The sequence below is a fragment of the Bradyrhizobium sp. genome (assembly GCF_022844465.1).
GTDB lineage: Bacteria > Pseudomonadota > Alphaproteobacteria > Rhizobiales > Xanthobacteraceae > Bradyrhizobium.
In genome coordinates this window covers 56,463-165,479 of record NZ_JALHLP010000007.1, presented here as the reverse complement: position 1 = coordinate 165,479, position 109,017 = coordinate 56,463, and the positions used below count along the sequence as shown (strand labels likewise).

Annotated in this window: 110 protein-coding genes, 2 tRNA genes, 4 pseudogenes and 1 riboswitch (2 of these 117 running past the window's edge); of the genes and pseudogenes, 64 read left to right on the top strand and 52 right to left on the bottom strand. The window is 64.1% G+C overall.

Annotation, left to right across the window (positions count from 1 at the left end; translation table 11 throughout):
* A protein-coding gene (locus tag Q0D31_RS14360; protein WP_291851922.1) for a fumarylacetoacetate hydrolase family protein crosses the window boundary here: on the top strand, nucleotides 1–509 show its 3' portion. It extends 280 nt beyond the left edge of the window; only the last 509 of its 789 coding nucleotides appear in the window; its start codon lies off the left edge, out of view; the stop codon is at nucleotides 507–509.
* 1 nt (nucleotide 510) lies between these two features.
* Here the strand turns inward: Q0D31_RS14360 and Q0D31_RS14355 are convergent, their stop codons facing one another.
* Together Q0D31_RS14355 and Q0D31_RS14350 are read right to left on the bottom strand one after the other, a co-directional pair.
* On the bottom strand, nucleotides 511–771 hold the full coding sequence (locus Q0D31_RS14355; RefSeq protein ID WP_291851920.1) for a GlsB/YeaQ/YmgE family stress response membrane protein: 261 nt from the start codon (nucleotides 769–771) through the stop codon (nucleotides 511–513).
* A 57-nt stretch (nucleotides 772–828) separates the two neighbouring features.
* Complete coding sequence (locus Q0D31_RS14350) at nucleotides 829–1,293, bottom strand: YidB family protein (RefSeq protein WP_291851917.1); 465 nt, start codon at nucleotides 1,291–1,293, stop codon at nucleotides 829–831.
* A gap of 983 nt (nucleotides 1,294–2,276) precedes the next feature.
* Here Q0D31_RS14350 and Q0D31_RS14345 point away from each other — a divergent pair.
* Nucleotides 2,277–3,503 (top strand): OpgC domain-containing protein, encoded by a 1,227-nt coding sequence (locus Q0D31_RS14345; RefSeq protein WP_291851914.1) that lies wholly within the window; start codon nucleotides 2,277–2,279, stop codon nucleotides 3,501–3,503.
* A 248-nt stretch (nucleotides 3,504–3,751) separates the two neighbouring features.
* Here Q0D31_RS14345 and Q0D31_RS14340 read toward each other — a convergent pair whose 3' ends face one another.
* On the bottom strand, nucleotides 3,752–4,027 hold the full coding sequence (locus Q0D31_RS14340; RefSeq protein ID WP_291851911.1) for a hypothetical protein: 276 nt from the start codon (nucleotides 4,025–4,027) through the stop codon (nucleotides 3,752–3,754).
* A gap of 803 nt (nucleotides 4,028–4,830) precedes the next feature.
* Nucleotides 4,831–5,190 (bottom strand): PRC-barrel domain-containing protein, encoded by a 360-nt coding sequence (locus tag Q0D31_RS14335; protein WP_291851908.1) that lies wholly within the window; start codon nucleotides 5,188–5,190, stop codon nucleotides 4,831–4,833.
* 187 nt (nucleotides 5,191–5,377) lie between these two features.
* On the opposite strand from Q0D31_RS14335, the gene Q0D31_RS14330 reads away from it, so the two are divergent.
* From Q0D31_RS14330 to Q0D31_RS14315, 4 genes are all read left to right on the top strand, one after another.
* Nucleotides 5,378–6,340 carry a tripartite tricarboxylate transporter substrate binding protein gene (locus Q0D31_RS14330; RefSeq protein ID WP_291851905.1) on the top strand — a complete coding sequence of 321 codons (963 nt, stop codon included), beginning with the start codon at nucleotides 5,378–5,380 and terminating at the stop codon, nucleotides 6,338–6,340.
* Nucleotides 6,337–6,816 (top strand): tripartite tricarboxylate transporter TctB family protein, encoded by a 480-nt coding sequence (locus tag Q0D31_RS14325; RefSeq protein ID WP_291851902.1) that lies wholly within the window; start codon nucleotides 6,337–6,339, stop codon nucleotides 6,814–6,816. The genes Q0D31_RS14330 and Q0D31_RS14325 overlap by 4 nt, the downstream gene beginning before the upstream one ends.
* Complete coding sequence (locus Q0D31_RS14320; protein WP_291851899.1) at nucleotides 6,816–8,339, top strand: tripartite tricarboxylate transporter permease; 1,524 nt, start codon at nucleotides 6,816–6,818, stop codon at nucleotides 8,337–8,339. Before Q0D31_RS14325 ends, Q0D31_RS14320 begins: the two co-directional genes overlap by 1 nt.
* Nucleotides 8,340–8,442: 103 nt before the next feature.
* Complete coding sequence (locus Q0D31_RS14315; protein WP_291851896.1) at nucleotides 8,443–9,273, top strand: aspartate dehydrogenase; 831 nt, start codon at nucleotides 8,443–8,445, stop codon at nucleotides 9,271–9,273.
* Nucleotides 9,274–9,338: 65 nt separating this feature from the next.
* Here Q0D31_RS14315 and Q0D31_RS14310 read toward each other — a convergent pair whose 3' ends face one another.
* Nucleotides 9,339–9,683, bottom strand: coding sequence for a hypothetical protein (locus Q0D31_RS14310; RefSeq protein ID WP_291851893.1), 345 nt, complete (start codon nucleotides 9,681–9,683; stop codon nucleotides 9,339–9,341).
* Nucleotides 9,683–10,981, bottom strand: coding sequence for a sulfite oxidase (locus Q0D31_RS14305; protein WP_291851889.1), 1,299 nt, complete (start codon nucleotides 10,979–10,981; stop codon nucleotides 9,683–9,685). Before Q0D31_RS14305 ends, Q0D31_RS14310 begins: the two co-directional genes overlap by 1 nt.
* A 273-nt stretch (nucleotides 10,982–11,254) precedes the next feature.
* Between Q0D31_RS14305 and Q0D31_RS14300 the strand changes: the two genes are divergently transcribed.
* On the top strand, nucleotides 11,255–11,605 hold the full coding sequence (locus Q0D31_RS14300) for a type II toxin-antitoxin system RelE/ParE family toxin (RefSeq protein ID WP_291851969.1): 351 nt from the start codon (nucleotides 11,255–11,257) through the stop codon (nucleotides 11,603–11,605).
* Nucleotides 11,602–11,922 carry a helix-turn-helix transcriptional regulator gene (locus Q0D31_RS14295; RefSeq protein ID WP_291851886.1) on the top strand — a complete coding sequence of 107 codons (321 nt, stop codon included), beginning with the start codon at nucleotides 11,602–11,604 and terminating at the stop codon, nucleotides 11,920–11,922. Before Q0D31_RS14300 ends, Q0D31_RS14295 begins: the two co-directional genes overlap by 4 nt.
* A gap of 118 nt (nucleotides 11,923–12,040) precedes the next feature.
* Here Q0D31_RS14295 and flgH read toward each other — a convergent pair whose 3' ends face one another.
* From flgH to flgF, 4 genes are read right to left on the bottom strand one after another with little or no spacing between them, the layout of a single operon-like run.
* Complete coding sequence (gene flgH / locus Q0D31_RS14290) at nucleotides 12,041–12,796, bottom strand: flagellar basal body L-ring protein FlgH (protein WP_291851883.1); 756 nt, start codon at nucleotides 12,794–12,796, stop codon at nucleotides 12,041–12,043.
* A 5-nt stretch (nucleotides 12,797–12,801) separates the two neighbouring features.
* Complete coding sequence (gene flgA / locus Q0D31_RS14285; RefSeq protein ID WP_291851879.1) at nucleotides 12,802–13,854, bottom strand: flagellar basal body P-ring formation chaperone FlgA; 1,053 nt, start codon at nucleotides 13,852–13,854, stop codon at nucleotides 12,802–12,804.
* A 9-nt stretch (nucleotides 13,855–13,863) separates the two neighbouring features.
* Complete coding sequence (gene flgG, locus Q0D31_RS14280; RefSeq protein ID WP_291851876.1) at nucleotides 13,864–14,652, bottom strand: flagellar basal-body rod protein FlgG; 789 nt, start codon at nucleotides 14,650–14,652, stop codon at nucleotides 13,864–13,866.
* 17 nt (nucleotides 14,653–14,669) lie between these two features.
* Complete coding sequence (gene flgF, locus Q0D31_RS14275; protein WP_291851873.1) at nucleotides 14,670–15,434, bottom strand: flagellar basal-body rod protein FlgF; 765 nt, start codon at nucleotides 15,432–15,434, stop codon at nucleotides 14,670–14,672.
* A gap of 389 nt (nucleotides 15,435–15,823) precedes the next feature.
* On the opposite strand from flgF, the gene fliL reads away from it, so the two are divergent.
* The 7 genes from fliL to Q0D31_RS14240 all read left to right on the top strand — a co-directional run bounded on the left by fliL (nucleotide 15,824) and on the right by Q0D31_RS14240 (nucleotide 23,411).
* A complete protein-coding gene (gene fliL, locus Q0D31_RS14270) occupies nucleotides 15,824–16,312 on the top strand; it encodes a flagellar basal body-associated protein FliL (RefSeq protein ID WP_291851869.1) in 489 nt (162 codons plus the stop codon).
* Nucleotides 16,313–16,330: 18 nt separating this feature from the next.
* Entirely contained in the window at nucleotides 16,331–17,569 is a 1,239-nt protein-coding gene (fliM, locus tag Q0D31_RS14265) for a flagellar motor switch protein FliM (RefSeq protein WP_291851866.1), read from the top strand.
* Complete coding sequence (locus Q0D31_RS14260; protein ID WP_291851863.1) at nucleotides 17,566–18,003, top strand: DUF6468 domain-containing protein; 438 nt, start codon at nucleotides 17,566–17,568, stop codon at nucleotides 18,001–18,003. The genes fliM and Q0D31_RS14260 overlap by 4 nt, the downstream gene beginning before the upstream one ends.
* Complete coding sequence (locus tag Q0D31_RS14255) at nucleotides 18,000–18,788, top strand: flagellar protein FlbB (protein WP_291851860.1); 789 nt, start codon at nucleotides 18,000–18,002, stop codon at nucleotides 18,786–18,788. The genes Q0D31_RS14260 and Q0D31_RS14255 overlap by 4 nt, the downstream gene beginning before the upstream one ends.
* A gap of 175 nt (nucleotides 18,789–18,963) precedes the next feature.
* Nucleotides 18,964–22,692 carry a tetratricopeptide repeat protein gene (locus Q0D31_RS14250; protein ID WP_291851857.1) on the top strand — a complete coding sequence of 1,243 codons (3,729 nt, stop codon included), beginning with the start codon at nucleotides 18,964–18,966 and terminating at the stop codon, nucleotides 22,690–22,692.
* 100 nt (nucleotides 22,693–22,792) lie between these two features.
* The gene (locus Q0D31_RS14245) at nucleotides 22,793–23,029 is read left to right on the top strand and encodes a hypothetical protein (protein ID WP_291851853.1); all 237 of its coding nucleotides are present in this window, start codon (nucleotides 22,793–22,795) and stop codon (nucleotides 23,027–23,029) included.
* Between the two features lie 169 nt (nucleotides 23,030–23,198).
* On the top strand, nucleotides 23,199–23,411 hold the full coding sequence (locus Q0D31_RS14240) for a hypothetical protein (protein ID WP_291851850.1): 213 nt from the start codon (nucleotides 23,199–23,201) through the stop codon (nucleotides 23,409–23,411).
* Here the strand turns inward: Q0D31_RS14240 and Q0D31_RS14235 are convergent, their stop codons facing one another.
* The 3 genes from Q0D31_RS14235 to Q0D31_RS14225 all read right to left on the bottom strand — a co-directional run bounded on the left by Q0D31_RS14235 (nucleotide 23,412) and on the right by Q0D31_RS14225 (nucleotide 25,449).
* Nucleotides 23,412–23,705: a copper-binding protein gene (locus Q0D31_RS14235; protein ID WP_291851847.1), complete on the bottom strand. Its 294-nt coding sequence runs from the start codon at nucleotides 23,703–23,705 to the stop codon at nucleotides 23,412–23,414.
* Between the two features lie 107 nt (nucleotides 23,706–23,812).
* On the bottom strand, nucleotides 23,813–24,565 hold the full coding sequence (gene fliP / locus Q0D31_RS14230) for a flagellar type III secretion system pore protein FliP (protein ID WP_291851844.1): 753 nt from the start codon (nucleotides 24,563–24,565) through the stop codon (nucleotides 23,813–23,815).
* Nucleotides 24,562–25,449: a flagellar biosynthetic protein FliO gene (locus tag Q0D31_RS14225; protein WP_291851841.1), complete on the bottom strand. Its 888-nt coding sequence runs from the start codon at nucleotides 25,447–25,449 to the stop codon at nucleotides 24,562–24,564. The genes fliP and Q0D31_RS14225 overlap by 4 nt, the downstream gene beginning before the upstream one ends.
* A gap of 405 nt (nucleotides 25,450–25,854) precedes the next feature.
* On the opposite strand from Q0D31_RS14225, the gene flgB reads away from it, so the two are divergent.
* The 8 genes from flgB (at nucleotide 25,855) to Q0D31_RS14185 (ending at nucleotide 33,390) form a co-directional block, all read left to right on the top strand.
* The gene (flgB, locus tag Q0D31_RS14220; RefSeq protein WP_291851838.1) at nucleotides 25,855–26,265 is read left to right on the top strand and encodes a flagellar basal body rod protein FlgB; all 411 of its coding nucleotides are present in this window, start codon (nucleotides 25,855–25,857) and stop codon (nucleotides 26,263–26,265) included.
* 22 nt (nucleotides 26,266–26,287) lie between these two features.
* Nucleotides 26,288–26,713 (top strand): flagellar basal body rod protein FlgC, encoded by a 426-nt coding sequence (flgC, locus tag Q0D31_RS14215; protein WP_291851835.1) that lies wholly within the window; start codon nucleotides 26,288–26,290, stop codon nucleotides 26,711–26,713.
* Between the two features lie 15 nt (nucleotides 26,714–26,728).
* Entirely contained in the window at nucleotides 26,729–27,040 is a 312-nt protein-coding gene (gene fliE, locus Q0D31_RS14210; protein ID WP_291851832.1) for a flagellar hook-basal body complex protein FliE, read from the top strand.
* A gap of 138 nt (nucleotides 27,041–27,178) precedes the next feature.
* Nucleotides 27,179–27,442, top strand: coding sequence for a flagellar biosynthesis protein FliQ (gene fliQ / locus Q0D31_RS14205; protein ID WP_291851830.1), 264 nt, complete (start codon nucleotides 27,179–27,181; stop codon nucleotides 27,440–27,442).
* A gap of 14 nt (nucleotides 27,443–27,456) precedes the next feature.
* Nucleotides 27,457–28,227, top strand: a complete 771-nt coding sequence (gene fliR, locus Q0D31_RS14200) for a flagellar biosynthetic protein FliR (protein WP_291851827.1) — start codon at nucleotides 27,457–27,459, stop codon at nucleotides 28,225–28,227.
* Nucleotides 28,228–28,301: 74 nt separating this feature from the next.
* A complete protein-coding gene (gene flhB, locus Q0D31_RS14195) occupies nucleotides 28,302–29,375 on the top strand; it encodes a flagellar biosynthesis protein FlhB (RefSeq protein ID WP_291851824.1) in 1,074 nt (357 codons plus the stop codon).
* 145 nt (nucleotides 29,376–29,520) lie between these two features.
* Nucleotides 29,521–32,085: a cell cycle histidine kinase CckA gene (gene cckA / locus Q0D31_RS14190; RefSeq protein ID WP_291851821.1), complete on the top strand. Its 2,565-nt coding sequence runs from the start codon at nucleotides 29,521–29,523 to the stop codon at nucleotides 32,083–32,085.
* Nucleotides 32,086–32,343: 258 nt separating this feature from the next.
* A complete protein-coding gene (locus Q0D31_RS14185; RefSeq protein ID WP_291851818.1) occupies nucleotides 32,344–33,390 on the top strand; it encodes a Tim44-like domain-containing protein in 1,047 nt (348 codons plus the stop codon).
* 101 nt (nucleotides 33,391–33,491) lie between these two features.
* Here Q0D31_RS14185 and Q0D31_RS14180 read toward each other — a convergent pair whose 3' ends face one another.
* A complete protein-coding gene (locus Q0D31_RS14180) occupies nucleotides 33,492–35,570 on the bottom strand; it encodes an EAL domain-containing protein (protein ID WP_291851815.1) in 2,079 nt (692 codons plus the stop codon).
* Between the two features lie 205 nt (nucleotides 35,571–35,775).
* Between Q0D31_RS14180 and Q0D31_RS14175 the strand changes: the two genes are divergently transcribed.
* The gene (locus tag Q0D31_RS14175) at nucleotides 35,776–36,483 is read left to right on the top strand and encodes a glutathione S-transferase (protein ID WP_291851812.1); all 708 of its coding nucleotides are present in this window, start codon (nucleotides 35,776–35,778) and stop codon (nucleotides 36,481–36,483) included.
* Between the two features lie 6 nt (nucleotides 36,484–36,489).
* On the opposite strand, the gene Q0D31_RS14170 is transcribed toward Q0D31_RS14175, so the two are convergent.
* From Q0D31_RS14170 to Q0D31_RS14160, 3 genes are all read right to left on the bottom strand, one after another.
* Complete coding sequence (locus Q0D31_RS14170) at nucleotides 36,490–36,849, bottom strand: GFA family protein (protein ID WP_291851809.1); 360 nt, start codon at nucleotides 36,847–36,849, stop codon at nucleotides 36,490–36,492.
* 87 nt (nucleotides 36,850–36,936) lie between these two features.
* The gene (locus Q0D31_RS14165) at nucleotides 36,937–37,122 is read right to left on the bottom strand and encodes a hypothetical protein (protein ID WP_291851806.1); all 186 of its coding nucleotides are present in this window, start codon (nucleotides 37,120–37,122) and stop codon (nucleotides 36,937–36,939) included.
* A 234-nt stretch (nucleotides 37,123–37,356) separates the two neighbouring features.
* A complete protein-coding gene (locus Q0D31_RS14160) occupies nucleotides 37,357–37,833 on the bottom strand; it encodes a hypothetical protein (RefSeq protein ID WP_291851804.1) in 477 nt (158 codons plus the stop codon).
* A 222-nt stretch (nucleotides 37,834–38,055) separates the two neighbouring features.
* Between Q0D31_RS14160 and Q0D31_RS14155 the strand changes: the two genes are divergently transcribed.
* On the top strand, nucleotides 38,056–39,723 hold the full coding sequence (locus Q0D31_RS14155) for a fumarate hydratase (RefSeq protein ID WP_291851802.1): 1,668 nt from the start codon (nucleotides 38,056–38,058) through the stop codon (nucleotides 39,721–39,723).
* A 129-nt stretch (nucleotides 39,724–39,852) separates the two neighbouring features.
* Here Q0D31_RS14155 and Q0D31_RS14150 read toward each other — a convergent pair whose 3' ends face one another.
* The 4 genes from Q0D31_RS14150 to Q0D31_RS14135 form a co-directional block, all read right to left on the bottom strand.
* Nucleotides 39,853–40,149 carry a hypothetical protein gene (locus tag Q0D31_RS14150; protein WP_291851799.1) on the bottom strand — a complete coding sequence of 99 codons (297 nt, stop codon included), beginning with the start codon at nucleotides 40,147–40,149 and terminating at the stop codon, nucleotides 39,853–39,855.
* Between the two features lie 126 nt (nucleotides 40,150–40,275).
* Nucleotides 40,276–40,833 (bottom strand): septation protein IspZ, encoded by a 558-nt coding sequence (locus tag Q0D31_RS14145; RefSeq protein WP_291851796.1) that lies wholly within the window; start codon nucleotides 40,831–40,833, stop codon nucleotides 40,276–40,278.
* A 115-nt stretch (nucleotides 40,834–40,948) separates the two neighbouring features.
* Nucleotides 40,949–41,356 (bottom strand): MAPEG family protein, encoded by a 408-nt coding sequence (locus Q0D31_RS14140; RefSeq protein ID WP_291851794.1) that lies wholly within the window; start codon nucleotides 41,354–41,356, stop codon nucleotides 40,949–40,951.
* A gap of 95 nt (nucleotides 41,357–41,451) precedes the next feature.
* Entirely contained in the window at nucleotides 41,452–42,855 is a 1,404-nt protein-coding gene (locus tag Q0D31_RS14135; protein WP_291851791.1) for a carotenoid oxygenase family protein, read from the bottom strand.
* A 111-nt stretch (nucleotides 42,856–42,966) separates the two neighbouring features.
* Between Q0D31_RS14135 and Q0D31_RS14130 the strand changes: the two genes are divergently transcribed.
* Entirely contained in the window at nucleotides 42,967–43,698 is a 732-nt protein-coding gene (locus tag Q0D31_RS14130; RefSeq protein WP_291851788.1) for a TetR/AcrR family transcriptional regulator, read from the top strand.
* Between the two features lie 61 nt (nucleotides 43,699–43,759).
* Here the strand turns inward: Q0D31_RS14130 and Q0D31_RS14125 are convergent, their stop codons facing one another.
* Nucleotides 43,760–44,128, bottom strand: coding sequence for a hypothetical protein (locus Q0D31_RS14125; RefSeq protein WP_291851785.1), 369 nt, complete (start codon nucleotides 44,126–44,128; stop codon nucleotides 43,760–43,762).
* A 53-nt stretch (nucleotides 44,129–44,181) separates the two neighbouring features.
* Nucleotides 44,182–44,805, bottom strand: coding sequence for a hypothetical protein (locus Q0D31_RS14120; RefSeq protein ID WP_291851783.1), 624 nt, complete (start codon nucleotides 44,803–44,805; stop codon nucleotides 44,182–44,184).
* Between the two features lie 159 nt (nucleotides 44,806–44,964).
* On the opposite strand from Q0D31_RS14120, the gene Q0D31_RS14115 reads away from it, so the two are divergent.
* Nucleotides 44,965–45,762, top strand: a complete 798-nt coding sequence (locus Q0D31_RS14115) for an SET domain-containing protein (protein ID WP_291851780.1) — start codon at nucleotides 44,965–44,967, stop codon at nucleotides 45,760–45,762.
* Nucleotides 45,763–45,833: 71 nt separating this feature from the next.
* Here Q0D31_RS14115 and Q0D31_RS14110 read toward each other — a convergent pair whose 3' ends face one another.
* A complete protein-coding gene (locus tag Q0D31_RS14110; RefSeq protein WP_291851777.1) occupies nucleotides 45,834–46,262 on the bottom strand; it encodes an Rrf2 family transcriptional regulator in 429 nt (142 codons plus the stop codon).
* A gap of 80 nt (nucleotides 46,263–46,342) precedes the next feature.
* On the opposite strand from Q0D31_RS14110, the gene Q0D31_RS14105 reads away from it, so the two are divergent.
* Together Q0D31_RS14105 and Q0D31_RS14100 are read left to right on the top strand one after the other, a co-directional pair.
* The gene (locus Q0D31_RS14105) at nucleotides 46,343–46,828 is read left to right on the top strand and encodes a group III truncated hemoglobin (RefSeq protein ID WP_291851773.1); all 486 of its coding nucleotides are present in this window, start codon (nucleotides 46,343–46,345) and stop codon (nucleotides 46,826–46,828) included.
* The gene (locus Q0D31_RS14100; protein WP_291851770.1) at nucleotides 46,828–46,962 is read left to right on the top strand and encodes a hypothetical protein; all 135 of its coding nucleotides are present in this window, start codon (nucleotides 46,828–46,830) and stop codon (nucleotides 46,960–46,962) included. The genes Q0D31_RS14105 and Q0D31_RS14100 overlap by 1 nt, the downstream gene beginning before the upstream one ends.
* 150 nt (nucleotides 46,963–47,112) lie before the next feature.
* On the opposite strand, the gene Q0D31_RS14095 is transcribed toward Q0D31_RS14100, so the two are convergent.
* Nucleotides 47,113–47,511, bottom strand: coding sequence for a hypothetical protein (locus Q0D31_RS14095; RefSeq protein WP_291851767.1), 399 nt, complete (start codon nucleotides 47,509–47,511; stop codon nucleotides 47,113–47,115).
* A gap of 142 nt (nucleotides 47,512–47,653) precedes the next feature.
* Nucleotides 47,654–48,607, bottom strand: coding sequence for a LysR family transcriptional regulator (locus Q0D31_RS14090; protein WP_291851764.1), 954 nt, complete (start codon nucleotides 48,605–48,607; stop codon nucleotides 47,654–47,656).
* A gap of 134 nt (nucleotides 48,608–48,741) precedes the next feature.
* On the opposite strand from Q0D31_RS14090, the gene Q0D31_RS14085 reads away from it, so the two are divergent.
* The 3 genes from Q0D31_RS14085 to Q0D31_RS14075 are packed head-to-tail and all read left to right on the top strand — an operon-like array spanning nucleotide 48,742 to nucleotide 51,937.
* A complete protein-coding gene (locus Q0D31_RS14085) occupies nucleotides 48,742–50,388 on the top strand; it encodes a GMC oxidoreductase (protein WP_291851761.1) in 1,647 nt (548 codons plus the stop codon).
* On the top strand, nucleotides 50,369–51,055 hold the full coding sequence (locus Q0D31_RS14080; protein ID WP_366518521.1) for a glutathione S-transferase family protein: 687 nt from the start codon (nucleotides 50,369–50,371) through the stop codon (nucleotides 51,053–51,055). Before Q0D31_RS14085 ends, Q0D31_RS14080 begins: the two co-directional genes overlap by 20 nt.
* Before the next feature lie 60 nt (nucleotides 51,056–51,115).
* The gene (locus Q0D31_RS14075; RefSeq protein WP_291851754.1) at nucleotides 51,116–51,937 is read left to right on the top strand and encodes a helix-turn-helix transcriptional regulator; all 822 of its coding nucleotides are present in this window, start codon (nucleotides 51,116–51,118) and stop codon (nucleotides 51,935–51,937) included.
* Nucleotides 51,938–52,056: 119 nt separating this feature from the next.
* Here the strand turns inward: Q0D31_RS14075 and Q0D31_RS14070 are convergent, their stop codons facing one another.
* On the bottom strand, nucleotides 52,057–52,488 hold the full coding sequence (locus Q0D31_RS14070; protein ID WP_291851751.1) for a MarR family transcriptional regulator: 432 nt from the start codon (nucleotides 52,486–52,488) through the stop codon (nucleotides 52,057–52,059).
* Nucleotides 52,489–52,658: 170 nt separating this feature from the next.
* On the opposite strand from Q0D31_RS14070, the gene Q0D31_RS14065 reads away from it, so the two are divergent.
* The 9 genes from Q0D31_RS14065 to Q0D31_RS14025 all read left to right on the top strand — a co-directional run bounded on the left by Q0D31_RS14065 (nucleotide 52,659) and on the right by Q0D31_RS14025 (nucleotide 61,688).
* Complete coding sequence (locus tag Q0D31_RS14065) at nucleotides 52,659–53,837, top strand: substrate-binding domain-containing protein (protein ID WP_291851748.1); 1,179 nt, start codon at nucleotides 52,659–52,661, stop codon at nucleotides 53,835–53,837.
* Between the two features lie 137 nt (nucleotides 53,838–53,974).
* Nucleotides 53,975–55,489, top strand: coding sequence for an amidase (locus tag Q0D31_RS14060; RefSeq protein WP_291851744.1), 1,515 nt, complete (start codon nucleotides 53,975–53,977; stop codon nucleotides 55,487–55,489).
* A gap of 34 nt (nucleotides 55,490–55,523) precedes the next feature.
* Nucleotides 55,524–56,381, top strand: coding sequence for a branched-chain amino acid ABC transporter permease (locus Q0D31_RS14055; protein ID WP_291851742.1), 858 nt, complete (start codon nucleotides 55,524–55,526; stop codon nucleotides 56,379–56,381).
* A 4-nt stretch (nucleotides 56,382–56,385) separates the two neighbouring features.
* Complete coding sequence (locus tag Q0D31_RS14050) at nucleotides 56,386–57,606, top strand: substrate-binding protein (RefSeq protein WP_291851741.1); 1,221 nt, start codon at nucleotides 56,386–56,388, stop codon at nucleotides 57,604–57,606.
* 69 nt (nucleotides 57,607–57,675) lie between these two features.
* Entirely contained in the window at nucleotides 57,676–58,725 is a 1,050-nt protein-coding gene (locus Q0D31_RS14045) for a branched-chain amino acid ABC transporter permease (protein ID WP_291851738.1), read from the top strand.
* Nucleotides 58,712–59,446 (top strand): ABC transporter ATP-binding protein, encoded by a 735-nt coding sequence (locus Q0D31_RS14040; protein WP_291851735.1) that lies wholly within the window; start codon nucleotides 58,712–58,714, stop codon nucleotides 59,444–59,446. Before Q0D31_RS14045 ends, Q0D31_RS14040 begins: the two co-directional genes overlap by 14 nt.
* Nucleotides 59,439–60,143 (top strand): ABC transporter ATP-binding protein, encoded by a 705-nt coding sequence (locus tag Q0D31_RS14035; protein ID WP_291851731.1) that lies wholly within the window; start codon nucleotides 59,439–59,441, stop codon nucleotides 60,141–60,143. The genes Q0D31_RS14040 and Q0D31_RS14035 overlap by 8 nt, the downstream gene beginning before the upstream one ends.
* A 167-nt stretch (nucleotides 60,144–60,310) precedes the next feature.
* Complete coding sequence (locus Q0D31_RS14030; protein ID WP_291851729.1) at nucleotides 60,311–60,976, top strand: DsbA family oxidoreductase; 666 nt, start codon at nucleotides 60,311–60,313, stop codon at nucleotides 60,974–60,976.
* Nucleotides 60,977–61,049: 73 nt separating this feature from the next.
* Nucleotides 61,050–61,688 carry an NIPSNAP family protein gene (locus Q0D31_RS14025; protein WP_291851726.1) on the top strand — a complete coding sequence of 213 codons (639 nt, stop codon included), beginning with the start codon at nucleotides 61,050–61,052 and terminating at the stop codon, nucleotides 61,686–61,688.
* Nucleotides 61,689–61,716: 28 nt separating this feature from the next.
* Here Q0D31_RS14025 and Q0D31_RS14020 read toward each other — a convergent pair whose 3' ends face one another.
* The 4 genes from Q0D31_RS14020 to Q0D31_RS14005 all read right to left on the bottom strand — a co-directional run bounded on the left by Q0D31_RS14020 (nucleotide 61,717) and on the right by Q0D31_RS14005 (nucleotide 67,910).
* Nucleotides 61,717–62,661 carry a cupin-like domain-containing protein gene (locus Q0D31_RS14020; protein ID WP_291851722.1) on the bottom strand — a complete coding sequence of 315 codons (945 nt, stop codon included), beginning with the start codon at nucleotides 62,659–62,661 and terminating at the stop codon, nucleotides 61,717–61,719.
* A complete protein-coding gene (locus Q0D31_RS14015; protein WP_291851719.1) occupies nucleotides 62,658–63,851 on the bottom strand; it encodes a GNAT family N-acetyltransferase in 1,194 nt (397 codons plus the stop codon). Before Q0D31_RS14015 ends, Q0D31_RS14020 begins: the two co-directional genes overlap by 4 nt.
* Nucleotides 63,852–64,019: 168 nt before the next feature.
* The gene (locus Q0D31_RS14010; protein ID WP_291851714.1) at nucleotides 64,020–66,749 is read right to left on the bottom strand and encodes an EAL domain-containing protein; all 2,730 of its coding nucleotides are present in this window, start codon (nucleotides 66,747–66,749) and stop codon (nucleotides 64,020–64,022) included.
* A 78-nt stretch (nucleotides 66,750–66,827) separates the two neighbouring features.
* Entirely contained in the window at nucleotides 66,828–67,910 is a 1,083-nt protein-coding gene (locus Q0D31_RS14005) for a FecR family protein (protein ID WP_291851711.1), read from the bottom strand.
* A 246-nt stretch (nucleotides 67,911–68,156) separates the two neighbouring features.
* Between Q0D31_RS14005 and Q0D31_RS14000 the strand changes: the two genes are divergently transcribed.
* Together Q0D31_RS14000 and Q0D31_RS13995 are read left to right on the top strand one after the other, a co-directional pair.
* Entirely contained in the window at nucleotides 68,157–69,833 is a 1,677-nt protein-coding gene (locus Q0D31_RS14000) for a ShlB/FhaC/HecB family hemolysin secretion/activation protein (RefSeq protein WP_291851708.1), read from the top strand.
* Between the two features lie 227 nt (nucleotides 69,834–70,060).
* The gene (locus Q0D31_RS13995; protein WP_291851705.1) at nucleotides 70,061–71,503 is read left to right on the top strand and encodes a caspase family protein; all 1,443 of its coding nucleotides are present in this window, start codon (nucleotides 70,061–70,063) and stop codon (nucleotides 71,501–71,503) included.
* Between the two features lie 293 nt (nucleotides 71,504–71,796).
* Here the strand turns inward: Q0D31_RS13995 and Q0D31_RS13990 are convergent, their stop codons facing one another.
* Nucleotides 71,797–72,264: a PaaI family thioesterase gene (locus tag Q0D31_RS13990; protein WP_291851702.1), complete on the bottom strand. Its 468-nt coding sequence runs from the start codon at nucleotides 72,262–72,264 to the stop codon at nucleotides 71,797–71,799.
* Between the two features lie 188 nt (nucleotides 72,265–72,452).
* Here Q0D31_RS13990 and Q0D31_RS13985 point away from each other — a divergent pair, with 188 nt between their 5' ends.
* Both Q0D31_RS13985 and Q0D31_RS13980 read left to right on the top strand, forming a co-directional pair.
* Entirely contained in the window at nucleotides 72,453–72,770 is a 318-nt protein-coding gene (locus tag Q0D31_RS13985; RefSeq protein ID WP_291851699.1) for a hypothetical protein, read from the top strand.
* Between the two features lie 76 nt (nucleotides 72,771–72,846).
* Entirely contained in the window at nucleotides 72,847–73,077 is a 231-nt protein-coding gene (locus Q0D31_RS13980) for a hypothetical protein (protein ID WP_291851696.1), read from the top strand.
* A gap of 364 nt (nucleotides 73,078–73,441) precedes the next feature.
* Here the strand turns inward: Q0D31_RS13980 and Q0D31_RS13975 are convergent, their stop codons facing one another.
* A complete protein-coding gene (locus Q0D31_RS13975; RefSeq protein ID WP_291851692.1) occupies nucleotides 73,442–74,203 on the bottom strand; it encodes a hypothetical protein in 762 nt (253 codons plus the stop codon).
* 229 nt (nucleotides 74,204–74,432) lie between these two features.
* On the bottom strand, nucleotides 74,433–74,612 hold the full coding sequence (locus Q0D31_RS13970; RefSeq protein WP_291851689.1) for a hypothetical protein: 180 nt from the start codon (nucleotides 74,610–74,612) through the stop codon (nucleotides 74,433–74,435).
* Nucleotides 74,613–74,779: 167 nt separating this feature from the next.
* Between Q0D31_RS13970 and Q0D31_RS13965 the strand changes: the two genes are divergently transcribed.
* A complete protein-coding gene (locus Q0D31_RS13965; RefSeq protein WP_291851686.1) occupies nucleotides 74,780–75,163 on the top strand; it encodes a response regulator in 384 nt (127 codons plus the stop codon).
* Between the two features lie 212 nt (nucleotides 75,164–75,375).
* Here the strand turns inward: Q0D31_RS13965 and Q0D31_RS13960 are convergent, their stop codons facing one another.
* Nucleotides 75,376–75,762, bottom strand: coding sequence for a response regulator (locus Q0D31_RS13960; RefSeq protein WP_291851681.1), 387 nt, complete (start codon nucleotides 75,760–75,762; stop codon nucleotides 75,376–75,378).
* A 224-nt stretch (nucleotides 75,763–75,986) separates the two neighbouring features.
* Here Q0D31_RS13960 and Q0D31_RS13955 point away from each other — a divergent pair.
* From Q0D31_RS13955 to Q0D31_RS13945, 3 genes and pseudogenes are all read left to right on the top strand, one after another.
* A pseudogene (locus Q0D31_RS13955) lies at nucleotides 75,987–76,370 on the top strand (IS1595 family transposase); the annotation flags it as partial.
* Nucleotides 76,371–76,987: 617 nt separating this feature from the next.
* A tRNA-Asp gene (locus Q0D31_RS13950) sits at nucleotides 76,988–77,085 on the top strand.
* Nucleotides 77,086–77,107: 22 nt separating this feature from the next.
* On the top strand, nucleotides 77,108–77,776 hold the full coding sequence (locus Q0D31_RS13945) for a hypothetical protein (RefSeq protein ID WP_291851678.1): 669 nt from the start codon (nucleotides 77,108–77,110) through the stop codon (nucleotides 77,774–77,776).
* 11 nt (nucleotides 77,777–77,787) lie between these two features.
* On the opposite strand, the gene Q0D31_RS13940 is transcribed toward Q0D31_RS13945, so the two are convergent.
* Both Q0D31_RS13940 and Q0D31_RS13935 read right to left on the bottom strand, forming a co-directional pair.
* Nucleotides 77,788–78,690 (bottom strand): transposase, encoded by a 903-nt coding sequence (locus Q0D31_RS13940; protein WP_291851675.1) that lies wholly within the window; start codon nucleotides 78,688–78,690, stop codon nucleotides 77,788–77,790.
* Between the two features lie 158 nt (nucleotides 78,691–78,848).
* Nucleotides 78,849–78,924, bottom strand: a tRNA-Val gene (locus Q0D31_RS13935).
* A gap of 274 nt (nucleotides 78,925–79,198) precedes the next feature.
* On the opposite strand from Q0D31_RS13935, the gene Q0D31_RS13930 reads away from it, so the two are divergent.
* Nucleotides 79,199–80,053, top strand: a complete 855-nt coding sequence (locus tag Q0D31_RS13930; protein ID WP_291851672.1) for a hypothetical protein — start codon at nucleotides 79,199–79,201, stop codon at nucleotides 80,051–80,053.
* A 39-nt stretch (nucleotides 80,054–80,092) separates the two neighbouring features.
* Here the strand turns inward: Q0D31_RS13930 and Q0D31_RS13925 are convergent, their stop codons facing one another.
* Nucleotides 80,093–80,503, bottom strand: coding sequence for a hypothetical protein (locus Q0D31_RS13925; RefSeq protein WP_291851669.1), 411 nt, complete (start codon nucleotides 80,501–80,503; stop codon nucleotides 80,093–80,095).
* A gap of 592 nt (nucleotides 80,504–81,095) precedes the next feature.
* On the opposite strand from Q0D31_RS13925, the gene recA reads away from it, so the two are divergent.
* On the top strand, nucleotides 81,096–82,184 hold the full coding sequence (gene recA / locus Q0D31_RS13920) for a recombinase RecA (protein WP_291851665.1): 1,089 nt from the start codon (nucleotides 81,096–81,098) through the stop codon (nucleotides 82,182–82,184).
* A 519-nt stretch (nucleotides 82,185–82,703) separates the two neighbouring features.
* Here the strand turns inward: recA and gcvP are convergent.
* The 3 genes from gcvP to gcvT form a co-directional block, all read right to left on the bottom strand.
* Nucleotides 82,704–85,577 (bottom strand): aminomethyl-transferring glycine dehydrogenase, encoded by a 2,874-nt coding sequence (gcvP, locus tag Q0D31_RS13915; RefSeq protein WP_291851662.1) that lies wholly within the window; start codon nucleotides 85,575–85,577, stop codon nucleotides 82,704–82,706.
* Between the two features lie 153 nt (nucleotides 85,578–85,730).
* Nucleotides 85,731–86,096, bottom strand: a complete 366-nt coding sequence (gene gcvH, locus Q0D31_RS13910) for a glycine cleavage system protein GcvH (RefSeq protein WP_291851659.1) — start codon at nucleotides 86,094–86,096, stop codon at nucleotides 85,731–85,733.
* A gap of 27 nt (nucleotides 86,097–86,123) precedes the next feature.
* Nucleotides 86,124–87,269 (bottom strand): glycine cleavage system aminomethyltransferase GcvT, encoded by a 1,146-nt coding sequence (gene gcvT, locus Q0D31_RS13905; RefSeq protein ID WP_291851656.1) that lies wholly within the window; start codon nucleotides 87,267–87,269, stop codon nucleotides 86,124–86,126.
* Nucleotides 87,270–87,410: 141 nt separating this feature from the next.
* Nucleotides 87,411–87,501, bottom strand: a riboswitch (glycine riboswitch).
* A 214-nt stretch (nucleotides 87,502–87,715) separates the two neighbouring features.
* On the opposite strand from gcvT, the gene alaS reads away from it, so the two are divergent.
* Nucleotides 87,716–90,391, top strand: a complete 2,676-nt coding sequence (alaS, locus tag Q0D31_RS13900) for an alanine--tRNA ligase (RefSeq protein WP_291851653.1) — start codon at nucleotides 87,716–87,718, stop codon at nucleotides 90,389–90,391.
* Nucleotides 90,392–90,450: 59 nt separating this feature from the next.
* Here alaS and Q0D31_RS13895 read toward each other — a convergent pair whose 3' ends face one another.
* A complete protein-coding gene (locus Q0D31_RS13895) occupies nucleotides 90,451–90,900 on the bottom strand; it encodes a cytochrome c (RefSeq protein WP_291851650.1) in 450 nt (149 codons plus the stop codon).
* A gap of 252 nt (nucleotides 90,901–91,152) precedes the next feature.
* Between Q0D31_RS13895 and Q0D31_RS13890 the strand changes: the two genes are divergently transcribed.
* Entirely contained in the window at nucleotides 91,153–92,358 is a 1,206-nt protein-coding gene (locus tag Q0D31_RS13890; protein WP_291851647.1) for a cyclic nucleotide-gated ion channel, read from the top strand.
* Between the two features lie 51 nt (nucleotides 92,359–92,409).
* Here Q0D31_RS13890 and Q0D31_RS13885 read toward each other — a convergent pair whose 3' ends face one another.
* Nucleotides 92,410–93,624: an NADP-dependent isocitrate dehydrogenase gene (locus Q0D31_RS13885; RefSeq protein WP_291851644.1), complete on the bottom strand. Its 1,215-nt coding sequence runs from the start codon at nucleotides 93,622–93,624 to the stop codon at nucleotides 92,410–92,412.
* A 297-nt stretch (nucleotides 93,625–93,921) separates the two neighbouring features.
* On the opposite strand from Q0D31_RS13885, the gene Q0D31_RS13880 reads away from it, so the two are divergent.
* The gene (locus Q0D31_RS13880; protein WP_291851641.1) at nucleotides 93,922–95,127 is read left to right on the top strand and encodes a TrmJ/YjtD family RNA methyltransferase; all 1,206 of its coding nucleotides are present in this window, start codon (nucleotides 93,922–93,924) and stop codon (nucleotides 95,125–95,127) included.
* A 97-nt stretch (nucleotides 95,128–95,224) separates the two neighbouring features.
* Here Q0D31_RS13880 and Q0D31_RS13875 read toward each other — a convergent pair.
* Nucleotides 95,225–95,471 (bottom strand): annotated as a pseudogene (locus tag Q0D31_RS13875) (TetR/AcrR family transcriptional regulator); the annotation flags it as partial.
* A gap of 33 nt (nucleotides 95,472–95,504) precedes the next feature.
* Here Q0D31_RS13875 and Q0D31_RS13870 point away from each other — a divergent pair.
* Nucleotides 95,505–95,621 (top strand): annotated as a pseudogene (locus tag Q0D31_RS13870) (acyl-CoA dehydrogenase); the annotation flags it as partial.
* 155 nt (nucleotides 95,622–95,776) lie between these two features.
* Nucleotides 95,777–96,358: a hypothetical protein gene (locus Q0D31_RS13865; protein WP_291851638.1), complete on the top strand. Its 582-nt coding sequence runs from the start codon at nucleotides 95,777–95,779 to the stop codon at nucleotides 96,356–96,358.
* Between the two features lie 8 nt (nucleotides 96,359–96,366).
* Here the strand turns inward: Q0D31_RS13865 and Q0D31_RS13860 are convergent, their stop codons facing one another.
* Together Q0D31_RS13860 and Q0D31_RS13855 are read right to left on the bottom strand one after the other, a co-directional pair.
* On the bottom strand, nucleotides 96,367–97,350 hold the full coding sequence (locus tag Q0D31_RS13860; protein ID WP_291851635.1) for a tripartite tricarboxylate transporter substrate binding protein: 984 nt from the start codon (nucleotides 97,348–97,350) through the stop codon (nucleotides 96,367–96,369).
* Between the two features lie 139 nt (nucleotides 97,351–97,489).
* Nucleotides 97,490–98,068 (bottom strand): hypothetical protein, encoded by a 579-nt coding sequence (locus tag Q0D31_RS13855; protein ID WP_291851632.1) that lies wholly within the window; start codon nucleotides 98,066–98,068, stop codon nucleotides 97,490–97,492.
* Nucleotides 98,069–98,132: 64 nt separating this feature from the next.
* Here Q0D31_RS13855 and Q0D31_RS13850 point away from each other — a divergent pair.
* A pseudogene (locus Q0D31_RS13850) lies at nucleotides 98,133–98,238 on the top strand (cyanase); the annotation flags it as partial.
* Nucleotides 98,239–98,383: 145 nt separating this feature from the next.
* On the opposite strand, the gene Q0D31_RS13845 reads toward Q0D31_RS13850, so the two are convergent.
* Nucleotides 98,384–99,196, bottom strand: a complete 813-nt coding sequence (locus Q0D31_RS13845; RefSeq protein ID WP_291851630.1) for an isocitrate lyase/phosphoenolpyruvate mutase family protein — start codon at nucleotides 99,194–99,196, stop codon at nucleotides 98,384–98,386.
* Nucleotides 99,197–99,314: 118 nt separating this feature from the next.
* Here Q0D31_RS13845 and Q0D31_RS13840 point away from each other — a divergent pair, with 118 nt between their 5' ends.
* Nucleotides 99,315–100,223, top strand: a complete 909-nt coding sequence (locus tag Q0D31_RS13840) for a LysR family transcriptional regulator (protein ID WP_291851627.1) — start codon at nucleotides 99,315–99,317, stop codon at nucleotides 100,221–100,223.
* A gap of 150 nt (nucleotides 100,224–100,373) precedes the next feature.
* On the opposite strand, the gene Q0D31_RS13835 is transcribed toward Q0D31_RS13840, so the two are convergent.
* Nucleotides 100,374–100,697 (bottom strand): DUF1476 domain-containing protein, encoded by a 324-nt coding sequence (locus Q0D31_RS13835; RefSeq protein WP_291851625.1) that lies wholly within the window; start codon nucleotides 100,695–100,697, stop codon nucleotides 100,374–100,376.
* A 321-nt stretch (nucleotides 100,698–101,018) separates the two neighbouring features.
* Between Q0D31_RS13835 and purC the strand changes: the two genes are divergently transcribed.
* From purC to purQ, 3 genes are read left to right on the top strand one after another with little or no spacing between them, the layout of a single operon-like run.
* Complete coding sequence (purC, locus tag Q0D31_RS13830) at nucleotides 101,019–101,786, top strand: phosphoribosylaminoimidazolesuccinocarboxamide synthase (RefSeq protein WP_291851622.1); 768 nt, start codon at nucleotides 101,019–101,021, stop codon at nucleotides 101,784–101,786.
* Nucleotides 101,787–101,794: 8 nt separating this feature from the next.
* A complete protein-coding gene (gene purS, locus Q0D31_RS13825; RefSeq protein ID WP_247516393.1) occupies nucleotides 101,795–102,034 on the top strand; it encodes a phosphoribosylformylglycinamidine synthase subunit PurS in 240 nt (79 codons plus the stop codon).
* A gap of 11 nt (nucleotides 102,035–102,045) precedes the next feature.
* The gene (purQ, locus tag Q0D31_RS13820) at nucleotides 102,046–102,747 is read left to right on the top strand and encodes a phosphoribosylformylglycinamidine synthase subunit PurQ (RefSeq protein WP_291851612.1); all 702 of its coding nucleotides are present in this window, start codon (nucleotides 102,046–102,048) and stop codon (nucleotides 102,745–102,747) included.
* Between the two features lie 49 nt (nucleotides 102,748–102,796).
* On the opposite strand, the gene Q0D31_RS13815 is transcribed toward purQ, so the two are convergent.
* A complete protein-coding gene (locus tag Q0D31_RS13815) occupies nucleotides 102,797–103,741 on the bottom strand; it encodes an EamA family transporter (RefSeq protein WP_291851609.1) in 945 nt (314 codons plus the stop codon).
* Nucleotides 103,731–104,219, bottom strand: a complete 489-nt coding sequence (locus Q0D31_RS13810; protein ID WP_291851606.1) for a PaaI family thioesterase — start codon at nucleotides 104,217–104,219, stop codon at nucleotides 103,731–103,733. The genes Q0D31_RS13815 and Q0D31_RS13810 overlap by 11 nt, the downstream gene beginning before the upstream one ends.
* A gap of 161 nt (nucleotides 104,220–104,380) precedes the next feature.
* Between Q0D31_RS13810 and purL the strand changes: the two genes are divergently transcribed.
* Entirely contained in the window at nucleotides 104,381–106,588 is a 2,208-nt protein-coding gene (purL, locus tag Q0D31_RS13805) for a phosphoribosylformylglycinamidine synthase subunit PurL (protein ID WP_291851603.1), read from the top strand.
* A 141-nt stretch (nucleotides 106,589–106,729) separates the two neighbouring features.
* On the opposite strand, the gene Q0D31_RS13800 is transcribed toward purL, so the two are convergent.
* A complete protein-coding gene (locus Q0D31_RS13800; protein ID WP_291851600.1) occupies nucleotides 106,730–107,914 on the bottom strand; it encodes an acyltransferase in 1,185 nt (394 codons plus the stop codon).
* A gap of 120 nt (nucleotides 107,915–108,034) precedes the next feature.
* Complete coding sequence (locus Q0D31_RS13795) at nucleotides 108,035–108,394, bottom strand: DUF427 domain-containing protein (RefSeq protein ID WP_291851597.1); 360 nt, start codon at nucleotides 108,392–108,394, stop codon at nucleotides 108,035–108,037.
* A 183-nt stretch (nucleotides 108,395–108,577) separates the two neighbouring features.
* Here Q0D31_RS13795 and Q0D31_RS13790 point away from each other — a divergent pair, with 183 nt between their 5' ends.
* Together Q0D31_RS13790 and Q0D31_RS13785 are read left to right on the top strand one after the other, a co-directional pair.
* Nucleotides 108,578–108,832, top strand: a complete 255-nt coding sequence (locus tag Q0D31_RS13790; RefSeq protein WP_291851594.1) for a BolA family protein — start codon at nucleotides 108,578–108,580, stop codon at nucleotides 108,830–108,832.
* A gap of 30 nt (nucleotides 108,833–108,862) precedes the next feature.
* Nucleotides 108,863–109,017 carry the 5' end (the start) of a low temperature requirement protein A gene (locus tag Q0D31_RS13785; RefSeq protein ID WP_291851592.1) on the top strand. It continues 1,024 nt past the right edge of the window, so only the first 155 of its 1,179 coding nucleotides appear in the window; the start codon lies at nucleotides 108,863–108,865; its stop codon lies beyond the right edge, outside the window.

The following is a 109,017-nucleotide window of genomic DNA, read 5'->3' as shown; positions in this document are numbered from 1 at the left end:
TTGGCGACTACGTCCGAGTCGGCGTCGAATGCGAGATCGCGGTGCGGCTGGCGCGCGATCTTGCGCCGGGCGAAGCGCCGTTCGCCGCGGCGCGGGTGGCCGAGGCGATCGAGGCCTATCATCCTGCGATCGAGATCGTCGATGACCGGTATGTCAAATGGGAGACGCTGGGCGCGCCGACGCTGATCGCCGACGACTTCTTCGCCGCCGGCTGTGTGATCGGCAAGCCGGTCGCGCGCGCCGATGCGCCCGACCTGCTCAAGGTCGCGGGCCGCGCCATGGTCAACGGCAAGGAGGCCGGCCGCGGCGTCGGCGCCGATGTGCTGGGACATCCGCACCACGCGCTGGCGTGGCTTGCCAATCATCTGGCCGCGGAGGGCACGGGCCTGCATGCCGGCCAGATCGTGCTCACCGGAAGCCTGGTGAAGACGATCTGGCTTGAGCCCGGCGACTCCGTGACGATGCAGCTCGACGGGCTCGGCACGGTGTCGGCCGATTTTCGCAACTGAGCTAGATCGCCCGGCGCCGTCCCGCCACCATGCTGTAGATGAACAGCACGATGATGGCGCCGACCACGGCGCCGATCAGGCCCGCGCCTTCGCCGGCACGGTACCAGCCCAGCGCCTGGCCCAGGAAGGTCGCCACGAACGCGCCGACGATTCCCAGAATGGTGGTCATGATGAAGCCCGAGGGCTCGTTGTCGCCGGGCATGATGAACTTGGCAATGATGCCCGCGACGAAGCCGATGATGATGGTCCAGATGATACCCATGTCGCCCTTCCTTGCTTTGTTGAATTCCAGTGACTCGACTGACGCCAGCTACATCTCTTAAGCCGAGGGCAGGCGGCCCTCGGGCGTGTAGCGATCGACCGCCGTTGGCAGCTCGCGAGACAGCCTCGCCAGAAGCTCGTCCTGCGACAGCCCGGTCTGCTGCTCCAGCTGTGCCAGCACGTCCGGGCCGATCGCCTGCTTGAGCTGCGGCGGCGAGACCTCCTTGTTGGGGCCCTGGTTGATCCATGATTCAGCCGTGTCGCCAGCGCCGTTCTGCTTGAACTTTTCCAGGAGTTCGCCGATGCCCCCGCTCAACAGCCCGCCGACGCCGGCGCCGCCCAGCATCCCGCTGAGGTTGCCCACGACCTTGCCGATCGGGTCGCCCGCACCCGCACCCGCGCCCGCCCCGGGCTGGCCCGCGCCCGAATTGCGAAACATCTCCGCGAGCTTGTCGCGGTTCTGGTAGCCGGCGACCGCCAGCAATCCCAATAGGGCGGTCATCGAAGGAAATCCGCGGCTCATGTTCAGCTCCTTGCAAGTGTTCGACCTCGGCAACGCCAACCGCCGGTTTCGGTTCCATCGGCGGCGGCTGCCAGGGAGGGGGCGTCAGCGATGGGGCGTCAGCGATGGGGCAGGGAGAAGGCAAGGCGCTGTCCCGGACGCGGCTTTGCGCGCTCGCCGCGCCGAGTGCGCCCGAGCTGTGCGGATGGTTTGTCTCTCCGTGAAAAAAAGAGGGAGCAGGGAAGGCCGGGTGCCCACGATACCCGCAGTCGTGTGCACAAAATGCACACGCGGACCGCAGGTGCGCCGGAACACCCGGCCTTCCCTGCGCAATAGTTTTAACGGCTTATGGCGCGCTCTTGGAGACGAATTCGTCTTGTCTCCGTCGCCTGCGGATTGACAATCGCGCGAACCCGGTCGGGCCAACACGATCTCCGCCGGCTTGACGCCAGCCACGGGCGCCAGGACCACACGCTTTTGCCGTCCGCAGCTTCCCCCGCCAGAACCCGCCGAACCGCCATGTGCGACGGCTCGACATTCCGGAGGGAGCGTTTAAGCGCCGGTCGTCCGCGCGGCCGGTAATCGCTCACGGAAGCATCCGCCCTGCGAACACCGCTCGCGCCCGACGCTGCCGCGTCCACCGCCACCTGTCCCGACGCTCGTGACGACGGCCGACGCCCCTCTTTGCGGGACAGGATGGCGGGAGTTTTAGTTCTGATTTGCCCGACGACGGAAGGGGAATATTTTTCGCGCGAGGGTTGGACAGGAATTTCCTGATTTGCCCGTCGTGTCAGAATGCCACACTGATCGCGCAACAAACTCCTTGCCACGTCGGGCAAATCAACTTGCAGTTAGCGCCGGCTGAAACTCCGCCGTTAAGGCACCCTCGTTCTCGCCATCCACAAACGGCCGATTGTTGCCAGAATCGCCATGAGACGTAAGATACGTATCCGGTTGAACTGCATCGTCTGGGCCGAGAGACATAACAAGTAAGAGAGAAGGCGATGTCGGCTGACGAGCCCATTGACCGTACGCCCGGCCGGACTCTGCAGGTCGCATTTTTTGTACGGCAGCGGATTTGGGAAGCAATTACCGTCAGGTCTGTGTTGCCGAAGCCGCAGCGCGATGTCCGCCTGGATTTGTTTCGCGGTCTGGCAAACTGGCTGATCTTTCTAGGGCACATCCCGAACACCGCACTCGCCTGGTTCACGACGCGCAATTATGGCTTTAGCGATGGAGCCGATCTGTTCTTGCTGATCTCCGGCTACACGGCGACGCTTGTGTTCGGCACAGCAATGAAAGAGCGCGGCTTTGTCATCGGAGCGACCAGGCTGTTACGCCGGGTGTGGCAGCTCTATGTCGCCCATCTGCTGCTGTTCGTCGTATATCTCACCGCGGTGCATTACCTCGCGCACAAGTTCGACGACCTGCACTTGATGGACCAATTCAACGTTGCCTCGTTGATGAATGCTCCTGTCGAGACCTTGTCTGAAGGTTTGGCGCTCAGGTTCAAACCGCTCAATCTCGACGTTCTGCCTCTCTACATCGTGTTGATGGCTGCCTTCCCGATCGTCCTGTGGTTCATGTTGCGATGGCGCAATGCCGTGATGATCGGATCCATCGGTCTGTATCTCGCTGCTCGGCACTATGATTGGAACCTGGCGTCCTATCCGGCCGGGGTATGGTACTTCAACCCGTATGCCTGGCAGCTACTCTTTGTCCTTGGAGCCTGGCTGGCGCTCGGAGGCGCCGCGGCAAGTCGAGGACTCCTGCAATCCCGCATCCTCTACGTCTTGTGTACCGGTTTCCTCCTCTTTGCCCTTGCGACAACGCTGGCGGAGCAGGTTCCCGAGTTGCGGTCATTCGTTCCCGACGTCATCGCCAAACTTTTTATTCCGAACGACAAGACCAACCTCGCACCCTACCGCGTGGTTCATTTGGCGAGCTTGGCGTTTCTTGTCGTATCGCTCATTCCGATCGACTGGCCGGGACTCAAATGGCCCATATTTAAGCCTCTCATCCGATGCGGTCAGCAATCTCTGCCGGTCTTTTGCGTCGGCCTGTTCCTGTCCTTCATCGCCCATTTCGTGCTGGGGTTTGATTGGAACGGAGTGCCGGTCCAACTCGCCGTCGGAGCTACGGGTCTGTGGATCATGACCATCATTGCCTACTACCGGACGTGGTCGAAAGAAGTGGATAGAACCCTGTCTTCCGGCCGGGAATCCTCGTGAGACAATATCCGGGTTACGGTGACCGTGCATTTAACCGGGATTTGGACAATCACGCTCATCAACGCTTCTGCGGTTCTGATGGGTTGCGCAAATGCGCGCGCGTGCTCTACTCGCGCCAATCCTGCCGCCGTTGCACCAGCCGCGCCCGCACCTGGTTGAGCGACACTTAGCGCAACGCGACAGCTCGCCCCATCCGGGCACGGGTTGCTGCTCACATTTGGCTGCTGAATTTCGCCTAAGGCGTGTGACTACATTCCTGCCTTCATCCTCGACATTTTTTTATCCTTCATCATCTTCATCATCGTCAAATCGCACCCGCGTACGCCGTCTTTGGCCATCGCGGTATTAATCATCGCCAAATGCTTGTTCATCTCCCATTTTTTCGGACCGTCGGGCATGGCCGCCATCATCGTGGTCATTTTTGCCATTTCGGGGCCCGAGCAAGCCATCATCTTTGCAGATGCGGGACTGAAGGCGAACATAGTGCCAGCGAGGACGGCTGCGAATGTTGCTACGTATTTCATATTGTGAACCTCATGAGAAAGAAACCGGTGAATTTTGGATGGTTATTGGATTGCGGCAACGACGCGCTCAAAAGCATCTTAGCGGATTTGGATCGCGGCTACAATTCGAGGCTCATGCACTGGAGCGTCCCGAGCAACGGGCTCATTCGTTCGCAAGCCATGAGGTGTTTCGCTTGTCTTCTGCAGGCCACTCCATTCAGAACCTTTAGGCCCGAACTTGTGGGTTGGGTTGCGCCTTGATTTTGGTCACGAATTTCGGCGACGCAACGCCAAGACAACGATACCGGCGATAATCAGAACGACCACAAGCCCCCCGATCCCTCCGAATCCGCCCATTCCTGATCCCATCCATCCCCATCCGTCGCTACCGCCCATCATCTCTGTTCTCCCTAAAGTGTTCTTCCTAAAGTGAGGTATAGGATCAGCAATAAGCTGCAAATGGTGCGCTCGGCGGTCCATCCCATTGTTCGAAAACCACTTTAATCCACCGTCCTCCGCCGATGCCGATCCATCCAGCAGAAGTGCCCGCCGTCGCGGCAAGCGCGAACAATTTCGTCATCAAGTCATCAATATGTCCTTAAGTCCGGATTGCGAGGCGAGGCGGAACGGCCTCCGATCAGCCCGAAAACCAGGGCGATAAACAATTCAAGAACCCTGCTTCGGTTCCAGGCCCAACGAATAAATTAGGCCGCTTTCGCCAACGGGCGAGTTACAAGCCGGTGCTGTTTCGCAAGAAGGCCCGTCGAGGCAGGCCTTCTCGCATTTCGATTGAATCGAAAACGTACAGGGATCAACGACGGCGATCAGACCACAGCGCCATAATAGTCATTGACCGCGCGCGTCCTCGCGGGGTCGCCCCAGTTCCAGGCGTTGTCGTTGCCGTATTTCGGCGCGCCTTGGAGCTGGGCTTCGGTGACGCCGGTGACGTAGCCGCCGAGCGAGGTGTCGTATTTCAGCGACTGCCAGGGCAGCGGATAATGGTCGTCGCCGATGCCGAGAAAACCGCCGAAGGAGAGCACGGCATAGGACACCTTGCCGCTCACCTTGTCGATCATCACGCGTTCGATCGAGCCGATCTTGTTGCGGTCCGCGCCGTACACCGCGGTTCCCTCGACCTTGTCACTTCCGATCAGGTTGCTGGTTTCTCGCGCTTCCAGGGACATGAACTTTCTCCGTTTGGGTTGGAGACCGGAAAACGAAGCGCTGCGGTGAATCGTTCCGTGCCGCGACGATCAACTCCCGGACAGCCGGGAGCGCCTGCCGCGGGGCTTTCCCCGCCGTGGGCGGACTGATATTGTTCCCGTCGAGAGCCCTCGAAGGGCCGCCACACGACCAGGGGAGCGCGGGAAAATGGCAAGAATGTCCGTGAAGATGGCCGGCGCGGCCGCGCTGATCTCGGTGCTTGGCGCGCTATCCGCGCCGGCGATGGCGCAGTATCCCGACCGTCCGGTCAAGATGATCGTGCCATGGGCCGCGGGCGGCGATACCGACAACATCTTCCGGCCGTTCGCGGTCGAACTGCAGAAACATATCGGCCAGCCCGTCGTCATCGCCAATGTCGGCGGCGCCTCCGGCACCACGGGCGCGCGCGAGGCCAAGGCCGCCGCAGCCGACGGCTACACGCTCTACGCGGTGCATGATTACATCCACCTGACGTTCTATGCCGGGATCAGCGACGTCAAATACAGCGACTTCGAGCCGATCTGCCTGGTGGCGGCGACGCCTTCGGTACTGACGGCAAGCTCCAAGACGCCGTGGAAGAACTGGGCGGAACTGGCCGAGGACGCCAAAAAGCGGCCGGGCGAAATCACGGTCGGCGCCACGCTCGGATCGACCAGCCATATCTTTCCGGCGATGATCGAGAAGGCGGCGAACCTGAAATTCAAGTTCGTGTCCTATGACGGCCTTGCCCCGCGCATGAACGCGCTGCTCGGCGGCCATATCAACCTCACCGATTCCAACCTGACGCAGAAGGGCAAGGTCGAGGCCGGCCTGTTGCGCTACATCGCGATCGCCAGCGAAAAGCGCGATCCGGAATCGCCTGACGTGCCGACTCTGAAAGAGCTCGGCATGAACATCGTCTACGAGGTGGCGCGCGGCGTCATGGTCCCCAAGGGCACGCCGGCGCCGGTGCGCGCGAAGCTCGAGGAGGGCTGCGCCAAGGCGGTCAAGGAGCCGAGCTTCGCCCAGGCGATGAAGCTGCAGGGGACCCGCGTGGCCTATCTCAACGCCACTGACTACGCCAAGTTTCTCGCCAAAATCGACGGCGAGAACAAGGTGGTGATGACCGATCTCGGCCTGATCAAGAAATGAGCATCGGCCGCGACGGAATCGCCGGGCTCGTCCTGCTCGCGATCAGCCTGGTGCTGCTGGTCAAGTCGTTCCAGCTGCCGTCGCTTGCCATCGTTCCGGTCGGGCCGGGATTTTATCCCGCGATCGTGCTGGCGTTCATGGCGGCCGCCAGCGCGCTTTTGGTGTTGCAGGATCTCCTCAAGCGCCGGCCGACGGCGGTAGCCGATGCGCCCGCCGCGCCGCCGCGCAACTATCGGCTGGTCGTGATCGCGTTCGCGATCGTCGGCGGCTATATCGCGCTGCTGCCGTTGCTCGGGTTCCGGCTTGCCACGGTGCTGTTCGTGGGCACGCTGCAGGCCGCGCTGGGCTGGCCTCAAACCGCGCGGCAATGGCTGGTGCTCGCCGCGATCGCGCTCGGCACCGGCCTCGTAAGCTATGTCGTGTTCGAGCGATACCTGATGGTGCTGCTGCCGCGCGGCGCCTGGACGGGCTTCTGATGCTCGACCTGCTCTGGAGCGGCCTCGTCAACGTCGCGCAGTGGAAATATCTGCTGCCGCTGTTCGCCGGCACGTTCATCGGCGTGATCGGGGGATCGCTGCCCGGCGTCACCATCACCATGACCGTGATCGTGGTGCTGCCGTTCACCTACGGGCTCGATCCGCTGGCGGGGCTGGCGGCGATGACCGGGGTCTATGTCGGCGGATCGACCGGCGGCCTGATCGCCTGCTGCCTGCTCGGCATCCCGGGCTCGCCGGCCTCGATCGCCACCACCTTCGACGGCTTTCCGATGGCGCGCAACGGCGAGCCCGGCCGCGCGATCTGGCTCGGCGTCTGGGCCTCGGTCTGGGGCGGCCTGCTCGGGGCACTGTTCCTGGTGTTCCTCACCGGGCCGCTGGCGGCGATCGCGCTGGAGTTCGGGCCGTGGGAATATTTCTCGCTGTTCGTGCTGGCGATGGCGATGGTGGCGGGGCTGGCCGAAGCCTCGCTGCTCAAGGGGCTGATCTCGACCGCGATCGGGCTGTTGATCACGGTGATCGGCCACGACCCGATCGGCAGCGTGCCGCGCTTCACCTTCGGCTCCGGGTTCATCGGCGGCGGCTTTCCGTTCCTGCCCGTGCTGATCGGCATTTTCGCGTTCGCGCAGATCATGACCGATCTCGAAAAGCTCAATCTGCCGGGCGGCCAGGCGACGCCATCGCTGGCCGGGATCAAGCTCGAACGGTTCTCGCACCTCAAGGTCAATCTGGAGATCTTCCGGCAGCCGTTTCAACTGGCCTGGGCCACGATCGTCGGGCTGATCATCGGCATCCTGCCGGCGATCGGCGGCAGCGCGTCGAGCGTGATGGCCTATGACCAGGCCAAGAAATTCTCGAAGACGCCGGAGCGTTTCGGCAAGGGCCACCCCGAGGGCATCATCGCCTCGGAAGCCTCCAACAACGCCAATGTCAGCGGCTCGCTGATGACCATCATGGCGTTCGGCATTCCCGGCGACGCCGTCACCGCGGTGATGCTCGGTGCGATGACGATCCACGGTATCCAGTCGGGGCCGCTGTTCATCTCGCAGAACCCCGACATCGCCTATGGCATCTATGCCGCCTACATCCTGGCGCATCCCTGCATGCTGCTGATCTGCCTCGCGCTGATGCCGCTGATGCTGCGGGTGACCTCGGTGCGGATGGCGGTGCTGGCGCCGGTCGTGCTGGTGCTCTGCATCGTCGGCGCCTACGCGCTCAACAACACCATGCAGAGCGTCTATGTGCTGCTGCTGTTCGGCGTCGTCGGCTACGGGCTGGTCAAGCTCGGCTTTCCGCTGGCGCCGCTGATCCTCGGCCTCATTCTCGGCGACCAGATCGAGATCAATCTGGTGCGCGCGATCATGACCGACGCCAACCCCTGGCTGTTCCTGACCCGGCCGATATCAGGCGGGCTGCTGCTGGCGGCGGCGGGCTCGGTCGCGCTCGCGGTATGGCAGCATCTGCGCCACCAGAACCGGGTGGCGGAGGAGACGCCGGATTTCTAGTGCATGCGTGTAGCGGTTTTCCGAAAAGATCATGCTCAAGCAAAGAGTGAGAGCGGGATGACGTTTCGAAGAAATGTCATCCTGCTCGAGAACGAGGGTGGCAATGACAATTCCTGAAAACAGCGGGCGACCCGACCTGCGCGTGGCCGTCGCCGGGCTCGGCGCGATCGGCGCCAGGGTGGTGGAAGCGCTGGACCGCGGCATCGACGGGCTGGTGCTGACGGCGGTATCCGCGCAGAATCCGGAGAAGCACCGCGGCCGGCTCGCCGGCCTGCGCCGAACGCCGGCGGTGCTGCCGATCGCTGCACTTGTCGAGGTCGCCGACATCGTGATCGAATGCGCACCGAGCGTGCTGGTCCGCTCGATCGTCGCGCCGTTTGTCGGCAGCGGCAAGACCGCGGTCGTGCTCAGCGCCGGCGCGCTGCTCGACCATGAGGATCTGGTTGAACTCGCGAAACGGAATGGCGGCCAGATCGTGGTGCCCACCGGCGCGCTGCTCGGCCTTGATGCGGTAGCCGCCGCCGCGGTCGGGCAGATCCATTCGGTGCGGATGGTGACCCGCAAGCCGGTGCGCGGCCTGGCCGGCGCGCCCTACATTGTAGAAAACAATATCGACATCGACGGGATCGCCGAGCCGCTGAAGATATTCGACGGTACGGCGCGGGAGGCGGCGCGGGGATTTCCAGCCAACGTCAATGTTGCGGTCGCGCTGTCGCTGGCCGGGATCGGTCCCGACCGAACGAAAATCGAGATCTGGGCGGATCCGGCGCTGACGCGCAACACCCACCGGATCGAGGTCGATTCGGATTCGGCGCGGTTCTCGATGTCGATCGAGAACATTCCCTCGGAGAACCCGAAGACGGGGCTGATCACCGCGCTGTCGGTCATCGCCTGCCTGCGCAAGCTGCGCGCCCCGCTTCGGGTCGGCACGTGAGGCGATCAACGGCCCCGCGCGAACAGGCCGCGAACACGACTTTCGCGAGACGCGCGGCCTGACGTCTACTTGGCGAACGGGTTCTGCCAGCCGCCGCGCGCCGGCGCCCGCGGCGGGTAGGCCGCCTCGAGATAGTTCAGCACGGTTTCGCGGTCCTTGCCCTCCAGCGGCGGCATGTTGTGGCGGCGGACCATCAGATTGATGGAATCCTCCCACTGCGCGCGCGTCAGGCCCTGCTGCGCCACCAGCTTGAAACCATGGCAGGCGGTGCAGGCATAAAAGGCCTCGTCGCGGCCGGGGCCCGCGGCAAACTCCTCCGGACTCTCGTCGCGCGGGGTGAAGGTGGTTTGCGCCGCGGCCGGCGCAGAACAGAGCAGGCCGGCCACGGCAAGACACGTCAGACGAAGCATCATCCCACCAGCACCGCCACGCGGTGCATGGCGTTGCCGCCATAGCCTTGCGGATTCCACAAGCCGGCCTGGTGCGGCTGCATCGCGCCCTTCGAATCGGTCGCGCGCGACCAGATCTCGAAATAGCCGTCGCTCGGGAGCTTGACGGTGGCGGTCCAGCGCTGCAAGTCGTATTTGTTCTTCGGCTTGTCGAGCTTGACGCGCTGCCAGGTCGCGCCGAAATCGGTGGAGACGTCGACCTGCCGGACGGTGAGGTCGCCGGCCCAGGACGCGCCGCGCAGCTTCAGCTCCTTGGTTCCGGCGGCAAACTTCGCGCCGTTCGCCGGGCTGGTGACGATCGAACGCACCGGCATCGACTCCATGACGCGGAAGTTGGCCGGATCGGCCTTGCCGCCCGGCACCATCGGCTTGATCGGCAAGCGGTAGGAAAATTCCGTCATCCCGGGGCCGTCATGCTCGCGGTCGCGGATGGTGATCCGCGTCAGCCATTTCTGCGACGCCGACCCCGCCCAGCCGGGCACGATCAGGCGCACCGGCCCGCCATGGATGTTCGGCAGCGGCTTGCCGTTCATGCCCCACACGATCATCGTATGGGGGTCGAGCGCCTTTTCGAGCCGTACGCCGCGCGAGATGCTGGGCTTGCCGGCCTCGCCCGACAGATGCAGGTCGGCCGAATAATGCGCGGTGTATTTCGCCGTTTGCTTGAGGCCCGCCGCCTTGAGCAGATCGGCAAGCGGCATGCCGGTCCATTCGGCGCACCCGGCGCCGCCATTGGTCCACTGGTTGCCGCGCGCCGGCGGAGAGAACGCCGAGCGGCCGTTGCCACCGCACTCCAGCACCATGCGCCGCGTCACCGCCTTGTGCTTCGATTTCAATTCGCCGAGCGTGATCTCGATCTTGTTGTTGACCTCGCCGTCGATGGCGATTTTCCAGGCGTCGGGGTTTTTGGTCTCCTCGGGCAGCTGGCCGTTGTTGCGAATGAAGAACTTCTCGATCGGCGTGGTGTCGTCGTCGAGCAGGTTTTCAGGCGTCTCGGCGACCAACGGCCGGTCGCCGAGCAGGACGAGCCCTTCGCTCTTGCCGGGAAATTTCAAGTTTTGCGGTCCCTTCGGCGCGGCGGGCGGGGCAGGCGCAGCCGCCTGGGCGTGGGCGCTGGGAACGCCGCCAGCTCCGGCGAGAGGCAGCGCCCCGCCGATGGCGGCGCCCATCGCAACCAGCCCCGTGCCCCCCAGAAATCCGCGCCGGCTGGCCTCAAGGCCGTTACCATTCGCCGCATTACGTCCGGTTTCCCGCACCACGATGTCTCTCCCTATGTTGCCAGATATCCGGTCCGTTCCCAAGGCGCTCGAACAGGCGGTAGTATTTGCATCTTCTGGCCTCGCCGCAAGATATCCAGCGGCGCAATCTTGCGTGATGCGCGGCAGTCACCGAACTGGCCTCCTGCGGTTTTCACCAAGCTCGGACCTTGTTGCGAAGATAAGCTGCCGGCGCAGCATGCCGACCCTTGATTATTTATAGCTGTAATGCTATAAGTACATGACGCATGACTGCGCAAAAGCCCCACCGTATGGATCGGATCGTCGCGCGACGATCTGCGGGAGTTTCCGGACGAGGTTCGTCGCGTCATGGGTTTCGCAATCAACGATGCGCAGAACGGTGAGGAGCATCCGCGTGCCAAGGCGCTAAAGGGGTTTGGCGGCCGTAGTGTGCTCGAGGTCGTCGATGATGATGAAGACGGCGATACCTATCGGGCGGTCTACACTGTTCGCTTTGCCGGAGTAATTTATGTCCTTCATGCCTTCCAGAAGAAGTCAAAGAGAGGGATCGGGACACCGAAGCGCGACATCGAGGTCATCAACACGCGGCTCAAGCTGGCCGAAGCTCACTACCGGGAAAACTATGGAAAGGGAGGCAAGACATGAGCAGCGCCAGGAAAGCGATCCTAAGCAGTGGCAACGTCCTCGCCGATCTGGGTTTTGCCAACCCGCAAGAAGAACTTCTCAAGGCAAAGCTGGTTCGCGAAATCCGCGGAATCATCAAGCGACGAAAGCTGACCCAGACAAAGGCGGCTGCCGTGCTCGGGCTCAAGCAGCCGGATGTCTCCGCGCTTGTCACCGGCCGCGTCGGCAAGTTCTCGATCGACCGCTTGGTAAGGTGCCTGGATCGGTTGGACTACAAGGTGGATGTCGTTGTGCGTCAGAAGCCGCGTCGGGCTTCGTCACGGCCGATCGCGGCATAGCCGGGCGCACCATCCGCGCCAGACGACCGCGGCCTCCGTCAGGGGAGCTGACGGAGGCCGCGTGATACACTTCATCGCGCCTAGGTTCGCAATGCAGTGTGGGAGCTCGAAATGAAATCTAGAACGGCAGCAGCACGTCCATCACCTGCTGGCCGTAGCGGGGTTGCTGCACGTCGGTGATCTGGCCGCGGCCGCCATAGGCGATGCGGGCCTGCGCGATCTTCGAGGAGTCGATGGTGTTGTCGCTCTGGATGTCCTCGGGGCGGACGATGCCGGCGACGATCAGCTCGCGGATCTCGAAATTGACGCGGATTTCCTGCTTGCCCTCGACCACGAGGTTGCCGTTCGGCAGCACCTGCGTGACCACGGCGGCGACATTGGTTTGCAGGGCCTCCTGGCGGTTGACCGAACCCTTGCCGTCGCTGGAAGAGGTGGAGTCCGCGGTCAGCAGGCGGCCGGGCAGCACCTTCTTGGCCTGGGCGCCCAGCGTCTGGGCGCCGATGAAATCGGTAATTCCCGAATCCTCCTTGTTGGAGCGGCTGCGCTGGGTCTCGTTGGCAAAGTTGGCCTTGTCGGTGATGTTGACGGTCACCGTCAGGAGATCGCCGATCCGCGCCGCGCGCTGGTCCTTGAAGAAGGCGCGGCTGCCGTTCCGCCACAGCGAATTGGCGTTGTAGGAAGCCTGCTCCGGCTTCGGCATCGGCATCTGCACCGGCTTGTAGCCGGGCTGCGTGGTCGGATTCTCGATCTCCGTCAGCTTCGGCTTCTCGCCGATCTGGGACAGCCGGTCGATCGACGAGCAACCGCTCGCGACGGCCGCCAGCGACAGCATGGCGGCTGATAGGACGATGCGGTTGACACGGGAAACGGACATTTAAGTTACTCGGCTTTTGGAGCGATGGGCGAATCGACGGTGGCCACGGCGACAGGGGCGGGGACCGCGGGAGCCTCGCTGGTCTGCGCCGGGCGAAGCACGGTGGCGGCGATCGAAACCTGGCCGCGGCCGATCACGGTGCCCGACACCGTGCGCTTCGACTGCAGGTTCATCACGTTGACGACGTCGCCCTCGGTGCCGTTTTCCAGCGCCTTGCCGCGCATGGTGAGATAGAGCCCCGCCGCCTCGTAGATCAGCGTGACGTTCTGGTCGCGCTGCACCAGGTCGGGCTTGGCGAGATCGGCGGGGCGGACCGGCTGTCCGGCGCGCAGCTGGCGGCGGGCTTGCATGCCGACGACACGGTCGCGCGTGACGGCGTCGGCGCCGACTTCCGCCTTGGGGCGGCGCTCGACCACGATGTCGGAAGATTTGAGGATTTCGCTGCGCTCGACACTGCGCGCCAGCACCGCGGCCTCGACGGTCTCGATCGCGGTGCCGGTGAAGCGCAGCTTGGTGGCGGCGGCGCCATTCTCGCCGGCGATTTCAAAGGTGACGTCGAAGCGGCCGTTGCGGTTGTCGTAGCGAACGGTGGTCGGCTGCATGCCGCCGGTAAAGCCGACCTCCAGCCTGACGTCGCCGGGTTCGCGGTCGAACTTCATGCTGAGGCTGGCGGCGTCGCCGAGGCCGTTGCGGCGCTCCAGCGCGCGGGCGACCTGGAGCTCGACGTCCTTGCCCTCGATGGTGCGGGCAAGGCGGGTGACCGAAATCTCCCTGATGTCGCGGGTATCGACCCCGATCACCTGATGCGCGCGAAGGGCGTTGAGCACTTGCGCCACCGACAGCGATCCGGTGGTGCCGAGATCGGGCGCTCGGTAGATGGCGATCTGCGCGGCGCTGCCAGCATTGTCGATGATGTCGCCGATCCGCACGATGTCGCCGGACACCAGCACCTCGGCGCGCAGCACCGGCACGGCGATCGCGTCGCGGGTCTGGGCGAGGGCGGGCGTCGCAAGGCTTGCGAGCAGGGCGGCGGCGGAAAGCAGGGCGCGGGCGATCATGGTCGGTCCTCAGCGGAACATGTTGGCGGTTGACTGCAGCATCTGGTCGGCCGCGCTGACGATCTTGGCGTTCATCTCGTAGGCGCGCTGGGCGGCGATCAGGTCGGAGATTTCGGTCACCACCTCGACATTGGCCTGTTCGAGGTTGGACTGCTGCAGGTCGCCGAAGCCGTCGGTGTTGGCGACGCCGTCCTGCGGCGTGCCCGAGGCCGGCGTGTCCGTGAACAGATTGTCGCCGATCGGCTGCAGGCCGGCCTTGTTGATGAAGCGGGTCAGGCCGATCTGGCCGACCAAAGTAGGCGTGGTCGAACCCGGCAGCATCACCGTGAGCTGGCCCTGCGCGCTGATGGTGATCTGCGAGGAGTTTTGCGGAATCGTGATCGTCGGCTGCACCGGGTTGCCCTGGGCGGTGACGACGCGGCCCTGGGCGTCCATCATGAAGGAGCCGTCGCGGGTATAGGCGAACGTGCCGTCGGGCACCTGGATCTTGAAGAAGCCCTCGCCGCGGATCGCGATATCGAGGTCGTTGCCGGTCGGCGACAGCGTGCCCTGGCCCATCAGGCGCGGCGTGCCGACGGTCTTGACGCCGCCGCCGATGTCGACGCCGACGGGAAGCATGGTGCCCTGGTCGGACGCCTGCGCGCCAACGCGGCGGACATGGTCATAGATCAGGTCCTGGAACGCTGCGCGCTGCTTCTTGTAGCCGGTGGTGCGCATGTTCGCGATGTTGTTGGAGATCACCTGAACATTGAGTTCCTGTGCCGCCATGCCGGTTGCTGCTGTGTATAATGCGCGCATCGATCAATGCCTTACGGTTATGCCGGGACGTCGGCGAGTTTCTCGATTGCGGTTCGGTGCAGGTCGTGCTGCTGTTGCAGCAGCGCCGAAATCTGGGTGTAGGCCCGCGTGATCTCGATCATGCGGCTCATTTCCAGCACGGAATTGACGTTGGACTTCTCGATGAAGCCCTGGCGCAGCCGCGAGGTGGCGTCGGGCTCGGCGGTGACGCCCTGGCCCGCGGAGTAAAGGTTGCCGCCTTCCTTTACGAGCTTCTGCGCGTCGGCAAACGCAACCAGCCGCAGCTTGCCGCGCACCGAGTCGGTACGGCCGCTGCCCTCCATGACGGTGACGCTGCCGTCGGGCGCGATGTTGACATTCTTGTCGGTCGGCTGGAACACGATCGGGCCGGATGTGCCCATCACCGGAAGGCCGCCGGCGGTGACGAGCTGGCCCTGGTTGTTGATCTGCAGGCCGCCGTCGCGGGTGTAGCGCTCGCCGGCTGATGTCTGCACCACCAGAAAGCCGCGGCCGTCGATCGCGACGTCGAGCGGGTTCTTGGTCTGCTCGGAGGGGCCGGCCGAGAAATCGTGGAAGGTGGCGCGGTCCTGCACGAAGGAAACCGCGCGGTCGGCGCGCACGAAATTGTCTTCGCGCGCCGGCGAGCGCAGGTATTCCTCAAACAGCGACCGGTCGGCCTTAAAGCCCGTGGTGTTGACGTTGGCGACATTGTTGGCAACGACATCGATATGCCGGTCCAGGATCATCTGCCGCGAAAGTCCGATGAGAAGCGTATTCTCCATCGGTGGTTCTCCCCTTGATCGATCCGAAGACCAAGCTCTCCCAAGCCCGCTGTCCGGATCTGCGTGAACCTTTGAGCTCTCCCAAGCCCGCCGGTCCGCCATCACCTCAGCGAAAGTCGTGCCAATTCACGAAGTGATTGTTTTTCAAGCGGTTGACTCTTTTTCGCGCGGCGGTGCCGGCGGCAGAAAGGTCTTGTTGACCATGTTTACCCGGCAGATTTTTCCCAGTAGGCCGGTATTGGAAAGGTTCCGTTAACCATTGTTACCCTAGCGTTGCACCCATAGAGAGCGCGCGTGCGCTGACGGCTTTTGTTTCGCGTTATGGGGCCCTTGCTTGATCCCCGGCTGGCGGCAACCGCGTTCGTTCCCAGATGGAAGCGGGCGGGGCAATGGCTGACAATGACCTGGTGGACGGCGCGGGCGAGGACGCCGCCTCGTCGAAAATGGGCAAGAAAAAGCTGATGATCGCCGCGGCTGGATTTGCCGCCATCCTCGCTGCCGGCGCGGTCACGTTCGTCCTGATGCGCGGCCATGGCGAAGAGAAGCACGCCGAAGCGCCGCCGCCGAAGCCGCCGTCATTTCTCGAAGTTCCCGACATGATGGTCAACCTTGTCGGCGCGCCCGGCGAGCGCGTGCAATATCTCCGCGTCAAGGTCGTGCTCGAGATCAAGGAAGAAAAGCAGGTCGAGGCCATCAAGCCGAACCTGCCGCGCGTCACCGACCTGTTCCAGACCTACCTGCGCGAACTGCGGCCCTCCGACATCAACGGCTCGGCCGGGCTGTTCCGCCTCAAGGAGGAACTGACCAAGCGTGTCAATGCGGCGGTGGCGCCGCAGCAGGTCGGCGCGGTGCTGTTCAAGGAAATCGTGATCCAGTGACGGGGCGGATTTAAGATCATGGCCGGCAACCAGGAGCAGATGGACCAGGACGCCATTGCCGCCCAATGGGAAGCCTCGCTCGATACCGAGGATCCCGAAGCGGCCGCGCAAGAGGCTGCCGCCAATGAACTCTCCGAAACCATGGCGCTGCAATGGGCGGCCATGGTCGAGGACGGCGGCCGCGAGTTCGGCAACAAGGCCGACGGCGGCCGCGAGTTGGGCAACAAGAACTCCGGCGAGCGGGTCCTGTCGCAGGAGGAAATCGACAACCTGCTCGGTTTCGCTGTCGGCGACGTCAATATCGACGACAATTCCGGCATTCGCGCCATCATCGATTCGGCAATGGTGTCCTATGAGCGCCTGCCGATGCTCGAAATCGTGTTTGATCGCCTCGTTCGGCTGATGACCACGAGCTTGCGCAATTTCACCTCCGATAACGTCGAAGTCTCGCTCGACCGCATCACCTCGGTGCGTTTCGGCGATTACATGAACTCGATACCCTTGCCCGCCGTGCTCTGCGTCTTCAAGGCCGAGGAGTGGGAGAATTTCGGTCTCGCCACCGTGGATTCCAACCTGATCTATTCGATGATCGACGTGCTGTTCGGCGGCCGCCGCGGCCAGAGCTCGCCGCGCATCGAAGGCCGGCCCTACACCACCATCGAAACCAACCTGGTCAAACGGCTGGTCGAGGTCGTGCTCGCCGACGCCGAACAGGCGTTCCGGCCGCTGTCGCCGGTGGCGTTCTCGATCGACCGGCTGGAAACCAACCCGCGCTTCGCCGCCATCAGCCGTCCGGCCAATGCCGCGATCCTGGTGCGGCTGCGCATCGACATGGAAGACCGCGGCGGCAACATCGAGTTGCTGCTGCCTTATGCGACCATCGAGCCGATCCGCCCGGTTCTGCTGCAGATGTTCATGGGCGAAAAGTTCGGTCGTGATCCGATCTGGGAAGGGCATTTCGCCACCGAAGTGGCGCAGGCCGAGATATCGGTCGATGCCGTGCTTTATGAAGCCGACATCCCGCTCAAGCAGCTGATGAAGCTGAAGGTCGGCGATACCCTTCCGCTGGAAATGCGAGCCGACGCGCTGGTGGCGATCCGATGCGGCAACGTGCTGCTTACCGAAGGGCGCATGGGGCGGGTCGGAGACCGGGTCGCCATCCGCATCACCAAGCAGCTGCGCAAACCCAACACGACCTTCGCGATGTTCGAGAAGGCGGATGAGCAAACCAAATTGATGGAGGCACAAGCACAATGAGTCACTTCCTTGGCATTGTGATCGAGAGTCTGGTGGCGGTGCTGCTGCTGCTCACGATCGGCTATTGCATGCTGCTCAACAGCCGCTTGAAGCGGCTGAAGGCGGACGAGCATTCCCTCAAGGCCACGATCGCCGAGCTGATCACCGCCACCGAAATCGCCGAGCGCGCGATCGGCGGTCTCAAGCACACGGTGCGCGACGTCAACGAGAATCTCGGCAGCCAGCTCACCGCCGCGACGCAGATGGCGGGGCATCTGAAGAACATGCTGGCCGAAGGCGATGGCGTGGTTCGGCGATTGACCAAGATCGCGATCGCGGCGCGGCCGTTGCAGGAGCCCGAGCCTGCGGCGCCCAGGGTGTCGTCCGCCAAGGCGGTCGCCGCGGCCGCTGAAGTCTTCGCCGAGCGCCGCAGGGGCAGTGGCCTCGCTGCATGAAATCGTTCGGCGACATCCGCGTGATCCCGGTCGTGCTGGTTGCGATCTTCGGCCTTGTGGTGCTGAAGGTCGCGGGCCTGGTGACGGATGGCGGCTACGTGTTTCACGACCCCAATCCGCCGGCCAAGCAATCCTGGGCGCAGGAAAACCTGGGCTATCCCGGCCCCAAGGTCGATGTCGGCGACACCACCGGATCGGTCAAGAAGGAAGAGAAGAAAGAGGAGGCGCCGAAGGCGGCCGCTTCCGCTCCCGCTCCCGCAGCAGAAGCACCGAATCCCGATGGGGTCGTGGTGTTTCCACTCCCGCCGGCGCAGTCAGTATCCCCGTCGGAGCGCGCCATCCTGGAAAGGTTGCAGGCGCGGCGCCAGGAACTGGAGCAGCGCGCGCGTGAAATCGAAATTCGCGAAAGCCTGCTGAAATCCGCCGAGAAACGCATCGAGGGCCGGGTCGACGAGATGAAGGCCACGGAAGCGCGGATATCGACGGCGACCGGGCAGAAGGCGGAGCAGGACGCCGCGCGCTTCAAGGGCATCATCACCATGTACGAGGGCATGAAGCCAAAGGACGCCGCCAAGGTGTTCGACCGGCTGGAAATGTCGGTGCTCTACGAAATCGCCTCGCAAATCGCCCCCCGCAAGATGGCGGACATTCTCGGCCTGATGCAGCCGGAAGCCGCCGAACGCCTCACGGTCGAACTGGCGCGCCGCGCCGGCAGCGAGAAATCAGCCGCCAGCGCCGAGCTACCCAAGATCGAGGGCAAGATGCTGCAGCCGAAGGCAAACTGAGTTCGACCAGCGCGCGTTCTGGAATGCGTGCGATGCAGATATCTCAGCCCGGCCTGTCGCTTCGTTGAAATCATCGGCTTGGCGTTAACAAAGCCTTAAGCCGGCCAATCCAAGATTCAAACGTGCGGGCGAGAGCGCTTCGCCGCCGCATGGGTTGAGACCAAGAGTATCCTGGATGGGGCGAAGGGCTGCCGCTGAAACTGGGCCGCATCGCCGCGCATTGGCGCGGGTCGCCCGGCTTTGCCTCGGTGGTCGTGATGGCAGTCACTCTGGCAGTCACCTCAAATGGCTCGTCCTGCTGCTGGTTGCCGGCTTGACCTTGGCGCAGCCCGTCCGGGCCCAGGACGCGGTTCGCGGCGAGGCGACGTTCACTGCCGCTGGCGGTTTCGCCCGGCTGGTTCTGAAGCTGGCCGAGGATGTCGAGTCGGAGGTCACGACCGCAGGCTCCATCATCGTCATTCGTTTCAAGCGTCCGGTGAACATTCCGGTCGACAAATTGTCGGACGCGGTTCCCGACTATGTCGGCTCGGCGCGGCGCGATCCCGACGGAACCGCGATCCGGCTGTCGCTGGCGCGGCGGGCAACCGTCAACACCATGACGGCGGGCGAGCGCATCTTTGTCGACTTCCTGCCCGAGAGCTGGACCGGCCCGCCGCCGATGCTTCCTGCCGAAATCGTGCGTGAACTGGCGGAGCGGGCGCGCGCCGCCGAGCGGGCGCTGCGCCTTCAGCTTGCCGTTGCCGCCGCCAAGAAAAAGCCGCTGGTCCGGGTTCGCGCCTCCGTGCAGCCGACCTTTGTCCGCTTCGTGTTCGAGATGCCCGATGGCGTCAATGTCTCGTCGGTCCTCAACGATCAGAAGCTGACGCTGCAGTTCAACAATGTGCTGAATTTCGACCTGGCGGATGCCAAGATTGCGGCGCCGCCGAACGTCGCCTCGATCACCCAGCGAACCGAAGTCGACACTTCCGCCGTCGACATTGTGCTGATCGGCGAAGTCGATGTGCATTCTTTCCGCGAAGAGAAAAGCTATGTGATCGACGTCGCCTTCCAGCAGGCGGAGAAGCCCGCCGAGCCGCAGCCGGGGGCTGCCGCAAAGCCATCGGCCAGGCTGCCGCCGGCGGCGCGGACGTCCCTCGACAGGCGGTTGAGGGATGCGCTGCCGCCGCAGCAACCGGCGGAGATGCCGCCGGTCACATCGGAGATGATTGCCGAACAGGCCAGGATCGAGATCAAGCCCGGCGAGGTGGCCGAGGCCCCTGGACCGGCTGCGGCGAACCCGGCGCCCTTGCCGGAAAACACCGCGGAGCCATCCGAGAAGACTTCGCCCGCGGAAAGCGCCAGGGCCGCGCCGCTGCAGGCGGCCGCGGCGCAAGCGCCGAAGCCGATGCAGCAGCCTCACGCCACGGCGGAACCGGCTAGGACCACGGCCGCGTCGGCTGGCCCGTTATTGCCAAACGGCGCCAATGAAAAGGCCGCCGTCGAGGCCAAGCGCGACACCGACAGTCTGCGCGTGACCTTCTCTTTCGACGCGCCGACGCCTGCAGCGCTGTTCCGGCGCGCCGATACGGTGTGGCTGGTGTTCGACCAGACCTTGCCGATCGACGTCGAACCGATCCGCGCCAAGGGCGGGGCCATCCTGGGCGACGTCAGCCGGCTGCCATTGGAAAAAGGCCAGGCCATCCGCATCCGCCTGAACCGGCCGCAGATGCCCTCGCTCGAGAGCCAGGGAGCCGGCAACGGCACCGAATGGACGCTGACATTTGCCGACCGCGGCCAGGCGACGCCGCTGCCGCTCACGGTGGTGCGCGACATCCCCGATCCCGCGCGCGCGAGCATCAGCGTGCCGCTCGCCAGTCCAGGCGCGATGCATCGGCTGACCGATCCCGACGCCGGCGATGCGCTGTTGATCGTCACCGCGCCGCCGCCCACCCGCGGCCTGATCAAGCGGCAGGATTTCGTCGAGTTGTCGTTGCTCGAATCCGTGCATGGCGTGGTGGTTCATCCGGGTTCCGAAGATGTGAGCGCCGAGGTCGGCATCGACAAGGTGGTGCTTGGCCGGCCGGGTGGATTGACGCTGTCATCCGCCGACGTCTCGGCCGAGCGCGCCGCCACGGCGGTGCGGCCACTGTTCGAGGCCAACGAATGGCGCAGGAACCAGGAAGAGAGCTTTTTCCCGCGGCTGAACGCGCTGATCAAGGCCGCGGCCGCCGCGCCACCCGATGAGAAGGCACAGGTGCGCCTCGAGCTTGCCAACTTCTACATGGCGCGCGCGATGTACCAGGAAGCGCGTGGCGTCACCAATCTCATCCTTTCCGAGATCCAGCAGGGCGGGGAAGAGGGCCCCGTGCTGATGGTGCGCGCGGTGGCGAGCATCCTGATCGGCCATCCCGAGCGCGCGCTGAAAGATTTCGCCAGCCCGGCGGTTGGCAACGGTTACGACTCCGAATTGTGGAAGGCGCTGGCGCTTGCCCGCCAGCAGAAATGGGCGGACGCGCGCGAAAAATTCAAGAATGCCGAATTTTCGATTTCTTCGCTGCCCGTCGAACTGCAGCGGATCGTGATCGCCGACGCGATGCGGGCCTCGCTCGAGGTGAAGGACTACGCCGGGGCCTCGCGGCGACGCGGCGAACTCGACGTGATCGGCGTCCCCAATGACATGAAGCCCGAGATCGCGGTGCTGCACGGGCGGCTGGCCGCTGCGCTGGGGCACGAAAAGGACGCGCTCGACGCTTACAAGTTCGCGGCGCAGTCGCGCGACCGGCAAGCCTCGGCGGAGGCGACGCTGCTGGCGAGCCTGTTACGCCTCAAACGCGGAGAAATCGGCCAGGCTGAACTGCTGCGCGAACTTGAGATATTGTCGGCGATCTGGCGCGGCGACGCGATCGAGTTGAAGACGCTGAACAAGATGGCGCAGATTTACGCAGAGACCGGGCGTTATGGCGATTCGTTCGCGGCCGCCAAGGCGGCGACCCGCTTGCAACCGAACTCCGAACTGGCTCGCCAGAGCCAGGATGCGGCGTCAACGCTGTTCGCGCAACTCTATCTCAGCCCCAAGGGCGAGGATATGAAGCCGGTGGACGCGCTCGGCATGTTCTACGAATATCGAGAACTGACGCCGGTGGGCCGCCGCGGCGACGAGATGATTCGCCGCCTTGCAGAGCGGCTGGCGGCAGTGGACCTGCTCGACCAGGCGGCCGAGTTGCTGCAATACCAGGTCGACAAGCGGCTGGAAGGCGCGGCCCGGGCGCAGGTCGCGGCGCGGCTGGCGATGGTCTACCTGACCAACCGCAAGCCGGACCGGGCGATCGCGGCGCTGCGCTCGACCCGGATCGCCGATCTCTCCGGCGAGGTGAGACAGCAACGGCTGCTGCTGGAGGCGCGCGCGCAGAGCGACGTCGGACGCCATGACCTCGCGCTCGACATTATCTCCAACATCACCGGCCGCGAGTCGATCCGGTTGCGCGCCGACATCTATTGGGCGTCGCGGCAGTGGCGCGCAGCCTCCGAACAGATCGAATTGTACTATGGCGAGCGCTGGCGTGATTTCAATCCGCTGAGCGCGGCCGAAAGGAGCGACGTGATCCGCGCCGTGGTCGGATACGCGTTGGCGGAGGATGCGATCGGCCTCGCCCGCTTCCGCGAGAAATACGCCCCCCTGATGTCGGGCGAAGCGGACCGCCTGGCGTTCGAAACCGCCAGCAAGCCGGCCGCTGCGAGCAGCGCCGAATTCGCCTTGATCGCTAAAATGGCCGCCAAGGTCGATACGCTCGAGGGCTTCATCCGCGAAATGAAGCTTCGCTTCCCCGATGCCACCGCCCGCGCGCCGGCGTCGCCGGGAACCGATCCGCTCAACACAGGCTCATTGCCTTCGATCGTCGGCAAGCGCGCCGGCGCGGAGCGGTAAGGGCTCAGGGGCCGATCAATTCGCCGGTTGTCGTCCCCTCGACAGATGCACGCCCAGACGGCAACCTGCGCGAAATCCTGTCATGAGGGGAGGCGCCACCGTGAGCAAGCCAGCCAAGACCGAAGCCGAACTGATCGCTATGGCCAGGGCCGAACTGAAGGCCCATGCCGACTGTCCGGACGGCATTGTCATCTCGGTGCTGCGCGACGGCGATAGCTGGGAGTTCCGCGCCGAGGCCGACGCGGCCACCGTCGCCCGGCCCGGCTATCCCGAATGCGTCGCTTTGCTGGTCCAGGTTGGGGATCACCTCAGCAAGCAATATGATTTCAAGGGGTAGGGGCAGCCTGTCATTTCGCCACCGAATCGACACCGCTCGGGCATCTTGACAACACAAGGCCCATTACAAATTCGACATGCTGGCGCGTTACCATTGGGAAACGCCGCTCGGATTTTCATCCGGGCCGGCTCATTGGTTTGTGGGGCGTATTGATTTGTAGGGCGTGCGTATGTCTTCGGTAAAGCGTGGTGACAAGCCGGTGCGAGCGAGGGCGGAGGCATCGCGACCTTCGCCGGCCGACAGGTTCAACATTGACCGGGAAGGGCCGGCGAAACGCGCTGGGAAACTCCGCGCGCTGGAGCAGCGGCTGCAGAAACTCAACGACTATTGCGACGAGGCGGTCGCCGAACTGCGCGCCTCGCTCGATCGCGCGCCGCGCTAACTACTTCTTCTCGATCTTGGTGATGATCTTGGCACCCGGGGTGTCGCTGACGGCGAAGGTGACCCTGTCGCCGGCGTGCAGCGCGTTCAGCCGCGCGGCGTCCTGTACCTTGAACTCTTCCGCGGCGCCGGGGCTGGCACCGACGGTGGCGTCGGGGTTGTTGCGGATCGCGATGGTTCCATTGATGCGGTCTATCTTGGTGACAAGTCCGCTGCGCTCCTGCTGGGCAAGCGCCGATGTTGCAACGATGGTGACAGCCGCGGTGACAGCGATCGTCAATCCTGCGATCTTCATGGAAATCTCCCCAAGTTGCGCCGACGATAATCCGCTATGACCTGTTTTGGTTGCGGGGCGGAAACAATTTTCCGTCATCGAGCGGGAGCCGCGTCGCGCCGGTCGCTCTAACCGCCGCTGTAACTCTGCACCAGGCTTCCCGCCACCAGCGACCAGCCGTCGACCAGCACGAAAAAGATCAGTTTGAACGGCAGCGACACCACGACCGGCGGCAGCATCATCATGCCCATCGACATCAATATCGAGGCAACCACGAGGTCGATGATCAGGAACGGAAGGAACAGCAAAAACCCGATCTCGAAGGCCCGTTTCAATTCCGAGATCATGAAGGCCGGAACCAGAATCCGCAGCGACAGGTCGTCCGGCGTCGCCGGCGGCGGCTCGCCGGAGAGATCGACGAACAGCTTCAGGTCCTTCTCGCGGACGTTCTTCTGCATGAAGCCGCGCAGCGGCACCGAGGCCTTCTGCAATGCCTCCTCAACACCCATCTGGTTGGCGATCAGCGGCTTGATGCCGTCGTCATAGGATTTCTGCAGCACCGGGCCCATGACGAAAGCGGTCAGGAACATCGCCAGCGCGATGATCACGGAGTTGGGCGGGGCAGTGGCGGTGCCCAGCGCCGTGCGCAGCAACGACAGCACGACGACGATCCGCGTGAACGACGTCATCATGACCAGGATCGAGGGCGCGATCGAGAGCACCGTCAACAGCGCGATCAGCTGGATCGCGCGTTCGGTGACGCCACCGCCACCCTGGCCGAGATTGATGCTGATGTCCTGCGCCAGAACCGGATCAGCGAGCGATCCGGCCAGCAGCGATGTCAGAAATACTACTCCACGCGGAAATGCCGCCGGCCTCACGAAGGCGTCTTCGGGCGGCCCAGCAATGACGCCATCTCGTCCTCGAGGTTATCGAAGCCGCCCTTCGGCGTGGCCGCGGGCGCGGGCGCCTCGTTGCGGGGGGGACGAGCGGTCGGCGTTTCGGGCGCAACGGGCGGGGCAACCGGCTCCGGCGGTCGGCGCAAGGCGGCCTCCAGCCGTTGCGCCATCTCGGCCAGATTTTGGTCGGCGCTCGACGGCGTGGGAACTGGAGGCGGAGTGGGCGGCGGCGCGGCGGCGCGGGCCGGCGCCTTCGAGGATTCGAGCGCACGCGCCGGCCGGGGCATCATCGGTTCGGAGCGGGTCAGGCGTGCGGGCGCCGCATCGACGCGACCGCCAGGCGGTTCCGGCGCAAAGCCCGCCAGTGGGTCGCTCCGGCGCTCAGCCGCCGGCTGCCGGCGCACGTCGTCGGGAAAGACAGGCCGGGATGCGGGACGCGGCGGGGGCTCCGGCATTTGCGGTTCGGCGGGAAGATCGAAAGCCTCGGCGGTGCGTGGCTCGGTCCTCGCAGGCTCGCCGCCCCAGCCGACGTCGGGCAGCGGCGCGATCCGCGGCGGCTGCTCGCCGGGCGTTGCGGCGCGCGGCACCTGGTCCCGCCCGGACGTGGCGCGCACGATGCTGGATTCCACCACGATGTCGGTCGGACCGCCGATCATCAACAGATGCTCGACATTGTCGCGGCGTACCAGAACCAGACGCCGGCGGCCGTCCACGGCGGCGGCATCGATCACGGCAAGCCGCGGCATGCGTCCCCGGTTGGTGTTGGGGCCGAGTCGGTTGTTGGCGAAACGGCGAACCAGCCAGGCGGCGACGCCGATCAACCCCAATACGGCGATGAATGCGAAAAGGAATGTCAGTGTCTGCATTCTTTAGTCCCCGGCCTCGGCCCGTTCTCGCATGTTGGCTTCAGCGCGCGCGGTCCCGGTCTTCCTGCTCGAACACGATCCCCGATCATGCCCGCAGGCGACCCGCACCCGGCGAATCACGTCCAAGATCAGCTTGCTTCCCAGTTCCCCACGGCTATGCCGCTGTCCATTAACTAATAGACCAAGAATCGGCTGATCCAAAACGCCTTCTGAGCGCCCCCGGCCGCGACGGCCGGGGCTGGTTAACGCAGTTTTCGTGGCGAAAATACGCTCGTTCCGCCGCCGTTCACTGGTATCAGCCGTGTTCCCCGGCCGGCGTGAATATCTTAACCAGCTGTTAACCATGCACCGGGCAAATTCTGCCTACCTCGCGGCGTCGCCAGAGGTTAACGGGAGCCGCCCGCCATGGCCATCAACGATCTACCGATCCTGTCGGCGCTGCGCACCAAGATGCAGTGGCACCAGGAACGTCAGCGGGTGCTTGCCGAGAACATTTCCAACGCCAACACACCGAACTTCAGACCCAATGACCTGATCGATCCGAAATTCGACGCCAGGGGCGCCAATGCCGGCGGCGCGATGGGTTCGCTGGCGGTGATTCGCACCAGCGCGACCCATATCGGCGGCTCGGGCGGCGGACAAAGCTTCAGGGGTGACGGCGGCAAGAGCGGGTTCTTGACCAAGCCCGCCGGAAACGCCGTCAACCTGGAAGACCAGATGCTGAAAGTGTCCGCCAACCAGATGGACTACGCCGCCGCCACCTCGCTCTACAGCCGCAGCCTCGGACTGCTCAAGACCGCCATCGGAAAACGCTGACGCGTCGTAAGGGAACCTGATCATGGCAGACAATGGAAGCGACTTCGCCCGCTCGATGAGCATCGCCACCTCCGGCCTGCGCGCGCAGGCGGGACGGATGCGGGTGATCTCGGAAAACATCGCCAACGTGGACTCGACCGGGCCGACCGCCGGCGCCGATCCCTATCGCCGCAAGGTGCCGACGTTCTCCTCGGCGCTCGACCGGTCGCTGGACGCCAGGGTGGTGACGCTTGGAAAAATCCGACCCGACCAGACCGCGTTCCGCATCAAGCATGAACCGGGCAATCCGGCCGCCGACGCCGCCGGCAATGTCAAATATCCGAACGTCAATCCGCTGGTCGAAATGACCGACATGCGCGAGGCGCAGCGGTCCTACGAGGCCAATCTCAACATCATCAGCGCCACGCGCCGGATGATTCAACGCACGCTCGACATCCTCAAGGCCTGAACAGGAACCTAAATCATGGCTTCACCCACCGTTGCCGCAAACGCCTACGCCGCGCTCTCCCGCATCATGGAAACCGGCGGCGCCGAGAAGGGCAGCCAGCCCGCCGGCGGGCCGTCCTTCAGCGCGGTGCTCAAGGACGCCGTCGGCAGCGTGCTGGATGCCGGCAAGAGATCCGACGCCCAGACCATGGCGATGGCGTCCGGCAAGGCCAACGTCATGGACGTGGTGACGGCGGTGGCCGAGACCGACGTCGCCGTCTCGACCCTGGTGTCGGTGCGCGACCGCGTCATCCAGTCCTACGAGGACATCATGAAGATGCCGATCTGATTGATGGTGTCATTCCGGGGCGCGAAGCGAACCCGGAATCTCGAGGTTCTCAGGTGCGCAATTGCGCACCATAGTTCGATGCTTTGCATCGCCCCGGAACGACGTAACAGACGTAACAAGTGAGAGCGAGAACAACAAATGACCGGTGCTGAAACCCTTGACGTGGCGCGCGATGCGATCTGGACCATCGTGGTGGTGTCGGCGCCGATGATGGTGATCGGCCTCGTGGTCGGCGTCGTGGTGTCGCTGTTCCAGGCGCTGACGCAGATTCAGGAACAGACGCTGATCTTCGTGCCGAAGATCCTGGCGATGTTCGTGACGCTGTTGCTGGCCCTGCCGTTCATGGCGGATTCGATGCACGGGCACATGATGCGGATATCGTCGCGAATCATAGGCGGTTAAGGCATTGTGCCTGAATGCGCGTCGACATCTCCATGCTGCCGGCCCTTGCCGCCACCTTCATGCTGGTGTTCGCCCGCGTCGGCGCCATGGTGATGCTGCTGCCGGGGTTTGGCGAGAACAACATCCCGGTGCGAATCAAGCTGGCGATCGCGCTGTTGCTGACGCTGATCATCCTGCCGCTGCACCGCGCCGCCTACCAGGTCGACCTGACGTCGATGACGGCGATGGGCGTGTTGATGGTCCACGAGATCGTCATTGGCATCGTGCTCGGCGCCACCGCGCGGGTAACGCTGTCGGCGCTTGCGGTCGCGGGCTCGGTGATCGCCCAGCAACTCGGCCTCGGCTTCGTCACCGCGGTCGATCCGACGCAGGGCCAGCAGGGGGTGCTGATCGGCAACTTCCTCTCGATTCTCGGCATGACGCTGCTGTTCGCCACCGACAGTCACCATCTGGTGATATCGGCGCTGAACGAGAGCTACCGGATCTTCTCGCCGGGCGAACTGATGCCGAGCGGCGACGTCGCCGCACTCGCCACCCGCGCCTTCGCCACCGCCTTCAAGATCGGCATCCAGCTTTCGGCGCCGTTCCTGGTGTTCGGCCTCGTCTTCAACATCGGCCTTGGCGTGCTGGCGCGGCTGATGCCGGCGATGCAGGTCTATTTCGTCGGCGTTCCGCTGTCGATCATGATCGGCTTTTTGATCTTCGCGCTGGTCCTGACCGGCATGATGGGCACCTATCTCGACTACTTCAACGGCGTCATGCAGCAGTTGACGCCGCTGAAATAGAGCACGATCCGCCGTATCGGATACCGGCTCTCCGCGAAGATCATCGTCCCCCAACAGGATGCTAGAGCGCCGCGATGGCCGAAGATACCGACGACAAAACCGAAGACCCTACGCAAAAGCGTCTCGACGACGCCCACGCCAAGGGCGACGTCGCCAAGAGCCAGGAGGTCAACACCTGGTTCGTGATCGCCGGCGCCACGCTGGTGCTGTCGACCTTCTCGGGATCGATGGGCGGCGGCATTATGACGCCGCTGCGCAACCTGATCGCCAGTTCGGGGCAGCTTCGCGCCGATGGCGCGGCGCTGCTCGCGCTCGGCAACACGCTGGGCTATGCCGTCCTCGGCGCGGTCGGCGTGCCGCTGCTGCTGCTGGCGATCGCCGCGATCGCCGGCAACATGATCCAGCACCGCCTGGTGTGGTCGGCGGAATCGCTGAAGCCGAAATTCAGCAAGGTTTCGCCGGGCGCCGGGCTGAAGCGCATCTTCGGCAAGCAGGCGATAGCGAATTTCGCCAAGGGCCTGTTCAAGCTGGGAGCGCTCGGCGCCGTCATGGTGGCGGTGCTGTGGCCGGAACGCGACCGCCTGGAATCGTTCCTGCGGCTGGACCCTTCGGCGATCCTGGGCGTCACCAACAACCTCACCCTGCAATTGATGGGCGCGGTGGTGGCGATGCTGGCCGCGGTGGCGATCGCCGACTACCTGTTTCAATACCGGGAATGGTTCGAGCGGCAGAAAATGTCGCTGCAGGAGATCAAGGACGAGTTCAAGCAGTCCGAAGGCGACCCCCACATCAAGGCCAAGATCCGCCAGTTGCGGCAGCAGCGGATGAAGAAGCGCATGATGGCCGCGGTTCCCAATGCCAGCGTCATCATCACCAACCCGACCCACTATTCGGTGGCCTTGTCCTATGACCGCGACATGTCGGCGCCGATCTGCGTCGCCAAGGGCGTCGACAACATCGCGCTCAAGATCCGGGAAATCGCCAGGAAGCACGACATCCCGATCGTCGAGAACGTGCCGCTGGCGCGCGCGCTCCATGCCACGGTCAACATCGACGAGGAGATCCCGGTCGAACACTATCACGCCGTCGCCGAGATCATTGGCTACGTGATGGGGCTGAAGAAGGGGCTTTCCGGGCGGCGGACCTGATGGAACAGCCGAAAACCGCCTTGAAATGCCGCCAGTCTGTCAAATAACCGCCTGATGGACTTGCGCTGGCGGTCCCGATTCAGGCACTCAGGTGCGACGCGCGAACCCGCGCGCCACTCCATGCCAAAGGGCCGCGCCACTTGATATGACCGCCGAAACCGACAGCCATTCGTCTTCCGAGCCGATTGCGGGCCACGAACCGGCGCGGCGTGGCGGCAGCATCGTGCTGGTGCTGCTGGTCGCCGCCGGCATCGTGGCGGTGGCGGTGGCGCTGACGACCATCGGCAGGGCCCAGGCCCAGCCCTATATTCTCGGCGTGCTGGCGCTGCTTGCCATGGTCGGCCTGTTCAATCTGTTCGCCTTCGCCGCCGGAATCATCCGGTTCGCCGACCGCACCGCCGACGACCCGGTGCGGGGCCGGCTCGCCGATCACGCCCCTGACGGGCTGGCGGTGACCGATCCCAAGGGTCACGTGGTCTACGCCAACGCCGCCTATCTGGCGCTGACCGGCGCTGCGACCGCGCAGGACGTGCGACCGGTCGAGCGCGTATTCATCGGCAACCCCGACGTCTCCGAAGCGGTGTTCCGCCTGCTCAAGGCTGCGCGCGAGGGCAAGCGGCAGCAGGAGGAAGTGCGCATCGCCGGCGGCGAGGGCGCGCACGGCCGCTGGCTCAGGATGCGGGTTCGCCCGCTCGGCCAGGACAGGCGCGAGGCGAAATACGCGGTGTGGTCGATCGCCGACATCACGCGCGACCGCGAGCGCCAGGAGGACGTGTTCAAGGAACTGCAACACGCGATCGAATATCTCGATCACGCGCCGTGCGGCTTCTTCTCGGTCGATCCGGCCGGCGACGTCGTCTACGTCAACGCCACCCTGGCGAACTGGCTCGATCACGATCTTGCCGAGATCGGGTCCGGCGGCCTCAGGCTGACCGACGTCGTCTCCGGCGACGGCGCCTCGCTCCTGACCTCGATCGTGGCGGCGCCCGGCGAAGTCAAGACCGAAGTGTTCGACATCGACCTGCGCATGCGCGGCGGCAAGACCATGCCGGTCCGGCTCTATCACAAGCTCGCCTTCGGCGCCGACGGCGCGCCGGGCTCCTCGCGCACGCTGGTGATCAGCCGCGCGCGCGACGAACATTCCGACCCCGAACGCGCCGCCGAAGTCCGTTTCATGCGGTTCTTCGACCATACGCCGATGGCGATCGCCACCGTCGATCGCGCCGGCGCGGTGGTGCGCGCCAATGCCCGCTTCGCCAAGCTGGCGCAAGGCCTGGCTCCGGATGGCGCGGCCAACAAGTCGATTTTCCGTACGGTGAATCCTCGCGACCGCGGCCTCCTGATCGCGGCGATCAACCAGGCGGCCGAAGGCCAGGGCGACATCGCCCCGGTCGAGGCCATGCTCGACGGCGCCAGGGAGCGCTGGGGGCAGTTCTTCGTCACCCCGGTCGAGGAAGACGAGCGCGACACCGAAGCCGCCGTCGTGTACATGCTGGAAACCACCGAGCGGCGCACGCTGGAAAACCAGATCAACCAGTCTCAGAAGATGGACATGGTCGGTCAGCTCGCCGGCGGCATCGCGCACGATTTCAACAACGTGCTGTCCGCCATCATGATGGCGAACGACTTCCTGCTGAACGCCCACAAGCCGACCGATCCGTCGTTCCAGGACATCATGCAGATCAAGCAGAACGCGACCCGCGCCGCGACGCTGGTGCGCCAGCTGCTGGCGTTTTCGCGCCGCCAGACGCTGCGCCCGCAGGTGCTCGATCTCGGCGACGCATTGAGCGATCTGACCATGCTGCTCCGCCGCCTGATCGGGGAGAAGGTCAGGCTCGACCTCGTGCATGGCCGCGACCTCTGGCCGGTCAAGGTCGACGTCTCCCAGTTCGAGCAGGTGATCGTCAATCTTGCGGTCAACGCCCGCGACGCGATGGCCGATGGCGGCAAGCTGACGGTGAAGACGGCCAACGTCACGGCGGATGAGGCCGCGCAGTTGTCCTACAAGGGCATGCCGGCCGCCGACTATGTGCGGATCGATGTCTCCGACACCGGCACAGGCATCCCACCCGATATTGTCGACAAGATATTCGAGCCGTTCTTCTCGACCAAGGAAGTCGGCAAAGGCACCGGGCTCGGCCTCTCGACGGTGTATGGCATCGTCAAGCAGACCGGCGGCTTCGTCTATGTGGACTCGACGCCCGGCCAGGGCACCTCGTTTCGGATTTTCCTGCCCCGGCATCGTCCCGAACTCGAGGCTCAGCCCGAAGCCCCGGCCGCAAGCGGCACGGCCAAGCGGCCCGCGGCGGAGGCGCCGAAGCCGCGACCCGACCTGACCGGGCAGGGCACCATCCTGCTGGTGGAAGACGAGGACGGCCTGCGGTCCCTGAACGCGCGCGGGCTTCGTTCGCGCGGCTACAGCGTGATCGAGGCCGCCAATGGTGTCGAGGCGATGGAGGCGCTGGACGAGAAGGACGGTGCGGTCGACCTTGTGGTTTCCGACGTGGTGATGCCGGAAATGGACGGACCGACGCTGCTGCGGGAAATGCGCAAGCGCAATCCCAACCTCAAGATCATCTTCGTCTCCGGCTACGCCGAGGAGGCCTTCGACAAGAGCCTGCCGGAGAACGAGCAATTCGCCTTCCTGCCAAAACCGTTTGCGCTGAGCGCGCTGGTGGAGAAGGTGAAGGAAACCATGACGGCTCCCTGACGGCCGCTGCAAGGGCAGGTCGCCGGTCACGCCCAAAAGCGGGGTTCATGGCAGCTTCCGATTTCGTTGAATTGAAACGATCGCTACAGCCTTGGTTCTGCCGGCGAACCGGCCTCCCGCTGGCTCGAGAATCTTCCAGATCGTCACATGCCCGCGACCGAGGGCCGCAGCCACCAGGTCCGATAATGGCTTCACTTTTAGGCAGCCCTGCCCATCTTAGGGGGAGTTTCCCCAATGCCGGGGATTGAGGAAAAACACATGAGTTTCTCGCACACTGCGCGCGGAATTGTCCGGACCATCGCGATCGTCATGTCGGTGGCGCTCCCGTTGTCGCTCACGATATCGGCGGCTGACGCCCGCGTCGGCGGCAAGAGCAGCTCCGGTTCGCGGGGATCGAAGACCTATTCGGCGCCCCCGAGCACGACCACCGCTCCGGGCGCTGCCCAACCCATGAACCGAACCTTTGCCCAACCCGGCGCTCCCGCCGTGGGCGCACCGGCCGCCGCCGGCGCAGCCAAGGGCGGGTTCTTCAACCGGCCGGGCATGGGCATGCTCGGCGGCCTCGCCGCGGGCTTCCTCGGCGCCGGCCTGCTCGGCATGCTGTTCGGCGGGGGACTGTTCTCCGGCCTCGGCAGCTTGTCCTCGATCATCGGCCTGCTGCTTCAGGTCGGCCTGGTCATCATCGTGGTGCGGCTGGCGATGTCGTGGTGGCAGCGCCGCCACGCGGCAACCGCCTCGGCCTATGCCGCAGGACCTGGCGCGGCAGGACCTGGCGCTACAGGACTTGGCGCTACCGGACCTGGCGCTACCGGGCCGGCCGCCGCAGGACCGACCGAAGGCCCCGGTGGACCGACCAGTTTCCGCTCCGGCATGGGCTTTGGGCTGGGATCTGGCAGCGCGCCGCTGGAAATCCAGCCGGAAGACTATGAAGCGTTCGAACGGCTGCTCGGCGAGGTTCAGGCCGCGTGGTCCAACGAGGACGTCGAGAAGCTGCATACTTTGGCGACGCCGGAGATGGTGTCGTATTTCTCCAAGGACCTCGAGGAGAACAAGGCGCGCAACGACCTCAACAAGGTCAGCGACGTCAAGCTGCTGCAGGGTGACCTTGCTGAAGCCTGGCGCGAAGGCGAGACCGACTATGCCAGCGTGGCGATGCGGTTCTCGCTGGTCGACAAGACCGTGGAGCGCACCACCGGCCGCCTGATCGCAGGCAGCGAAACGCCGACCGAAGCCACCGAAGTCTGGACCTTCGCCCGGCGCCGCGGCGGCGACTGGGAACTGTCGGCCATCCAGCAGACAAGCTGACCGAGCTGGACTAGATAAAGAAGGCGCTGCGGTTAACTCCGCGGCGCCTTTTTTCTAGGGCGCGTGTCGTTGCCGCCGGGCCCGAGCGTTGCGATGCCTGATCACGTAGCCGCCCGCGCGCGGGCGAATGCCTTGGCGGGCGGCTCATCGCTTGCGAAGCGGGCGGCGGCCTCGATCGCGTCCGGCAGTTGCCGAAGACTTGCGGGTCGGGCGAACAAATAGCCCTGTCCCCGGGCGCAGCCCTCGCTCCGAAGAAATTCCCATTGCGCTGCGGTCTCGATGCCCTCGGCCAGCACCGGCATGCCGAGGCTTTCGCCCAGCTTCAACACGGTGCGGACGATGGCAGCCGCGGCGGCATCGCCCGGCAGCCGTTTGACGAATGACTGGTCGAGCTTGATCTTGTCGAACGGAAACGCATGTAGCGTCGCCAGCGACGAATAGCCGGTGCCGAAATCGTCCATCGCCACCGAGATCCCCATCGCCTTCAGCTTGCGCAGGATGTGCAGGCCACGGCTCTGGTCGGACATGATGGTGGATTCCGTCACCTCGACCTCGAGGCGGCGGGGCGACAGCCCGGTTTCGAGCAGGATGGCATGGATCACGTCGGCCAGATCGTCACGGCCGAACTGCAAGGGCGACAAATTGACGGCGACGGTGCCGGGAATCCTGCCTTCGGCGGCGTCGCGGCAGGCGGTGCGTAGCGCCCATTCACCCATGGCAACGATGGCGCCGGTCTCCTCGGCCAGCGGGATGAACTCCGCCGGCGAGATCATGCCGCGTTTTGGATGATGCCATCGCATCAAGGCCTCGGCTCCGCAGGTTTTTCCGTCGGCAAGCGTTGCCTGCAGTTGATAATGCAGTTCGAGTTCGCCGCGCGCGGCGGCCGACTGGAGGTCGCGGGCCAGCGCGCGGCGGGCACGCGCGGTGTCGTCCATCTCCTGATGATAACGGCAGATCAGGCCGCGCTGCTTGCTCTTGCCGCGGTCCATCGCAAGCCTGGCGTTGCTGAGCATCTGGTCGCGATCCGGCGTGTCGACTGGAAAGATCGCGTAGCCGATCGAGGCGGTGAGGCGGACCTGCTGGTCGCCAACCTGGAACGGTTGGGCGAAGACCCCCGCGATCCGCTCGGCAAAGGCCTCCGCATCCCGGGGATGATTGCCTGACATCTGCAGGCCGAGAAACTCATCGCCGCCCTGGCGGGCCAGGAACTCGCCGGGGCCCAGCCTGCGGCGCATCCGCTCGGCGACCTCAATCAGCAACAGGTCGCCGGTGCTGTGGTTGAACATGTCGTTGACGACCTTGAATCCATCGAGATTGATCGAAAACGCGGCGAGTTGTTGCGCCCGCTCATGCGCGTCGGCGGCGTCGAAGGCCAGCCGTTCGTTGAAAGCAATGCGGTTCGGCAAACCGGTCATGCTGTCGTTGAACGATAGTTGATGGATTCGGTCCGCCGATTCGGTGCGGATTTTCATGTCGATGACATAGGTGGAGAAACCCGACCCCATCACCAGCAGTATTGCACCAAAAACGGCGAGGCCGAGGACATGCGCCGGGATGACATACGCTGGAAGCAGCATGGACGGGTCGGCGATCGTGGCGGCCGAGGCCGTCAGGGCGTAGTGCATGGCGCAGATCATGAAGGCCAGCACCACCGCGGCGCCATGGCGGCACCAGCGGGTGACCGGCCTGTTGGCGCGGTTGACGGCGAGCGCCGACAAGCCAAGGCCAAGCAGGAAGGTCATGGCGACGCCAAAACTATTCCATTCAACCCGGCCTTCGATATGCCAGCTCTTGAAGGCGATGAAATGCATGACGAGAATGCCGGCGCCGATCACCAGCCCGCCGGCTTCCGGGGCCAGCGTGAAGTGACGGCTGCCGATCTCGAAGCCCAGGAAGCAGGCGACGATGGCGACCAGCAGGACCACGCCGGTTGCGACCGGCTCGAAACCGGAATTGAGAGACGCATCGAGCGCCAGGATCGAGATGAAGGTCGATGCCCACAACGCCGCGCCGGTGCCGACCGAGGCCAGGAACAGCCAGCCGACGCGCGTTGAGCCGCGGGTGGCGCGCGCCCGGGCGAAGTGGCGCATGCCGACCCAGGTTCCAAACAGGCACACCGAACCCGAGATCGCCACCAGAATCTGGTGGTAGGCAAATGCATAGGGAGCAGCTTGTGACATGACCCAACCTTGTTTCGGGGCAAGTTAGGGGGCCGCGGTTAACCGGGGGTTGGAAGCGAGCGACACGTTGTTCAAGGTGCCGCCTGTCGCGAAATAGCGTTGAGGAACCGTAATTGCGCATTGCGCCGTGACCCGGTTACGGGGTGACGGACCGCATCCGCAGTGATTTGTTAGGCCGGCTCAACGAGGGGCGGGAGGCGTCGATATGCGCTACGAACTCTACTATTGGCCGAACATCCAGGGACGCGGCGAATATGTCCGCCTTGCGCTCGAAGAGGCCGGCGTCGGCTACGCCGACGTAGCGCGCAGCAGCCAGGGTCTGGCCAGGATGACGCGAATGATGGAAGCCGTGAAGGGAACCCCGCCGTTCGCGCCGCCGTTCCTCAAGGCCGGCAAACTCGTGATCGGGCAAACCGCCAACATCCTGCTCTATCTCGGGTCGCGCCACGGGCTGGCCCCGAAGGCAGAAGCAGGACGACTATGGGTGCATCAGTTGCAGCTCACGATAGCAGACCTGGTGCTGGAGATTCACGACACCCATCATCCGCTTGGGCCCTCGCTCTACTATGAGGAGCAGAAGCCGGCGGCCAGGAAGCGTACCGATGCGTTCTGGAAGGCCCGCGTGCCGAAGTACCTCGGCTATTTCGAAGCGCTGCTGGCGGCGCAGGGCGGTGGCTGGATCACCGGCCGCCGCCTGACCTATGTCGACTTGTCGCTGTTCCAGATCGTCGACGGGCTGCGCTACGCGTTCCCGAAGCGAATGAAGGGGTTCGAGCGGAAAACTCCTGGCCTGGTCGAACTGCGCGACCGCGTTGCGGCGCGGCCGAACATCAAGGCCTATCTCGCCAGCGACCGGCGGATCGCATTCAACGAGGAGGGGATATTCCGGTGCTACAGGGAACTGGACGCGTGAGCGGCATCACTTGTTCCGGCCATCGACCGCCGTCATCCTCAGCTTCGCCAGTTCGATGCCGTCGATACAGCTCACGTTGAGCGCCACCACCTCCGCACCGTCGGGCTTCCTGCCGCGCGCGAACACCTCGACCCCGCAATCGACGCAGATCTGGTGGTGGATCGCGTGCTTGTTGAAGAGATATTCCTTCAGGTTCTCCCCACCGGCACGGAGCTGAAAGCTCTGCGGGTCGAGGAAGGTGAAGTGCAGTCCCTTCTTGGTGCAGATCGAGCAGTTGCAGTCGGTGACCATCGAAAGATCGGTGGTGCATTCGAAGCGCACCTGGCCGCAATGGCAGCCCCCGGTGTAGGTCTTGCTGTCGGCCATTTCCGTCCACCATCCTTGCGTTCAACAAGGACGGTAACGCGGTTTCTTTGGCAAAGTTGCGGCTTTGACCGGAGCCGCGGAAGCGCTTCAGGTCAGCTGATCGATCCGCCTTCCCTGGCCCGGCGGCAGGGCCGCTACCAGCGTCGGCTGCGGCGTGCGGGTGCCGTCGGCGGCGGCGCCGTTCTGCACGTCGGGGGTCTTTTCAGGGGGCTTTCGCGGACCGGGTTCAGGCGGATTCGTCGCTACCGGGGCGCTGACAGGGGATACATTCATCGGAAACATCCTTGTTGTTGTTTCCGACTCTGGCGGCCTGGAGCGAATGATTGGTGAATTCGTCCTGGTCAATGCGGCGCAACAGCGTCAATTGCGGCCGGTGGTCAACGCGCGGCTTCCGGGTTTGCTAAAATTGTCTGCATCCGCGGGAGCAGTCTTCTGCATCCCGGGAGCAGTCTTCTGCGTCCCGGTCAGTCTTTTGCCCGAAAACGCCACGGTGGCGATCGGGCCGGACTATTCGTCCTTGCCGCGGGTGATCGCGATCGAGGCCTCGGTCCTGGTGCGGGTGCATTCCATGTTGAGCCGGCGGAAGCGCATCGTGACCTTGTCACCGCGCAAGATGCCCATGCGCCTGATGCAACGGGTGGAGCCGGTCGCAACGTCCTGCTTTGTAATGGTAAAGATGATGGCGCCGGCGGACGCGACCAGCGCGTAAAACTCGGGCCTGGGCTTGCGATCGGCCTTGGCGTAGAGCTCGTTGGAAAAGTTGCGGCCACGGCAGCCGAGCGACAGTTCCTTGGCGGCCGGATGCGACAGATAGATCGTCTTGCCGGTGCTGATGCCGACCTTGAGGCCGTCGATCTGGTTTCGCAACTCCTTGGCGATGTCGTCACAGCGGTCGGCGTGCGCCGGCGAGGCGCTGATGGCCCCCAGCAGCGCCAGACATGCGGCAAGCAAGATCGGGCGGCGAAGGCGTCGTCTCAAATCCATGGTGAATGTCCCTTTGCACCATTGAAACCCGCGCGCGGATTTCCTGCAAGGGGTGGTCGCCGCGCAATTGGTCGGTGGCGATCGGTGCGGCGATTCGGGCACGGACCTGTTGCGCGAAAAGAACGCTCCCTTTCTTTTGGGCGAAAAGGGCTTAGAACGGCTCTATCGCCGGCCCGGCGTCCCCCGGGACGTCTTCCGGTCCTTCCAACCCGCGAGCCCGCCATGAACGCCCCGACCGCCTTTCCCGACCCGAAACCCGTACCGCCCTACAAGCACACGCCGCTGTTTCCGCTCGGTGCCGACACCACGCCCTACAAGAAGATCACGGCCGAGGGCGTGCGGGTCGAGAAGGTGCTTGGACGCGACATGCTGGTGGTATCGCGCGAGGCGCTGCGGGCGCTGTCGGAAGCCGCCTTCGGCGACATCAACCACTATCTGCGGCCGGGGCATCTGAAACAGTTGCGCGCGATTCTCGACGACAACGAAGCCAGCGACAACGACAAGTTCGTCGCTTTCGATTTCCTCAAGAACGCCAACATCGCCGCCGGCGGCGTGCTGCCGATGTGCCAGGACACCGGCACCGCCATCATCATGGGCAAGAAGGGTTGCAACGTCATCACCGACGGCGACGACGAGGCGGCGCTCTCGGAAGGCGCGCGCGACGCCTATCTGCGCCGCAACCTGCGCTATTCGCAGGTGGCGCCGCTGTCGATGTACGAGGAGAAGAACACCGCCAACAACATGCCGGCGCAATGCGAGATCTATGCCGAGGGCGGCTCTGCAGAAACAGACTCGGCCTACAAGTTCATGTTCATGGCCAAGGGCGGCGGCTCCGCCAACAAGAGCTTTCTGTTCCAGGCAACGCCCTCGGTGCTGACCAGGGATCGCCTGCTGGCGTTCCTGAAGGAAAAGGTGCTCACCCTGGGCACCGCGGCGTGCCCGCCCTATCATCTGGCGATCGTGATCGGCGGCACCTCGGCCGAACTCTGCATGAAGACGGTGAAGCTTGCGTCCGCGCGTTATCTGGACGCGCTGCCGACGCAGGGTTCGGCGGATGGCAACGCGTTCCGCGACCTTGAAATGGAGCAGCAGATTCTTGCCATGACCCAATCGCTCGGCGTCGGCGCCCAGTTCGGCGGCAAGTATTTCTGCCACGACGTGCGCGTGATCCGGATGCCGCGCCATGGCGCATCGCTGCCGATCGGGCTCGGCGTGTCCTGTTCGGCCGACCGCCAGGTGCTCGGCAAGATCACCAAGGACGGCGTCTTTCTCGAAGAGCTCGAGCACAACCCGGCGCAGTACCTTCCGGCGGTCGAGCAGTCGCTCGGTGGCGAGGTCGTCAGGATCGATCTCAACCGGCCGATGAAGGACATTCTCGCCACCCTTGCCAGTCACCCGATCAAGACGCGGGTGTCGATGACCGGCACCATGATCGTGGCGCGGGATTCCGCCCACGCCAAGTTGCGCGAGCGGCTGGAGAAGGGCGAGCCGCTGCCGGACTATTTCAAGAACCACCCGGTGTATTACGCCGGCCCCGCCAAGACCCCCGACGGCTATGCCTCCGGCGCGTTCGGCCCGACCACCGCGGGGCGGATGGACTCATTCGTCGACCAGTTCCAGGCGGCGGGCGGCTCGATGGTGATGGTGGCCAAGGGCAACCGCGCGCCCGCGGTGCGCGAGGCCTGCAAGAAGCACGGCGGCTTCTATCTCGGCTCGATCGGCGGCGCGGCGGCCAACCTCGCCGAGCACTGCATCAAGAAGGTAGAGGTGGTGGAATATCCCGAGCTCGGCATGGAAGCGATCTGGCGGATCGAGGTCGAGGACTTCCCGGCCTTCATCATCATCGACGACAAGGGCAACGATTTCTTCAAGGAACTGAATCTGGGGTGAGAGCCGCCACCTCGTTATGGCCGGGCAAGGGCGCGTTGCGCGTCCTTGCCATCAACCTCCCGGAGATGCCCGATGCGCGGGGCCGGCCCGCGCGTAACGGCCGAGCGCGAAACGGCTCGGAGCCGGAAGTTACGCCCGCATTCCCGTGAACGGGAAGCTGCCCATCGGGCCGATGCCCATTTCGCCGGACATGCTGTCGCCGGAGACCTTGCCGGTGAAGGCGAGCGTCAGCGGCATCGGGTTGGTGATGGAGATCTTCCAGGCGACGTCGTCGCCATTCACGGTGCCGTCGAAGATTTCGCCGGAATTGCCGTCGGCGCCCTGCGTACCCGTCAGGGTGCCGCCCGCGCTCTTCACCGTGAGCGTGGCCTTGCGCTCGCCCATCGGCGTGCTCATGGTAATGTTCCAGTTTCCGTCCACGGCCATCTTGGTCTCCCCGACATTTCCCTGCAAACCGGAATGGCTTGCAAGATCCCGCTGAACCCGGCGGCGGTATAACCCATCTCGCCACACAAGCCCAAGTGTCTCAAGCCTCTTTTTGCCGCGTATTTTTCAGGCGCGCTGGGCGGCGGCGCGAATCCGGCTGCCGACCGAAATACGAAACGCGACGTATTGAATTGCAAAAGCCGCAACCTTGGCCCCGACCAGAACCACCGTCACATAGAACGTCCACAGCTTCATGTCGCCGGTCAGCGCCACCGCGATGGTGCCGGCGCCGAGCGCGAACATCAGCGCGGCCCAGGCATAGCCCGCGAAGGTGACGTATTCCGGAATGGTCTCGGTCACGATCGGCGGCACATAGCGCAACAGCCAGCCGCGCTTGAGCATGATGACGCCGATCGCAAAATGCCCGATCGCCGGCTTCACCAGCACGAAGCGCGGGTCGTGGGTCAGCAGCGTCGCGCTACCAAGCACGATGACGAGCGCAAGGCTGGCCCAGGTCATGTAGCCGAGCGGATGGCCCTTGACGCGCGCGTAGACCACCTGACCGACGGCGCCCGCGATCGCCACGCCGGTTGCCAGCAGCACATTGTCGGTGGCGAGGTAGACCGCGACGAACAGGATGGTGGAGAAGAAATCGGCGGCCAGTTTGGCGAATACGTCCTTCATGGGCTTGCTCTCCGCTGATCGGGTTGCGGCTGATCCGGGCGCAATCAATCCCTGGACCGCCGGAATTAAAACGAGGTGATGAGGAATGGTTTATTTGCAGGGAGTTTTTTCAAACCTAGATGACCATCAGCGTGCGCCACAGGATCATCACGGCGCAGGCGGGCAGCAGGAGCAGCGTGATCGCAATGCCGCCGATCCGGCCGATACGGAATTGCAGCGTATTGGGCGCGGCGTACATGCCGAGCGGATGCAACAGCCGCGACAGCAACAGCGCGAGCATCAACAGATGCACCCCCATCGCCGGCAGACCTGACATTTCCAGCATCGCGACCATCAGCGCGATGATCGGCACGTATTCGATGAAGTTGGCGTGGGCGCGAATCGCGCTGCGCAGCTCCGGGTTTCCATTGTCGCCGAAAGCTATCCGGTTGCCCCGGCGCAGCCTGCCGACCTGCGCCGCGAGAACCGTGTAGAGCAAGGCGAGGACGGCGAGGTAGGCCGCGGTGATGGAGGGCATCTGCATGTGCATCTCTCACAAATCTTGTGCTTGTAATCTCTGGATTCCGGGTTCATCGCTGCGCGATGCCCCGGAATGACGGCGGTTGACTGGTTCGGATCTCAGGCCGCATTGAACCAATTGCCGTGGAAGCCGTCCGGCACGCGATGGCCGAGATGCACCAGCGCGACCGGGCCAGCCTCGATATCGGCGGCGTTGAACACCGCCAGATCGCTGCGGTTCTCCCGGGCGCGCCAGACCGCCGACAGCAGCCAGCCGTCGCCCTCGGCGGCATCGGCGGCGCGCTCGACGAAAACGGGTTCGGAAATGGTGTCGCCGGCCGGCAGCAGATATTTGCCTAGCCGCTTGCCATGGCCGTCGACATGGACAATGCCGGATAGCGCGCCGAACATCGGCAGATCAGGGTTGGCGCAGGCGTACCAGTCATGGCGGTTCGCCCGTCCCGCGCGGCGGTCATCGATGCGCGGAAATTCGCCGGTGAGGTCGTCGAGATAGCTCTGCGTGAAGCGGTCGGTATTGCCGGCGAGGTCGAAGGTCCAGCGGCAGTGCCTGGCGCAGGACTTTGCCGGATCCGTCTTGGTGCCGTCGGGATGGGTGAACAGCGGCGCTTCCTCGGACTGCATGACGTCGGCAACGATGCGATTGCCGTCCTCCCACGCGTTCATGACGTGGAAGACGAAGCAGCTTTCGGCGCGGAACCAGGTGATGTCGCGCGCCGACCCGTTGCGCTTCATCACGCCGACACAGGCGCCTTTCTCGGGCTCCCAGGCGTAGGGCGGCTTGCCGCGCATCGCCCGCTCCATGCTGCCGGTGATGGGCAGGATCGGAAACAGCAGGTGGTTTTCGGTGACGATGAAATCGTGGACCATGCTGGCGTAGGGCGCCTCGAGGCGATCGAACCGCGTCACCACGCCGGACGCATTGACGGTTCCAAAGGAGAGGGTCGCCGTCAGGGGGCCAGCGGCGTTGTAGCCGAAGAACGCCATCTCGCCGGTCACGGGATCGATCTTGGGATGCGCCGTGAACGGCCCCTTGATGGCCCCGGCATAGTCGCAATAGCCTTTTCGGTTGAGCGTGCCGGGCTCGATCTCGGTCGGCAGGCGGCCTTCCTCCAGCGCCAGCAGCCGGCCGGCGTGGAAGATGATGTTGGTGTTGGCGACGCCGCCATCGTCGGTGGTCAAGGCCGGCGCATCGGGCAACTTGCGGCCGAAGCCGCCGAACAGGGCGCGGCCGGCGTCGTGCTCGGCCAGCCATTTCGGGGTGCGGACCCAGCGGTTGCGGTAGCTGGCGCGGCGGTTCTCCAGATGGAACGCGTGCAGCATGCCGTCGCCGACGAACCAGTGGGCGCCGGGCGCGTCGAATTGCGGGTTCGGGCCGTTGCGATAAAGCGTGCCGTTGAGCTCGCGCGGCAATTCGCCGGTGATCTTCAGATGCGGCGCGTCGCACTCCATCGGTATCGGGGCGAGATTGTTTCGGGGCGGCTCGGTCATGGCCTTGTCGCGCATCGGGCGTTCCTCCAGGCAAATCTTTACACCGTAAAGATATCATTAGGGACGTTCTCAACGGCCGTCAAGCTAAATCTTTACAGTGTAAAAATTGAGGTTATAAGTTGAGCCATGACCAGATCATCAAGAGAGAGAACGACCCGGCCCGCCGCCAAACGCCGTCCGGCGGGACCGGTGGCCGCAACGGCGGCTGCCCGGCGGCGTCGTCCGCTCGGCGAGGCGCCCTATCATCACGGTGACCTGCACGACGCCCTGCTCGCCGCCGCCGAGCGGGTGCTGGAACGCGACGGGATGCCGGGCCTGACGCTGCGGGCGGTGGCGCGCGAGGCCGGCGTTTCGCATGCCGCGCCCACGCATCATTTCGGCGATCTCACCGGGCTGCTCAGCGAACTCGCAGCCATCGGCTTCCGCCGTTTCAACGCAGCGATGGCGGCGGCCGGCAATACCGAAACGCTGCCGCTGATGAAGGCGATGGCCCGCGCCAAGGCCTATGTCGCCTATGCGCAGGCGCGTCCCGGCATGTACGGCCTGATGTTCCGAACCGAGCGGCTCGACATGACGCGGCCCTCGCTGCGCGAGGCGGCAAGCGCCTCGTTCGAGGGGTTGGCGAGCGCGGTCGGCGCCGGCCGCAAGCCGACGCCCTCGGGCGAGGCGCCGCCGCCGCTGTCGCTCGACCAGGCCGCCGCGATCGCGCGGGCGTGGTCGCTGGTCCACGGGTTCACAACGCTGTTGCTCGACGGCAGGCTGAAGGACATCCAGCGCCGGCTGCCGGAAGGCACCGGAGTTGACCAGTTGCTGGACGCGATGCTGCGCTCGACCGTGAGCCGGCCGCCGGGCCAGTAGGCACCGGCCTTGTTGGCGAGGCGATGGACTGTCCGGCGCGGCGGATGGCAACATCCGGGGCTCAGCAATCCCGGCAAATCATGATCTGGCGCGAAAGTCTTGCATCTGCCTCGCGGTCTTCAACGGGCCCCCGGGTCCACTGCTCTTCGGGGCGCGATTGGGCAGCCGACGTGGAGCGGCGCTCAATCAGCGGGCCGACAATAATCTCGCGACTGCGGGCGGTGCTTCGCTTCGGCCGGGTCTCCGTGCCAGGCTCGCCATCTGCCGTCGGCGCTTCGCCCAACCCGTCCCATGCGAGCGGCATGCCCGCGCTCGGTGAGGGGCAGCCGGTGCCCGACGCGCAGCAGCCGCTGAGCGCGAAGCCGGCAACTAGGAGAGCAATCAATTTCGTCTGCATCGCCGCTCCCGGTTTGATGTCGTCATGATCCATGGTCGGGCGCACTCTAAAGCCTTGCCGTTGACGCGGCAACGATGCGCCACTGACTAACGCTTTGCCAGTTCCACCGCGCGGCCGCGCTCGCCGATCACTTTCGCCTCGTCCTTGCCGCATTTGAAGTCGCGCGCGAAATCGTTGGCCGCCTGGCGGGCGAGTTCGTTCGGGTTGCGGTTGGCCTGGCCGTCGATATAGGCGACGTGACAGACCGCTCCCGGCGGCAGTCGCGTCACCGCCAGCACCGGCTTGGCGATCGGGCGGCCGTTCTTGTCGGGGTCGTCATTGTCGGCGATCAACCAGCGCTGGATGATCGCGAACGGCCTGCCGTCCACCGCGCGCCATTCGACCGTGTGGGCGGTCGAATTGAACGGCCCGAACCCGGAACCCGACGCCGGTTCCTTTGCTGCTTCTGCGCGGTTGCGGCCGACCGATACGGTTTCGCGTAGATCGCCTTCGCTGACCAGCACCACCAGGGCCGATCTACCGGGACACACCCGCGTCGTGCTGTCGTCGAGCCCGTTCGGCCGGCCGACCAGCCGGCAGTCTTTCGGCACCGTCGATGTATAGCTGCTGCTGAATGTTTGGGCGCTCGCCGATGCGGTCGAGCCAAGCGACGCGCATGACAGTACCGTGACGACCAAGGTGCCGGGTCGCAAGCAAGGCAAAGGCTTCATCCAGTCACTCGCTGTCTTCGGGAACCCGGTCATATGACGCATGCATTCTGGGGAAGGTTCAGGAGAATGCGGCGAAGCACCTGACATTGGCGCGGAATCGTCCTAGAAGGGCGGCTTCGCAGGTCCTCGTTTCCCAAGCGTGCAAGTCATATAGCCATAATGTCCACCATATCGTCGAAAAAGCCCTATCGCGTCGGCCGCTCCCGCACCGGCCTTGGCCTCTTCGCCACCAAGCGGATCAAGAAGGGCACTCGAATAGTCCGATATCTTGGCCCGCTGCTGGATTGCAAGAAGAAGAAAGACGATGCGATCGAGAACAAATATCTGTTCCAGCTGAACGACCGCTGGACCATCGATGGGTCGGTGCGCGCGAACGTCGCCCGCTACATCAACCACGCCTGCAAGCCGAACGCGGAATCCGAGGTTCGCCCGCGCAAGCGCAAGGTCTTCATCCGCGCCATCAAGAACATCGAGCCTGGCGATGAAATCAACTACGATTACGGCACCGAGTATTTCAAGGCCTACCTCAAGCCGATCGGCTGCAAATGCGCGGCCTGCGAGAAGAAGCGCAAGAAGCAGCGCGCCGAGGCGCGGGCGGAAAGAGCCCGCCTGAAGGCCAAGGCCGAGCGGAAGGCGAAAAAGAAGGCGGAGAAGCTGGCGAAAGCCAAGGAGAAGCTGAAAGAACAGCTGAAGAAGAAAAAGCTCGCAAAAACGCTGACCGAAAAACGGGCCAGGGCCGAGCGCGCGCCAAACAAGAAACTCAACGGCCACTCTTCAACCGTCAAATCGCTCAACGGCAACAGCCGCGTCAGGGTCACCGACGGGAAGCCGGCCGGAGCAACGCGCCAGGCTTCGGTTCCAGCGCACATCGTTCCGGTCCTGGCCACGAACTACCCGCCGATCTTGCGCCCGGATCTGGCGGGCGATGGGTCGCCACATTCGAGCGCAGAGCGCTGATAGCGTCGGGCTGGTCGGTCACGAAACGAAACCGCCGGTGCCATGCGCGGCACCCAGGGATGTTGCGGCCGTCACGCGGGCGCCGGGCTTTTCCTGGTTGGTACGGGATAGGCGCATTCCGCCAGCGTGGTGGCGTCGAGTTCGCTCATGAAGGCTTCGCGGGCGGCGGCCAGCTTCGCCTTCAGCCGGCAGCGCGGCATCAGCAAGCAACTGCCGCCATCCTCGCGGAAGCATTCGACCAGTGCCGGCCCTTCGAGTGCTCGCACCACCTCGCCGATCGTGATCGACCCGGCAGGCCGCGCCAGCGCGAACCCGCCGCCGACGCCGCGCTGGGTATTGATGAAGCCGCTATCGGCGAGGTCGCGCACCACCTTGGCCAAATGGTTGCGGGAAATGCCGAACTCGGCCGCGATTTCATTGGTGGCGAACGTCCGGCCCGGCTCACCCGCCAGCCGCATCAGGGCGCGCAAGGCAAAATCCGTAAACGACGTCAGGCGCATGGGTGGTCCTCGAAAAGGTTGGCTTGCAAATCGATGATAGCCGGCTAAATAGGTATATGAAATACTTATTTAGAGGCATCATGAAGGCGACCGGAATGGAAGCGAATGCGGCGGGATCGGAGCGGCGCGAGCGGATCACGGCCGAGATCATGGAACGCACCGGGATTACCGAGGCGATGATCGAGCGCCTGGTGCGCGGCTTCTACGCCAAGGTTCGCGCTGACGCGGTGCTGGCGCCGATCTTCGATGCCCGCATCAGGGATTGGGAGCCGCATCTCGCCCGGATGTGCGCCTTCTGGTCGTCGGTCGCGCTGATGACAGGGCGTTATCACGGTACGCCGATGGCCAAACATCTGCCGCTGCCGGTCGATGCCGGGCATTTCGATCGCTGGCTCGAACTGTTCGAGGCCACCGCCCGCGAGATCTGTCCGCCGGAGGCTGAATCCCATTTCGTGGAACGGGCGCGGCGGATTGCGGCAAGCCTCGAACTCGGCGTCGCCGGAGCCCACGGGGCCATGCTCGGCTACGGGGAAAGATTTCGGCGCAACCAGGCAGGAGCGAACTGATGACTGATCGTGCACATGTCGTGACCAGCAAAGAGCAGGCCGATCCGTATTCGGGCAGCAGCCTGGTGCCGATGCTCGTCATCGGGCTGGCCCTGACCTTTGCGGGAATGATCGCGGCGTTGGTCTTGAGCTGACGCTCGCTAGCGTCATTCCGGGATGGTGCGTTAGCACCAGACCCCAGATGCGCAATTGCGCATCGGGGAATCTCGAGATTCTCAGGTGCGCAATTGCGCACCGCAGTTCGATGCTTTCGCATCGCCCCGGAATGACGGTGCTGAACGTGCTCACGCCGTCGCCACGCCGCCACTCTTGCGCAGCCCGACATATTGCAACTCGGCAAACACGCCCGTCGCTATCGCCTGCGCGACGATGAAGACCTGGCCGAGCAGGTTCGGCGCCACCGCGCCCGAGAACAACAGCGCGACGCTGCCGAGAGTCCAGGCCGCGTTGCCTGCGATCACCAGCAACACCAGCGCCTTCGGTACCGATGAGCGCGCCGCCAGCCAGCCGACCAGCGCCGTATAGGCTATCAGGAACAGGCCGGTCTCGCGCAGCAACACTTCCGGCAGATTGAGCAACGGCGCGAGCATGCCGGCGCCTAGCGTTAGCGCAACCGCGGCAGCGCCGCTGAAGACGGCGTCGGCGAGCAGGGCGCGGTTCAGGAATGTGGACGGGTGGATCATAGCGGTTCTCCTTTGGCTTGGGGTTCGTTTCGAAAGATGACCCGGCCAGTGACGCGTTTCGATTACCTCGGACGTAATGCTGTGCTGTTTTGCCTGGGAATGATTTGCATGCCGCGCCCTGATCCCGATCGGTCCGCAGGCCTTACCGCGACGACCGCCGGGCTCGCGGCTTGTCGTCAAAACCCGTCAGCGCGGATGTCTGCTTGAGGTGGTCGCGGGCGAATTCGATGAAGGCGCGGACACGGAGCGGCAGCTTGCTGCGATTGGGATAGCAGAGATAGACGCGCCACGGCGTGGCCGCGAAGCGGGACAACACCTGCACCAGAAGCCGGTTCTCGAGGTAGTGGGCCGCATAGTTGCTGGGCGGCTGCACGATGCCCAGCCCGCTTGCAGCCAGTTCGCAGGCCGCTTCCACGTCATTGACGATCAGCGTCGGCTGAAACGCCAGCGTGACGTCCTTGCCGCCGATCCGGAAATGAAGATCGGCAATCCGGCCGGAGCCTGAATAGCGGTAGCCGATGCATCGGTGCTGCATCAGGTCGCGAGGCTCCACCGGCACGCCGGCCGATTTGAGGTAAGCGGGCGAGGCCAGGGTGTGTGCCTGCAGCGTGGTGATCGGCCGGGCGATGACCGAGGAATCCTGCGGCCGCAGAATCCGCAAGCTGACGTCGATCGCGCCCTCGGCAAAGTCGCGCACCTCGTCTGATGCATCGAGTTCGATTTGCACGGCCGGGTGCAGCGCCGCAAAGCGCGCGATCAGGGGAACGAGCTGATGCCGCGCGACACCGACGGGGGCCGACACCCGCAATGGACCAGCCACCTTGCCGCGTCGCTCCTCGAAGATGCGGCTGATCTCCTCGATTTCGCCGAGCGGTCCGCGCGCCCGCTCGATCAGCATCCGGCCTTCGGGTGTCAGGCTCATGGTGCGGGTGGTCCGGTTGAGCAGCCTCACGCCGAGAAAATCTTCCAGCCGCGCCACATTTTGGCCGAGCGCCGCGGGCGACTGGTTCATCGTGCGGGCGGCGGCGGCGAAGCTGCCGTGCTCGACCGTCCTCGCGAAGGCCAGCAGCGCCGGGCCGACCGTGAACTGCTTCAATGGTTTTACTTTCGAATGTTGAAACTATTCGCTACCTACCCGGTTTTTCGCCGCGCGGCTACATTGAATTCTCGGCTCGTCGATGGCCCGTCAGTTTTTGCCGGTCCGGACGCGTATCAATGGTGGAGCCTGTTATGCATGACCTGATCATCGTCGGGGCCGGTACCGCGGGCGCGGTGCTTGCCGAACGCCTCACGGCGAGCGGGCGCAACCGCGTTCTGCTCATCGAGGCGGGCGGCGAACCGAAGAGTCCGTTTGTGAAGATCCCGGCCGGCTTTGCAAAACTGTTTCGCGGCAAGCTCGACTGGGGTTTCGGCAGCGTGCACAGTCGTGGCGATGTACGGCGCGACATCGTGGTGCCGCGCGGCAAGATGCTGGGCGGCTCGGCCAACATGAATGCGCAGATCCACCAATGGTGCCATCCCGCCGATTTCAACGGCTGGGCGGCCAACGGCGCCGCGGGCTGGTCGTGGGAGGATGTGCGTGGGACGTTTGCCGCGCAGGAATGCCTTTCCGGCTCAGGCGCACCGGAGCGCGGCCGGACGGGGCGGATGACGGTCACGCCGGTTGCCGATCCGCATCCGCTGTCAAAAGCCTACGTTGCCGCCGCGCGCCGGGTTCTCGTCAATTCGGGCGATCAATATAATGGAGGGGCTTACGAGGGGGCCTGGATCAGCGAAATCGCCCATCAAGGTGGGCGTCGCTACAGCGCCTATGACGCCTATCTGGTTCCGGCCCGTCAGCGGACCAACCTGCAGGTCCTGAAAGGGGCGACGGTCAGCCGCGTTCTGGTGGAGAGCGGGCGCAGCGTTGGCGTCGAAGTGGACCGCGCTGGCCAAAGCATCGGTTTCCGATGCGGCAAGGGCGTTATTCTGGCCGGCGGTGCATTCGGTACGCCGTATCTTCTGCTGCATTCCGGCATCGGGCCGGCGCAGGACCTGAGCAAGCTCGGCATCCGCGCCGTGCTGGACGTGCCGGAGGTTGGGCGCGGTTTGCAGGATCACCCCCTGGTGCCGCTGGTTTTTGCGACGTCGCGCACCGATACGTTCAAGAACGCGGAATCCATCTCCAACCTGCTGCGCTATCTCTTGTTCAAGAAGGGCATGCTTGCCTCGAATGCTGTGGAGGCGATCGCCTTCGCGCAATCCTCGCGCGCCGTCGAGCCCGCGCCGGATATCGAGTTGATCTTTGCGCCGTTCGAGTGGCGCGGCCAGGGACTGCAGCCGCCGCAGCGACATGCATTTACGATCGCGCCCGTCATGGTCAAGCCGAAGTCGCGGGGAACGGTTACGCTCTCAAGCCCGCGGCCGGGAGAAAGCCCGGTGATCGATTTCAACCTGCTGGCGGACACCGAGCGGCACGACATGCAGGTCATGCTCGAAGGTATCAGGCTGGCCCGCCAGGTTGCGGTCGCCGCGCCGCTGGGGGGCGATGCCATCGGCGAGGTTGATCCGGGCCCGCTACCGCAGACGGAAGAGGCGCTTGCCGACTGGATCCACCGCAACGTCCAGACGGTCTATCATCCGACCAGTACCTGTCGTATGGGCAACGACACAGGCTCCGTCGTCGATCCGCAACTCCGGGTGCGAGGCATCGGAGGCCTGTGGATCGCGGACGCCTCGGTGATGCCATCCATACCGCGCGGTCACCCCAATGCTGTGGTAGCCATGATCGCGGAGCGTGCCGCGGCCCTGATTGAGGAAGCCGATACCGCAAACTGGCCGTCGCCAAGGTCGTCCGTTTTGGAGGCGCGTAAGACGCATGCGTATCAAACTGTATGACTGGGCGCCTTCGCCGTTTTCGCTGAAGGTGAGGGCCATCCTGGCCTACAAGGGCATTGCCCATGACCGGGTATCGATGCTCGCGCCCGCGCATTGGTGGGCGGTGCGCAGCCGGGGCAAGATCGGCAAGGCGCCGGCGCTCGAGATCGACGGCCGGATGCATGTGGATTCCACCGACATTGCCTACGAACTGGAGGCGAGAGCGCCTTCGCCTGCCGTCATACCGGGCGACGCGCGGGAACGCGCCATTTGCCACGCAGTGGAAGAATGGTCGGACGAGTCGTTGTATTTCAGCGGTCTGTATTTCCAATGGCATGATCCGGAAGGCCGCAAGATGGTCCCGCAGGTGTTCGGACGCAGCGCTTACGGCCGACTGATGTATCGGATCTACCTGGGGCGCATCCAGCGGCAGTTGCACGGGCAGGGAACGTCGCGGAAGCCGCCCGCGCATGTGCTCACGGACCTTCGCCGCCACCTCGAGGCCATCGACGGGCTCGTCCAATCCCATCGCTTCATTATCGGCGAACGGCCTTATTTGTGCGATTTCGCGCTGCTGGGGCAACTTGTCTATCTCGGCAGGACGCCCGTCGGTTCGCTGGAACTGCGCAAGCATCCGGCGATCGAAGCCTACGTTGCCCGCATGAAGGCGCTGCGAAGGCCGGAATAGCGCGTTTCGATTACCTCGGACGTAATGGATCGTGCGACAGCCGCATGGTAATTCTTTGCCATGAACGCACATGCTTCCGCGGCGCGAGCCGAACGCAACCAGCCAGTCCATATCGGCGACCACCTGCGCGAATGGCGGCAGCGCCGCCATCTGAGCCAGCTCGATCTGGCCGGGGATGCCGAGATATCCGCGCGTCACCTCAGCTTCGTGGAAACCGGCCGCGCCGCGCCGTCGCGCGACATGGTGCTGAAGCTTGCCGAGCGATTGGCGGTTCCCTTGCGTGAACGCAATGTGCTGCTGGTCGCGGCGGGGTTTGCGCCGGCCTTTCCGCAGCGTGCGCTCGACGATCCCGCGCTGAAATCGGCGCGGGCCGCGATCGACCTCGTCCTGAAGGCGCACGAGCCCAATCCGGCGCTGGCCTATGACCGGCACTGGAATCTGGTGAGCGCCAACCGCATGGTGGCGCCGCTGCTGGAAGGCATCCCGCCGCGCTTGCTTGGGCCGCCTGTCAATATCCTGCGGCTCGCCTTTCATCCGGAGGCGCTGGCGGGGAGCACCGTCAATCTCGCGGAATGGTGCGGCCATCTGCTGGAGCGGCTGCATCGCCAATGCGAGGCGACCGCCGATCCGGAGCTGCTGAACCTTTACCGTGAGTTGAAGGCCTATCGAATCCCGGCGCGCTCCATGCCGCTTCCGGCCGACAATGTCGCCATTCCGTTCAGGCTGCGGCGCGGCGGCGAAGTGCTCAGCTTCTTCTCGACAACCATGGTATTCGGCACCCCCGTCGACGTGACGCTGTCGGAGCTGGCGCTGGAGACCTTCTTCCCGGCCGACGATCTGACAGCCCGGTGCATGCGGGAGATGGTCGCCAAGCTCGGTTAGAGAAAATTCAAGCGGGCCACGGGACCTGACCCGGGCTGGGCCGTTTCCGCGGATGCCAACGTCCGCGACTACGCAGGGCGCGCGGGCGGTTTGTCGCCGGTCGCGCCGTCGACCAACGGTCAGTTCGCCTTCTCGATGAGGCCTTCCAGCAGGCGCTTCAGTTCTGCCGTGGCCTTGTCGCCGTAATTTTCGGCGATAAAGGCTTCCTGATGGAGCGCGAGCGAATTGAGGCGCTGGGTCAGCGCTTTGCCGCGATCGGAAGAGAACATCAGGACCTTCCGCCGGTCGTCGGCGTCCTGGACCCGGTAGACCAGGGAGTCGGACACCATCCGGTCGATCATCTTGGTCAGGGTGGGATGGTTGAGCAGCACCGCTTCCGCGAGTTCGCCCATCGAATGGCCCTTGCCATCGGATAGCACTTTCAGAATACGCCATTGCTCGACCGGGACGCCTTCCTTGCGAAACCGCGCGTCGAGCTGACGATTGATTTCCCGGTTCGCCTGCGCAAGCAGGTAGGCGAGATGGGTGGTGATGGGTTTGCTGCTAGCCAAGGATTTGAACTTCTTCAGCGGATCGTGGATGAATATTGAGCGCTTCTTGCTTGTTCTATATGCATGGGAATCGTTGAATATTCAATATTTTCCCCTAGGATATTTTTGTTGTCGATTGCCGTGGCGGTGGTAGTCTGATCGGGCCGGATTTGAGTTGAAAGGAGAGCGACTTGCTCTCGCTGACGCAATTTGGGAGTTCCGGTGCGCCGTTGATGCCGCCGGAATGGCGGCTGAGAGGCCTGTCGGGCATCGGGGAGGGCACCTCGGTCCCGGCGCTGGGCCCGTTTCGGGCCCGCCGCGATCGCAAGCGATTTCGGATCGCGAATTTCGTCGGACTTTCCGGGCCGTCGGGAATCTGGGGACCGGCCTCCATCAACAGCACGCTGCTGGCCGTTTCCGAGATCAATCGTCGTGGCGGCATTCTCGGCCGCGAGATCGAGGTGGCGTTCCATGACACCGGCGGCGCTATCGACGACGTAACGCGGACGGCTTGCGACATTGTCGCGTCGGAAGATGCAGACCTCGTGATGGGGTCGCATATCAGCGCCGTCAGGGTGGCGTTGCGCGAGGTCGTCGCCGGGCACATTCCCTACCTGTACACGCCGGTGTACGAGGGCGGCGAGCGAACGCCCGGCGTGATGGCGATCGGCGAGACACCGGGAACGCAATGGCGCCCGGCCATCGAATGGTTAGCCAGCAACAGGCGCGCGTCAAACTGGTATCTGATCGGCAGCGACTACGTCTGGCCATGGCTCTCCCACAAGGCGATCAAGAAATACATCGCGAACTCCGGAGGACGTGTCGTCGGCGAAGAGTTCGTCGCCATCGGCGAGCACGATCACAGCGACCAGCTCGCCCGGATCCGGGCCGCCAAGCCCGACGTGGTTCTGATCACCTTGATCGGCGCGGACAGCGTCATCTTCAACCGCGCGTTTGCCGAGCAGGGGCTGGGCTCGCGGATGCTGCGTCTGGCCGGCGCGATGGACGAGACCGTGCTGCTTGGCATCGGCGCCGACAATACCGAAAACCTGTTCTGCGCGTCCGGCTATTTCATTGACAGGAACTCGCGCGAGAACGATGCATTCCGCGCTCATTACCAGGCCTTGTTCGGCCGCAATGCGCCGCCGCTCGGATCGATCGCACAATCAAACTACGAAGGCCTGCGGTTTCTGGAGGCAGTCGCCTCCCGGGCGGGATCGCTGGCGGTCAAGCCGCTGCTCTCGGAAGCCGCGAATGTCGATTACCAGGGCGCGAGAGGCACCATCGGCATCCGGCGCGGCAGCGCCCGCATGCCGATCTATCTTGCGACGGCCAACGGGCTCGACTTCCGGCTGATCAAACAATTCTGACGTCGCACACATCGTCTCGCCAAGTCGCTCAAAATAATACTTGAAAAAGAAAATGTTTCCGTTTCTATTGATGCGGGCGGGGCGTGCTTTCGCCCGGCAGCTTTGCTCGCGAACCGTCAGAGAAACAGGAGAACAACGTGACAGTAGCGCTTCCAACCCCTGATCAATTGCGCGCGGTTGCGAACCAATGCGGTTTGGCGTTGACCGATGAGGATGTCACCTCGTTCCGGGGTTTGATGCAGGGCTCGGTCGATGCCTACAACGCCGTGGCGGCGATGTCCGACGAGGTCCCGATCGTGAAATATCCGCGCACGCCGGGCTATCGTCCGAGCCCGGAGGAAAATCCACGCAACGCCTGGTACCGCAAATCAACTGTCAAGGGCGCCGCGAGCGGCAAGCTGAAAGGCAAGGTCGTCGCGCTCAAGGACAACATCATGCTGGCCGGCGTACCCATGATGAACGGCTGTTCGACGCTTGAAGGCTATGTGCCCGATTTCGACGCCACCATCGTCACGCGCATGCTCGACGCCGGCGCCGAGATTGCCGGCAAGGTCCATTGCGAGTCGTTCTGCATTTCCGGCGGCAGCCATACCAATTCGACCGGTCCGGTTCATAATCCCCACAAGATGGGATTCTCCGCCGGCGGCTCGTCGTCCGGAAGCGGGGTCGTGGTCGCGCTTGGCGAGGTCGACATGGCGATCGGCGGCGACCAGGGCGGATCGATCCGGATGCCGTCATCCTTCTGCGGCACCTATGGAATGAAACCGACCTGGGGACTGGTACCCTATACCGGCATCATGCCGATCGAAATCTTCGTCGACCATACCGGGCCGATGACCGCCAACGTCGCCGACAATGCCTTGCTGCTCGAAGTGCTCGCCGGTGACGACGGTTATGATCCGCGGATCAAGTCGCCCGAGGTGCAGGAATACACCAAGGCGCTTGGGAAGGGCGTCAAGGGCATGAAGATCGCCGTCGTCAGGGAAGGCTTCGAGCAGGCCGGCGCCGAAGCCGCCGTAAACGAGAGCGTGCGGGAAGCGGCAAAACGGCTGGCCAGCCTCGGAGCCAGCGTCGATGAAGTTTCCATCCCCATGCACATGGTGGGACCGGCGATCTGGACGCCGATCGGAGCCGAAGGAATCGCCCAGACGATGATGTTTGGCGACGGCTACGGCTTGAGCCGTCAGGACCTCTATTCAACGTCGCTGATGGATTTTCATCGCGGCTGGCGCAGGCAGGCGGATTCGCTTTCGGAGACGACAAAGCTGTTCCTGATGCTTGGCGTCTACATCAACAATAACTTCGGCCCGCGCTACTACGGCAAGTCCGTCAACATCTCGCGGCGTCTGACCGCGGCCTATGACAAGGTCCTGGCGAATTTCGATTTGCTGTTGATGCCGACCACGCCAATGAAGGCGACGCCGTTGCCTGCACCCGGCGCCAGCCGAGAAGAGGTGTGTGCGCGCGCATTCGAGATGATCACAAATACCGCCCCGTTCGACATCACGCACCACCCGGCGATGTCGGTCCCGTGCGGAATGGTCGACGGCCTCCCTGTCGGACTGATGCTGGTCGGCCGGCATTTCGACGAACCGACCATCTATCGCGCGGCTCACGCCTTTGAGCAGGCCGGGGACTGGAAGAGAATGTAAGCCGCTGAACGTCCGAGGGTGCCGGTGATGCCAGATGGATAACCTGTTCGTCGCACTGTTCGAGATCCTGAGTTTCGGCGCGATCGTCGTCCTGGTCGTGCTGGGGCTCGGAATCATCGCCAGCATGATGGGCATCTTCAACTTCGCCCAGGGTGAGTTCGTCCTGCTCGGCGCCTACGTCACCTATGTCGTCCACAGCGCGGGCCTGCCGGTCTGGCTCGGAATGCTGGCTGCGCCCTTTGTCGTCGGCGCGCTGGGATTTGTCCTGGAACGATCGATCGTCCGGCGGTTCTACGCGGCGCCCATCGTGGCGATGCTGGGCACCTACGCGCTGGGACTCATCATTCGCGAGATCGTCCGCGGCTTGATTGGCGGGCTGTATCTGTCGGTCCCGGAGCCGCTCGGAGGCTCGGTCAATATCGGGACCATGCACTTCGCCACCTGGCGGCTGGTCATTGTTCTCATCACCGCCCTCGTGATGATCGGCAGTTATCTGCTGCTCGCGCGCACCGCCTTCGGCTTGCGAATTCGGGCGTCGCTGGAGAATCCGGCGCTCGCCCGGGCGTCGGGCATTTCCACCAGCGCGATCTATGGCGCCACCTTTGCATTCGGTGCCGCACTGGCGGGGCTTGCGGGTGCGTTGATCGTGCCGGTGTTCTCGCTGTTTGCGGATCTCGGCCTGCGTTTCCTGATCCAGGGGTTCGTCGCCGTCATGGTCGGCGGGATCGGATCGTTCGCGGGGCCGGTCGCGGGCGCCGGCGTGATCGGAACGCTCGCTGCCGCACTGCCCTGGGTCATGCCGCCCGTGATCGCCGACGTCCTGGTGTTCGTCCTCGCCATCATCTTCATCAAGTTTCGGCCGCAAGGCCTGGTTTCAGCAAGAGGGGTCTAGCTAGATGTCCAACCACCGCAACAATCCCAGCCGCCGGCGGTTTCTCTCCAATTTCGCCTTTGCCAGCACCGCTCTCGCCACCGGCGTCGGCAGTTGGGTCATTCGTCCCGACTGGGCGAACGCGCAGGCAGGCCCGATCAAGGTCGGCGTCGCAACCGATCTGACCGGCCCGATCGGCTACGCCGGGAACGCCAACGCCAATGTCGCGAGAATGGTGGTCAAGGAAATCAACGACGCCGGCGGATTGCTCGGCCGTCCGCTGGAACTGTTCATCGAGGACACCGCGTCGAATGAGTCGGTCGCGGTCGGCAACGTCCGCAAGCTGATTCAGCGCGACAAAGTCGATCTCGTGCTGGGGGGTATCACCAGTTCGATGCGCAACGCCATCAAGGACGTCATTGTCGCGCGCGGCAGGACGCTGTACATCTATCCGCAGCTGTACGAAGGCAAGGAGTGCACGCCCTACCTGTTCTGCACCGGGCCGACGCCGGCGCAGCAGTGCGACGAGTTCATTCCCTGGCTGATCAAGAACGGCGGCAAGCGCTTCGCGCTGCCGAGCGCCAACTACGTCTGGCCTCACACCCTGAATGTCTACGCGCGCAAGGTGATCGAGGCCAACGGCGGCGAAGTGGTCTTTGAGGAATACTACCCGCTTGACCAGATCGACTTCAGCGCCACGGTGAACCGGGTCGTTTCCAACAAGGTCGACGTGGTGTTCAACACCGTGATCCCGCCAGGGGTAGGGCCGTTCTTCAAGCAGCTTTACGAAGCGGGATTCCTCAAGAACGGCGGCCGGCTGGCCTGCGTCTACTACGATGAGAATACGCTCAACATCAACCAGGCTGCGGAGATTGAAGGACTTGCGAGTTGTCTTGATTATTTCAAGGCGATCACGCCGGAAGATCCGTTCAGCGCCAAGATTCAGGCGGCCTATGAGAAACAGTTCCCGGGTACATTCCTGTTTGCCGCCGGAAGTGCTGCGACCGGCGCCTATCGGGGCCTCAAGCTATGGGAAGCGGCGGTCAAGGAGGCCGGAAAGATCGATCGCGACGCGGTCGCCGCTGCGCTGGATCGCGCGAAGATCGCGGAGGGCCCCGGTGGCCCCGCGGAAATGGTCCCCGGCAAGCGGCACTGCAAGATGAAGATGTATACGGCGGTCTCCAAGGGCGGCAAGTATGAGATCGTCGCCCGCAGCGCCGGCATGGTCGATCCCAAGGAATGCTAGCGCAATGCTGAGCGTGACACAGCGCCGGTCATGCGGCGCGGCAAGACCTGCGAGGCCGCTGACAGACCGATGACGGACACGACGCAGACGACGACGGCGAAGCTTTCGCTGGGCGCCCACCGCTCGCGCCGGTGGCAGGTGCTGCCGCTTATTGAAATCGTGGTTCTGGTGACCGGCCTGCTGCTGCCGTTCGTGCTCAAGGACTATCTGACGATCTACGCCACGCGGGTCCTGATCCTCTGCCTGTTCGCGCTCTCGTTCGACCTGGTGTGGGGATACGCCGGGATCATGAGCTTCGGACAGGCGGTATTCTTCGGAACGGCGGGATATGGTGTCGCGTTGCTCGCCCGCGATCTCGGCGTCACGTCGATCCTGCTGGTATTGCCGGCCGGCCTGTTGATCGGATTCGCCTTCGCGCTGCTGCTCGGCGGCTTTCTGCTGCTTGGCCGTCATCCGTCCAGCGTGATCTTTGTTTCCCTCGGCACACTCACCGGGTCATATGCGGCGGATCGCGTGGCGCGGGGCTGGTACTATCTCGGAGGCCAGAACGGCATTCCATCGATTCCGCAGATGAATCTCGGCAGCTACGATATCACCGAGGGGCCGGTCTACTATTACCTTGTGCTGGGCATCCTCCTGCTCGTTTATCTGCTGTGCCGCTTCCTGGTGCGATCGCAGTTTGGTCTCGCGCTGGCAGGTTTGCGCGAGAACGAGCAACGCATCGCCTTCTTCGGCTACCAGGTGCAGCGGATCAAGGCGATCATCTTTTCTTTCGCTGGTGCTATCGCCGGCCTCGCCGGCAGTCTCTTTGCATTTCATGAAGGTTTCGTGTGGCCAAACATGCTCGGCGTGGTGATATCGACGCAGGTCGTGCTCTACGTCTTGTTCGGCGGCTCGGGCACGCTGATCGGAGCGGTGATCGGCACGATTGCGATCGAGGCGGTCAGCTTCTGGCTGTCGGACAGCTACCAGGACATCTGGCCGATCATCCTCGGCATGCTGCTGTTGCTGGTTATCCTGTTTCGTCCCGCCGGCCTGGTCAGCCTGGTCCTCAGCGAGCGCGAGCGCGTCGGCGATTTCGGCCGACCGCCCGGGAAGGCCGATCGTGGCTCTTCTTGAAGCGCGGGGCCTGGTCAAGATATTCGGCAAGCTGACAGCCCTGAACGGCGCCGATCTCACCATCGCGGAGAACGAATTCCACGGTTTGATCGGGCCCAACGGATCGGGCAAGAGCACGCTGATGAAATGCGTCGCCGGCGCCGAGATACCGACATCGGGTTCGGTCAGGTTTGGCGGCCACGACATTTCGCAAGCCTCGCCCGCCGAGCGGGCCCGCAAGGGCATGAGCCTCAAGTTCCAGATCACCAGCATCCTGCCGGCACTGACGTTGTATGACAACATCCTGCTGGCGCTGCAGGCTCAGACATCGTTGCCCCGGCTGGTGTTCTCACGCACCCGTGGGATCCTGCACGACCGCGCCATGGCCATGCTCGAGCAATTCCGTTTGGCGGACCGTGCGGCGGATCCGGCTTCCGCGCTCTCGCACGGCCAGCAGCAGTGGCTCGAGATCGCGATGGCGCTGGCTGGCGAGCCGCGGCTTCTGCTGCTGGATGAACCGACCGGCGGCATGAGCCTCGAGGAGCGACGGGTTACCGGTGAACTGCTGCAGCCTATCAAGAAGCGCTGCTCCCTTGTCATTGTCGAGCATGATCTCGATTTCATTCGCGACATCTGCGACCGGCTGACCGTACTCGACCAGGGAAGCGTGCTGGATTCCGGTTCGGTTCAGCACATCCAGTCCAGTGCCCAGGTCCAGGAGGTCTATCTGCGCCGTGTCTAACGAGAGCGCCTATCTCGATATCCGGAATGTCGAGGCCGGCTACGGCCGAAGCCAGGTCCTGTTCGATGTCAGCATCCAGGTTCCCTGGCGCGGCGGCGTCGCCATCCTTGGCCGCAACGGCGCCGGCAAGACCACGCTGATGAAGGCGATCATCGGCGAACTGCCGCTGCTGGGAGGTTCCGTGACGCTAGACGCGCGCAGTGTCGGACAATTGCCGACTGAGCAGCGTGTTCGCCTCGGACTGGGATATGTGCCGCAGGAGCACGCGGTGTTCGGGCGGCTTTCGGTGCGGGATAACCTCGCCGTCGGCGCGCTGACCAACCGCGACAGCCAGGCCGTCAATCGCGTACTGGAGACATTCCCAAAACTCGGCCAGCGGATGGACCAGGTGGCGGGCACACTGTCCGGCGGCGAACGCAAGATGCTCGCGATCGGCCGCGCCTTGCTGGCTAACCCGCGGGTGTTGTTGCTGGACGAGCCGACGGAGGGGGTCTGGATCGGGGTGATTGAGGAAATCACCGAACGGCTGATCCTGCTGGCCAGGGACATCGCCATCGTGATCGTGGAACAGCATCTCGACCTCGCGTTACGCGTCGCGGACCGGGCCTTGGTTCTCGACCGTGGCAGGGTCGCGATCTCGGGATCGGCGCAGGAGGTTCGTAACGATCCAAGGCTCCTGCAATATCTGGCGCCCTAGCGTCCGCTCGGTGGAGATGGCGCAAGTCGAGGGCTTCCCTCTGGCATGAAGTAGCGGTCATTGCCCGCCCCGGCGAAATCAGGGGATGCGAGGCATGCAGGCGGCGGCCTTGTGTGATGGCGCATTCGGCTTATTCTGGGCGTCCTCTGTTACCCGAGGAGACGCCGATGACCGCCCTGAAACCGCTGAAGATCGACATCGTCTCCGACGTGGTGTGCCCGTGGTGCTATATCGGCAAGCGGCGGATCGAGAACGCGCTGGCGCTGGTGCCTGACGTTCCCGTGGAGGTGCGGTGGCGGCCGTTCTTTCTGAACAACTGGGTGCCGCGCGAGGGCATCAGCCGCGACGAATACCTCACCGCCAAGTTCGGCTCGGTCGAAGCCTACAAGGGCATTGCCGGCCGCGTCGTCGCCGCCGCGCAGGAGGAGGGGTTGAACTACCGGCCCGAGCTCGTGAAGCGCCAGCCCAACACCATCGACTGCCACCGGCTGATCCATTGGGCCGAGGCCGAGGGCAAGTCCGGCGAGATGAAGCAGCGGCTGATGGAGTTGTACTTCCGCGACGGCGGCGATCTGACCGATGTCGACGTACTGGTGCAGGCGGCGGCCGATATCGGCCTCGATGCCGACGAGATGCGCAAGCGGCTTGCGACCGATGCGGATGTCGCGCTGGTCTCCGGCCAGGCGCAGGAAGCCGCCGAGAAGGGAATCTCGGGGGTGCCGACCTTCGTGTTCGCGCAGAAATACGCGGTGTCCGGCGCGCAGCCTGCCGAGCAGCTCGCCCGCGCCATTCGTGAGGTGTCCGGCGAGATCAACGCCCAGGCGGCGGAGTAGCCGCTTCGATATCCTTCGTCGCCTCTGCGGGACGATGGCGAAACCAACAACAAGAAAACCTCGGGGAGACGTCATGATCTACGAACTGCGAACCTACACCGTGAAGCCCGGCACGCTCGGCGACATGGTGAAAGCGGCGAGCACGGTGTCGCGCGACATCCGCAAGGACGATTACGGCAAGCTGGAGGGCTATTGGTCGACCGAGATCGGGCCGCTCAACCAGGTCCTGCATATGTGGAGCTACAGCGATTTCGAGACCCGGGCGCGGATGCGCGCCGAACTGGCCAAAAACCCGCGCTGGACCGGCGAGTATGTGCCGCTGATCCGTCCGCTGCTGGTCCGTCAGGAAGTCCGCCTGATGACTGCGGTTCGGCCGCCGGTCGCGCCGGCGTCATCAGGCAATTTCTATGAACTGCGCAACTACCGCGGCAAGCCCGCCGGCGGCCTGAAGCAGTGGCTCGACGCGTTCACCGCGGTGCTGCCGGCGCGCGAGAAACACTCCAAGATCGTCGGCCTCTGGCAGACCGAGGCGGGTCAGCCCAACGAGGCCTGCCACATCTGGGCCTATCCCAGCCTGAATGCGCGCGCCGAGGCGCGGGCCAGCGCCCTGAAGGATCCGGTCTGGCAGGAGTTTCTCGGCAAGGCGCCGGCCTTTCTCGACGAGATGCACTCGACCATCATGCTGCCCGCGCCGCACTCGCCGTTGCAGTGAAGGCATGAGGTAGCCCCCGGGCTACAGGTCACGCGCGCTTGAGATAGTAGTTCGCGCGTTTGCCGAGCGCGATCCGCCGCAGCAGGGGGCGCATCGCCATCGAGGCGCGCAACGGCCTGATCGCCGTGGTGACCGCGCGATAGAACGCCAGCTTGAACGCGTCGCGCAGCGGCTGCCTGCCGGGCGGCGGCTGCGGCAGGCCAATGCTGCGCAGCATCGAGTTGAAGAAGTGCAGGTCGTTCAGCCGTCGCACCTCGCGCGTCTTCCAGGTGATCGCCATCGAGATCGAGAACGAGCCTGACGTGCGCACCCAGTGCGGCCATTGATACGGCACGTAGCAGCCGTCGCCCGCGAACAGGTGAAATTCGCGGCCGCGTGCTGCGAAGCTCTCGTCGTATTTGAGGTTGCGGTGCTTGGTCATCGAGCGCTCGATCTCATCGTCGGGGACGATGATGCGGTCGGCATTGTCGAAGATCGTGAAGAATTTCTCGCCGTGGAGATGAACGAAAAAATTGTCCTCGCTGTCGAGATGGAACGGCGTGGTCGAATTCGGCGAGGACACGAACACAAAGCCCTCGACCTGCTCGAAGCCGGCGTCGAGCAGGCTGTTGAAGCCGCGCGCGCGGGCGACCGACAGCAGCGCGTCCTCAAGCAGCGCCTTGTAGGGCGGCGAATTCTCGACCCGCTTGAGCACCATCCAGGCGCCGGCGGTCTCGATCCGAGTCACCACCTCGACCGGGTCAAGGTCAAGTGCGGCAATGGCGTCCGGATCCTGGCTGATCGCGACCTTGCCGGAATTGTATTCGATCAGGTCGCGCGGCAACTCGGCGGCAAGCTGCGCGATCCGTGACAGCGTCAGCAGCGGATGGCCAACGAGCTGGTGACGGATCGCAAACGGCCTGAGCGGAAAATCGCGGCGGAGCGCGTCGTGATCGGCCGTGATCAACGGCGCCGGAGCAAAATGCGTGCTCATGAGGATTGCCCCCTGTTGATGAGATGAACCAGGCGGCGCGCCGGCGCTCGGATTGCGCTGCGCAAAGCGAGCGTGGCGCGGATCATTGCGACCACCGGGTCGCGCCGCCGCAGCGGGATCAGCACATCGCCGATCGCAAGCCGCCCGCGCCAGATCGGATTGACCATGGGGTGACCGGGTTTCGCGGTGGAATCGACGGTGGCGATGGCCGGGTCGGCGCAGAAATGCCGGGTCAGCTCCAGCGTCAGCTGCACGCCGGGCGAGAACTTCGCAAAGCGCTCGTCGACGCCGAGCTTGAAGTAGAAGGCGCGGTCCTGATGCCGCAGCACCAGCGCCGCGGCCACCGGCGTCTCGCCGGCGCGCAGGGTTGCGATCTCGCACTGGCCGGTTTCCGCCAAAGCCATCACAGCGCGGCGGACGAAGGTCGCGTCGCCCTCGTGGCTCCCAAGCGCGGTGCCGCGCTGGCCTTTCCAGCCGCTCGCCTCCAGCGCCAGGAAGGTTTCGATGGCGGCGGCGATGTCGGCGGGCGCGCGCGCCATCTCGAACCGGACGGCGCCGGATTCGGCGAGGCGGTTGCGCTGGCGCCGCAGCTCCTTCAGCTTCTTGGCGCCCAGCGCCTCGCGCAGCAATTCATCGGCGTCGCCGGAGGCCTCGAGGCAGGCGCGCAGGTAAGAGTGCAGGACCACCGGCGCCATGCCGCCGTCGCGCAGCACCGTCGTGAACGCCGCCATGGCCGCGCCATCGAGCGCGGTGGCGCGGAGGATCAGCGCGTGCGCGCCGGCCCGGCGGGCCTGCTGCAGGAGGTCGGCGACCGCGTCTTCCGCCCGGTCGCGATCGAGCATCGGCGTGCCAAGCGTGCCGTAGGGGTCGGCGTTGACCAAAGCGGGCAGGGGAATCCGGTAGGCGCGCCACAACGAGATGACCGGCAGGAGACCGATAAGCCCGGCGGCGTCATCCCAGGCGCCGAGCGCCGATGCGCCGGTGCGGCCGCGCGCGGAAGCGTTCACCGCCAATTGCCAGTCCGGTAGATGATAACCGTTCGGCTCGGCGGCGCGTTCGGAGAGCGCGCGCCAGGCGGCGGCCGATACGTGGGCAAGCGGCTTCAGAGCATCGAGGGCTGGGGACCCGCGTGCCTCCGCCTCCGCGCCCGCGGCGCGACGCAGCATCGATGTCTCTGCAATGTCGGTCACTTCCCCACATCCCGGTTCGCGACTTGAAGCGGGCGGCGCCGCTTGCCCCATCGTCTTTTCCGTGCGGACGCTAGCGGGAACAGGTGGAAGATATTGTTGAGGCGAAGTTCGGATTTGACCGGTCGCGTTAACGGCTCGTTCAGCCTAGCCGGGCGACCGCCCGGGCCGTCAGGCGACCTCGACGGCGGCGGCCGGAATGGCGAGGAATTTGGCTTCGAACTCGCTTGCCGGCATCGGCCGGCCAAAGAAATATCCCTGGCCCTCTTCGCAACCCATGCTGACCAGGAAGTCGGCCGTGGCTCGGTTTTCGATGCCTTCGGCGATGACGGACAGGCCCAGTTGTTTGCTGAGCCCGATGGTCGAACTGACGATCGCGGCGTCGTCGGGACTAGCCAGCAGCCCGAGCACGAAGGAACTGTCGATCTTCAGCCCATTGAGCGGGAATTTCTTCAGATAGCTGAGGCTGGCAAAGCCGGTGCCGAAATCATCGAACACGATACGGACGCCGAGGTCCTGAATCTGCAGGAACGTCCTCAGCGCGCCCAGTTCGTCGTGCAACAGGATGTCCTCGGTGATCTCGAGTTCGAGGCTGGTCGGACTTAAGCCGGTGCGCGCAAGCGCCTGCGCGACCGAGCAGGCAAGGTCGCCGGTCCGGAACTGCGAGGGCGAAAGGTTGACGCCGATGCGAAGCTTTTGTCCGGCACGTTCCCAGGCGGCCGCCTTGGCGCAGGCAGTTTCGAGAACCCAGTCGGCAATCCGCTCGGAAGTCGCCGAGGTGTTGACGACCGGCATGAATTCGCCGGGCGAGACCAGGCCCCGCAGCGGGTGACGCCAGCGGATCAGGGCTTCGGCGCCGATCAGGCGGCCGTCGGCCAGGTGCAGTTGTGGCTGATAGAACAGTTCGAACTCGTTACGCTCCACGGCCAGCGCCAGTTCCAGTTCCAGCGTCAGGCGGGTTTCGATCTCGCGGCGGATCGAATCCTCGAACAGCACGTGACCGCCGCGCCTGGTTGCCTTGGCGCGGCTCAGTGCCATATGGGAATTGCTCAGGAGTCCTTCGGCGGCACGGCCGTCGGCGGGGAAGACGGCGGCGCCGATGCTGACCCTGACGCGATGCTGGCGGTTGCCGGCCAGCAGCGGCGCGTCGAAGCCGGCGCCGATCTGCTCGGCAAAGCGGCTGACGTTATTGCCGATATCGTCCGTGCGAACCGCGATCGCGAACTCGTCGCCGCTCAATCTCGCGACGATGCCCGCAGCTGGAGCTGCCGCGGTCAGTCGCTCCGAAATGGCGCGGAGCACCAGATCGCCGCTGGCGTGACCGAGCATGTCGTTGATCCGCTGGAAGCCGTCGAGGCCGATCACAAGCAGCGCCACCTTGCCTTCGTCGGTCTCGGCGCGGGAAATCATCGCAGCCAGTCCGCTGTGAAGCGTGTCGCGGTTGATGAGCCCCGTCAGAGTGTCGTGTTCCGCCAGGTATCGAATTCGCTCGGCCTCGCGCTTGCGCGCCGAGATGTCGCGAAGGATCGCCCCGAACTGAAATCCGTCGGTGCCCTGCCAGCGGGAGAAGCTGGCCTCGACCGGGAACACCTTGCCATTGCTGCGGCGGCCGGCGAATTCGACAACCGTTCCGGCGGCGAGCTGCGCGGCGTTGCTGATCGAGAAGGGGCTGGTTGCGCCGGTTTCGTCGCGGGCGCAGATCGCATCGAACGGTCGGCCAATCATCTCCGCGGGCTGGTAGTCGAAGATCGCCGTCGCGCCGGGATTCCAGACCGTGATCAGATAGTTGGAATCGGTGCAGATCAGGCCGTCGCCCATCGACATCGCCACGCGCTGAAAGCGGCTCTCGGCGACCCGGCCGAGCAAATCGCGAACGTCGATTTCGTCGAGCGCGATGGAGGCGATGTAGACGACAATGGCAATGTGAAACAGCGATGTGTCGAGAATGAGCGGAAATTTCGCCTGCAGCAGGAAGGCGACGGCTTCGATGGCAACCGCCATGGCAGCGAGCAACGCCACTCTCTTGCCGGCGGCGAGGCGGCGCCATGTGACCAGCATGACCAGGGCGAGCAGGGCAAGGCCAGCCAGCGTGACGATGCTCGAACTCCATTGCAGGGCGCGGCCATGCATCAGCGATTCAGCGGCAAGGGTCTGCAGCACGGGACCGGAAACGATCGCGCCATTCGGTACGCTGAAGCGGTCGCCCAGTTCGAGCGCCGTACCGCCGACAATGACCTTCTTGCCGCGCAGTTCCTGCAAGGTCGCTTCGTCGCCGCGCAACACGTCCACATAGGACACTTTCGGGATTCCGGACGTGCGGATGCTGAAATCAATCAGAAAGGGGGCGCGCGTTTCGGCGTATTGTCCGGCGAGCACCGCCGCCATCGCGGGCACGAACTCGCCGTTCAGCTTCTCGCCGAACGGGTAACGGCGAACGAGGCCGTCCGGCCCGACTTCGACGTTGACGAGCGCGGGCCACGAATGCTCGGCAAACATCTGCAGCGGGCGATTGACGTGAAGGGCAGCCCGGTCGGTACGGGGCTGCTGGAAGGAGGGCAGCACGACCGATCCGCCGGCGCCCTCCAGCGCTTCCGCGAAGTTGCGGTCAGACGCCGCGTCCGACGGCGTGGAGAAGTCGACATCCAGCGCGATCTCCTGCACGTCGGCTTTTTGAAGCTGCCGGATCAACTCGGCGTGGAGCATGCGGGGCCAGGGCCAGACGCCGATCCTGTCGATCGACGGCGCGTCGATCGCGATCACCACGATATCGCCGCTGGCCTGGCGCGACTGCCAGGCGAACCGCAGGTCGGTCAATGCATGACGGAGCCCGCCGTGCCAACCGCCCAGCAAGACGATTGCCAACGCAATCACGACAAAGAAGTGCGGCCGATATTGTCTCACGTGATCACCATTCTGGTGTTTTGCGTTTTGGTCGTCGTCAGGTGCACCAGCCAACGGCCTCGTGCGTTGAAGTTTGCGCTAACGGTTCTTGTAATGGCCGTAGGCGTTTGCATTGCCGCGGCCATTGCCGTTGGCGCCGCTTCCATTTCCGTTATTTCCATTGCCGTTGCCATTGCCGTTTCCGCCGCCGTTAGAGCCGCTGACGGCCGCGACCGTGCTGCTGACGCCCGAAGCTGCCGCGCCGGTCGCAGCTGATGCCGCGCCCGCTACCGCGTCGCCCTGGCCACTGTTGGCCGAGGCCATATTGGCTCCGGAACCTGACCCGGCCCAGATCGTGTCCCTGCGCGCGGCATTTCGCGTGCCGCCATGGGCAGCCGACGTGTCACGGGCAAGGCCCTGCGTGGCGCGGTGGACGTTCAAACGGACTTCACCGATCGACGAAGAGATGCGGGTCACGCCCTGTCTCGCGGCGTGTGGGGCCGCATGCGGCTTCTGTCCATTTGCAGCATGGCGCGCTGCGGAGAGGCCTGCGCGAACCCGTTCAATGGTGGGCGCGCGCGGCGTGCCTTGCTCGATCGGGCTGAACCTGCCGGATCCGCTTAGCGACAGACCGGCCTTGCCGTTGGCGAAGGTCGTCGCGTGCTGGCCCGCCATCACTTGCGCAATCTGGCCTGACTTGAAATCGGAAACCTGGACCTGACCGCGGATCACGGCGACGCTGGTGCTGCCGGCGTTGATGGTGACGCGAAACTGCGTACCCTTCACCACGGCGGCGAGATAGGGCGTCTCGACCTCGAAATGCCGGACATTGCGCTTTTCCACCTCAAGCAGGATCGAACCTGCCTGCTGGACGATCGTCGTGGACAGGCCTTCGTTCTTCTGCGCGGGCACGCCGACCACCGAGTTGGGCGCGATCAGGATCGTTTCCTCGCCCCGCCGCAGCAGAACGCGCCCAGTGCGGCCGGTGCGAACGGTGTCGCCCGGCTTCAATACATCTTCCTGCTTGAGCGACGCCTGTTGCACGCCGCTGCCGGTGAGCCAGACCTCGCCCGAGGATTTGCTGACCGCCCAGTCGTCGCCATCGGCGGCGAGGGCGCTGGGAGGCGCCGCCAGAATGAACGCCGCCGCGACCAGCCTTGAGGCTCGATGTAATGCACGCATGAAACTCTCCGAATTGCCGCCTTGTTCAGCAGGCTATCGGAAATGTTTCAACATTGAGTGAGCGCAAGCCGCGCTCTGCGGCTAGGCGCATTAACCAAACGTTGACCATAAAATTCTATTAGAAATCATATGGCTAGGGGTTCCACCAGTGCACGGCCGCCCGCGTCCGTAGATTCACGGAGACGCGCCGGTCCGGCTGTAGCCGGGCACCGGTCGGCGGGGGCCTGTTTCGTTTTCTGGGCGCTCGTGTCCTGTTGGCCGGCGCAAGCGCAGCAGGCGACCCAGCCAGGTTACGATCCGAGGCAAACGGAAAAGCGCTTCGAGGACCAGCAATCGGTCCAAGCACCCGACGGGCGGCCCCGAGTGCCGCTGCCCCGACTCTCCCGGCCAGAGGGGCAAGGCGATTCCCGACCGCTGTTCGTGCTGCGGCGCGTTGCCATCGCCGGCGCTATCGCGATACCGCAGGACAGGCTGGTTGCGGCGTATCGATCCTACATCGGGCGAAAAATATCGCAGGCCGACATGGCCGCCATCGCCGCGGCGGTCAGCGACGTCTATCGCGCCGCCGGATTTCATCTCAGCCGGGCGATAGTGCTGCCGCAGGACGTTCAGAACGGCCGCCTTCAGCTCCAGGTCGTCGAAGGCAGCATCACGGAAGTGGCGCTGAAAGGCGAGGGCGCCGAACAATTCGGCGTTCGCCCGATGCTCGATGCCGTGCTGGCCGAGCGGCCTTCACGGCTTGCGACCCTTGAACGCCAGCTGCTCCTGATCAACAGCCGGCCCGGCGTGCGCATCGAGGACACTGCGCTCGAGGAAATCGGCGCCGCCAGCGGCCATTTCCGACTGATCGTTTCGCTGAAGACCTGGCATTTCTTCACCTCGTTCGGCATCGACAATTTGGGATCGTCCTCGGTCGGGCCGTGGCTGAGCTACGCCACGGCGGCGTTCAACTCCTATCTCGCACCGGGCGACTCGCTGGTCGTCAATCTTTCGACCACGCCCGGCGATCCGCGCCAGCTTGTGTTCGGCCGCATGTCCTACGAGGTTCCCATTGGCACCGATGGCGCCCGCATCGGCGCGTCGGGTTTCTACAGCGAAGTCCGGCCCGGCGACTGGCGACGCCTCTATAGCGACACCATCAAGACCGAATCGTTCGAAATCCACGGCAGCATTGTTGCCTTGCAATCGCAAAAATCCACACTCACGCTCGCCGCGGCCGCCGGATTCACCAATGCCTCCGAGAGCGACATTTTCGGCCCGGTCTACGCCGATCAGATCCGCACCCTCAGCCTGACGTCGGACTATCGGCTGCGGGACAATTTCGGCGGCAACAACTATCTGACGGTGAACTACCGCCAGGGTATCGACATTCTCGGCGCCTCGCACCGGGACGACGACTATTTGTCGCGCGACGGGGCATCCGGAAGATTCTCGGCGCTGAACTTCTGGTTTACGCGCTACCAGACGTTGTCCGATACATGGTCGGTGAAAATTGCGGGGGCGGGTCAGGCGGCGTCCGGTCCGCTGTTCACCTCGCAGCAATTCTATCTCGGCGGCATCGCATTCGGGCGCGGCTACGGCAGCGCCGAGATCAGCGGCGACAATGGTGTTGCAGGCTCGGTCGAATTGCGCTTCGACCAGAAGACCAGTTCCCAGTACCTGAGCGGCTATCAGCTCTACGGCTTCGTCGACAGCGGTGTGGCCTGGAATTCGGGCTATCGCCTGAGCGACGGCCTTTCGCTTACCTCCGCCGGCGGCGGTGTTCGCTTCTTCCTGACCGAGGGCCTGCAAGCCGACATCGGCGCGGCGGCGCCGCTCAGCTATCGCGCACCGGACAATCCCGGCCGCGGGGCGCGGGTGCTGTTCTCGCTGACGAGCGCGCTGAAACTTTGCCCGGCCCGGCCGCAAACCCGCTGCTTGTGAATTCCGGCAAAACACCCCGCTGCGGCAATCGCCAGCCAGCCCGAACCGGGCATAATGCGCGGAAGCCACCTGAGGATTGTGATTTCCGTCACCCATCCGGACCTCGGCCTGTGACATAATCGTCGTTAAACTGAGCCGAAGTCCCGCCACCCATGGCGCGGCCGGCTTGAACCTTTGGCTTCTGGGCCCTGACCAACCCGTAGCCTGCATTGCCTGGAGTTGGCCCCATGTTCCGTCACGCGCTGCTGAAGTTGATGATCCCCGCCGCGCTGCTGGCCGGCGCGCAGTCCGCGTTCGCGGAAAATCGCCTCGCGCTGGTGATCGGCCAATCCGCCTACCGCGCGGTGCCGGCGCTGCCCAACCCGGTCAATGACGCCAGGGCGGTCACGCAATTGCTGACCGATTCCGGCTTCGAGGTCTCGACGGCGTCCGACCTGTCGCAAACCCAGATGCGGCAGACGGTCAGCGAGTTCGCCGGCAAGGTGGCGGCCAAGGGCGCCGACACCGTCGCGCTGGTGTTCTATGCCGGCCACGGCCTGCAGATCGACGGCGAGAACTTCCTGGTGCCGATCGACATCGATCCGAAGCGCGAGGCCGACATCCCGATCCAGGCGGTGCGGCTCAACGACATCCTCAACACCCTGAACTCGGTGCCGAGCCGGATGCGGATCCTGATGCTCGACGCCTGCCGCAACAACCCGTTCCCCGAGATCAGCAAGACCGCCGGCGGCGGGCTTGCCATCGTCGACGCCAAGGTCGGCGCACCCGGCACCTTCCTGTCGTTCTCGACCTCGCCGGGCGCGGTGGCGGAAGACGGCAGCGGCGCCAACAGCCCGTACACGACCGCACTGCTGGCGGCCGGCAAGGAGCGGGGGATTCCGATCGAGGAAACCTTCAAGCGGGTGCGGCTGGCGGTCAACAAGGTGACCGAGGGGCGGCAGACGCCGTGGGACAGTTCGTCGCTGGTCGAGGATTTCAGGTTCTCCGGCGCCTCGGTGCCCGGGCCGAAGCCCGCCGTGGTCAAGAAGACGGTCGCGGAATGGACCCGCGACCTCCGGGGCAATCCGGTCGAGGCGGCCAACGAACTGATCGTGGCCGACGGCACCGACGAGGCCTATGAGGCCTTTGCCGGCCTCTACGCGCAGACCCAGCTCGGCAAGCTGGCGCGCGACTGGCTCGACCGACACATCCGCATGGTGGCGTGGAACAACGCGGTGATCCTCAACACCGCGGCCGGCTATCGCGCGTTTCTCGCCAGATTCCCCAACAGCGACCTGACGGCGACCGCGCGCAAGCTGGAAGAGCGGCTGCGCAACCGTCCCGACTTCGCGCCGCCGGTCGTCGCCGGCGCCGGCGCCGTGCCGCAGAACGTCGCGCTGGCCGCGCCGACATGTCCCTGCAACGGGCAGCCGTCGCCGTCGCCTGTGAAAAGGGTCAATACGCCGACCAAGCGCGTCGAGCCGGAGCCGCCCAAGCGCGTCGACCGCAAGCCGCCGCGCCGCCCGCCGCCGGATGATGACGTCGTGATCGTCCGCCGTCCGCCGCCCCCGGTCTACGAGCCCGCCGGCCCGCCGGTCAGCATCGGCATCGGCATTGGAATTGGCGGCTTTGGCGGCGGCCAGCGTGGCGGCGGCAACGACGGTGGCGGTTATGGCCGCCGCGCATACTGAGCCGGCGGTAACGGCGCTATCGATCCTGTGGTGGGCGCTGCAATTGCGCACAAGGCGGGCGATGACGACGGAATATGCGTTCGCGATCTCGCGGCATGACAAGTGGGTTCTGCCAATCCCTCATGGTGAGGAGCGCGTCTTCGCGCGTCTGGAACCATGAGGGTTGAAAAGAAGCGTCGGCTCAGCGCCGTCATTCCGGGGCAGCCCGCAGGGCTGAACCCGGAATCCATTCAACTCAGAAACAGCAGCGAGAAGGTTTGCGACCAGCGCCGAACGCGCTGCGCGGTCGCCGATCAGGACGGCAGCATCGCAAACGCGCTGGAGACCATCGCCACCGGCCGGTTGTCGGCGGCCGAAAGCAGCGTGACGCGGCCGAAGCTCATGGTGCGGCCGAGCCGCATCACCCGCGCGTCGGCCAGCATGTCGGCGGCGGTGACCGCGCGCATGAAATGGGTGGTCTGGTCGACCGTCGTCATCGGCCGGTAGCCGCGATTGGCGGCGAGGTTGGCGATCACCATCGCGGTGTCGGCAAAGGCCATCAGCGCCTGGCCGCAGACGGTGCCGCCGTTGCGGCACAGCCGCTCCGAGAACGGCAGCCGCAGGATAGCGCCGGGCTGCCAGTCGGGCGCACCTTCGGGGGCGGCGAAATCAAGGCGCTCGATCGAAAGGTTGAGATCCTGCACCCAGGGCGCAAACACCTCGCCGAGCACGCGGTTGGCTTCCGCGATGCCGAATTCCGCGCCCTGCGGCGGCTGTTGCATGACGGCTGTTCCTCGCCCGTGGTTGCTGCCGGCGCAGTGTAGGGTGACTGGTGCTGCGGCTCCAGCCCGACGCGTCGCCATAGTGCAGAGAGCGGCGGCCTCAAAACCGGCGGGCCGGCTTGGCGGCGCGGCAGCGCCGGTGGTATCCTTAGCCAAACGCAAGACGGGCGTTCCACAGGAGAGCTTGGATGAGAATGTTGAGCGCGGTGGCGGCAATGGTGTGGTTGACGGCGGCCGCCTCGGCACAAACCCCCAATGTCAATCTGATCCCCGAATTGCAGTCCAAATCGCCGGAGGAAAAGGAGCAGGAGGCGATCCGGGAACGCGCCTACAAGGATTCCCTGCGCAAGATCCCCGACGCCAAGGGGGCCTCCGACCCCTGGGGCAATGTGCGCGGCGCGGATGCGCCCAGGGCCAATGCGCCCAAGGCTGTAGCACCCAAGGCTGACGCGTCCGCCAGGCCAAAGCCCAAGACCCAGGACAAGACCGGGAGCGCCAGCCAGTAGTGAGGCCAACCACGGCTGGAACTGGCTTGCCGCCGGCACTATGTTCAATCGGTCGTCATGTGTCTGGAGTTGCGACATGGTCCTGCGTCCACGCGATCTCGCCAGCCGGATGGCCGGCCGAGGCCGGCGGAACGACGGCTATCTGCGCGAGACGTTCACGCTGCCGCGCGACGAGGCGCGGGCGAGGGCGCGCGACTTCCTCGATCGCTTTCCCAAGGCGGCCTATATGAGCGCGGTGGAAAGCTGGCGCGAACTGCCCGGCGGCGACATCGAATTCACCATGCGGCGGCTCGCCAGCGCGGATTAGTTAATCCTACTGCTTCAGAATTGCTCGACCTCATCCTGAGGAGCCCGCGAGAAGCGGGCGTCTCGAAGGATGTAGGCCGCAAAGCATCGTCCGGAAACGCGCTTGCGCTAGCGTGTAATCAGCCCCCGGCTGATGTCAACTTTGGAATTGCTCAAGGTATAGCTTTGCATGACCTTGTTGCGGTCGAAGCGGCCACAAATTTGCCTGACAGCATATTCCGTGATGCTGACCGGCCCCCATGAAGTGGCCCGATTGGAATGTTAGTTTAGCGACTGCATTTTGACTATCTGCTTTGGCGCCGGCCAGACGAAGGCTTCGGGAGCCGGCGGTCGATACCCCAGCGATTGATCAAGGGCGGCGTGGCTCAACGGACTTTCATGCAGAGTTCGGCAAGATCGGTGTCGAAGCCACCGACAAGGGTTCTCGGAGAGCGCTTTTTATATGGCTCGCTGGTCCTGGCGAAGGCATAGAGCGCTTCCTGCGCCGCCTCCGTCAGCGCGATATAGCGGTCGAGGTGCGGCGATTTCGCATCTTCCTTGAACTTGTTCAACTGCTCGGCAACCTCATCGGTCGGATCAGCGTTTTCGTAGAGCTTATCATCACCACTGTACGGTGCCGGGAACGGCCGCGCGAACGTGATCCTTCGGGTCACAGTATAAAGCTGCAAATTTTCGACCACAAAGTTGGCGGCAATGGCGGCGTCCATGGGAGCAGCCAGCGCCGTGTATTGCTGGACCAACGGATTGCTCTTGAGCTGCTCGCGCTCGTCGACCGCGGCGGCGCCGATCTTCGCGGCCAGCGCTCTACGGAACGCCGCGCGATCGATGGTCGCGGCGGTGAGCTCTACTATCTGGGTGCCGCGCCGCTGCAGGATCGCCACGACGCGCGTCTCCAACGGGACCTGCAGGGCGCTCGCCTGCGGGCACGAGGGCGCGGCGCTCGCCCGGATGGCCTCAACAATGTGGCCGGTAAGTAATTTGCCGTAAGGCTCGGCGAATGCGGCCTTTACCAGATCGGCGGCAGGATATTCGATGAATTCCAGCGGCAGAAGCTGGGCGGTGGCGGATTGGATTCCGGTGAGACCGATCGCGGCGGCGAGAAAAAAACCGCGGACAAATTTTTGCATCTTCCCTCGTTGCTTGTCTCGTGCGGCGGCTCGCCAGCGTGTTACCGGGCGAGCCGTTCCCGAAGCTCGAAAGCGCAGCGCCGCCGAAGCGGAATATGCTCGCTTGGCGGCGCCGGCCTAATCCCCGAGTGACGCAATGTCCCAGGCTAGGATTGGTCGGGGCGGAAGCAAAAAGGTTCAACGCCGACGCCGACAGGCGCGGCGAACATCGGGCGTGTGGCGGTGCGAGCTACCGCTGCGGCTGCTCGACGTCCGGAGCCCGCGGGCTGGCGTCCGGCGCGGCCTGGCTTCGGGCCGACAGGTCGGCGGCCTTGTCGAGCAGGCGCGCCGCGACCTGCGGATCCGTCGTCGTCCTCGCGAAGTTGACAAGAGTTACTGCCTGTTCGTTGAGGAATTTTCTGCCGGGCACGATCGAGTTCCCTGTTTGATAGTCTGGTCCCGTTGCGTTGACGCCGCAGCGCCGAATCCGTTCCGGCGAAAAGGCGCGTGAACCCCGGCCAAAACAAAGTTCACTTCTGCTCCGAACGAATACCCGCTGCGGGCGTCGTCAGAGTGACCGGACACGGGAGACGTGCAATGGAACCTCAACAGCTCGACACCATCCTCGTGGTGGAAGACGATCGCGAAATTCAGGCGCTGATCCGGGATGCGCTCGGCGAAAGCGGTTTCAAGCCGGCGGTGGCCGCCTCGGGCGAGGAAGCGCTGGACCTGTTGAAAGCCAACAAGGGCCGGTACTGCGCGCTCGTCGCCGACATCGTGCTTCCGGGCCGCATGAGCGGCTGGGAAGTCGCGACCATGGCGCGGGAGATCGATCCTGAATTTCCCGTTCTGTATGTGACCGGTGCCCACGCCCACCAGTGGAAGCTGCGGGGGGTTGCCAACAGCGGCATCCTGACCAAGCCGTTCGCAACGCAGGAGCTGGTGAGCGCGGTTTCAAGGCTGCTCGCCGCGGCGCATTGATGAAGCCACGCAAGTCTTGGCTCCGCCTGACATGTCGGCGTCATGCGGCCTTAAAACTGGTCTGTTCCTATGGCGTGGCCGGCTGCCGCCTGCTGTTTGTAACGCGTCAGCGGCATTGCAAGCGGCTGGCAGGGGCCGCCCGATTGTGCCGGCGGGCGGCCCCGCTTTGATCGCAGGTCAACCCGCTGCCACGACCGCCGCCGGAGCCGGCCTCACGCCGGGGGCGAGCCGGTATTGAGCAGATTGGAAAGTGCCGTGACGAGCTGGGCCGGCGCGAACGGCTTCTGCAGAAGGATGCTGTTGGGAACGCCTTGCGACGACCATTCATCCGCGGCTGCGCCGGTTATGTAGATCACGGGACATCCAGGCGTGGCTTCCCTGATTTGCCTGGCGACGTCCCAGCCGCTCATCCTGCCCTTCAGGTTGACGTCGGTGACAAGCGCGGCATAGTTTTTTTGCCCGCCCATGAACAAAGTCAGCGCTTCTTCGCCTGAAGCAAGAATTTCGGCGGCAAAACCGCCGTCAGCCAACGCGTCCTCGATCACGGCCTGCACCGCGTCCTCATCCTCCACGATCAGGATGACCGGTAGTTGCTCCATTGATGGCTCCCCCATGGCGCCGTGGCGTTCATGGCGCCGTGGCGTTGCAAGACCCAATGCGCGGGCCCGGCAGGGGTTCCGCAGCAATGTACAAAAGTATACTCAGCGATACGGATTCGCCGCATAAACAGGCCGTTACCAGGCAACTGACATATCCCGCTTGGACATGTAGAACGGACCGGGTTATGGTAATTCTGCACTAGCGGAAACCGGGCGAACAAAACATGGCTCAGAGACCGAGCCGCGCATTTCAGAGGCGGTTCCCGACCGAGGACGCCTGCCTGGCGCACCTGATGCGGATCCGGTCCGGCCGGCGCTTCACCTGCTTCAAGTGCCGGAAAGCGGCGACCTATTACCGGATCAAGGCGCGCCGCGCGTTCGAATGCGAGCATTGCGGCCATCAGGTCTATCCCACCGCCGGCACCCCGTTCGAAAAGACCCGCACCGGCCTGCGCGACTGGTTCCACGTCTTGTCCCTGTTCTGCGAGAGGCCGAACGGCGTGACCGCCAGGGAAGTGCAGCGCCAGCTCGGCGTGACCTACAAGACCGCGTGGCGCATGTGCCGTTTGATCCGGCTGCACATGGCCCGGGTTGACGGCGATCAGCCGGGTGCGGATTCGAGCTTCGATCAGGCGCTGGCAGCTTTGCCTGCGCATGTTCGCGTCGCGTCCGTGCCGGCTGAAGCGCCTGCGGTGATGTTCGAACTTGCTGCGCGGCCCTCGCCAAAGGCGCCGATTGAATGACTACCGCCACAAAGGCTGATCGAAGCCGGTAACGGCCTGTTCGGCGCTTTCCTTGGAAGTAAATGGTACTGGCCGAATTAGGCCACTCGCAGATTCAAAGTAGGCCACTGAAGGCTGTTATACTGAGAAAAGCGAATCAGACCCGAATCACCCAAGCCCGAATCGGGGCTGTTCGGTGCCGGAAGCAGGGTAGAGCACCTGTCCTACAGTCAAGTGGAACAGGCGCGTCTGCATGTCATGACAACATGCAGTAGGGGATAAATGCATTTCGACTGCTAATAGATAATTGCAATTCGGTTTTGGCGCGCATCTGATTGCGCCTACCTTGCAACCTCCCGCAATTGCGGCTATGCTGTCATCTTCTAGACAAAAAGGGCTCGCGCCATAGGCACAAGCCCTTTTCGCTAGAAAAGTGTGACGCAGAGGTATGGTAGCTGAGCGGTTGTATAGTCTGCCCGGCTATGGTGCCAGGTGTGTAGCCCGGAGAGGTGGCTGAGCGGCTTAAAGCAGTGGACTGTCATTCCACCGCAGGGATGCGCTAACATTCCTGCCACGGGTTCGAATCCCGTTCTCTCCGCCAATTTTGGCAAAGGACCCGAACAATGGGAAAGATAGATAAATACGTTACCTTCGTCAAGGATCATGTGGCGATCCAGCAAAAGCTGGCTAAGAAGTATGAGGATACTCCTTATAGGAAGGGTCAGCATCTGGAATCTGCGAAAGGATTCGCGGACTTAGCTGATTTTCTTGCCGAAATTCAGAAGAAGGGAACCGGAGACGTCTCCTATTTGAACCGGGGAGACAGTCCATTAAAACGCCTCCATTTGACCTTTGAGGACATTCAAGACCTGTCCGAGGAGAATCTCAAGGAACTCAATATCACTGAGGCGGAGCGCCAAGACCTCGTTGTTGAGCATCTCATCGCCCAAAATGGGGGAATCTATTCCCTCGACAAGATAATGGTAGATTTGTACCGCCAAACGAAAGAGTTCCCGAAACGGGGCACCATCACTTCCCGGCTCTACCGGATGGTCGGCAAGGGAATGATTTACAATGTGCCCGGCAAAAAGGGCGTGTACTCAACCTTTGAGATGACGGAGCAGGAAGCCAAGAAACTCTTCGGTAATTTTGAAGGAGAGAGCGAGGATGCCGGAGCGACAAGCGAAGTCACACCGTCGCCTCCCAAGCCAAGTCAACCGCAACCTAGCCGCAGTGGTTTGGCGACCAGCAAATACTTGAATAGTACGGCTACGCCAGCCCGTCGCATTTGAGGGGGCCGCGCTTAAGCGCGGCCCCCGTCGATTACTACAAACTTCCGCCGACGATCCGGCGGGGTCTCCGTGGGCAAAGCAGGGGTTACAGAGAGCGCGGCGTCCACAAGCTGCCCAATGCTCCAGGCTCGATCCGTCACGCCCAGCGCCTTCGCTGGCGTCGTGCGCAGGGCTTCATGGGTGCGGCACAGATTGTAGTGAGCGACGTACAGCGCGACGGCTGCAATATGGTTGTCCAGCTTCTTTGAGAACCCATTGGTGAGCCGGGTGAAACGACGGCTGCCCATGCGAAGCGAAAGGTTCTGCCGTTCAACGTAGCTGGTCGAAATGTACTGATCCGGATCGCCCGTTACGACCTCTTTGCTTACGGCTACTACAGCGGCCGGCGAGTAGCGGCCCTGCGCTTCCTTGACCAGATGCGTTACTGAGTAGGTCTTTACGATCACGCCATGCGAGGCGTTGTCGCCGAAGGCGTCGCGGATCGCTACGCGGTAGGGATGGAAGCCGTCCGTTGAAATCTCGGGCTGGCCGATCACGCGGCTGCGGAGGTCGTGCAGGAAATCCATCGTGCTTTCGCCGTTACGCTTGCCGACGCCCCAGCTGATGATTGCTTTCTGCGTCCCGGCCATGCCGATGAAAACGTACTGGTCGCCCTTGGCGTTGATCTCGTGGCGCAGGACGTTCTTTTGCTTCTTGCCGACGAAGCTCCAAGCCTCGTCCAGTTCCAGCCGCTCGGTGCGGATGCCGACCATGAGCCGGTCGTGCAATTCCATGCAGCCCATGCCGACGCGCAAGGCCAGGTTGCCGACCGTGCCACGGTTAACGCCGGTCAGGCGCGCGGCGGTGCGGATGCCGACGCCTTCGCAAAGGGCGGCAATGACTTCAATCTGCTTTTCGCGGGAAAGTACGTTCATGAGGGCGCAATCCTCGGTTAAGGATGTCCCGTCAGCGACTCTGGATATTCCGCCCGCCAAGGCGTATATTCAGCTTGGTTATCGCTTCGGGGCGCAATCCCGGGGTGGGTAACTAGGGATCGGCAGCGCGCCAACGCCGTCGGTCCCGCCTAGTTCGATGGTTCAGGGTGCCGGATTCGGACCGACATTTCCTCGCTTGTAAGGGCTGGTGTCCTACCGTTAGACGAACCCTGAGAACCTAAAGAGCCGATTAGGGGCCGCTACCTTTCCTTTACGGGGAGCCGGGTAGCGGCCCTTTCCTATGTGTCACAGCCTCAGCGTCGGTCGGGATTGCGCTGGGGCTCTGGCGGTATGGGCATGCGATATCCTCAATCTGCCACTTTAAAGTACCACATCCGCAAACATGCGCAAACAAAAAATGCGGAAATCCCCAAAAATTGTTTGCGGACTTAAATGGGCGCTGCTATAGGAGGATAGATATTCCGTCCGAACGGCAGGAGATTTCGCTATGACGAAAGATCAAGTCCAGAACATTCAAGACGCGCAAACTGACGGCGACGACGCCCGCGAGCGCTCATCGATCCAGTTCCCTTACAACGATTTGAACAGCGCAATAGAGATTGCAAAGGCCATTCAGGCTAATGCCGGGATGGAATGCACGCTGGATCAGCTCGCTGCATATCTAAAGCAGTCGATGACCAGCGGGGCGTTTCGGCTCCGCGTCTCGACCGCCGCAACTTTCGGCCTTACAGAAAATGAGCGGGGCAAGGTTAAGCTGACGACACTGGGCCGTCGTATCGCAGACCCGACACAGGAAGCCTCTGCACGGGCAGATGCATTCCTGACGGTCCCGCTTTATTCGAGCGTCTACGAGAATTTCAAGGGTTACACGCTGCCCGGCGCGGCTGCGATTGAGAAGTATATGCGGGACGTTGGCGTCTCTTCAAAACAACTCGATAAGGCGCGCCAAGTCTTTCTTCGCTCGGCGCGGCAGGCGAACTTCTTTGAACACGGAGAGGACCGCTTGGTGAGGCCCGCTTCCAATCCGGGGCCGGGCACTCCGCCCGTTGATCTGGAGCCAAAAAAAGACCCGCCACAGGATTTGAAAAACGGACGCGGTAGCGGTGGGGACGAACCGCCGCCCATCGATCCAATTATTGATGGCTTGCTCAAACGTCTGCCAAAGACTGGCGACGTTTGGCCGGAGGCGGATCGCAAACTGTGGCTTCAGCTTTTGGAGGGCAGTTTTAAGCTAATCTACAAGGACGTCCCTGCAAAGCTTTCACCGCCCCCCGGCGATGCAGAGTACCGCAAGGCGCACGGTATGCCGCCGAATCCGGACGACAAGGGGATTATGGGATGAAAGAGGCCGCCAACTGAAGCGGCCTTAGCTGGATAAGCGCTAGCCCACTACATGTCGCCGATGGATTTTTTTATGCTGTGAGCGGTATCCAATAGCGGCGGTGATCAATGTTCCCATCACGCCAAGAGCAACAGCCAAGAGGGCGATGGAATGTGCGTCTAACAGACCAGCAGCAAACTGTTTCAATTCGGCCCTGAGGCCGGTTCTTTGAAATGCAACCTGGGTGACAATAAAAACGACGGCCCCCAAGAAAATCAAGAAAACGTTTATGACAAGCCACTGCGCAATATAGTTTGTCTCCTTGGCATGCAGATGTTTACGCCTGTTCACAAAAAAGGCCAAAGCTATACCGGCGCCTCCAGCGCCAGTGATAACGCCGGCAAGCAAACTCAAAACTTGAGGGGCAATTTCATTTAGCATCTGATCGAGAGCCGGGTCTGTTACCATCATGGTTCTCCAAGCGTCTCGCCTAGGCGTCGTATCCATTTATACAGCGGGTAAAACATTAACATTGTGAACGTGACAGTCAGCGAGGTTGTATATGGAACTATGAAAACGGCCTTTTCTTGCAGTCCTAAAACTTCGGTCGATAGCCAAGGTCCGCCAAACCAAAATGTCGGAATTGCTAAAATTTGGCCTACTAGCCATGACATGGACTTTATCTGAGCAAGCGAAGTCTGGTGCAAAAGCTTTAGGCATGCACAACCAACTATCCCGGTGACCAGCCCAATTAGCACGCCGATAACAATACCGACAATCACCGATAGTTTCCTGCCTAAATAGCTTTGGAACTACAATTAGCAGTTGTTTACCGTTTAGCAATCATCTTTCCAGTTTCTAGGTGCCCCCTCCAAATCAGGCCACTGCGTATTTCAACTTAGGCCACCGAGGGTCGAAACAGGCCAGTACCGAAGTAAATTAGAAGAACATATTGCGAACAGAGAACAAACGTGGTACGATAGTTTTGTACCGATTGCCGCCCTCACCAGAGCCGTCGCCCGTTTGTCCCGCTAGCGAATCCCCGCCATAAGGAGCACCACCTATGTCCGCCACTGCCCTGCGTATCGTCGAAGGATCCTCCATGGACAAGACCAAGGCCCTGTCCGCCGCGCTCTCCCAGATCGAGCGCCAGTTCGGCAAGGGCTCGGTGATGAAGCTGGGCAAGAACGACCGCTCGATGGATATCGAGACCATCTCCTCAGGCTCGCTCGGGCTCGACATCGCGCTTGGCGTCGGCGGGCTGCCGCGGGGGCGCGTGGTCGAAATCTACGGGCCGGAATCCTCAGGGAAAACCACGCTGGCGCTGCACACGGTGGCCGAAGGCCAGAAGAAGGGCGGCATCTGCGCCTTCATCGACGCCGAACACGCGCTCGATCCGGTCTATGCCCGCAAGCTCGGCGTCAACATCGACGAACTCCTGATCTCGCAGCCCGACACCGGCGAGCAGGCGCTGGAAATCTGCGACACGCTGGTGCGCTCCGGCGCGGTCGATGTGCTGGTGATCGATTCGGTGGCCGCCCTGGTGCCGAAGGCCGAGCTTGAGGGCGAGATGGGCGACGCGTTGCCCGGCCTGCAGGCGCGGCTGATGAGCCAGGCGCTGCGCAAGCTCACCGCCTCGATCAACAAGTCCAACACCATGGTGATCTTCATCAACCAGATCCGGATGAAGATCGGGGTGATGTACGGCTCGCCGGAAACCACCACCGGCGGCAACGCGCTGAAATTCTACGCCTCGGTCCGCCTCGACATCCGCCGCATCGGCGCCATCAAGGAACGCGACGAGGTGGTCGGCAACCAGACCCGCGTCAAGGTCGTGAAGAACAAGCTGGCGCCGCCGTTCAAGCAGGTCGAGTTCGACATCATGTATGGCGAGGGCGTCTCCAAGATGGGCGAGATCCTCGACCTCGGTGTCAAAGCCGGCATCGTCGAGAAGTCCGGCGCCTGGTTCTCCTATGATAGCCAGCGGCTGGGGCAGGGGCGCGAGAACTCCAAGGCGTTCCTCAAGGCCAATCCCGACATGACCGCCAAGATCGAGGCGGCGATCCGTCAGAACTCCGGCCTGATCGCCGAGCAGATCCTGGCCGGCTCCCCCGAGCGCGACGCCGAGGGCGAAGAGCCGGCGGAGGAATAGGGTTACGACGCTTTCAGGCCGCAAGGCCGGAGAAGCGACAGACGGGTGCTTGAGGACGTCGGGTGGCCGACGTCCTCGGCACCCGTTTTGTTTTCCGCCGTCATTTTTCTCCGCCGTCATTCCGGACAGTCCGCGCATGCGGACTGATCCGGAATCCCGAGATGCGGGGCACCAAGACCTTGCCCAAAACCTCTGGATTCCGGGTTCGCGCCGAGGCGCGCCCCGGAATGACGGGTCTTCCGCGGCCGTTTTCCTGCAGTCATCGCGGACAACCCGCGAAGGCGGACTGAGGGCCCCGCTCCCCTTTGCATGGGGTTGTTTTCGCGATTTTGTGCCGGGCCCTGCGGTGTCTCGCCGACGGCCGCTCCGCCGTCATTGTTTTCCGCCGTCATTCCGGACAGTCCGCGTATGCGGACTGATCCGGAATCCCGAGATGCGGGGCACCAAAAGCTCTGACCTAAAACCTCTGGATTCCGGGTTCGCGCCAAGGCGCGCCCCGGAATGACGGCCTTTCGGCTGTCACTCCGCGGCTTGCGCGTAGTCCGCCACCGGCGGGCACGAACACACTAGGTGGCGGTCGCCATAGACGTTGTCGACCCGCCCCACCGGGCACCAGTATTTGTCGGTGCGCGAGACGCCGGCGGGAAAACAGCCCTCGGCGCGGCCATAGGCGCGCGCCCAGGCGTCGTCGGCGATGTCGTGGACGGTGTGCGGGGCGTGGCGCAAAGGCGAGGCCTCGACCTTCCAGCGGCCGTTCTCGATCTCCGCGATCTCGTTGCGGATCGCGATCATGGCGTCGCAGAACCGATCCAGCTCCGCCTTCGATTCCGACTCGGTCGGCTCGATCATCAGCGTCCCCGGCACCGGGAAGCTCATGGTCGGCGCGTGGAAGCCGTAGTCGATCAGCCGCTTGGCGATGTCGTCGACGGTCACGCCGGCGGTTGCCTTGAACGGGCGGGGATCGACGATGCATTCGTGCGCGACGCGGCCTTTGGCGTTCCGGTACAGCACCGGGAAATGCGGATCGAGCCTGCCGGCGATGTAGTTGGCGCCGAGGATCGCGACCTCGGTGGCGCGGGTCAGGCCCGCGCCCGCCATCATCAGGATGTAGACATACGATATCGTCAGGATCGAAGCCGAGCCTGCCGGCGCCGCCGACACCGGCCCGACCGGATGCGGCTCGGCGCCGTCGTTGGCGGGATGGCCGGGCAGGTAGGGCGCCAGGTGCGCCTTGACGCCGATCGGGCCCATGCCCGGTCCGCCGCCGCCATGGGGAATGCAGAACGTCTTGTGCAGGTTGAGATGGGAGACGTCGGCGCCGTAGTCGCCAGGCCGCGCCAGGCCAACTTGCGCGTTCAGATTGGCGCCGTCGAGATAGACCTGGCCGCCATGGCCGTGAACGATGTCGCAGATCTCGCCGATGTGCTCCTCGAACACGCCGTGGGTCGAGGGATAGGTGATCATGATTGCGGCGAGATTCTTGGAATGCTTTTCCGCCTTGGCGCGCAGGTCGTTGACGTCGACGTCGCCCCTGGCGTCGCAGGCGACCACCACCACCTCCATGCCGACCATGCTGGCGGAGGCCGGGTTGGTGCCGTGCGCGGAAGAAGGAATCAGGCACACCGTGCGGTGCGGCTCGCCGCGCGCGGCGTGGTAGCCGCGGATCGCCAGCAGCCCGGCATATTCGCCCTGCGCGCCGGAATTCGGCTGCAGCGAGATCGCGTCATAGCCGGTGATGTCGCACAGAAAGCGTTCCAGCCGCGCAAACAGCGCATGATAGCCGCGCGCCTGCTCGCGCGGCGCGAACGGATGCAGGTCGGCAAACCCCGCAAAGCTCAGCGGCATCATTTCCGCGGTCGCGTTCAGCTTCATGGTGCAGGAGCCGAGCGGGATCATGGCGCGGTCGAGCGCGAGGTCGCGGTCGGCCAGCTTGCGCATGTAGCGCAACAGCTCTGTTTCGGAGCGATGCGCATGAAACACCGGATGGGTGAGGAACGCGGTGCCGCGCTTGAGACCCCCGGGCAGCGCCTCGGACGCGGATGCGTCGATGTCGGCATAGGACAACGCGCCGCCGAACGCGCGCCATACCGCCTCGAGGATCTCGGGCGTGGTGGTCTCGTCCACCGCGATCCCAAGCGTGCCTTCGCCGATCCGCAGATTGATCCGTTCGGCGCGGGCGCGGGCGACGATGTCGTTTTGTCTTGCGCCGGCCGCGACCGTGATCGTGTCGAAGAAGGCCGCCGACTTCGGCGCAAAGCCGAGCCGCGCCAGCCCCGCCGCCAGCACGGCGGCGCGCCGGTGCACGGTGCGGGCGATATGGGTCAGCCCCTCCGGGCCGTGATAGACCGCGTACATCGAGGCGATCACCGCCAGCAGCACCTGCGCGGTGCAGATGTTGGAGGTGGCCTTCTCGCGGCGGATGTGCTGCTCGCGGGTCTGCAGCGCCAGCCGGTAGGCCGGTGCTCCCCGCGAATCCACCGACAGGCCGACCAGCCGGCCGGGCAGCGAACGCTTCAGCGCGTCGCGCACCGACATATAGGCCGCATGCGGGCCGCCATAGCCCATCGGCACGCCGAAGCGCTGCGCCGAGCCGACCGCGATGTCGGCGCCGAGCTCGCCGGGCGAGGCCAGCAGCGTCAGCGCCAGCAGGTCGGCGGCGACGACGGCCAGCGCGCCCCTGGCCTGCAGCGCGACTATCGCCGGTCGGAGATCGCGCACCACGCCCGAGCTGCCCGGATATTGCAGCAGACCGCCGAACACCTCCGCCTTGCCGAGGTCGGCGAGGGGATCGCCGACGATCAGTTGCCAGCCCAGCGGTTCGGCGCGGGTGCGCAGCACCGCGAGCGTTTGCGGATGCACCTCCGAATCGACAAAGAACGATTTGGCGTCGCCCTGAAAGGCCCGCTCGGCCAGCGCCATCGCTTCCGCCGCGGCGGTCGCCTCATCCAGCAGCGAGGCGTTGGCGACGTCGAGCCCGGTGAGGTCGCAGATCATGGTCTGGAAGTTGAACAGCGCCTCCAACCGGCCCTGGCTGATCTCGGGCTGGTAGGGCGTATAGGCCGTGTACCAGGCCGGATTCTCCAGGATATTGCGCTGGATCACCGCCGGCAGGATGGTGCCGGAATAGCCTTGGCCGATCAGCGAGGTGAAGACCTGGTTCTGCGACGCCAGCTCGCGCATATGCGCCAGCGCCTCGGTTTCGCTCAACGCCGGCCCGAGATCGAGCGGGGTCTGTTGCCGGATCGAGGCCGGCAGCGTCTGGCCCATCAGCTCGCCGAGGCTGTCCGCCCCGACGGTTTCCAGCATCGCCTCGATGTCGCGGGGCGAGGGGCCGATATGGCGGCGCGCGAAATCGGTGGCGGCCTCGGCGGTGGTTTTCAGCGGCGCGTTCATGGGTGCCTCACTAGAATCTGCAGAATTCGGCGTCATCGTCCGCGAAGGCGGACGATCCAGTACGCCGGGACGTGTCGGTTCAATCGCTGGCATCGGTGGATACTGGATGCCCCGCCTGCGCGGGGCATGACGACGATGGGGGTCATGCGTCCCTCACGCGGTGTGGCTGGCGTAGGCGGCCTCGTCCATCAGGCCGTCGAGTTCGCTTCTGTCCGCAATCTTCAGCTTGAAGAACCAGGCCTTGCCGCCGGCGTCGGAATTGACCAGCGCCGGTTCGGCGGCCAGTGCGGCGTTGACTTCGAGCACCTCGCCCGAAATCGGCGCATAGACGTCGGAGGCCGCCTTGACGGATTCGACCACCGCGGCGGCTTCCGCTTTTTTCAGCGCGCGGCCGACCTTCGGCAACTCGACAAACACGACGTCGCCAAGCTGGGACTGGGCGTAGTCGGTGACCCCGATGGTGGCGACATCGCCCTCGATGCGGAGCCATTCGTGGTCGGTCGTGAACAGTGTCGTCATGGAACTTCCTCTTTCCGCGTTTCGGGATCAACGTTTGTAGGTGTTGGGCACGAACGGCATCGGTGCGACCCGCAGCGGCAGCCGCTGGCCGCGAACCTCGGCGAAGATCTGGCTGCCGCTGGCTGCCAGCGAGGTCGGCAGATAGCCCATCGCCACAGGCGCATCGAGGCTCGGGGCGAAGCCGCCGGAGGTGACCTTGCCGACCGGCTCGCTCGAGGCCGCATCTGAAAACAGCAGCGCGCCTTCGCGCACCGGGGCGCGGCCCTGCGCGCGCAGGCCGACCCGGCGGCGCGATGCGCCGGCTTCAAACTGGGAGAGAATCTTTTCCGCGCCGGGAAAGCCGCCGGCGCGCGCGCCGCCGCTGCGGCGGCTTTTCTGCACCGACCATTCCAGCGCCGCCTCGACCGGCGTCGTCGTGGCGTCGATGTCGTGACCGTAGAGACAGAGCCCGGCCTCCAGCCGCAGGCTGTCGCGGGCGCCCAGTCCGATCGGCAGCACGTCGGCGTTCTCCAGCAGCGCTGCGGCCAGCGCCGCGGCGTGTTCGGCGGGAACCGAGATTTCAAAACCGTCCTCGCCGGTATAGCCGGAGCGCGAGACGAAGCAGTCGAAACCCAGGACCTTGCGCGGGCCGGTATCCATGAACCGCATCGCGGCGACATCGGCGCCGAGTTTCGCCAGCGCCGCTTCCGCCCTCGGGCCCTGCAGCGCGATCAGCGCCCGATCGGCTAGCGCATCGATGACGCAGGTCTCGGAGAGATGCGCGCGCAGATGCGCCTCGTCCTCGGCCTTGCAGGCGGCGTTGACCACCAGAAACAGATGGTCGCCGAAATTGGCCACCATGAGGTCGTCGAGAATGCCGCCGTCGGCGTTGGTGAACTGCGCGTAGCGCTGCCGTCCCGGCGCCACCGCGACGATGTCCTGCGGCACCAGCCGCTCCAGCGCCAGCGCGGCATCGGCGACCTTGCCGGATTTCGCGCGCAGCGCGATCTGGCCCATATGCGAGACGTCGAACAGGCCGGCAGCACTTCGTGCATGCAGGTGCTCCTTCAGGACGCCTGCCTGGTATTGCACCGGCATGTCGTAGCCCGCGAAGGGAACCATCTTGCCGCCGCGCGCGACATGGAGCGCGTGCAGGGGAGTGCGTTTCAATGGAGATTGGTCGCGCAACAGCATCCGTCAGGCCCTCAGGGGTTGCGGAGACCAGTCTCCGGGAAACCCACAAGAAAGCCCCATCTGTCGCTGTGCCTGAGAGTATTATCCCGTCGGCGGACACCCCCGGGCCCAAAGGCCCTCGGTGTCTCTTTCCAGATGCTCGTCCGTCACGCGGTCCGTTTGCCTGAGAGTTTCCGGGGCGGTTGCTCCTTCGGCGCCGGCGCTCAAGCCGATCTCTCCCGACGTGACGTCTTCAACAGACAGGAGGAAAACACAGCCCTGCCAAGCCTGTCAACGCAGCCGCAGCCTTATCAACGGGACTTCCGCGTCCGCCTTGTGTGCTGCGGCAACCCTATGATCCGCCTGCACAGTTTCTGGACAGCGCGACGGCCCTTGTCTAAAAGCGGTTGGCTGGTAGATGCGGGCGTCCGGAGCCCGGCCCGGCCCCTTTTTCCGATTGGATGAACATGAGCGGCGTCAACGAGATCAGGTCGAAGTTCCTGAACTTCTTCAAGGAGAATGGCCACGAGATCGTGGCCTCCTCGCCGCTGGTGCCGCGCAACGATCCGACCCTGATGTTCACCAACGCCGGCATGGTGCAGTTCAAGAACGTCTTTACTGGTGTCGAGAAGCGTCCCTACCAGCGCGCCACCACCTCGCAGAAATGCGTGCGCGCCGGCGGCAAGCACAACGACCTCGACAATGTCGGCTACACCGCCCGGCATCTGACTTTCTTCGAGATGCTCGGCAATTTTTCCTTCGGCGACTACTTCAAGGAGCGGGCGATCGAGCTCGCCTGGAACCTGATCACCCGAGATTTCGGGCTGAAGAAGGACAAGCTCCTGGTCACCGTCTACCACGACGACGAGGAGGCGGTGCGCCACTGGAAGAAGATCGCCGGCTTCTCGGACGACCGCATCATCCGGATCGCGACCTCGGACAATTTCTGGGCCATGGGGGATACCGGCCCCTGCGGTCCGTGCTCGGAGATTTTCATCGACCGCGGCGAGCACATCTGGGGCGGGCCGCCGGGCAGCCCGGAAGAGGATGGCGATCGCTTCCTTGAATTCTGGAACTTGGTCTTCATGCAGTTCGAGCAGGTGACGAAGGACGAGCGGGTGGCGCTGCCGCGCCCCTCGATCGACACCGGCCTCGGACTGGAGCGCATGGCCTGCATCCTGCAGGGCGTCGACAGCGTCTTTGAGACCGACCTCTTCCGCCATTTGATCGATGCCGCCGCTTCGGCGCTCGGGCAGGGGCCGGAGGAGCAGACCGTCGCGTCGTTCCGGGTGATCGCAGACCATCTGCGCTCGTCGGCCTTTCTCGTTGCCGACGGCGTGCTGCCGTCGAATGAGGGCCGCGGCTATGTGCTGCGCCGGATCATGCGCCGCGCGATGCGCCACGCACAGTTGCTCGGCGCGCGCGATCCGCTGATGCACCGCCTGGTCGGGGCGCTGGTGCGGGAGATGGGCCAGGCCTATCCGGACCTGGTGCGCGCCGAAAAACTGATCGAGGAGACGCTGCGGCTGGAAGAAACCCGCTTCCGCAAGACGCTGGAGCGCGGCCTGTCGATCCTCGACGAGAAGAGCGCGGGCCTGAAGAAGGGCGACATGTTCGACGGCGACACCGCGTTCACGCTGTACGACACCTATGGCTTCCCGCTCGACCTGACGCAGGACGCACTGAAGTCGCGCGGCATCAGCGTCGACCAGGCGTCGTTCACCGATGCGATGGAGCGGCAGCGGCAGAAAGCGCGGGCGTCCTGGTCGGGCTCGGGCGATACCGCCAGCGAGAACGTCTGGTTCCCACTGCGCGAAAAACTCGGCGCTACCGAATTCCTCGGTTACGATACCGAAAGCGCCGAAGGCGTGGTGACGGCGCTGGTCAGGGACGGCAAGGATACCGACAGCCTGAAGGCGGGCGAGAGCGGCGCGATCGTGCTGAACCAGACGCCGTTCTATGCGGAGTCCGGCGGCCAGGTCGGCGACACCGGCCTGCTGTCGGGCGAGGGCGTCAGGTTCCGGGTGTCGGATACCCAGAAGAAGGCCGGCGACCTATTCGTGCATCTCGGCACGGTGGAGCAGGGCGCCCTGAAAGTCGGCACCGCGCTGCAGCTCGAAGTCGATCACACCAGGCGGGCGTCGATCCGCTCGCACCACTCGGCGACGCATCTGCTGCACGAGGCGCTGCGCCAGGTGCTCGGCGACCATATCGCCCAGCGCGGCTCGCTGGTGGCGCCGGACCGGCTGCGCTTCGACTTCGTGCATCCGAAGCCGATCACGGCCGAAGAACTCGCCCGCGTCGAGGACATCGCCAACGAGGTCGTGCTCGAGAATGACGAGGTGACGACGCGGCTGATGGCGGTGGACGACGCCCGCGAAGCCGGCGCCCGCGCCCTGTTCGGCGAAAAATACGGCGACGAGGTCCGCGTGGTCACCATGGGCAGGGGATCGCGCGAGCACGGCAGCAACGCGCTCGGCTGGTCGGTCGAACTGTGCGGCGGCACCCATGTGCGGCGCACCGGCGACATCGGGTTGATCTCGGTGACCGGCGAAAGCGCGGTGGCCTCGGGCGTGCGGCGGATCGAGGCCTTGACCGGGCGTCATGCGCGCCGGCATGCCAACGAAATGCTGGCGGTCGCGAAGACCGCGGCCTCCGAGCTGCGCACCACCGTCGACGACATGCCGGCGCGAATCGCGGCGCTGATGGAAGAACGCAGGAAGCTCGAGCGGGAACTGTCGGAGGCGCGCAAGAAGCTCGCGATGGGCGGCGGCGCGTCGGCCGGCAATGGCGCGGCCACGGGCATCCGCGAGGCGGGCGGCGTCAAGCTGCTGGCGCGCGCAGTCGCGGGCGTCGAGACCAAGGACCTGAAGAGCCTGGTCGACGACGGCAAGAAGCAGATCGGCTCCGGCGTGGTCGCGATCGTCGGCGTCACCGAGGACGGCAAGGCCGGCATCGTCGTCGGCGTGACCAGCGACCTCACCTCGCGCTTCAACGCGGTGGATCTGGTGCGCAAGGGCTCGGAGGCGCTCGGTGGCAAGGGCGGCGGCGGCCGGCCCGACATGGCGCAGGCCGGCGGGCCCGACGGCGCCAAGGCCGATGCGGCGCTGTCGGCGATCGAGCAGGCGATGGCCGGCGGCTGAGTGCAGGCAAGGCCAAGGCAACTAATCTGAAGGGCAGCTAATCCGGTGCTCGTCGGGCGCTACTTCTGCTGCACACGGCTGAGATAATCGACAACAGCGAGGATGCGTTTTCGCACCACGACTTCCGGGTCTTGATCCGGTCCGGCCATTTTCCAGTAAGACGGATCAACATAGTGGGGCAAGTTGATGATCGGGTTGAATCGTTCGCCCCAGACTGGCATTTCACGGGTGCCGTGAGCCGGAACCCCTTTCATTCCATTGATGGTTTCATAGACGGTTTCCGTGGGGAAGACCCCGTTGTTGCGCCTGGCCAACATCGTCAAATCGGGAGGCGGTATCTTGAGCTGGTCGCTGACCGGTCCTTTGCCTCTTGCGTCCGTACCATGACAACTCGCGCAGGATGACTGAAATTCGGACTTGCCGAGGTCCGAGTCGTCAGCCTTGGCCGCAGCAGCGAAACCAGCGGCAAGGCTGGCTATCATCAGCCATTTTAACCCACATTCCATCATGTCGCGCTCCTCCGCGGGCCAGGAAGACCTGACTACTAGCCACTTTGCCCTCCACGACAGTTTGACGTACATCAAGACCGGGTGCCGGCCCAGGCCTATGAATGGTTCGTTCTTGCTTGAAGCGGCGCCGGGGCTGGGCCACTTCGCGCCGGCGTGGAGGCCGGATTGCGTAGCAAGGACGGCGGCGAGGCAGTCACCGTCACGCCATGCTTTAGTGGGGAATCGATTGTGGCCACCGTTCCGGACCAACGCATGGCCAGCGCCCCGGATTTGCGGGACCGGCTCTACGAACTGCTGGAGCACGATCACCTGCCGCATTCGGCCGGATCGCGTTTCGCCAGGCTGATCGTCGTTCTTGTCGTCGTCGATGTACTGGCGATGATTCTCGCTTCGGTGCCGGAGCTGGACGTCCGGTTCGGCCTGCTGTTCACGGTGGTGCAGATCGCCGCCATCGCGGCCTTTGCGCTCGAATACCTGGCGCGGCTGTGGAGCGTGGTCGGGCATTCCCTGCGCGTCATGACGCCATGGCGGACGCGGCTCGAATACGCGGTGTCCGGCCTCGGCGTCATCGATCTGCTGGCGTTCCTGCCGTCGGCGGTTGCGTTGACCGTCGGCGATCGGTCGATGCTGGTGCTGTCTGGCATGCTGCCGTTCCTCAAGCTGATACGTTATTCACCGGCGTTGCGCTCGCTGCTGGCGGCCCTGCATGCCGAGCGGCGCACGCTGTTCGGCTGCGTCGTGATCCTGACCGGCGCGGTGCTGCTGTTCGCCTCGCTGCTGTACGCCATCGAGCGTACTGTCCAGCCCGACAAGTTCGGCACCATTCCGCAGGCGATGTGGTGGGCGCTGGTGACGCTCGCCACCGTCGGTTACGGCGACGCGGTGCCGATCACCCCGCTCGGCAAGTCGGTGGCGATGTTCGCCGTCGTCGGCAGCTTCGTGATGATCGCGCTGCCGGTGGCGATCATCGCCACTGCCTTTGCCGACGAGGTCCGCCGGCGCGACTTCATCGTCACCTGGGGCATGCTGGCGCGGGTGCCGCTGTTCTCGCATCTCAGCGCTTCGGAGATTGCCGACATCATGCGGCTGTTGCGGGCGCGAACCATCGAGTCCGGCGAAGTGCTGGTGCGGCGCGGCGATGCGGCGTCCTCGATGTATTTCATCACCGCTGGCGAGGTGGAAATCGATCTGCCGAACCAGCGGGTGCGGCTTTCGAACGGAACCTTTTTCGGCGAAATCGCGCTGCTGCAACGGACCAAGCGCAGCGGCACGGTGACGGCGACGCGCAAGACGAAACTGCTGGCGCTCGACGCGCAGGACTTTCACGCCCTGGTCGAACGCCTGCCGGCGCTGGCCGCGCATGTCAAGCAAACCGCCGAGACCCGCCTCGCCGATACCGCAGGTGCTCTCAAGGGCGACATCGCCGCCGGCGAAATCGCGCTCGCTGAACGGGATTAGGGATTTTTCCGCTTCAATTGAATTCGAAACGGGGCAGGGGCGAAAGCCGCCTTACGCCGCCATCTCCTTGGTCAGGTTCTCCGCGACCTTGTCGAGGAAGCCGGTGGTGGAGAGCCAGCGCTGGTCGGCGCCGACCAGGAGCGCGAGATCCTTGGTCATGAAGCCGGCTTCGACGGTGTCGACGCAAACTTTCTCCAGGGTCGCTGCGAACTTCGCCAGCGCCTCGTTCTTGTCGAGCTTGGCGCGGTGCGACAGGCCGCGGGTCCAGGCGAAGATCGAGGCGACCGAGTTGGTGGAGGTCTCCTTGCCCTTCTGGTGCTCGCGGTAATGCCGGGTCACGGTGCCGTGCGCGGCTTCGGCCTCGACCGTGTTGCCATCCGGCGTCATCAGCACCGAGGTCATCAGCCCGAGCGAGCCGTAGCCCTGCGCCACCGTGTCGGACTGCACGTCGCCGTCGTAGTTCTTGCAGGCCCAGACATAGCCGCCCGACCATTTCATCGCGGCGGCGACCATGTCGTCGATCAGGCGATGCTCGTAGGTGATCTTCTTGGCGTCGAACTTGGCCTTGAACTCGTTGTCGAAAATCTCCTGGAAGATGTCCTTGAAGCGTCCGTCATAGGTCTTGAGGATGGTGTTCTTGGTCGACAGATAAACCGAGTATCCCTTGGACAGGCCCTGGTTGAACGAGGCACGGGCAAAATCGGCGATCGAATCGTCGAGATTGTACATGGCCAGCGCAATCCCGGCGCTGGGCGCCTTGTAGACCTCGCGCTCGATCACCTTGCCGTCGTCGCCGACGAACTTCATCGACAAGGTGCCCTTGCCGGGAAACTTGAAGTCGGTGGCGCGATACTGGTCGCCGAAGGCGTGGCGGCCGATGATGATCGGCTTGGTCCAGCCCGGCACCAGCCGCGGCACGTTCTTGCAGATGATGGGCTCGCGGAACACCACGCCGCCGAGAATGTTGCGGATGGTGCCGTTCGGCGACTTCCACATTTCCTTGAGGCCGAATTCCTTCACCCGCGCCTCGTCCGGGGTGATGGTGGCGCATTTGACGCCGACGCCGACCTTCTTGATGGCGTTGGCGGCGTCGATGGTTACCTGGTCATTGGTCTTGTCGCGGTATTCCATCCCGAGGTCGAAATACATCAGGTTGATATCGAGGAACGGGTTGATCAGCTTGTCCTTGATGTACTGCCAGATGATCCGGGTCATCTCGTCGCCATCGAGTTCGACGACGGGGTTGGTCACCTTGATTTTTGCCATGACGGAGGGGGCCTTCTTGGAGCGGCGCTGGTTGAGGGCGGGGTGGGACGGAAATATCCTTGCGCTATAGCACCGCCGGCGCGCGGGCGGAAGCCAAGGGACCATGGGTTTCAGCCGGCCTTCGACTCAGCAAGCAGCCGTCGCCGCCCATCGGCAACCTTCTATCCTAAGCCCATATTTTGCTTGAGAAAGTTCGCTGGACAAGCGATCGAGGAAAGTACAGGTCACCAGGTCGGATCAGGCCGTTTGGACCTGATGAGGGGTTCGCCAGACCCAGATCAGAAAGTGTGGAGCGAGATGTCCGGTTCGGGCACCGACAAGACCAAGAGCGGCCACGACCTGACCGGCCCCGTCGTGATCCTGGTCGAGCCGCAGCTCGGCGAGAACATCGGTATGGCCGCGCGGGCGATGGGCAACTTCGCGCTGAGCCGGCTTCGCATCGTCAACCCCCGCGACGGCTGGCCGAACCTCGCCGCCCAGCGGGCCGCCGCCGGCGCCGACCATATTCTGGATCATGCCGAATTGTTTGAGACCGTCGAGCAGGCGGTTGCCGATCTTTCGCTGCTGTTTGCCACCACCGCCCGCGCCCATGACCAGGCCAAGCCGGTGGTCGGGCCTTCGCAAGCTGCCGGCGAGATCGCGGCCCATGTCGGAACCGGCGGCGCGGCCGGCATCCTGTTCGGCCGCGAGCGCTACGGGCTGCAGAACGAGGAAGTCGCGCTCGCCAACCGCATCATCACCTTTCCGGTCAATCCCGGTTTCGCTTCCCTCAATTTGGCGCAGGCGGTGCTGCTGATCGGCTACGAGTGGTTCAAGTGTTCGACCGGGGGCGTGCTGCCGTTTGCGATGCCGGAACGATCCGAGCCGGCCTCGCAGCACCAGATGCAGGCGTTCTTCGACAATCTGGTCCGCGAACTCGACAAGGTCGAATTCCTGCGACCGCGCGAGAAGCGCGAAACCATGCTGGTCAATCTGCGCAACATCTTCACCAGGATGGACCCGACCAAGCAGGACATGCACACCCTGCATGGCGTGGTGATGGCGATCGCGGAAGGGCGCAAGGGGCCGGCCAAGGGCGGCGTGCTCGACGGCGAACAGGCAACCCGGCTGCGGGCGCTGCTGGCCGAGCACGGGCAGGGGCCGGCGGTGCCCGGCGACAGCTCGACCGTGCGCGGCCTGGCGCGGCTGCTCCGTCGCAACCCGACCGACGCCGAGCGGATCCTGTGGCAGGCGCTGACCCGCGACCGCCGGTTCGCCGGGCAGTTCAAGCGCCAGACCCCGGTGGGGCGACACATCCCCGACTTCGTCTCCTTCGCGCACCGGCTCGCGATCGAGCTGGTCAACCCGAACGAGTCTGATGCCATCGTCGCCGATCGCGCCGCGCGCAAGGCCTGGCTCGAGGCGCGCGACTACCGCGTGGTCGAGATGCGGGTCGGCGATGTCGAGGGCGATCTGGAGCGGGAGCTGGAGCGGCTGGAAGCAAGCGTTCGGGAGCAAGGCTAGAGATTTGCCCGTCATTGCGAGCGAAGCGAAGCAATCCATTTCTCGCCGAGCCGCAGCGTGGATTGCTTCGCTTCGCTCGCAATGACGGACTCGTTGCTCACACCGCCACAAGCTCGACCGTGCTGCGAGGCCTCGGCTTCTTCGCTTTGTAAGGCGTGAGCAGCGGGCCAGCCGCAAGGCCCGCGGTATCGGCGACGCCTGGGTTGCGTGAAACCATGGCGGCAACGATGGCCCCGGTCGATCAACAGCGCGAGCTGGTGGGCGAGAACGTGCGGCTCGGCCGCGCCCATTTCACTGGCGAGCTTTTCGATATGCGCCTGCACCACCTCCTTGTGGCGCAGCGCCCGCGGCGATCGCCGCCGACTTCCTTTTCCGTGGCGGGGCCCTTCGTCAAGAAGATCCGCGCCGGCTTCATCCTGCTGCAGGCCGGCATGGCGTTCGGCCTGATCAGGGATTGCATCCAGATCATGGACGAGGTCGAGGCGCCGCTCGGCCGTTTCCATGGAATCGGACTGCAACCGCCTCGAATCGGCCACGATGGACTATGCCATCGCGCCGCGCTGGCGTTCTCGATCTGCGCTGCTTATAATTGCTGTGTAGTCGGGTGATCTCGCGGATGTCGATGTTCTCACGCAGAGTTGGTTTTGCAATGGTCGCCGCGACGCTGTCGCTGGGCGCGCCAGCGGCCCACGCGCAGGCCTCGGCCGTAAACTACTGGATCCCGGGCTGGCCGATGGGATTCAGCGGCGCGGCCGGCGAGAGCCCGGAGGCCTACGGCAACTTTCCGAGCTTCGATTTCCGCGATACCGGAAACGGCTCTTCCCACGCGCGCTACAATTTTTCGAACGGCTTCTTCGTCGGTAGCCAGCGCAGCAACGTGGGCTTCAGCGGTCTCAGCCAGGGTGCGCTCGGTGGTTTCGGCTCGCTCTACAGCGAGGGTTTGCAGTTCGGCTACAGCCTGAACAACGGCGGCGGGTTGCCCATCACCTTCTATGCCGGTTTCGACACGCTGAAATACAACACCGGCATTGGCGGCGCGTTCGCGCCTTTCGACTCGAAATCGGGCACGCTGCCCGTCAGCAGCGCCTATGCCGGCGTCGAATTCCAGGCGACCTCGAACATCAGCCTGTCGCTAGGGGTCGGCGTCGTCCAGCAGTCGGGTCGCCTCGACAGCGAGATCAATTCGCTGCCCGGCGCCTCGCCGTTCGCCGTCGGCGGACGTCGCTACTAGGGTGCGCATTAATCCAATGGTTTGAGGCCGAGATCGCGCAGGATGCGGAGCATCACATCGCTGTCGCGTTTGAAAATGCGCGCCGTTGTTGCAAGATCGGCCGGTGAAGACAGTATGAAATTTTTCAGCATCTGCTGCACCCTGGGGTCGGAGCCGGCCTGAATCAACATCTGCGCGAGCCGTTCCACGATCTCTTTTGGCGTGCCCGCCGGCACAGCGAAGGTGGTGAATGCGCGCAGGTCGTAGAAGTCGCCGACCGCGCCTTGCTCGGTCATGGTAGGCGTGTCCGGATACGGCGGCAGGCGGCTGCCGACCACGCCGATCAGGTTTCCGGTTCCCGCCTGGATGATGGGTGCCGCTGCGGCATAGCTTCCCGCGGCGCCATCCAGCGTCTGTCCCGCGATGTCATTCCACATGGGCGCCTCGCCGCGGTACTGGATGACTTGAAAGTTGATGCCGTACTGCTTGGCGATGGTCTCGATCAGGACGTGCGGGGTCGAACCCACGCCGTAGGATCCCCAGTTCAGGCTGCCGACCTTCTTTGCATATTCGATCAACTCGCGAAGGTTGGTTGCTCCGGTCTTCTTTGCCGCCACCACCGGACCGCCCGCGCCGCTGACCATCGTCAGATAGATGAAGTCGTTTTCCGGATCGTAGGGCAGGTCCTTCACCGTAACGCGGTTCTGGATCAGCGACGAGGAGATCGTGCATACGATGGTGGTGCCATCCGGCTCGGCGCGTTTCGCTTCCGTCACGCCGATGACGCCGCCTGCGCCCGCCTTGTTTTCGATGATGACCGGCTTTCCCAGCTGCCGCGCCAGGTAGTCGCCGAAAGCCCGTGCGATGCCATCGGTCTGGCCGCCAGCCGGATAGGGCACGATGATCCGGATCGGCCGTGCCGGCCAGGCCGATTGCGCCGCGGTCTTTCCGGACGGCGCGCATAGCAGCGCCGCCGAACCGGTCACGAACGTTCGCCGTGTCAGTCTTCTCATTTTCCTGCCCCTGGTGTTTTGTTGTTTTCGGGCATCGAAACTAGCGCAGAACCTATCGCAGGACGTTGTGGCACTGTGTCCGCCACGGATCAGGTGACTTCCGCCTCGCGGAAAACGGAGACTGATTGGCGGCTCCGCCTCAGACCGCCTCCGTCCAGCTTTCCGAGAACGCCAATGCCGACGTCGAGAACGGCCGCCCCTCACGTTCCCGCGGCCAGGATCGCCCCGCTGCCTCGACGCCGTTGCGGACGAGACGGGTACCGAGCGCCGGGATCAGCACGGTGCACACGCCGTAGCGCCGGTCGGGAATCTGGTTCGGTTGCGCGTGGATGAGCAGCGGCTCGCCGATATCGAACCAGGTAAGCGAGATGTCTTCGCCGTGCGATTTGATGTGTTCGGTCCAGAAGTAGCGCGGGTCGCCAGCCTTGGAGAATTGCGCGTCCGCGCAGGGAATCGTCATGTCGGAAAGCTCGGCGTTGAGCATGCCCTGTACGGTTGACTGCAGCCACCGCGCCATCGCGATGTTGTCGGAGTAGATGCGCCAGCGCCGTTCCGTCAGCTCGCTATTCAGGTAGAGAACGTGACCGGGACCGGCCGGCGAAAAGATGATCCGCCAATAGCTCGCCTCTGTTGAGTTCGGTTCGCCGTCCTTCGGGCTCAAGCGGATAAATGGGTTCTCGCCCGTCAGGATCGTTTTGTTGGGATCGGCAATGCTCATTGTACTGGTCTCCTCTCAACTTCTCATGATACGCGGTAGCATGTCTGCTTCAAGCTCCAAGGCACCCGAGGGTGACCGGGTGAAAATCACGATGTCCGGCAAGTTCCTGCCGTACAAAGTATTACGAGGCGACCGGCAACGTGCCGGAATATGGGTTCAAGGGAGGGTGACGCATCTCTCCTCCGTCATTGCGGGCCAACGGGTCGGGCGAATGCCCGCCCGATGACAGGCTCCGCGAAGCAATCCATGCCGCGGCATAATGGATAGATGGATTGCTTCGTCGCTTTGCTCCTCGCAATGACGGCGAGAGACCGGTTACATAAATGCCGCCCTGACCTCCTTCATCGACGCCATCTCGCGCACGAAGGTGAACGCGCCGTGATCCTTCATCTCGCGGGCACTCTTCAAGAACGCGGCCAGCGCGTAGCGAGCCATGGCGCCGCCGGTGCTGATGCGCTTGACGCCGGCTCTGGAGAGTTGATCGAGCGTCAGTGTCGGGTCGGCAAAACCCATCACCAGATTGAACGGCTTGCCGATGGATGACGCTACGGTGCGGATGGTGTCGATGTCATACAGGCCGGGGGAATAGAGCACGTCGGCGCCAGCGGCCTCGAAGTCCTGCAGCCGCTTGATGGTGTCGTCGAGATCTTTGCGGCCATACAGGAAGTTCTCCGCCCGCGCCGTCAGCGTGAACGGGAAGGGGAGCGCGCGGGCCGCTTCGACCGCCGCCTGCACGCGCTCGACCGCGAGCGAGAAATCGTAGATCGGCTCGCGCGGATTTCCGGTATAATCCTCGATCGAGCCGCCGACGCAACCGGCTTCGGCGGCGCGCGCGATCGCCTTCGCCGCGGTCTTTGGATCATCCGCGCCGCAATTCTCCAGATCGGCGTTGACGGGCAGGTCGGTGGCATCGGAGATTGTCCGGCAGTTCTCGATGATGGCGTCGAGGCTGACGGTGACGCTGCCCAGCGTATTGGCAACGCCGAGGCTAGTGGTCGCCAGCGCTTCGAAGCCCATCGCGGCGAGCAGTTTGGCCGTGCCGGCGTCCCAGGGGTTGGGGATGATGAAAGCGCCGGGGCGCGCATGCAGGGCGCGAAAGGCTTCGGCTTTTTCCATCTGGGTTCGCATCGGCAATCTCCGCTTCGTTGGCCGGCCGGTTCTGGCTGCGGCGAAACTAGCGGGCTGGCCCCCATCAACCTAATTTGTTATTTCTCTATCCATCATCAGCTTTTTGCATGGATGAAACATGGACAGCGATGCGCTTCTGACCTTCCTGACCGTTCACCGCCGCGGCGGGATTTCGAGCGCGGCGAAGGCGCTGCACCGCTCGCAGCCGGCTATCTCGCGGCGCATTGCGCTGCTGGAGCAGGAACTCGGCGTTTCGCTGTTCGAGCGGATTGCGGGGCGCACGATGCTGAGTGATGCCGGGCGGGTGATGGTGCCGTATGCCGAGCGCGCGGTCGCCGCCGCCCAGGATGCGGAGAATGCGGTCCGCGCGCTGGCGCGGCCGGATTCAGGGCCGATTGCGCTTGCGGTGGTCGGCACGCTGGCCGGCGGGCGGCTGTCGGCCATCCTCAAGGGCTTTGCGGCCGAACATCCCGAGGTAAAATTGAGCCTGCGCACCGCGACCAGCGCGGAGGTCAGCGACCTGATCCGGCGCGGCGAGGCGACCATCGGCCTGCGCTATGACCGGGACCGCTCGCGCGATCTCGATTGCGAATTGCTGTTTGCCGAACGACTGCAGGTGGTGTGTGCGCTCGATCATCCGCGCGCCGGCCGCCGTGTGACAAAACTCGCCGAATTGCGCGGCGAGCGCTGGATTGCATTTCCCATCGTGCCGGGGCGGCGCGAGATCGCGGCGTCGCATGTGTTTGCGCTGTTTCAGACCCACGGGCTCGGTGAAATCGACTGGACGCCGGTTGATAGCCTGACCGCGCAGAAGCGCCTGGTCGAGGCGGGCCTCGGCGTCGCGCTATTGTCGGAGAGCAATGCCGCGGAGGAACTGCGGCACAAGACGATCGCGACCATCGGTGTCGGAGATCTGAAGGCGAGCGATGACGTCGTCACGGTAACGCGCCGCGGCGGATTCTTGAGCGCGGCGGCGCGACGCTTGCTCGAGATCGTTCGGAAGGAGTATCGCAAGAAGCGGTCTTGAGATACGTTACGGCATCTCGGCCGTCATTGCGAGCCAACGGATCGGGCGAATGCCCGCCCGATGACAGGCTCCGCGAAGCAATCCATGCCGCCGCAGGTGGAGAAATGGATTGCTTCGTCGCTTTGCTCCTCGCAATGACGGAGCACTGCCTTACGTTCCCGCCTTCACCTGGGCGGCGGCCTGCGCCATCAGTTCATCCATCTTGGCGCGCAGTTCCTGAGGGGTCACCGCGACGCCCTTGGCGGCAAAATCCTTGATCAGCTTGTTCTGAACGTCCTTGTCGCCGGCTTCCTCGAAGTCGGCCGCGACCACCTCCTTGGCATAGGCGGCGGCGGCATCGCCGGTTACGCCCATCTTTTCGGCCGCCCACAGACCGAGCAGCTTGTTGCGGCGCGCCTCGGCCTTGAACTTCTGCTCCTCGTCGAGGGCGAACTTCTTCTCAAAACCCTCCTCGCGCTTGTCGAAAGTGCTCATTTTGTGCGGTTCCAGTTCCGGCCAAATGGTAAACGGGGCCGCGTTGTCGTGGCCCGATCGACTACCTAGATAGAGGGGACGAATCGGTTAGACAACGGGCCGTTCAGCCGCAGGGCAACTGGTTTAAATTGGGCCCAACCCGGCCGGGTCGATTGTGCTGGATCGGCCAATCGGATAGGTTGCGGGCAGGCGAGGTTCTTGTTCTGTTTCCGGTCGTTAGGTCGGGATCTGGCCTTCACGACAGCTCCGTCGTGGTCGTAGTCCCCTTGTCATCCGGAGCACACCAGATTCATGGATTTCAACAAAACACGGTACATCCCAATGAGCCGTCGACGCCGCATTTATGAAGGCAAGGCCAAGGTCCTCTATGAAGGCCCGGAGCCGGGAACCCTGATCCAGCACTTCAAGGACGACGCGACCGCGTTCAACGCCAAGAAACACCAGGTGATCGAGGGCAAGGGCGTCCTCAACAACCGGATTTCGGAGTACCTGTTTCAGCACCTCAACGACATCGGGGTGCCGACGCATTTCATCCGCCGCCTCAACATGCGCGAGCAGTTGATTCGCGAGGTCGAGATCGTGCCGCTGGAAGTGGTGGTGCGTAATGTGGCGGCGGGATCGCTGTCGCAGCGCCTCGGCATCGAGGAGGGCACGCAGCTGCCGCGCTCGATCATCGAGTTCTATTACAAGAACGACCAGCTCAACGACCCCATGGTGTCCGAAGAGCACATCACCGCGTTCGGCTGGGCGACGCCGCAGGAAATCGACGACATCATGGCGCTCGCCATCCGCGTCAACGACTTCCTCACCGGGCTGTTCCTCGGCATCGGCATCCGCCTGGTCGACTTCAAGATGGAATGCGGCCGGCTGTTCGAAAATGACATGATGCGGATCATCGTCGCCGACGAGATCTCGCCGGACTCCTGCCGGCTCTGGGACATCAAGTCGAACGAGAAGCTCGACAAGGACCGTTTCCGCCGCGATCTCGGCGGCCTACTGGAAGCCTATACCGAGGTGGCAAGGCGGCTGGGCATCCTGATGGAGAACGAGCGGCCGGCCGGCACCGGCCCGGTGCTGGTGAAGAGCTGAGGTCAACCGTGAAGGCACGCGTCACCGTTACCCTGAAGTCAGGCATTCTCGACCCGCAGGGCAAGGCCATCGAAGGTGCGCTGAAATCGCTCGGCGTCGATGGCGTAGCCAGCGTGCGCCAGGGCAAGGTGTTCGACATCGAACTGTCGGGCGCCGACCGGGCCAAGGCCGAGGCGGCGCTGAAGGATGCCGCCGACAAGCTGCTGGCGAATACGGTGATCGAAAACTACAGGGTTGAACTGCTCTAGGCGTGCCTACCATGAAATCCGCCGTTCTCGTCTTTCCCGGAATCAATCGCGAGCGCGACATGGCGCGGGCGTTGAAGCTCGCCTCCGGCCGGGACGCGGCGATGGTCTGGCATGCCGAGACCGCGCTGCCGAAGGGAACCGACCTCGTGGTGGTGCCCGGCGGGTTTTCCTACGGCGACTATCTGCGCTGCGGCGCGATCGCGGCGCGTTCGCCTGTCATGGACGCGGTGCGCAAGTTCGCCGCTGACGGCGGGCTCGTGCTTGGCGTCTGCAACGGTTTCCAGATCCTGTGCGAATCGGGCTTGCTGCCCGGCGTGTTGATGCGCAACGCGCGGCTGAAGTTCATCTGCAAGGACGTGCATCTGCGGGTCGAACGCTCCGACACGCCGTTCACGCGCGGCTACAACGCTGGCCAGGTCATTCGCGTGCCGGTCGCCCATGGCGAAGGCAATTACGAAGCCGATGAGGAGACGGTGCAGCGGCTCGAGGACGAGGGGCGGGTGCTCTATCGTTACTGCTCGGCCGATGGCGTCGTCGACGAGGCCTCCAACATCAACGGCGCCGCGCATTCGATCGCCGGCATCGTCAGCGCGCGCGGCAACGTGCTCGGCATGATGCCGCATCCCGAGAACCACGTCGAAGACATCATGGGCTGCACCGACGGCCGCGGCCTGTTCGCCGGCCTGGTCGCGCATCTGGAAAAGGCGGCGTGAAGCCGGCCGCGTGCGCCCGAGTTGAAGTGGCACGAAGCTATTCGAGACCTCAGTCTCCGGATTTGCCCCGCAGCCATGCCATCCACTTGCCATAGCGGTCGCCCGGAATGGTCATGGCGGCGACGCCGGCCATGACCAGGACGAGGCCGAGCGCCAGGTTCGGCGGCACGCTCTCCCCGAGCAGCAGCACCGACAGGCCGACGCCGATCGGGATCCGCAGATAGCCCTGCGCGTTGGTGGTCAGCGTGCCGAGCCGGGCGAGGCACATGTAGAACAGCATCAGGCCGAGCGCGCTGGAGAAGATGCCCATGACGGCGGTGGCGACCAGCGCCTCGCGCGTGGGCCGCAAGGTCCAGGGCTGATCGACGATCAGCGCCGCCGGCAGCAGGATCAGCCCACCGAACAATAGCGAACCCGCGGCGACCACCATCGGGTCATAGTCGGTCAGACGCATCCCGAAAATGGTGGCGCAGGCAAACGAGATGGTCGCGAGCAAAATGACGATCTCGGCAAAGATATCGCTGTCGAGCGCCGCGAGCGCGTCAAGGCCGATGATCACGGCAGTACCGGCCAGGCCCAGGATCGCGCCGGCAAACTTCAACAGCGTGGCCGGCTCGTGCCGCGTGATGCCCCAGGTGATGAGAAAGGCAAAAATCGGCGTGGTCGAGGCCAGCACTACGGTGGGTGCGGCCGCGACGTATTGCTGCGCCCAGGTGATCAGCAGAAACGGAAACGTCGAATTGATGGTCTGTTGCTGGGCGAACAGCTTCCAGGCCTTGGCGTCGGTCGGAATCCGCACCCCGCGCAGGCGCAGGATCACCAAGAGAAAGCCCGCGGCGATCAGCGAGCGCGCGGAGATGAAGGTGATCGGCGGGATCGAGCCGAGGCCGATCTTGGTCAAGGGATAGGTCGAACTCCAGCAGCACGCCAGCGCCAGCAGCAATGCATAGTCGCGCCAGCTGCGATGAACCAGGGGAGGGCTGCTAGCTGGCAACGGCGGCTGCGTCCCGGGGCTGCTTCCACTTCACGCGCTTGATGGTTCCGGAGAAGCTGAACAGCGAGCGCTCGCCCGATTTGAGCAGGCCGCGGAGGAAGATCAGCGAACCGCCGGCGCGGGTGATCTCGCCGACCCCCTCCACCAGTTCGCCCTCGCGCGCGGCGTCGAGAAACTCGCAGGCGAACGACACCGTCACGCCGGGTCCCTCCAGCACCGAGGAGGCGGTCGCGAACAGGCAATAATCGGCGAACGACATGAAGCAGCCGCCATGGACGTTGCGCATGCCGTTGAGGTGTTTCTTCTCGACCCGGAACGCGCATAGGACGCGGCCGTTTTCGTCCATGCGGTGCCAGAACGGCCCGTTATGGGCCTCGAAGCTGTCGCCGGTCCAGGTCCGCCAGCCCTTGAATTCACCTTCGGTTTCGACGTGCAGATCCGGGCGCTGGTGGAAGGCATTCTTGGCAAGTTCGTTCACGAAAAGCAGCCCTTCAAATCGGTGTTTCCGCCCTTAAATCTGATCCGGGCGCGATGTGCAAACGCCGATCCCGCAAGGCTCCCCCGCAAAGCTCTGGACAGGGCGGAAATGCGCCCTAAAAGGCCTTTTCGCCCGCTGCCGATGTTCCTAAGAAGAGAGCCATGAACGAACCCCGGATCACCCCCGAACTCGTCGCCAGCCACGGGCTGAAGCCTGACGAGTATGAGCGCATCCTCAAGCTGATCGGGCGGGTGCCGAGCTTCACGGAACTGGGGATTTTCTCGGCGATGTGGAACGAGCATTGCTCGTACAAGTCCTCGCGCATCCATCTGCGCGGACTGCCGACCAAGGCGCCGTGGGTGATCCAGGGGCCGGGCGAGAACGCCGGCGTCATCGACATCGGCGACGGCCAGGCGGTGGTGTTCAAGATGGAGAGCCACAACCACCCGAGTTACATCGAGCCCTATCAGGGCGCCACCACCGGCGTCGGCGGCATCTTGCGCGACGTGTTCACCATGGGTGCGCGGCCCATCGCCTGCCTCAACGCGCTGTCGTTTGGCGCCCCCGAACATCCCAAGACGCGTCATTTGGTGTCGGGCGTCGTCGCCGGCGTCGGCGGCTACGGCAATTCCTTTGGCGTGCCGACGGTCGGCGGACAGGTGCGTTTCCACACCCGCTATGACGGCAACATTCTCGTCAACGCGATGGCGGTCGGGCTGGCCGACACCGACAAGATCTTTTACGCGGCGGCATCCGGCGTGAACATGCCGATCGTCTATCTCGGCTCCAAGACCGGGCGCGACGGCATTCACGGCGCGTCGATGGCGTCGGCCGAATTCGACGACGATTCGGCCGAGAAGCGGCCGACCGTGCAGGTCGGCGATCCCTTTGCGGAAAAGCTGTTGCTGGAAGCCTGCCTCGAAATCATGGCGGCCGATTGTGTGATCGCGATCCAGGACATGGGTGCGGCCGGGCTGACTTGTTCGGCGGTCGAGATGGGCGCCAAGGGCGATCTCGGCGTCGATCTTGATCTCGATTCTGTGCCGACGCGGGAAACCGGCATGAGCGCCTACGAGATGATGCTCTCGGAAAGCCAGGAGCGCATGCTGATGGTGCTGAAGCCTGAGAAGGAAAAACAGGCCGAGGCGATCTTCAAGAAATGGGGGCTGGATTTCGCCGTGGTCGGCTACACTACGCCGAGCAAGCGTTTCGTGGTCAGGCATGGCGGCGACGTCATGGCCGACCTGCCGATCAAGGAGCTGGGCGACGAGGCGCCGTTGTACGACCGCCCGCATGTCGCCTCCGCGCCATTGCCGGTGGTGCATGCGCGCGAGGTGAAGGCACCGCTCGGCATCCCGGCGGCGCTGGAGAAACTCATCGCCACGCCGGAACTGTGCTCGAAGCGCTGGGTCTGGGAGCAATACGATCACGTCATTCTCGGCAACACCGTGCAGCGTCCGGGCGGCGACGCCGCGGTGGTGCGTGTCGAGGACGGGCCAAAGGGGCTCGCGCTAACCGTGGACGTAACACCGCGCTATTGCGAGGCCGACCCGTTCGAGGGCGGCAAGCAGGCCGTCGCTGAAGCCTGGCGGAACATCACCGCGGTCGGCGGCCGGCCGCTGGCGATCACCGACAATCTGAACTTCGGAAATCCGGAACGCCCCGAGATCATGGGCCAGTTCGTCGGTTGCCTGAAGGGTATTTCCGAAGCCTGCCGCGCGCTCGACTTCCCCGTCGTGTCGGGCAACGTCTCGCTCTACAACGAGACCAACGGCCGCGGCATCCTGCCGACGCCTTCGATCGGCGGCGTCGGCCTGCTCGACGATTTCACAAAGTCGGCGACGCTGGCGTTCAAGGCGGCGGGTGAGGCCATCCTGTTGATCGGCGATACCCAAGGCTGGCTCGGGCAGTCGGTCTATCTGCGCGACCTCTGCGGCCGCGAGGAAGGCGCGCCGCCGCCGGTCGATCTCGCCGCCGAGAAGCGCAATGGCGACGTGGTGCGGGGCATGATTCATGCCGGCACCGCCACCGCGGTGCACGACGTCTCCGACGGCGGGTTGCTGATCGCGCTGGCCGAAATGGCGATCGCCGGCGGCATCGGCGCGCAGCTGTTGGCGTCGCCAGGCTCGATCGTGCCGCATGCCTGGTGGTTCGGCGAAGACCAGGGCCGCTACGTCGTGACCGTAGCGACGGCGGACGCCGGCCTGGTGCTGGCGAAAATGAAGGGCGCCGGCGTGCCCTGCGCGCGGATCGGCACGACAGGCGGAGATGCGATCGCGGTGGCCGGCGAAACGCCGGTTTCGGTGAGTTCGCTTAGCGCGGCCTTCGAGCGCTGGTTGCCGGCCTATATGAACGGCAAGGCGTCGTAAGGTTGTCGTCATTCCGGGATGGTCCGAAGGACCAGACCTCAGATGCGCCATTGCGCATCGGGGAATCTCGAGATTCTCAGGTGCGCAATTGCGCACCATAGTTCGATGCTGCGCATCGCCCCGGAATGACGGCCGTAGATTTCAAAGCACCCTTGTTGCGCCCGGAATCTGCCGCAACGCCCGCGTCAAGGCCCAACTGAGCGCGATGGTCAGAACGAAACCGATCGTGGCCTTGGCGATGGCCGGAAGGTCGTAGTCGAACAGCCAGTATTGCAGCCAGAGCGCAATCGGGTAGTGAACCAGGAACATGCCGTAGGCATCCGCCTGCATCGGATCGAGCAGCCTGGCGGTGCCGGATTGCCTGAACCTCTGGAAAAAGGCCAGGATCAGAAACATGACGGCCACGCTGAAGATCGTGAAGCAGATGGCATAGAGCGCTTCGTACCAGTCCGGCAATGGCGAGGGGTTTCCCAGGATTTCGCGCTTGATAAAGATCAGAACCCACAACAGGCAATACGGAACGATCGCCAGCACCATCCAGTCCCAGCTTACCTTCGCCATCCGGCCATCCGCAGCGAGCAGCCCGCGATCCAATAGCGCGACGCCGATACCGGCGCCGAAAAAGAAGTAGCTGGCATAGAGCATCACTCGCCCGCGTTGGACCGAGAACGGCCCCAGCTCAAGCCAGCTGCTTGGTCCGTAATGGACCAGCCCGGGGATATAGAACGCGGCGGTCACGGCAAGCATGACCGCGAAGAACACCGCGGGCCGGCGGCGACCGTGCAGCGAGAGGCGATTGATGGGGTCGAGCAGATGGGGCGACAGCCGGTACAGCAGGCAGGCGATCAGGTCGAAGGCAAACAAGACCCAGAGAAACCAGATCGGTCCGCTCGGCCATGGTCCCTTGGTGACCATATTCCACCAAAAGTCCGAAAAGCCGATTTCGGGATGGTCCCGCAGCGAGATGGCGTAATAGGCGAGCGGAATGACCGTGAACGCGCAGACCACGAACGGCAGGCCAAGCCGCAGCAGGCGGTCGGCCAGATAATTCGCCGGTCCCTTCCGGGCGATACCCGGCCAGACGAACAGGCCGGACAGAAAAAAGAACATCGCCATGAAGAAACTGTCGGTGGCGAGCACGATCATGTCGAAGCCGAAAAAGTACTTCGGATCGGTGTGACCGAAATAGGTATAGGGGATGACGGCGTGGTGCAGCAGCACCACCAGCGTCAGGAAGGTGCGGGCCCGATCCAGCGAAAGGTTTCGTGACCCGGCCTTCGGCAATGCACCCGCGTCGGTTGGTCCCACGGCGGAAATCGATGTCATGCGCGCCCCCCAGCCAGACTACTGTGTCAAATATCGCAGCGGGAACCCGACTCAGCAAATCTTTCAGTACGTCTTATGACGCAGCGCGCGTCCGTGCAGTCAACTCCTGGGATCGGTCGCTCACTGCAGTTCCTCGATCGTCACCTTGTCCGGATAGAACGCCAGACGGCCGGCTATCCCGGCCATCTGCGGGAAGGGAGTTTCATAGGTCCAGATCGAATTTTCGATGATCTTGCCGTTGGCGTTGATGCTGAAATAATTCGCATCCCCCTTGTATGGGCAGTGGGTGATTCGCTCAGTCCGGGTCAGCAGCGCCATGTTGGCGTCCTTGCGAGGAACATATTGTACTGCCGGATAGCTTGCTTCCTTGAGGGTCAGCGCATCGGTGGTGTCGGCGATGACCACGCCGTTGGCCGAAACCCGGACGCGCTGCGGGTTTACCGTGATTGTGATCGGATGGTCGGGACCGGGAGTATTCATGGTCTAAACCTCATTTTTCCGTCAGCCGGCCGTGATCCGGCGGGTATCGGTGTTGCGAATGGAGCGGTCGGGCCCGAATATAGGGCTGTAAGGCGTGACCCAGAAGGGTGTAAGCGTTAGGTTTGCCCCTGTCGGCGGCGTGCGCCCGGCGCTGATTCGAAACACCTGATGGAGATATGCTGGATGCCGATGGATGCCCACGATATCGAATCGATGATCAAGGCAGCTATCCCTGATGCCGAGGTGACGATCCGCGATCTCGCAGGTGACGGCGACCATTATGCCGCGACCGTCATCTCGGAATCCTTCCGTGGCAAGTCGCGCGTTCAGCAGCACCAGATCGTCTACGCGTCGCTGAAGGGACAAATGGGCGGCGTGCTGCACGCGCTGGCGTTGCAGACCGGGGTGCCGGGCGGGCCCGGAGACCCTTTGCGTTAGTCCGCGAGCGGGCGCGGCAGCGGAGCACCGATGACGGGTGATGCAAACGGTGAGATGCTTCGCAAGATCGAGCCGAACCAGCAAAACAGCGCCAGCTATTCGGAGCTGTTCTTCGATCTGGTCTTCGTGTTCGCCGTCACGCAGATATCGCACACGCTGCTCGAACATTTCACCCTGCTCGGCGC

What these genes read in the sequence shown, in the direction of transcription:
- Q0D31_RS14355 (WP_291851920.1), bottom strand. Translation starts at nt 771, where the DNA reads ATGGGTATCATCTGGACCATCATCATCGGCTTCGTCGCGGGCATCATT.
- Q0D31_RS14350 (WP_291851917.1), bottom strand. Translation starts at nt 1,293, where the DNA reads ATGAGCCGCGGATTTCCTTCGATGACCGCCCTATTGGGATTGCTGGCG.
- Q0D31_RS14345 (WP_291851914.1), top strand. Translation starts at nt 2,277, where the DNA reads ATGTCGGCTGACGAGCCCATTGACCGTACGCCCGGCCGGACTCTGCAG.
- Q0D31_RS14340 (WP_291851911.1), bottom strand. Translation starts at nt 4,027, where the DNA reads ATGAAATACGTAGCAACATTCGCAGCCGTCCTCGCTGGCACTATGTTC.
- Q0D31_RS14335 (WP_291851908.1), bottom strand. Translation starts at nt 5,190, where the DNA reads ATGTCCCTGGAAGCGCGAGAAACCAGCAACCTGATCGGAAGTGACAAG.
- Q0D31_RS14330 (WP_291851905.1), top strand. Translation starts at nt 5,378, where the DNA reads ATGGCAAGAATGTCCGTGAAGATGGCCGGCGCGGCCGCGCTGATCTCG.
- Q0D31_RS14325 (WP_291851902.1), top strand. Translation starts at nt 6,337, where the DNA reads ATGAGCATCGGCCGCGACGGAATCGCCGGGCTCGTCCTGCTCGCGATC.
- Q0D31_RS14320 (WP_291851899.1), top strand. Translation starts at nt 6,816, where the DNA reads ATGCTCGACCTGCTCTGGAGCGGCCTCGTCAACGTCGCGCAGTGGAAA.
- Q0D31_RS14315 (WP_291851896.1), top strand. Translation starts at nt 8,443, where the DNA reads ATGACAATTCCTGAAAACAGCGGGCGACCCGACCTGCGCGTGGCCGTC.
- Q0D31_RS14310 (WP_291851893.1), bottom strand. Translation starts at nt 9,683, where the DNA reads ATGCTTCGTCTGACGTGTCTTGCCGTGGCCGGCCTGCTCTGTTCTGCG.
- Q0D31_RS14295 (WP_291851886.1), top strand. Translation starts at nt 11,602, where the DNA reads ATGAGCAGCGCCAGGAAAGCGATCCTAAGCAGTGGCAACGTCCTCGCC.
- flgH (WP_291851883.1), bottom strand. Translation starts at nt 12,796, where the DNA reads ATGTCCGTTTCCCGTGTCAACCGCATCGTCCTATCAGCCGCCATGCTG.
- flgA (WP_291851879.1), bottom strand. Translation starts at nt 13,854, where the DNA reads ATGATCGCCCGCGCCCTGCTTTCCGCCGCCGCCCTGCTCGCAAGCCTT.
- flgG (WP_291851876.1), bottom strand. Translation starts at nt 14,652, where the DNA reads ATGCGCGCATTATACACAGCAGCAACCGGCATGGCGGCACAGGAACTC.
- flgF (WP_291851873.1), bottom strand. Translation starts at nt 15,434, where the DNA reads ATGGAGAATACGCTTCTCATCGGACTTTCGCGGCAGATGATCCTGGAC.
- fliL (WP_291851869.1), top strand. Translation starts at nt 15,824, where the DNA reads ATGGCTGACAATGACCTGGTGGACGGCGCGGGCGAGGACGCCGCCTCG.
- fliM (WP_291851866.1), top strand. Translation starts at nt 16,331, where the DNA reads ATGGCCGGCAACCAGGAGCAGATGGACCAGGACGCCATTGCCGCCCAA.
- Q0D31_RS14260 (WP_291851863.1), top strand. Translation starts at nt 17,566, where the DNA reads ATGAGTCACTTCCTTGGCATTGTGATCGAGAGTCTGGTGGCGGTGCTG.
- Q0D31_RS14255 (WP_291851860.1), top strand. Translation starts at nt 18,000, where the DNA reads ATGAAATCGTTCGGCGACATCCGCGTGATCCCGGTCGTGCTGGTTGCG.
- Q0D31_RS14250 (WP_291851857.1), top strand. Translation starts at nt 18,964, where the DNA reads ATGGGGCGAAGGGCTGCCGCTGAAACTGGGCCGCATCGCCGCGCATTG.
- Q0D31_RS14240 (WP_291851850.1), top strand. Translation starts at nt 23,199, where the DNA reads ATGTCTTCGGTAAAGCGTGGTGACAAGCCGGTGCGAGCGAGGGCGGAG.
- Q0D31_RS14235 (WP_291851847.1), bottom strand. Translation starts at nt 23,705, where the DNA reads ATGAAGATCGCAGGATTGACGATCGCTGTCACCGCGGCTGTCACCATC.
- Q0D31_RS14225 (WP_291851841.1), bottom strand. Translation starts at nt 25,449, where the DNA reads ATGCAGACACTGACATTCCTTTTCGCATTCATCGCCGTATTGGGGTTG.
- flgB (WP_291851838.1), top strand. Translation starts at nt 25,855, where the DNA reads ATGGCCATCAACGATCTACCGATCCTGTCGGCGCTGCGCACCAAGATG.
- flgC (WP_291851835.1), top strand. Translation starts at nt 26,288, where the DNA reads ATGGCAGACAATGGAAGCGACTTCGCCCGCTCGATGAGCATCGCCACC.
- fliE (WP_291851832.1), top strand. Translation starts at nt 26,729, where the DNA reads ATGGCTTCACCCACCGTTGCCGCAAACGCCTACGCCGCGCTCTCCCGC.
- fliQ (WP_291851830.1), top strand. Translation starts at nt 27,179, where the DNA reads ATGACCGGTGCTGAAACCCTTGACGTGGCGCGCGATGCGATCTGGACC.
- fliR (WP_291851827.1), top strand. Translation starts at nt 27,457, where the DNA reads ATGCGCGTCGACATCTCCATGCTGCCGGCCCTTGCCGCCACCTTCATG.
- flhB (WP_291851824.1), top strand. Translation starts at nt 28,302, where the DNA reads ATGGCCGAAGATACCGACGACAAAACCGAAGACCCTACGCAAAAGCGT.
- cckA (WP_291851821.1), top strand. Translation starts at nt 29,521, where the DNA reads ATGACCGCCGAAACCGACAGCCATTCGTCTTCCGAGCCGATTGCGGGC.
- Q0D31_RS14185 (WP_291851818.1), top strand. Translation starts at nt 32,344, where the DNA reads ATGAGTTTCTCGCACACTGCGCGCGGAATTGTCCGGACCATCGCGATC.
- Q0D31_RS14180 (WP_291851815.1), bottom strand. Translation starts at nt 35,570, where the DNA reads ATGTCACAAGCTGCTCCCTATGCATTTGCCTACCACCAGATTCTGGTG.
- Q0D31_RS14175 (WP_291851812.1), top strand. Translation starts at nt 35,776, where the DNA reads ATGCGCTACGAACTCTACTATTGGCCGAACATCCAGGGACGCGGCGAA.
- Q0D31_RS14170 (WP_291851809.1), bottom strand. Translation starts at nt 36,849, where the DNA reads ATGGCCGACAGCAAGACCTACACCGGGGGCTGCCATTGCGGCCAGGTG.
- Q0D31_RS14165 (WP_291851806.1), bottom strand. Translation starts at nt 37,122, where the DNA reads ATGAATGTATCCCCTGTCAGCGCCCCGGTAGCGACGAATCCGCCTGAA.
- Q0D31_RS14160 (WP_291851804.1), bottom strand. Translation starts at nt 37,833, where the DNA reads ATGGATTTGAGACGACGCCTTCGCCGCCCGATCTTGCTTGCCGCATGT.
- Q0D31_RS14155 (WP_291851802.1), top strand. Translation starts at nt 38,056, where the DNA reads ATGAACGCCCCGACCGCCTTTCCCGACCCGAAACCCGTACCGCCCTAC.
- Q0D31_RS14150 (WP_291851799.1), bottom strand. Translation starts at nt 40,149, where the DNA reads ATGGCCGTGGACGGAAACTGGAACATTACCATGAGCACGCCGATGGGC.
- Q0D31_RS14145 (WP_291851796.1), bottom strand. Translation starts at nt 40,833, where the DNA reads ATGAAGGACGTATTCGCCAAACTGGCCGCCGATTTCTTCTCCACCATC.
- Q0D31_RS14140 (WP_291851794.1), bottom strand. Translation starts at nt 41,356, where the DNA reads ATGCAGATGCCCTCCATCACCGCGGCCTACCTCGCCGTCCTCGCCTTG.
- Q0D31_RS14135 (WP_291851791.1), bottom strand. Translation starts at nt 42,855, where the DNA reads ATGCGCGACAAGGCCATGACCGAGCCGCCCCGAAACAATCTCGCCCCG.
- Q0D31_RS14130 (WP_291851788.1), top strand. Translation starts at nt 42,967, where the DNA reads ATGACCAGATCATCAAGAGAGAGAACGACCCGGCCCGCCGCCAAACGC.
- Q0D31_RS14125 (WP_291851785.1), bottom strand. Translation starts at nt 44,128, where the DNA reads ATGGATCATGACGACATCAAACCGGGAGCGGCGATGCAGACGAAATTG.
- Q0D31_RS14120 (WP_291851783.1), bottom strand. Translation starts at nt 44,805, where the DNA reads ATGAAGCCTTTGCCTTGCTTGCGACCCGGCACCTTGGTCGTCACGGTA.
- Q0D31_RS14115 (WP_291851780.1), top strand. Translation starts at nt 44,965, where the DNA reads ATGTCCACCATATCGTCGAAAAAGCCCTATCGCGTCGGCCGCTCCCGC.
- Q0D31_RS14110 (WP_291851777.1), bottom strand. Translation starts at nt 46,262, where the DNA reads ATGCGCCTGACGTCGTTTACGGATTTTGCCTTGCGCGCCCTGATGCGG.
- Q0D31_RS14105 (WP_291851773.1), top strand. Translation starts at nt 46,343, where the DNA reads ATGAAGGCGACCGGAATGGAAGCGAATGCGGCGGGATCGGAGCGGCGC.
- Q0D31_RS14100 (WP_291851770.1), top strand. Translation starts at nt 46,828, where the DNA reads ATGACTGATCGTGCACATGTCGTGACCAGCAAAGAGCAGGCCGATCCG.
- Q0D31_RS14095 (WP_291851767.1), bottom strand. Translation starts at nt 47,511, where the DNA reads ATGATCCACCCGTCCACATTCCTGAACCGCGCCCTGCTCGCCGACGCC.
- Q0D31_RS14085 (WP_291851761.1), top strand. Translation starts at nt 48,742, where the DNA reads ATGCATGACCTGATCATCGTCGGGGCCGGTACCGCGGGCGCGGTGCTT.
- Q0D31_RS14080 (WP_366518521.1), top strand. Translation starts at nt 50,369, where the DNA reads ATGCGTATCAAACTGTATGACTGGGCGCCTTCGCCGTTTTCGCTGAAG.
- Q0D31_RS14075 (WP_291851754.1), top strand. Translation starts at nt 51,116, where the DNA reads ATGAACGCACATGCTTCCGCGGCGCGAGCCGAACGCAACCAGCCAGTC.
- Q0D31_RS14055 (WP_291851742.1), top strand. Translation starts at nt 55,524, where the DNA reads ATGGATAACCTGTTCGTCGCACTGTTCGAGATCCTGAGTTTCGGCGCG.
- Q0D31_RS14050 (WP_291851741.1), top strand. Translation starts at nt 56,386, where the DNA reads ATGTCCAACCACCGCAACAATCCCAGCCGCCGGCGGTTTCTCTCCAAT.
- Q0D31_RS14045 (WP_291851738.1), top strand. Translation starts at nt 57,676, where the DNA reads ATGACGGACACGACGCAGACGACGACGGCGAAGCTTTCGCTGGGCGCC.
- Q0D31_RS14030 (WP_291851729.1), top strand. Translation starts at nt 60,311, where the DNA reads ATGACCGCCCTGAAACCGCTGAAGATCGACATCGTCTCCGACGTGGTG.
- Q0D31_RS14025 (WP_291851726.1), top strand. Translation starts at nt 61,050, where the DNA reads ATGATCTACGAACTGCGAACCTACACCGTGAAGCCCGGCACGCTCGGC.
- Q0D31_RS14020 (WP_291851722.1), bottom strand. Translation starts at nt 62,661, where the DNA reads ATGAGCACGCATTTTGCTCCGGCGCCGTTGATCACGGCCGATCACGAC.
- Q0D31_RS14005 (WP_291851711.1), bottom strand. Translation starts at nt 67,910, where the DNA reads ATGCGTGCATTACATCGAGCCTCAAGGCTGGTCGCGGCGGCGTTCATT.
- Q0D31_RS13995 (WP_291851705.1), top strand. Translation starts at nt 70,061, where the DNA reads ATGTTCCGTCACGCGCTGCTGAAGTTGATGATCCCCGCCGCGCTGCTG.
- Q0D31_RS13990 (WP_291851702.1), bottom strand. Translation starts at nt 72,264, where the DNA reads ATGCAACAGCCGCCGCAGGGCGCGGAATTCGGCATCGCGGAAGCCAAC.
- Q0D31_RS13985 (WP_291851699.1), top strand. Translation starts at nt 72,453, where the DNA reads ATGAGAATGTTGAGCGCGGTGGCGGCAATGGTGTGGTTGACGGCGGCC.
- Q0D31_RS13980 (WP_291851696.1), top strand. Translation starts at nt 72,847, where the DNA reads ATGGTCCTGCGTCCACGCGATCTCGCCAGCCGGATGGCCGGCCGAGGC.
- Q0D31_RS13975 (WP_291851692.1), bottom strand. Translation starts at nt 74,203, where the DNA reads ATGCAAAAATTTGTCCGCGGTTTTTTTCTCGCCGCCGCGATCGGTCTC.
- Q0D31_RS13965 (WP_291851686.1), top strand. Translation starts at nt 74,780, where the DNA reads ATGGAACCTCAACAGCTCGACACCATCCTCGTGGTGGAAGACGATCGC.
- Q0D31_RS13960 (WP_291851681.1), bottom strand. Translation starts at nt 75,762, where the DNA reads ATGGAGCAACTACCGGTCATCCTGATCGTGGAGGATGAGGACGCGGTG.
- Q0D31_RS13945 (WP_291851678.1), top strand. Translation starts at nt 77,108, where the DNA reads ATGGGAAAGATAGATAAATACGTTACCTTCGTCAAGGATCATGTGGCG.
- Q0D31_RS13940 (WP_291851675.1), bottom strand. Translation starts at nt 78,690, where the DNA reads ATGAACGTACTTTCCCGCGAAAAGCAGATTGAAGTCATTGCCGCCCTT.
- Q0D31_RS13930 (WP_291851672.1), top strand. Translation starts at nt 79,199, where the DNA reads ATGACGAAAGATCAAGTCCAGAACATTCAAGACGCGCAAACTGACGGC.
- Q0D31_RS13925 (WP_291851669.1), bottom strand. Translation starts at nt 80,503, where the DNA reads ATGATGGTAACAGACCCGGCTCTCGATCAGATGCTAAATGAAATTGCC.
- recA (WP_291851665.1), top strand. Translation starts at nt 81,096, where the DNA reads ATGTCCGCCACTGCCCTGCGTATCGTCGAAGGATCCTCCATGGACAAG.
- gcvP (WP_291851662.1), bottom strand. Translation starts at nt 85,577, where the DNA reads ATGAACGCGCCGCTGAAAACCACCGCCGAGGCCGCCACCGATTTCGCG.
- gcvH (WP_291851659.1), bottom strand. Translation starts at nt 86,096, where the DNA reads ATGACGACACTGTTCACGACCGACCACGAATGGCTCCGCATCGAGGGC.
- gcvT (WP_291851656.1), bottom strand. Translation starts at nt 87,269, where the DNA reads ATGCTGTTGCGCGACCAATCTCCATTGAAACGCACTCCCCTGCACGCG.
- alaS (WP_291851653.1), top strand. Translation starts at nt 87,716, where the DNA reads ATGAGCGGCGTCAACGAGATCAGGTCGAAGTTCCTGAACTTCTTCAAG.
- Q0D31_RS13895 (WP_291851650.1), bottom strand. Translation starts at nt 90,900, where the DNA reads ATGATGGAATGTGGGTTAAAATGGCTGATGATAGCCAGCCTTGCCGCT.
- Q0D31_RS13890 (WP_291851647.1), top strand. Translation starts at nt 91,153, where the DNA reads ATGGCCAGCGCCCCGGATTTGCGGGACCGGCTCTACGAACTGCTGGAG.
- Q0D31_RS13885 (WP_291851644.1), bottom strand. Translation starts at nt 93,624, where the DNA reads ATGGCAAAAATCAAGGTGACCAACCCCGTCGTCGAACTCGATGGCGAC.
- Q0D31_RS13880 (WP_291851641.1), top strand. Translation starts at nt 93,922, where the DNA reads ATGTCCGGTTCGGGCACCGACAAGACCAAGAGCGGCCACGACCTGACC.
- Q0D31_RS13865 (WP_291851638.1), top strand. Translation starts at nt 95,777, where the DNA reads ATGGTCGCCGCGACGCTGTCGCTGGGCGCGCCAGCGGCCCACGCGCAG.
- Q0D31_RS13860 (WP_291851635.1), bottom strand. Translation starts at nt 97,350, where the DNA reads ATGAGAAGACTGACACGGCGAACGTTCGTGACCGGTTCGGCGGCGCTG.
- Q0D31_RS13855 (WP_291851632.1), bottom strand. Translation starts at nt 98,068, where the DNA reads ATGAGCATTGCCGATCCCAACAAAACGATCCTGACGGGCGAGAACCCA.
- Q0D31_RS13845 (WP_291851630.1), bottom strand. Translation starts at nt 99,196, where the DNA reads ATGCGAACCCAGATGGAAAAAGCCGAAGCCTTTCGCGCCCTGCATGCG.
- Q0D31_RS13840 (WP_291851627.1), top strand. Translation starts at nt 99,315, where the DNA reads ATGGACAGCGATGCGCTTCTGACCTTCCTGACCGTTCACCGCCGCGGC.
- Q0D31_RS13835 (WP_291851625.1), bottom strand. Translation starts at nt 100,697, where the DNA reads ATGAGCACTTTCGACAAGCGCGAGGAGGGTTTTGAGAAGAAGTTCGCC.
- purC (WP_291851622.1), top strand. Translation starts at nt 101,019, where the DNA reads ATGAGCCGTCGACGCCGCATTTATGAAGGCAAGGCCAAGGTCCTCTAT.
- purQ (WP_291851612.1), top strand. Translation starts at nt 102,046, where the DNA reads ATGAAATCCGCCGTTCTCGTCTTTCCCGGAATCAATCGCGAGCGCGAC.
- purL (WP_291851603.1), top strand. Translation starts at nt 104,381, where the DNA reads ATGAACGAACCCCGGATCACCCCCGAACTCGTCGCCAGCCACGGGCTG.
- Q0D31_RS13800 (WP_291851600.1), bottom strand. Translation starts at nt 107,914, where the DNA reads ATGACATCGATTTCCGCCGTGGGACCAACCGACGCGGGTGCATTGCCG.
- Q0D31_RS13795 (WP_291851597.1), bottom strand. Translation starts at nt 108,394, where the DNA reads ATGAATACTCCCGGTCCCGACCATCCGATCACAATCACGGTAAACCCG.
- Q0D31_RS13790 (WP_291851594.1), top strand. Translation starts at nt 108,578, where the DNA reads ATGCCGATGGATGCCCACGATATCGAATCGATGATCAAGGCAGCTATC.